Annotated in this window: 104 protein-coding genes, 2 tRNA genes, 1 rRNA gene and 1 other RNA gene (1 of these 108 cut by a window edge); 63 read left to right on the forward strand and 45 right to left on the reverse strand. The window is 70.6% G+C overall.

Going from position 1 to position 113137, the window contains the following annotated elements:
• Positions 1-93: ribosomal RNA gene (gene rrf / locus ACIRSS_RS33605) — 5S ribosomal RNA — on the forward strand; the annotation flags it as partial.
• An 85-nt stretch (positions 94-178) separates the two neighbouring features.
• Here rrf and ACIRSS_RS33610 read toward each other — a convergent pair.
• Positions 179-628: an Lrp/AsnC family transcriptional regulator gene (locus ACIRSS_RS33610; protein WP_400901998.1), complete on the reverse strand. Its 450-nt coding sequence runs from the start codon at positions 626-628 to the stop codon at positions 179-181.
• 111 nt (positions 629-739) lie between these two features.
• On the opposite strand from ACIRSS_RS33610, the gene ACIRSS_RS33615 reads away from it, so the two are divergent.
• The 5 genes from ACIRSS_RS33615 (at position 740) to ACIRSS_RS33635 (ending at position 6612) form a co-directional block, all read left to right on the forward strand.
• The gene (locus ACIRSS_RS33615) at positions 740-1171 is read left to right on the forward strand and encodes a rhodanese-like domain-containing protein (RefSeq protein WP_400902000.1); all 432 of its coding nucleotides are present in this window, start codon (positions 740-742) and stop codon (positions 1169-1171) included.
• A 15-nt stretch (positions 1172-1186) separates the two neighbouring features.
• On the forward strand, positions 1187-1936 hold the full coding sequence (locus ACIRSS_RS33620) for a type 1 glutamine amidotransferase (RefSeq protein ID WP_400902002.1): 750 nt from the start codon (positions 1187-1189) through the stop codon (positions 1934-1936).
• Between the two features lie 95 nt (positions 1937-2031).
• Complete coding sequence (locus tag ACIRSS_RS33625; protein ID WP_400902004.1) at positions 2032-3165, forward strand: anion permease; 1134 nt, start codon at positions 2032-2034, stop codon at positions 3163-3165.
• A gap of 30 nt (positions 3166-3195) precedes the next feature.
• A complete protein-coding gene (locus ACIRSS_RS33630) occupies positions 3196-6171 on the forward strand; it encodes a bifunctional [glutamine synthetase] adenylyltransferase/[glutamine synthetase]-adenylyl-L-tyrosine phosphorylase (protein ID WP_400902006.1) in 2976 nt (991 codons plus the stop codon).
• A 15-nt stretch (positions 6172-6186) separates the two neighbouring features.
• Entirely contained in the window at positions 6187-6612 is a 426-nt protein-coding gene (locus ACIRSS_RS33635) for an acyl-CoA thioesterase (RefSeq protein WP_400902008.1), read from the forward strand.
• A gap of 66 nt (positions 6613-6678) precedes the next feature.
• On the opposite strand, the gene glnA is transcribed toward ACIRSS_RS33635, so the two are convergent.
• Positions 6679-8103, reverse strand: a complete 1425-nt coding sequence (gene glnA, locus ACIRSS_RS33640) for a type I glutamate--ammonia ligase (RefSeq protein ID WP_400902010.1) — start codon at positions 8101-8103, stop codon at positions 6679-6681.
• Positions 8104-8364: 261 nt separating this feature from the next.
• Here glnA and ACIRSS_RS33645 point away from each other — a divergent pair, with 261 nt between their 5' ends.
• Positions 8365-8754, forward strand: a complete 390-nt coding sequence (locus ACIRSS_RS33645) for an RDD family protein (protein ID WP_400903986.1) — start codon at positions 8365-8367, stop codon at positions 8752-8754.
• Between the two features lie 53 nt (positions 8755-8807).
• Here the strand turns inward: ACIRSS_RS33645 and ACIRSS_RS33650 are convergent, their stop codons facing one another.
• Positions 8808-9536 (reverse strand): DUF4191 domain-containing protein, encoded by a 729-nt coding sequence (locus ACIRSS_RS33650; RefSeq protein WP_400902012.1) that lies wholly within the window; start codon positions 9534-9536, stop codon positions 8808-8810.
• 56 nt (positions 9537-9592) lie between these two features.
• Between ACIRSS_RS33650 and ACIRSS_RS33655 the strand changes: the two genes are divergently transcribed.
• From ACIRSS_RS33655 to ACIRSS_RS33680, 6 genes are all read left to right on the forward strand, one after another.
• A complete protein-coding gene (locus ACIRSS_RS33655) occupies positions 9593-11686 on the forward strand; it encodes an ATP-dependent DNA helicase UvrD2 (protein WP_400902014.1) in 2094 nt (697 codons plus the stop codon).
• 512 nt (positions 11687-12198) lie between these two features.
• Entirely contained in the window at positions 12199-12456 is a 258-nt protein-coding gene (locus ACIRSS_RS33660) for a hypothetical protein (protein WP_400902016.1), read from the forward strand.
• A 150-nt stretch (positions 12457-12606) separates the two neighbouring features.
• Positions 12607-12963 (forward strand): WhiB family transcriptional regulator, encoded by a 357-nt coding sequence (locus ACIRSS_RS33665; RefSeq protein WP_400902018.1) that lies wholly within the window; start codon positions 12607-12609, stop codon positions 12961-12963.
• Positions 12960-13217, forward strand: a complete 258-nt coding sequence (locus ACIRSS_RS33670) for a hypothetical protein (protein WP_372669723.1) — start codon at positions 12960-12962, stop codon at positions 13215-13217. Before ACIRSS_RS33665 ends, ACIRSS_RS33670 begins: the two co-directional genes overlap by 4 nt.
• A gap of 790 nt (positions 13218-14007) precedes the next feature.
• The gene (locus ACIRSS_RS33675) at positions 14008-14880 is read left to right on the forward strand and encodes a class I SAM-dependent methyltransferase (protein ID WP_400903987.1); all 873 of its coding nucleotides are present in this window, start codon (positions 14008-14010) and stop codon (positions 14878-14880) included.
• Positions 14877-15062: a hypothetical protein gene (locus ACIRSS_RS33680; protein ID WP_400902021.1), complete on the forward strand. Its 186-nt coding sequence runs from the start codon at positions 14877-14879 to the stop codon at positions 15060-15062. The genes ACIRSS_RS33675 and ACIRSS_RS33680 overlap by 4 nt, the downstream gene beginning before the upstream one ends.
• A gap of 184 nt (positions 15063-15246) precedes the next feature.
• On the opposite strand, the gene ACIRSS_RS33685 is transcribed toward ACIRSS_RS33680, so the two are convergent.
• The 3 genes from ACIRSS_RS33685 to ACIRSS_RS33695 form a co-directional block, all read right to left on the reverse strand.
• Positions 15247-16131 carry a hypothetical protein gene (locus ACIRSS_RS33685; RefSeq protein ID WP_400903988.1) on the reverse strand — a complete coding sequence of 295 codons (885 nt, stop codon included), beginning with the start codon at positions 16129-16131 and terminating at the stop codon, positions 15247-15249.
• 162 nt (positions 16132-16293) lie between these two features.
• Positions 16294-17634, reverse strand: a complete 1341-nt coding sequence (locus ACIRSS_RS33690; protein WP_400902023.1) for an ABC1 kinase family protein — start codon at positions 17632-17634, stop codon at positions 16294-16296.
• A 60-nt stretch (positions 17635-17694) separates the two neighbouring features.
• A complete protein-coding gene (locus ACIRSS_RS33695) occupies positions 17695-18741 on the reverse strand; it encodes a hypothetical protein (RefSeq protein WP_400902025.1) in 1047 nt (348 codons plus the stop codon).
• A gap of 230 nt (positions 18742-18971) precedes the next feature.
• On the opposite strand from ACIRSS_RS33695, the gene ACIRSS_RS33700 reads away from it, so the two are divergent.
• Positions 18972-19481, forward strand: coding sequence for a M48 family metallopeptidase (locus ACIRSS_RS33700; protein WP_400902027.1), 510 nt, complete (start codon positions 18972-18974; stop codon positions 19479-19481).
• Between the two features lie 133 nt (positions 19482-19614).
• Here the strand turns inward: ACIRSS_RS33700 and ACIRSS_RS33705 are convergent, their stop codons facing one another.
• Positions 19615-20964, reverse strand: coding sequence for a zinc-dependent metalloprotease (locus tag ACIRSS_RS33705; protein WP_400902029.1), 1350 nt, complete (start codon positions 20962-20964; stop codon positions 19615-19617).
• A 182-nt stretch (positions 20965-21146) separates the two neighbouring features.
• Between ACIRSS_RS33705 and ACIRSS_RS33710 the strand changes: the two genes are divergently transcribed.
• Positions 21147-22172 (forward strand): PDZ domain-containing protein, encoded by a 1026-nt coding sequence (locus ACIRSS_RS33710; RefSeq protein WP_400903990.1) that lies wholly within the window; start codon positions 21147-21149, stop codon positions 22170-22172.
• Here ACIRSS_RS33710 and ACIRSS_RS33715 read toward each other — a convergent pair.
• A complete protein-coding gene (locus ACIRSS_RS33715) occupies positions 22169-22699 on the reverse strand; it encodes a PPA1309 family protein (RefSeq protein WP_400902031.1) in 531 nt (176 codons plus the stop codon). The genes ACIRSS_RS33710 and ACIRSS_RS33715 overlap by 4 nt on opposite strands.
• Before the next feature lie 132 nt (positions 22700-22831).
• On the opposite strand from ACIRSS_RS33715, the gene ACIRSS_RS33720 reads away from it, so the two are divergent.
• Both ACIRSS_RS33720 and ACIRSS_RS33725 read left to right on the forward strand, forming a co-directional pair.
• The gene (locus ACIRSS_RS33720) at positions 22832-25846 is read left to right on the forward strand and encodes a UPF0182 family protein (RefSeq protein ID WP_400902033.1); all 3015 of its coding nucleotides are present in this window, start codon (positions 22832-22834) and stop codon (positions 25844-25846) included.
• A gap of 67 nt (positions 25847-25913) precedes the next feature.
• A tRNA-Met gene (locus tag ACIRSS_RS33725) sits at positions 25914-25987 on the forward strand.
• A gap of 133 nt (positions 25988-26120) precedes the next feature.
• On the opposite strand, the gene ACIRSS_RS33730 is transcribed toward ACIRSS_RS33725, so the two are convergent.
• Positions 26121-27539 (reverse strand): FAD-dependent monooxygenase, encoded by a 1419-nt coding sequence (locus ACIRSS_RS33730; protein ID WP_400902035.1) that lies wholly within the window; start codon positions 27537-27539, stop codon positions 26121-26123.
• A gap of 94 nt (positions 27540-27633) precedes the next feature.
• Between ACIRSS_RS33730 and ACIRSS_RS33735 the strand changes: the two genes are divergently transcribed.
• The 8 genes from ACIRSS_RS33735 to ACIRSS_RS33770 all read left to right on the forward strand — a co-directional run bounded on the left by ACIRSS_RS33735 (position 27634) and on the right by ACIRSS_RS33770 (position 33582).
• The gene (locus ACIRSS_RS33735) at positions 27634-28218 is read left to right on the forward strand and encodes a TetR/AcrR family transcriptional regulator C-terminal domain-containing protein (protein WP_400902037.1); all 585 of its coding nucleotides are present in this window, start codon (positions 27634-27636) and stop codon (positions 28216-28218) included.
• Positions 28219-28295: 77 nt separating this feature from the next.
• Positions 28296-28372, forward strand: a tRNA-Met gene (locus ACIRSS_RS33740).
• 380 nt (positions 28373-28752) lie between these two features.
• Positions 28753-29253, forward strand: a complete 501-nt coding sequence (locus ACIRSS_RS33745) for a PadR family transcriptional regulator (protein WP_400902039.1) — start codon at positions 28753-28755, stop codon at positions 29251-29253.
• Positions 29254-29316: 63 nt separating this feature from the next.
• Complete coding sequence (prfB, locus tag ACIRSS_RS33750; protein WP_400902041.1) at positions 29317-30420, forward strand: peptide chain release factor 2; 1104 nt, start codon at positions 29317-29319, stop codon at positions 30418-30420.
• 112 nt (positions 30421-30532) lie between these two features.
• On the forward strand, positions 30533-31222 hold the full coding sequence (gene ftsE, locus ACIRSS_RS33755) for a cell division ATP-binding protein FtsE (protein WP_086683549.1): 690 nt from the start codon (positions 30533-30535) through the stop codon (positions 31220-31222).
• Between the two features lie 42 nt (positions 31223-31264).
• Positions 31265-32158 (forward strand): permease-like cell division protein FtsX, encoded by an 894-nt coding sequence (ftsX, locus tag ACIRSS_RS33760; RefSeq protein WP_400902043.1) that lies wholly within the window; start codon positions 31265-31267, stop codon positions 32156-32158.
• A 48-nt stretch (positions 32159-32206) separates the two neighbouring features.
• Positions 32207-32689 carry an SsrA-binding protein SmpB gene (smpB, locus tag ACIRSS_RS33765; protein WP_086683555.1) on the forward strand — a complete coding sequence of 161 codons (483 nt, stop codon included), beginning with the start codon at positions 32207-32209 and terminating at the stop codon, positions 32687-32689.
• Positions 32686-33582 (forward strand): amidohydrolase family protein, encoded by an 897-nt coding sequence (locus tag ACIRSS_RS33770; RefSeq protein ID WP_400902046.1) that lies wholly within the window; start codon positions 32686-32688, stop codon positions 33580-33582. The genes smpB and ACIRSS_RS33770 overlap by 4 nt, the downstream gene beginning before the upstream one ends.
• On the opposite strand, the gene ACIRSS_RS33775 is transcribed toward ACIRSS_RS33770, so the two are convergent.
• Positions 33572-34873: an acyltransferase gene (locus tag ACIRSS_RS33775; protein ID WP_400902048.1), complete on the reverse strand. Its 1302-nt coding sequence runs from the start codon at positions 34871-34873 to the stop codon at positions 33572-33574. The two genes, ACIRSS_RS33770 and ACIRSS_RS33775, sit on opposite strands and share 11 nt — an antisense overlap.
• Positions 34874-34967: 94 nt before the next feature.
• Entirely contained in the window at positions 34968-35192 is a 225-nt protein-coding gene (locus ACIRSS_RS33780; protein WP_400902050.1) for a hypothetical protein, read from the reverse strand.
• 755 nt (positions 35193-35947) lie between these two features.
• Here ACIRSS_RS33780 and ACIRSS_RS33785 point away from each other — a divergent pair.
• Entirely contained in the window at positions 35948-36622 is a 675-nt protein-coding gene (locus ACIRSS_RS33785) for a LuxR C-terminal-related transcriptional regulator (RefSeq protein ID WP_400902053.1), read from the forward strand.
• A gap of 71 nt (positions 36623-36693) precedes the next feature.
• On the opposite strand, the gene ACIRSS_RS33790 is transcribed toward ACIRSS_RS33785, so the two are convergent.
• Positions 36694-37023, reverse strand: a complete 330-nt coding sequence (locus tag ACIRSS_RS33790) for a hypothetical protein (protein WP_400902056.1) — start codon at positions 37021-37023, stop codon at positions 36694-36696.
• A gap of 341 nt (positions 37024-37364) precedes the next feature.
• Here ACIRSS_RS33790 and ACIRSS_RS33795 point away from each other — a divergent pair, with 341 nt between their 5' ends.
• Entirely contained in the window at positions 37365-38603 is a 1239-nt protein-coding gene (locus ACIRSS_RS33795) for a hypothetical protein (RefSeq protein WP_400902058.1), read from the forward strand.
• Positions 38604-38697: 94 nt separating this feature from the next.
• Positions 38698-39351, forward strand: a complete 654-nt coding sequence (locus tag ACIRSS_RS33800) for a class I SAM-dependent DNA methyltransferase (protein WP_400902060.1) — start codon at positions 38698-38700, stop codon at positions 39349-39351.
• On the opposite strand, the gene ACIRSS_RS33805 is transcribed toward ACIRSS_RS33800, so the two are convergent.
• The 3 genes from ACIRSS_RS33805 to ACIRSS_RS33815 are packed head-to-tail and all read right to left on the reverse strand — an operon-like array spanning position 39336 to position 41821.
• Entirely contained in the window at positions 39336-39977 is a 642-nt protein-coding gene (locus tag ACIRSS_RS33805; protein ID WP_155544593.1) for a response regulator transcription factor, read from the reverse strand. The genes ACIRSS_RS33800 and ACIRSS_RS33805 overlap by 16 nt on opposite strands.
• A gap of 39 nt (positions 39978-40016) precedes the next feature.
• Positions 40017-41150 (reverse strand): sensor histidine kinase, encoded by a 1134-nt coding sequence (locus ACIRSS_RS33810; RefSeq protein WP_400902063.1) that lies wholly within the window; start codon positions 41148-41150, stop codon positions 40017-40019.
• On the reverse strand, positions 41147-41821 hold the full coding sequence (locus ACIRSS_RS33815; protein ID WP_400902065.1) for a sensor domain-containing protein: 675 nt from the start codon (positions 41819-41821) through the stop codon (positions 41147-41149). Before ACIRSS_RS33815 ends, ACIRSS_RS33810 begins: the two co-directional genes overlap by 4 nt.
• Before the next feature lie 153 nt (positions 41822-41974).
• Here ACIRSS_RS33815 and ssrA point away from each other — a divergent pair.
• Both ssrA and ACIRSS_RS33825 read left to right on the forward strand, forming a co-directional pair.
• Positions 41975-42343, forward strand: a transfer-messenger RNA (tmRNA) gene (gene ssrA, locus ACIRSS_RS33820).
• A 1412-nt stretch (positions 42344-43755) separates the two neighbouring features.
• Positions 43756-43965, forward strand: a complete 210-nt coding sequence (locus ACIRSS_RS33825; RefSeq protein ID WP_364369526.1) for a hypothetical protein — start codon at positions 43756-43758, stop codon at positions 43963-43965.
• Here ACIRSS_RS33825 and ACIRSS_RS33830 read toward each other — a convergent pair whose 3' ends face one another.
• From ACIRSS_RS33830 to ACIRSS_RS33840, 3 genes are all read right to left on the reverse strand, one after another.
• Positions 43966-45255 (reverse strand): diguanylate cyclase, encoded by a 1290-nt coding sequence (locus tag ACIRSS_RS33830; protein ID WP_400902068.1) that lies wholly within the window; start codon positions 45253-45255, stop codon positions 43966-43968.
• Positions 45256-45340: 85 nt separating this feature from the next.
• Positions 45341-46558 carry an MFS transporter gene (locus tag ACIRSS_RS33835; protein ID WP_400902070.1) on the reverse strand — a complete coding sequence of 406 codons (1218 nt, stop codon included), beginning with the start codon at positions 46556-46558 and terminating at the stop codon, positions 45341-45343.
• 176 nt (positions 46559-46734) lie between these two features.
• On the reverse strand, positions 46735-47517 hold the full coding sequence (locus ACIRSS_RS33840) for an IclR family transcriptional regulator (protein WP_400902073.1): 783 nt from the start codon (positions 47515-47517) through the stop codon (positions 46735-46737).
• A gap of 83 nt (positions 47518-47600) precedes the next feature.
• Between ACIRSS_RS33840 and hutH the strand changes: the two genes are divergently transcribed.
• From hutH to ACIRSS_RS33870, 6 genes are all read left to right on the forward strand, one after another.
• Positions 47601-49127 carry a histidine ammonia-lyase gene (gene hutH, locus ACIRSS_RS33845; RefSeq protein WP_400902076.1) on the forward strand — a complete coding sequence of 509 codons (1527 nt, stop codon included), beginning with the start codon at positions 47601-47603 and terminating at the stop codon, positions 49125-49127.
• Positions 49127-50779 carry a urocanate hydratase gene (hutU, locus tag ACIRSS_RS33850; protein ID WP_400902079.1) on the forward strand — a complete coding sequence of 551 codons (1653 nt, stop codon included), beginning with the start codon at positions 49127-49129 and terminating at the stop codon, positions 50777-50779. The genes hutH and hutU overlap by 1 nt, the downstream gene beginning before the upstream one ends.
• Positions 50776-51972, forward strand: coding sequence for an allantoate amidohydrolase (locus tag ACIRSS_RS33855; protein ID WP_400902082.1), 1197 nt, complete (start codon positions 50776-50778; stop codon positions 51970-51972). The genes hutU and ACIRSS_RS33855 overlap by 4 nt, the downstream gene beginning before the upstream one ends.
• A 101-nt stretch (positions 51973-52073) precedes the next feature.
• Positions 52074-53306 (forward strand): formimidoylglutamate deiminase, encoded by a 1233-nt coding sequence (locus ACIRSS_RS33860; RefSeq protein ID WP_400902085.1) that lies wholly within the window; start codon positions 52074-52076, stop codon positions 53304-53306.
• Positions 53294-54439: an imidazolonepropionase gene (hutI, locus tag ACIRSS_RS33865; RefSeq protein ID WP_400902088.1), complete on the forward strand. Its 1146-nt coding sequence runs from the start codon at positions 53294-53296 to the stop codon at positions 54437-54439. The genes ACIRSS_RS33860 and hutI overlap by 13 nt, the downstream gene beginning before the upstream one ends.
• 76 nt (positions 54440-54515) lie before the next feature.
• The gene (locus tag ACIRSS_RS33870) at positions 54516-55007 is read left to right on the forward strand and encodes a hypothetical protein (RefSeq protein WP_400902090.1); all 492 of its coding nucleotides are present in this window, start codon (positions 54516-54518) and stop codon (positions 55005-55007) included.
• Here the strand turns inward: ACIRSS_RS33870 and ACIRSS_RS33875 are convergent.
• Positions 54991-55857 (reverse strand): esterase/lipase family protein, encoded by an 867-nt coding sequence (locus ACIRSS_RS33875; protein WP_400902093.1) that lies wholly within the window; start codon positions 55855-55857, stop codon positions 54991-54993. The two genes, ACIRSS_RS33870 and ACIRSS_RS33875, sit on opposite strands and share 17 nt — an antisense overlap.
• Before the next feature lie 183 nt (positions 55858-56040).
• Here ACIRSS_RS33875 and ACIRSS_RS33880 point away from each other — a divergent pair, with 183 nt between their 5' ends.
• On the forward strand, positions 56041-56841 hold the full coding sequence (locus ACIRSS_RS33880) for an acetylxylan esterase (protein ID WP_400902095.1): 801 nt from the start codon (positions 56041-56043) through the stop codon (positions 56839-56841).
• Here the strand turns inward: ACIRSS_RS33880 and ACIRSS_RS33885 are convergent.
• Complete coding sequence (locus ACIRSS_RS33885; RefSeq protein WP_400902098.1) at positions 56812-58209, reverse strand: acyltransferase; 1398 nt, start codon at positions 58207-58209, stop codon at positions 56812-56814. The two genes, ACIRSS_RS33880 and ACIRSS_RS33885, sit on opposite strands and share 30 nt — an antisense overlap.
• 200 nt (positions 58210-58409) lie before the next feature.
• Here ACIRSS_RS33885 and ACIRSS_RS33890 point away from each other — a divergent pair, with 200 nt between their 5' ends.
• Both ACIRSS_RS33890 and ACIRSS_RS33895 read left to right on the forward strand, forming a co-directional pair.
• Positions 58410-59534, forward strand: a complete 1125-nt coding sequence (locus ACIRSS_RS33890) for an anion permease (RefSeq protein ID WP_400902101.1) — start codon at positions 58410-58412, stop codon at positions 59532-59534.
• Positions 59535-59542: 8 nt separating this feature from the next.
• A complete protein-coding gene (locus ACIRSS_RS33895) occupies positions 59543-59764 on the forward strand; it encodes a hypothetical protein (RefSeq protein WP_400902104.1) in 222 nt (73 codons plus the stop codon).
• Here ACIRSS_RS33895 and ACIRSS_RS33900 read toward each other — a convergent pair.
• Positions 59746-60504 carry a hypothetical protein gene (locus ACIRSS_RS33900; RefSeq protein WP_400902107.1) on the reverse strand — a complete coding sequence of 253 codons (759 nt, stop codon included), beginning with the start codon at positions 60502-60504 and terminating at the stop codon, positions 59746-59748. The two genes, ACIRSS_RS33895 and ACIRSS_RS33900, sit on opposite strands and share 19 nt — an antisense overlap.
• Positions 60501-60710: a hypothetical protein gene (locus ACIRSS_RS33905; protein WP_364459724.1), complete on the reverse strand. Its 210-nt coding sequence runs from the start codon at positions 60708-60710 to the stop codon at positions 60501-60503. Before ACIRSS_RS33905 ends, ACIRSS_RS33900 begins: the two co-directional genes overlap by 4 nt.
• Positions 60711-60737: 27 nt before the next feature.
• On the opposite strand from ACIRSS_RS33905, the gene ACIRSS_RS33910 reads away from it, so the two are divergent.
• Genes ACIRSS_RS33910 through ACIRSS_RS33920 form a run of 3 tightly spaced genes read left to right on the forward strand, consistent with a single transcriptional unit; the run spans position 60738 to position 63724 of the window.
• The gene (locus ACIRSS_RS33910) at positions 60738-61463 is read left to right on the forward strand and encodes a dienelactone hydrolase family protein (RefSeq protein ID WP_400902111.1); all 726 of its coding nucleotides are present in this window, start codon (positions 60738-60740) and stop codon (positions 61461-61463) included.
• Positions 61464-61484: 21 nt separating this feature from the next.
• Entirely contained in the window at positions 61485-63053 is a 1569-nt protein-coding gene (locus ACIRSS_RS33915) for a sensor histidine kinase (RefSeq protein ID WP_400902114.1), read from the forward strand.
• On the forward strand, positions 63050-63724 hold the full coding sequence (locus tag ACIRSS_RS33920; protein WP_400902117.1) for a response regulator: 675 nt from the start codon (positions 63050-63052) through the stop codon (positions 63722-63724). Before ACIRSS_RS33915 ends, ACIRSS_RS33920 begins: the two co-directional genes overlap by 4 nt.
• Here the strand turns inward: ACIRSS_RS33920 and ACIRSS_RS33925 are convergent.
• Positions 63669-64802: an FAD-dependent monooxygenase gene (locus ACIRSS_RS33925; protein WP_400903991.1), complete on the reverse strand. Its 1134-nt coding sequence runs from the start codon at positions 64800-64802 to the stop codon at positions 63669-63671. The two genes, ACIRSS_RS33920 and ACIRSS_RS33925, sit on opposite strands and share 56 nt — an antisense overlap.
• A gap of 31 nt (positions 64803-64833) precedes the next feature.
• On the opposite strand from ACIRSS_RS33925, the gene ACIRSS_RS33930 reads away from it, so the two are divergent.
• Positions 64834-65367 (forward strand): TetR/AcrR family transcriptional regulator, encoded by a 534-nt coding sequence (locus tag ACIRSS_RS33930; RefSeq protein WP_400902120.1) that lies wholly within the window; start codon positions 64834-64836, stop codon positions 65365-65367.
• An 803-nt stretch (positions 65368-66170) separates the two neighbouring features.
• On the opposite strand, the gene ACIRSS_RS33935 is transcribed toward ACIRSS_RS33930, so the two are convergent.
• The 4 genes from ACIRSS_RS33935 to ACIRSS_RS33950 all read right to left on the reverse strand — a co-directional run bounded on the left by ACIRSS_RS33935 (position 66171) and on the right by ACIRSS_RS33950 (position 71125).
• Positions 66171-66935, reverse strand: a complete 765-nt coding sequence (locus tag ACIRSS_RS33935; RefSeq protein ID WP_400902123.1) for an ABC transporter permease — start codon at positions 66933-66935, stop codon at positions 66171-66173.
• On the reverse strand, positions 66932-67849 hold the full coding sequence (locus ACIRSS_RS33940; protein WP_400902126.1) for an ATP-binding cassette domain-containing protein: 918 nt from the start codon (positions 67847-67849) through the stop codon (positions 66932-66934). Before ACIRSS_RS33940 ends, ACIRSS_RS33935 begins: the two co-directional genes overlap by 4 nt.
• 70 nt (positions 67850-67919) lie before the next feature.
• The gene (gene hrpB / locus ACIRSS_RS33945) at positions 67920-70298 is read right to left on the reverse strand and encodes an ATP-dependent helicase HrpB (protein ID WP_400902128.1); all 2379 of its coding nucleotides are present in this window, start codon (positions 70296-70298) and stop codon (positions 67920-67922) included.
• On the reverse strand, positions 70295-71125 hold the full coding sequence (locus ACIRSS_RS33950) for a glutamate ABC transporter substrate-binding protein (protein WP_400902130.1): 831 nt from the start codon (positions 71123-71125) through the stop codon (positions 70295-70297). Before ACIRSS_RS33950 ends, hrpB begins: the two co-directional genes overlap by 4 nt.
• Before the next feature lie 67 nt (positions 71126-71192).
• Here ACIRSS_RS33950 and ACIRSS_RS33955 point away from each other — a divergent pair, with 67 nt between their 5' ends.
• The 6 genes from ACIRSS_RS33955 (at position 71193) to ACIRSS_RS33980 (ending at position 74958) form a co-directional block, all read left to right on the forward strand.
• On the forward strand, positions 71193-71720 hold the full coding sequence (locus tag ACIRSS_RS33955) for a MauE/DoxX family redox-associated membrane protein (RefSeq protein ID WP_400902133.1): 528 nt from the start codon (positions 71193-71195) through the stop codon (positions 71718-71720).
• A gap of 72 nt (positions 71721-71792) precedes the next feature.
• Positions 71793-72530, forward strand: coding sequence for a DsbA family protein (locus ACIRSS_RS33960; protein WP_400902135.1), 738 nt, complete (start codon positions 71793-71795; stop codon positions 72528-72530).
• Between the two features lie 68 nt (positions 72531-72598).
• Positions 72599-72946, forward strand: a complete 348-nt coding sequence (locus ACIRSS_RS33965; protein WP_400902138.1) for a hypothetical protein — start codon at positions 72599-72601, stop codon at positions 72944-72946.
• Positions 72943-74073: an NlpC/P60 family protein gene (locus tag ACIRSS_RS33970; RefSeq protein ID WP_400902141.1), complete on the forward strand. Its 1131-nt coding sequence runs from the start codon at positions 72943-72945 to the stop codon at positions 74071-74073. Before ACIRSS_RS33965 ends, ACIRSS_RS33970 begins: the two co-directional genes overlap by 4 nt.
• A gap of 3 nt (positions 74074-74076) precedes the next feature.
• Positions 74077-74457 carry a YbaB/EbfC family nucleoid-associated protein gene (locus tag ACIRSS_RS33975; protein ID WP_372669628.1) on the forward strand — a complete coding sequence of 127 codons (381 nt, stop codon included), beginning with the start codon at positions 74077-74079 and terminating at the stop codon, positions 74455-74457.
• 6 nt (positions 74458-74463) lie between these two features.
• Positions 74464-74958, forward strand: a complete 495-nt coding sequence (locus ACIRSS_RS33980) for a YbaB/EbfC family nucleoid-associated protein (RefSeq protein ID WP_400902145.1) — start codon at positions 74464-74466, stop codon at positions 74956-74958.
• On the opposite strand, the gene ACIRSS_RS33985 is transcribed toward ACIRSS_RS33980, so the two are convergent.
• Positions 74955-75698: an FAD-dependent monooxygenase gene (locus tag ACIRSS_RS33985; RefSeq protein WP_400902147.1), complete on the reverse strand. Its 744-nt coding sequence runs from the start codon at positions 75696-75698 to the stop codon at positions 74955-74957. The two genes, ACIRSS_RS33980 and ACIRSS_RS33985, sit on opposite strands and share 4 nt — an antisense overlap.
• 25 nt (positions 75699-75723) lie before the next feature.
• Positions 75724-76215: a DUF664 domain-containing protein gene (locus ACIRSS_RS33990; protein ID WP_400902150.1), complete on the reverse strand. Its 492-nt coding sequence runs from the start codon at positions 76213-76215 to the stop codon at positions 75724-75726.
• Between the two features lie 154 nt (positions 76216-76369).
• Between ACIRSS_RS33990 and ACIRSS_RS33995 the strand changes: the two genes are divergently transcribed.
• From ACIRSS_RS33995 to ACIRSS_RS34030, 8 genes are all read left to right on the forward strand, one after another.
• On the forward strand, positions 76370-78196 hold the full coding sequence (locus ACIRSS_RS33995; protein WP_400902153.1) for a glycoside hydrolase family 3 protein: 1827 nt from the start codon (positions 76370-76372) through the stop codon (positions 78194-78196).
• A gap of 28 nt (positions 78197-78224) precedes the next feature.
• A complete protein-coding gene (locus ACIRSS_RS34000) occupies positions 78225-79496 on the forward strand; it encodes an RICIN domain-containing protein (RefSeq protein WP_400902155.1) in 1272 nt (423 codons plus the stop codon).
• 68 nt (positions 79497-79564) lie between these two features.
• Positions 79565-80875, forward strand: a complete 1311-nt coding sequence (locus tag ACIRSS_RS34005) for a family 1 glycosylhydrolase (RefSeq protein WP_400902158.1) — start codon at positions 79565-79567, stop codon at positions 80873-80875.
• 70 nt (positions 80876-80945) lie between these two features.
• A complete protein-coding gene (locus ACIRSS_RS34010) occupies positions 80946-82130 on the forward strand; it encodes a lipid-transfer protein (protein ID WP_400902160.1) in 1185 nt (394 codons plus the stop codon).
• Positions 82131-82138: 8 nt separating this feature from the next.
• Entirely contained in the window at positions 82139-82480 is a 342-nt protein-coding gene (locus ACIRSS_RS34015) for an SRPBCC family protein (protein ID WP_400902162.1), read from the forward strand.
• Between the two features lie 85 nt (positions 82481-82565).
• Positions 82566-83390: a MaoC/PaaZ C-terminal domain-containing protein gene (locus tag ACIRSS_RS34020; RefSeq protein WP_400902165.1), complete on the forward strand. Its 825-nt coding sequence runs from the start codon at positions 82566-82568 to the stop codon at positions 83388-83390.
• Complete coding sequence (locus ACIRSS_RS34025) at positions 83390-84226, forward strand: SDR family oxidoreductase (protein ID WP_400902168.1); 837 nt, start codon at positions 83390-83392, stop codon at positions 84224-84226. Before ACIRSS_RS34020 ends, ACIRSS_RS34025 begins: the two co-directional genes overlap by 1 nt.
• Entirely contained in the window at positions 84223-85404 is a 1182-nt protein-coding gene (locus ACIRSS_RS34030; protein ID WP_400902171.1) for an acyl-CoA dehydrogenase family protein, read from the forward strand. Before ACIRSS_RS34025 ends, ACIRSS_RS34030 begins: the two co-directional genes overlap by 4 nt.
• Positions 85405-85444: 40 nt before the next feature.
• Here ACIRSS_RS34030 and ACIRSS_RS34035 read toward each other — a convergent pair whose 3' ends face one another.
• From ACIRSS_RS34035 to ACIRSS_RS34045, 3 genes are all read right to left on the reverse strand, one after another.
• A complete protein-coding gene (locus ACIRSS_RS34035) occupies positions 85445-87928 on the reverse strand; it encodes a DNA topoisomerase (ATP-hydrolyzing) subunit A (RefSeq protein WP_400902174.1) in 2484 nt (827 codons plus the stop codon).
• 29 nt (positions 87929-87957) lie between these two features.
• A complete protein-coding gene (locus ACIRSS_RS34040) occupies positions 87958-90009 on the reverse strand; it encodes a type IIA DNA topoisomerase subunit B (protein ID WP_400902177.1) in 2052 nt (683 codons plus the stop codon).
• 134 nt (positions 90010-90143) lie between these two features.
• Positions 90144-91478, reverse strand: a complete 1335-nt coding sequence (locus ACIRSS_RS34045) for a hypothetical protein (RefSeq protein ID WP_400902180.1) — start codon at positions 91476-91478, stop codon at positions 90144-90146.
• A gap of 108 nt (positions 91479-91586) precedes the next feature.
• Here ACIRSS_RS34045 and ACIRSS_RS34050 point away from each other — a divergent pair, with 108 nt between their 5' ends.
• Positions 91587-92672 (forward strand): LLM class flavin-dependent oxidoreductase, encoded by a 1086-nt coding sequence (locus ACIRSS_RS34050; protein ID WP_400902182.1) that lies wholly within the window; start codon positions 91587-91589, stop codon positions 92670-92672.
• On the forward strand, positions 92669-93253 hold the full coding sequence (locus ACIRSS_RS34055; RefSeq protein WP_400902184.1) for a CE1759 family FMN reductase: 585 nt from the start codon (positions 92669-92671) through the stop codon (positions 93251-93253). The genes ACIRSS_RS34050 and ACIRSS_RS34055 overlap by 4 nt, the downstream gene beginning before the upstream one ends.
• A 725-nt stretch (positions 93254-93978) precedes the next feature.
• Here the strand turns inward: ACIRSS_RS34055 and ACIRSS_RS34060 are convergent.
• From ACIRSS_RS34060 to ACIRSS_RS34070, 3 genes are all read right to left on the reverse strand, one after another.
• A complete protein-coding gene (locus tag ACIRSS_RS34060; RefSeq protein ID WP_400902187.1) occupies positions 93979-95193 on the reverse strand; it encodes a DUF222 domain-containing protein in 1215 nt (404 codons plus the stop codon).
• 682 nt (positions 95194-95875) lie between these two features.
• On the reverse strand, positions 95876-96337 hold the full coding sequence (locus ACIRSS_RS34065) for an SRPBCC family protein (protein WP_400902189.1): 462 nt from the start codon (positions 96335-96337) through the stop codon (positions 95876-95878).
• Entirely contained in the window at positions 96334-96669 is a 336-nt protein-coding gene (locus tag ACIRSS_RS34070) for an ArsR/SmtB family transcription factor (protein ID WP_400902192.1), read from the reverse strand. Before ACIRSS_RS34070 ends, ACIRSS_RS34065 begins: the two co-directional genes overlap by 4 nt.
• Before the next feature lie 424 nt (positions 96670-97093).
• On the opposite strand from ACIRSS_RS34070, the gene ACIRSS_RS34075 reads away from it, so the two are divergent.
• Positions 97094-97510: a PGPGW domain-containing protein gene (locus ACIRSS_RS34075; RefSeq protein WP_400902194.1), complete on the forward strand. Its 417-nt coding sequence runs from the start codon at positions 97094-97096 to the stop codon at positions 97508-97510.
• A gap of 18 nt (positions 97511-97528) precedes the next feature.
• The gene (locus tag ACIRSS_RS34080; RefSeq protein WP_400902196.1) at positions 97529-98176 is read left to right on the forward strand and encodes a TetR/AcrR family transcriptional regulator; all 648 of its coding nucleotides are present in this window, start codon (positions 97529-97531) and stop codon (positions 98174-98176) included.
• Here the strand turns inward: ACIRSS_RS34080 and ACIRSS_RS34085 are convergent.
• The 8 genes from ACIRSS_RS34085 to ACIRSS_RS34120 form a co-directional block, all read right to left on the reverse strand.
• Entirely contained in the window at positions 98136-98801 is a 666-nt protein-coding gene (locus tag ACIRSS_RS34085) for an epimerase (protein ID WP_400902199.1), read from the reverse strand. The two genes, ACIRSS_RS34080 and ACIRSS_RS34085, sit on opposite strands and share 41 nt — an antisense overlap.
• Positions 98798-99196 carry a carboxymuconolactone decarboxylase family protein gene (locus ACIRSS_RS34090; RefSeq protein ID WP_400902202.1) on the reverse strand — a complete coding sequence of 133 codons (399 nt, stop codon included), beginning with the start codon at positions 99194-99196 and terminating at the stop codon, positions 98798-98800. Before ACIRSS_RS34090 ends, ACIRSS_RS34085 begins: the two co-directional genes overlap by 4 nt.
• A 34-nt stretch (positions 99197-99230) precedes the next feature.
• Complete coding sequence (locus ACIRSS_RS34095) at positions 99231-101570, reverse strand: DNRLRE domain-containing protein (protein ID WP_400902204.1); 2340 nt, start codon at positions 101568-101570, stop codon at positions 99231-99233.
• A 130-nt stretch (positions 101571-101700) separates the two neighbouring features.
• Positions 101701-104196, reverse strand: a complete 2496-nt coding sequence (locus tag ACIRSS_RS34100) for a LamG-like jellyroll fold domain-containing protein (RefSeq protein WP_400902207.1) — start codon at positions 104194-104196, stop codon at positions 101701-101703.
• 28 nt (positions 104197-104224) lie between these two features.
• Positions 104225-105199: an ABC transporter permease gene (locus ACIRSS_RS34105; RefSeq protein ID WP_400902210.1), complete on the reverse strand. Its 975-nt coding sequence runs from the start codon at positions 105197-105199 to the stop codon at positions 104225-104227.
• Positions 105196-106158, reverse strand: a complete 963-nt coding sequence (locus ACIRSS_RS34110) for an ABC transporter permease (protein ID WP_400902212.1) — start codon at positions 106156-106158, stop codon at positions 105196-105198. The genes ACIRSS_RS34105 and ACIRSS_RS34110 overlap by 4 nt, the downstream gene beginning before the upstream one ends.
• On the reverse strand, positions 106151-107707 hold the full coding sequence (locus ACIRSS_RS34115) for a sugar ABC transporter ATP-binding protein (RefSeq protein WP_400902214.1): 1557 nt from the start codon (positions 107705-107707) through the stop codon (positions 106151-106153). The genes ACIRSS_RS34110 and ACIRSS_RS34115 overlap by 8 nt, the downstream gene beginning before the upstream one ends.
• Positions 107707-108783 (reverse strand): ABC transporter substrate-binding protein, encoded by a 1077-nt coding sequence (locus ACIRSS_RS34120; RefSeq protein ID WP_400902217.1) that lies wholly within the window; start codon positions 108781-108783, stop codon positions 107707-107709. The genes ACIRSS_RS34115 and ACIRSS_RS34120 overlap by 1 nt, the downstream gene beginning before the upstream one ends.
• 154 nt (positions 108784-108937) lie before the next feature.
• Between ACIRSS_RS34120 and ACIRSS_RS34125 the strand changes: the two genes are divergently transcribed.
• Positions 108938-109939, forward strand: coding sequence for a LacI family DNA-binding transcriptional regulator (locus ACIRSS_RS34125; RefSeq protein WP_400902220.1), 1002 nt, complete (start codon positions 108938-108940; stop codon positions 109937-109939).
• Between the two features lie 3 nt (positions 109940-109942).
• On the opposite strand, the gene ACIRSS_RS34130 is transcribed toward ACIRSS_RS34125, so the two are convergent.
• A complete protein-coding gene (locus ACIRSS_RS34130) occupies positions 109943-110296 on the reverse strand; it encodes a hypothetical protein (protein ID WP_400902223.1) in 354 nt (117 codons plus the stop codon).
• 90 nt (positions 110297-110386) lie between these two features.
• On the reverse strand, positions 110387-111541 hold the full coding sequence (locus ACIRSS_RS34135) for an AAA family ATPase (RefSeq protein ID WP_400902225.1): 1155 nt from the start codon (positions 111539-111541) through the stop codon (positions 110387-110389).
• A 187-nt stretch (positions 111542-111728) separates the two neighbouring features.
• On the opposite strand from ACIRSS_RS34135, the gene ACIRSS_RS34140 reads away from it, so the two are divergent.
• Positions 111729-113137, forward strand: partial view of a fibronectin type III domain-containing protein gene (locus ACIRSS_RS34140; RefSeq protein WP_400902228.1) — the 5' portion only. The gene runs 580 nt beyond the window's last position; only the first 1409 of its 1989 coding nucleotides appear in the window; its start codon is at positions 111729-111731; its stop codon lies beyond the right edge, outside the window.

The raw sequence follows: 113137 nt of genomic DNA on the forward strand, positions 1-113137 counted from the left end.
ACGCCCGGTCCCATTCCGAACCCGGAAGCTAAGCCTGACAGCGCCGATGGTACTGCAACCGAAGGGTTGTGGGAGAGTAGGACACCGCCGAACTTTATTTGGGAAGAGGGCCTGGGCCCGGTTGAGACGCGAGTCTCCCGGCCCAGGCCCTTTTCTTGTTCCCGCATCCACTCGAGCGTCAGACCGAGCGCGGCCGCGGCGCCGGCCGGCTCCGCAGCGGCGAGGACAGCACCAGCGACGTCGTCGTCTCGCCGTACCGCTGCACCTTCTCCACCAGCGACTCCAGCTCGGCCGTGTCCCGGCACAGCACCCGCAGGATCCAGCACTCGTCCCCGGTGATGTGGTCGGCAGCGACGACCTGCGGCAGCGGCAGCACCGCCGTCCGGAACCGCGGCGTATCCAGGCTCCGCACCCGGGCCCGCACCATCGCCTCGATCGGCAACCCAAGCTTCGACGTGTCCACGCGAGCCGCGTACCCGGTGATCACGCCGCGCTCCTCGAGTCGGCGCACCCGCTCCGTCACCGCGGAGCCGGACAGCGACACCCGGCGGCCCAGCTCCGAAAAGCTCAGCCGGCCGTCCTCCTGGAGGAGCTCCAGCAGGTGCCAGTCGACGTCGTCGAGGTCCACCGTGATTCTCCAAGTCGAACCGGGCCGGAAGAGAGGAAATCCCGGCCGGGCCGGGCTCCCACCCCGATTCTGCCCTGTGCCGGAACCCGCGCCACCAGCAGGATTTACCCCATGACACGCATCCTCGCCGTCCCCGCCCCGGCCCCGGAGGCCGCCACGCAGTACTTCGGTGCCGAACTCGCCTTCGAGGTCGACCCCGACGACCTCGTCCGCGACCTCGAGGCCGGCCACACCGACGGCTACGTGATCGTCGAGACCCGCGCGCCCGAGGCCTTCGCCCAGGCCCGCATCCCCGGCGCGGTCAACCTGCCCTACCAGGAGATGACGGCCGAGAGCACGAAGCACCTCGACCGGGACGTCGTCTACGTCTGCTACTGCGAGAGCGTCAACTGCAACGCCGCCACCAAGGGCGCACTCAAGCTCGCCCAGCTCGGCTTCCAGGTCAAACGGCTCTCCGGCGGCATCACCGCCTGGATCGCGGCCGGCTACCCCGTCGAGGGAGGAGAAGGAGCCGCCACCCCGGGAATCCGCTGCGCCTGCTGACCTACCCTGAAAAGCGTGACACGACTGCTCATCATCCAGCCGGACGCGTCGGACCCGCTCGGCCCCCTCGGCGGCTGGCTCACCGACGCCGGCGCGGAGCTGGACGTCCGGCTCCCGCCGAACGACGAACTGCCCGCCGACCCCGACGGCTATCAAGGGGTCGTCTGCCTCGGCGGCGGCATGGCCGCGGAAGACGACGCGAAGCACCCCTGGCTCGCCGACGTCCGGCGCTTGCTGGCGAAAGCCGCGACGAAGCGGATCCCGACCCTGGGGATCTGCCTCGGCGCCCAGCTGCTGGCCGTCGCGACCGGGGGCCGCGTCGAGGTCGGGCCGGACGGCCCCGAGGTCGGGCCGCACCTCGTCGCCAAGAAGGACGCGGCGTGGACCGACCCGCTCTTCGCCGACCTGCCGCTCATGCAGGACGTCCTGCAGTTCCACAACGACGCGATCACCCGGCTCCCGCCCGGCGCCGAGCTGCTCGCCTCCGCGCCGCTGTACCAAAACCAGGCGTTCCGGTTCAACCGGTGTGTCTACGGTGTCCAGTTCCACATCGAGACGACGCCCCTCGTCGTCGAGAGCTGGGCCGCCGACGAGCCCGAGATGGCGGAATTCGCCCGTCCGGGTTCACTCGAGCACGACGCGTTGATCACCGTCCACACCGACATCGAGGAGACCTGGCGCCCGTTCGCGCAGCGGTTCGTCCGGTTGGCCGCCGGGGAGCTCGAGCCCGCCGCCGACAGTCAACGTTCGTTACCGCTGGCTTAACGGCAAGTGTCACAATAAGCAACGGCCTGTTAACGCCAGGCGTCACCCTTCAGGTACCTTGCGGGAGGAGTCCCCACAAGGGTTCGGAGGTCGGGGTGGAGCCCTCGTTGCTGGTCGTGCTCGTCGTCGTCACGGCCTTGGTTTTCGATTTCACGAACGGGTTCCACGACACCGCGAACTCGATGGCGACGTCGATCGCGACCGGGGCCCTCAAACCCCGCGTCGCCGTCGCGATCTCCGCGGTGCTGAACCTGGTCGGCGCGTTCCTGTCGGTGGAGGTCGCCAAGACGATCTCCAGCGGCCTGGTGGACGACACGAAGATCGGCCCGTCGATCGTCTTCGGCGGGCTGATCGGCGCGATCGTCTGGAACCTCGTCACGTGGTTCGTCGGCTTGCCGTCGAGCTCGTCGCACGCCCTGTTCGGCGGCCTGATCGGCGCCACCTGGATCTCGGCGGGCACCGACTCGGTCCACTTCGGAAAGATCGTCGAGAAGGTGCTCGTCCCGGCCGCCGCGAGCCCGGTGATCGCCGGGCTCGTCGCGATGGTCGTGACGTACCTCGTCTACCGCTTCCTCGTCCGCGGCCGCCCGGCGACGCGCGGGTTCAAGGTCGGCCAGGTCGTTTCGGCGTCGCTCGTCTCGCTCGCGCACGGCACCAACGACGCGCAGAAGACGATGGGCGTCATCACGCTGACCCTCGTCAGCGCCGGCAGCCTGCCCGCGGGCGCGGCACCACCCGTCTGGGTGATCATCAGCGCTGCCTGCGCCCTCGCGGCGGGCACCTACCTCGGTGGCTGGCGCATCACCCACACCCTCGGCAAGGGCCTGACCGACATCGAAGGCCCGCAGGGCTTCGCCGCCCAGACGAGCTCGGCGCTGGTCATCCTGATCTCGTCGCGGCTCGGGTTCCCGCTGTCGACGACGCACGTGTGCTCGGGCGGGATCGTCGGCTCCGGCGTCGGCCGCCGCGAAGCCCCGGTGCGCTGGCGGATGGCGGGCCGGATGGTGATCGCGTGGCTGTTCACGCTGCCGGCCGCCGCTATCGTCGGCGCGATCTCCGGCAAGATCGCCTCGCTCGGCGCCGCGGGCACCATCGCCGTCGGGGTCGTCGGAATCGGTGTCGGGGGCGGGATCTGGCTGCTTTCCCGCCGGCACCCCGTCACCGCGCACAGCTTCCAGGTCCCCGAGCCGACGCCCGCCGGGACCGAACCGGGTCGGCTGGCCGCCTGAGCCAGGCCCCGCGGGATACGGTGGTCGGTGATGGCAGACCGCGCGCGAACGACCGCTTCGGCGGCGAGGTACGGCTTCACCGACTCCCGTGCCGAGGGTCAGTTGCGCGCGGCCGGCTGGTGGGACGACGCAGGTCCGGTCGAGGCCGCCGCCGACGTCCTCGCGGCGTTGTCCCGCGCGGCCGACCCGGACCTCGCGCTGCGCGGGATCGACCGGATCCGCGAGGCCGACGACGACGAGTGGACCCGGCTCGACGAGCAGCTGCGCGCCAACCGGACGTTGCGCGGCCGCCTCTTCGGCGTGCTCGGGACGTCGAGCCCGCTCGCCGACTTCCTCGCCGCGAACCCCGCGCAGTGGCAGTCGCTCCTCGGCGACAAGTGCACGGATTCCGCCTGCTACCGCGAAAACCTGCGCACGGCGCTCGTGCGCGACGACGGTTCGGTGCTCACCCGCACCGAGGCCGAGCAGGCCCTGAAGGTCGCCTACCGCGGCCAGCTGCTCGGCATCGCCGCCGCCGACCTGGGGCACCTCGTCGAGGCCGGGCTCGAGCACCCGCACTACGCCGAGGTCGCGGCGCAGCTGACCGAGCTGGCCGAGGCCGCGCTCGCCGCCGGGCTCGTCGTCGCCGAGGCCGAGGTCGGGGCGTCCGCCGAAGGCAACCTGGCGATCATCGCCATGGGCAAGTGCGGCGGGCGCGAGCTCAACTACGTCAGCGACGTCGACGTCATCTTCGTCGGCGCGGACGACCTCAGCGTCTCGACGCGGCTGGCCAGCACGATGATGCGGGTCGTCGACAAGGCGTGCTTCGAGGTCGACGCCGCGCTGCGCCCCGAAGGCAAGGCCGGCGCGCTCGTCCGCACGCTGGAAAGCCACCAGGGCTACTACAAGAAGTGGGCGAAGACCTGGGAGTTCCAGGCGCTGCTCAAAGCGCGTCCGGTGGCCGGCGACGCCGAACTCGGGCGCCTCTACGCCGAGATGGTCGCCCCGCTGGTGTGGTCGGCGGCCGATCGCGAAAACTTCGTCGCCGAGGTGCAGCAGATGCGCCGCCGCGTCGAAGGGCACGTGCCGTCCGAGCACGCCGAGCGCGAGCTGAAGCTGGGCCGCGGCGGGCTGCGGGACGTCGAGTTCGCCGTCCAGCTGCTGCAGCTGGTGCACGGCCGCGTCGACGCCGACCTGCGCTCACCGTCCACGATGGACGCGCTCGCCGCGCTCGGCGAAGGCGGCTACGTCGGCCGGCAGGACGCGGCCGAGCTGGGCGCGTCGTACGAGTTCCTGCGGATGCTCGAGCACCGGCTGCAGCTGCGGCGGCTGCGCCGGACGCACCTGTTCCCCGCGGCGTCCGACACCGCCGAGCTGCGGATTCTCGCCCGGGCCAGCGGGATCAAGGGCGGCGGCGGCAAGAGCCAGGGCGAAGCGCTGCTCGCGGAGTTCCGCAAGCACGGCAAGGGCATCCGCCGCCTGCACGAGAAGATCTTCTACCGGCCGCTGCTGCAGTCCGTCGCGAACGTGCCGACCGAGGCGCTGCGCCTGACGACCAAGCAGGCCGCCAGCCGGCTGGCGGCGCTCGGCTACACCGCGCCCGATGGCGCGCTGCAGCACATCAAGGCCCTCACGTCCGGCGTCTCGCGCCGCGCGGCGATCCAGCAGGCGCTGCTGCCGGTGCTGCTCGACCTCCTGGCCGACACGCCCGACCCCGACGGCGGGCTGCTGTCCTACCGCAAGGTGTCCGAGGCCCTGGAGGACACGCCGTGGTACCTGCGGGTCCTGCGCGACGAGGGCACGGTCGTCGAGAACCTCGCGTTCCTGCTCGGCACGTCCCGGCTGGTGCCCGACCTGCTGGTCCGCGCGCCGGAGGTGCTGCGGCTGCTCGGTGACCCGGCCCGGCTGCTGGGCCGCACGCCGGCCGAGGTGGCGACGTCGCTGCGGGCCGCCGTCCGGCGTCAGCCGGGGTTGAACGCCGCCGTCGCCGCCGCGCGGTCGCTGCGGCGGCACGAAATGCTGCGGATCGCGTGCGCGGACCTGCTCGGCCTGCTCGACGTGCCCGCGGTGTGCGAAGCGCTGTCTTCGGTTTGGGTCGCGGTGCTGCAGGGCGCGCTGGCCGCGGCGTTCCGCAAGCGCCAGGCGGAGCTGGGCAAGACCCCCGCGCGCATCGCGGTGATCGGGATGGGCCGCCTCGGCGGCGCCGAGCTCGGCTACGGCTCCGACGCCGACGTCCTCTTCGTGTGCGAGCCGTCCGAAGGGGTCTCGGACGCCGACGCGGTGAAGTTCGCTTCGTCCGTGGCGGAGACAGTCCGGAAGATGCTGGGCGCGCCGAGCTCGGACCCGGCCCTGGAGGTCGATGCGGACCTGCGGCCGGAAGGGCGGAGCGGCCCGCTGGTGCGGACGCTGGAGTCGTACCGCACGTACTACGCGCGGTGGGGCGAGGTGTGGGAGGCGCAGGCGTTGCTGCGCGCCCGGTTCGTCGCGGGCGACGACGAGCTCGGCGAGCGGTTCATCGCGATGATCGACCCGATCCGCTACCCGGAGGGTGGGCTGGACGGGACGAAGGCGCGCGAGATCCGCCGCATCAAGGCCCGGGTGGAGACCGAGCGCATGCCCCGCGGCGCCGACCCGACGCGTCACACGAAGCTGGGCCGCGGCGGCCTCGCCGACGTCGAGTGGACGGTCCAGCTCCTGCAGCTGCAGCACGCTGGTTCGATCCCGGGCCTGCGCACGACGTCGACGCTCGACGCGCTGGCGTGCCTGCCGGAGGCGGGGCTGGCGACGGAGTCCGAAGCGGACTCGCTGCGGGAGGCGTGGCTGCTGGCGACGAGGGTGCGCAACGCGGGGATGCTGGTCCGCGGCAAGGCGGTCGACGAGGTCCCGGGTTCGGGCCGCGACCTGGCGGCGGTGGCGAGGGTCCTGGGCCAGTCCGCGGCCGACGACCCGGGCGAGTTCCTGGACACCTACCGCCGCATCACCCGCCGGGCGCACACGGTGGTGGAGCACCTGTTCTACGAAGCGTGACCTACAGTGGGGCGGGTGACCGATCGAGAGCCGTTCCGGACCCGGATCAAGGTCCGCCACTACGAGCTGGACACCCTGGGCCACCTCAACCACGCCGTCTACCACTCGTACGGCGAGGTATCCCGCCTGGAGCTGCTGGAGGCCGCCGGCGCGCTCGAGGGGCTTCCGGGAGTGGCGTCGGTGCTGCTGGAAACACACGTGGTGTTCCGCCGCGAGCTGCGAGCGGGCGACGAGGTCGACGTGACGTGCGACGTGAAGTTCGGCAGCGGCAAGACGTTCTCGATGGACTCGAACATCTACAAGACCGACGGCACACTGGCGGCGGAGATCACCTGCACGCTGGGCTTGATGGACCTGAAGCTCCGCAAGCTGGTCCCGGACCCGCGAGGCCACTTCGAAGCCGCGGGCGCGGACTTGAAGCTGATGTCGACGTCGGAATGAAGAAACGCCGGCGGCGAGGGCTTTTCGCTCCTCGCCACCGGCGTGTCCGGGGTTCGTACTACCGCATCACACGTCGTAGTACAGGCTGAACTCGTACGGGTGCGGGCGCAGCCGCAGCGGGTCGATCTCGTTCTCGCGCTTGTACGAGATCCACGTCTCGATCACGTCCGGTGTGAACACGCCGCCCTCGAGCAGGTAGTCGTGGTCCGCCTCGAGGGTGTCGAGCACCGTGCCCAGGTCGCCCGGGACGAGCTTGACGTCCTTGGCCTCCTCCGGCGGGAGCTCGTACAGGTCCTTGTCGATCGGCTCCGGCGGCTCGATCTTGTTCTTGATGCCGTCGAGGCCGGCCATCATCATCGCCGAGAACGCCAGGTACGGGTTGCCCGAGGAGTCCGGGCAGCGGAACTCGGCGCGCTTGGCCTTCGGGTTGTTGCCCGTGATCGGGATGCGGACGCAGGCCGAGCGGTTGCGCTGCGAGTAGACCAGCGAAACCGGGGCCTCGAAGCCCGGGACCAGGCGGTGGTAGGAGTTCACCGTCGGGTTCGTGAAGGCCAGCAGGCTCGGGGCGTGCTTGAGCAGGCCGCCGATGTAGTGGCGCGCGGTGTCCGACAGGCCGGCGTAGCCCGACTCGTCGTGGAACAGCGGCTGGCCGTCCTTCCACAGCGACTGGTGGCAGTGCATGCCCGAGCCGTTGTCGCCGGCGAGGGGCTTCGGCATGAACGTCGCCGTCTTGCCCGCCGCGAACACCGTGTTCTTCACGACGTACTTGAACAGCTGCAGGTCGTCGGCCGCGTGCAGCAGCGTGTTGAACTTGTAGTTGATCTCGGTCTGGCCGGCGGTGCCCACCTCGTGGTGCGCGCGCTCGATCTCGAAACCGATGTTCGTCAGGTTGCGGACGATGTCGTCGCGCAGGTCGGCGAAGTGGTCGACCGGCGGGACGGGGAAGTAGCCGCCCTTGAACTTCGTCTTGTAACCCTGGTTGCCGCCCACCTCGTCGGCGCCGGTGTTCCACCAGCCCTCGACCGAGTCGATCTCGTGGAAGGAGGCGTGCTCGGCGGAGTCGAAGCGGATCGAGTCGAAGATGTAGAACTCGGCTTCGGGACCGAAGTACACGTTGTCGGCGACGCCGTACTCGGCGATGTACTGCTCGGCCTTGCGCGCGATGTTGCGCGGGTCGCGGCTGTACGCCTCACGGGTGAACGGGTCGTGCACGAAGAAGTTGAGCGCGAGCGTCTTCGCCTTGCGGAACGGGTCGATCCGCGCGGTCGCCGCGTCCGGCAGGAGGAGCATGTCGGACTCGTGGATGGACTGGAAGCCGCGCACCGAGCTGCCGTCGAACGCGAGACCCTCTTCGAAAGCCTCTTCCGTGAAGGCCTTGGCGGGGACCGTGAAGTGCTGCATCACGCCGGGCAGGTCGCAGAACTGGACGTCGATGACTTCGACGTCCTCATCGGCGATGAGGCGCTGGATGTCGTCTGGAGTAGTGGGCACCCTCGGTGACTCCTTCTCGTTCGAGCTCGTACGGCAGTGCTCTCTTCGGCTCACGCTAAGAGGGCGGTGTTGCCCGACCGTCACCCGTATGTTTCGCGGGTGTTAACGGGTGGGTGGATACCGGCTATCCGACCAGGCAGGATGTGGTGCGCGCCACCGGCATACCCTTAACGGGTGGCGAGATGGACCGGTGAATGGCTGCCCGGCGCCGGCGAGCGCGGGCAGGACGCTGATCAACGCTGGCCCGGCGAGAAGTTCGGCTTGCCCGAATCCGGCGTCGGCGCGGTGGCGAGCGGGGGCGCACGGCTGCTCGGGCTGATCGTCGACCTGGTCGTCGCGGCGCTGGTCACGGCCATCTTCCTGCACCCCAGCCTGCAGGATCCGGCCGCGATGCAGACCTTCAACCTGTGGTCGGGCGGCGTGTGGGCGGTCATCTCGGTGATCTCCGCCGGCTTCTTCGGCTTCACGCCCGGCATGGGGGTCGTCGGCATCCGCGTCGCCCGCCTCGACGGCGCGGCGCTGGTCGGCCCGCCGCGCGCGCTGGTCCGGGCGGTGCTGACGTTCGTGATCATCCCGGCGGCGGTCCGCAACGCCGACGGCCGCAGCTGGCTCGACCGGCTGACCGGCACCGTCGTCATCAAGATGCGCTGAACGACGAAGGCCCCGTCCGAACCCGGACGGGGCCTTCGTCGTGCGTGCGGGAGTCAGCGGCGGCGGATCGTGCGCTGGACGTTGCGCATCTTCGCGCCGGCCGGCATCGGGCCCTTCGGCATCGCCGCGCCGCGGTTGCCGAGCGCGGCCAGCTTCGCCTCCAGCGCGTCCACCTGGGCGGGCTTGAGGTTGCGCGGCAGCTTCATCAGGAAGCCCTGCAGCTTCTTCAGCGGGATCTGGCCCTCTTCGTGGCCGATCGTCACGTCGTAGATCGGCGTGTCGCCGACCAGGCGGGAGACGCGCTTCTTCTCCTGGGCGAGCAGCGTCTTGACGCGGTGCGACGCGCCTTCGGCGACGAGCACCACGCCCGGACCGCCGAGCACGCGGTGCACGGCGTCGAGCTGCGTCGTCGCCGCGACGGTCGGCGTCACCTTCCAGCGGCCGCGCAGGTTCTCCAGCGCCCACGCCGCGGCGCCGGGCTGGCCGTCGGCCTTCGAGTAGACCGTCTTCTGGACGCGCCGGCCGAAGATGATCATGGCGAGGAGGCCGCCGAGCACCAGGCCCAGCGGCAGCAGCACCCACTGCGCGTTGAAGAAGAACCCGATCCCGAACAAGACGCCCGCGACGACGACGATCGACCCGACCATCCACGGGATGAGCCACGGGTCTTCCTTGCGCTGCATCTTGAAGGCCTCGAAGAGCTGGCCACGGCGTGCCTTGCTCGCCGCGCGCTTCTCCTTCTTGGCCTGCTTGGCCGCTTCCTTGTCCTGCTGTCCCGCCATATGACCAGGATACGGCCGCGTGCCCCTGCCCCGATTCCCCGTCCCCCTCTGCGAGGATGCGGGACGTGACCGGCGTACTTCCCCCCAAGAGTGTGACCCGTCTGCTGGATGGTCTCGACCCCGAGCAGCGCGCCGCCGCCAGTGCCCCGAGGGGGCCGGTCTGCGTGCTCGCCGGCGCCGGCACGGGCAAGACCCGCACGATCACCCACCGGATCGCCCACCTCGTCCGGTCCGGGCACGTTTCCGCCGGTCAGGTGCTCGCCGTCACGTTCACGACGCGCGCCGCGGGGGAGATGCGGACCCGGCTGCGCGGCCTCGGCGTCGAGGCGGCGCAGGCGCTGACGTTCCACGCCGCCGCCCGCCGCCAGCTGCGCTACTTCTGGCCGCGCGTGGTCGGCGACCGGCCGTGGGACCTGATGGAGAACAAGCTGCGGTTCGTCGGCCAGGCCGCGAACCGGCACCGGATCGGCACCGAGGTCGAGGTCCTGCGCGACCTGGCGAGCGAGATCGAGTGGGCGAAGGCCTCCCTCGTCAGCCCGGAGGACTACCCGGCCGTCACCGCGCGCGCCCAGCGCGACATCCCGGCGCCGGCGGCCCAGATCGCCGAGGTCTACCGGACGTACGAAGAGCTGAAGAACGCGGCGCAGGTGCTCGACTTCGACGACCTCCTGCTGCACACGACGGCGGTGCTCGAGGAGCACGGCGTCGTCGCCGAGGAGTTCCGCGACCGCTACCGCTGCTTCGTCGTCGACGAGTACCAGGACGTGACGCCGCTGCAGCAGCGCCTGCTCGACGCGTGGCTCGGCGGCCGCGACGACCTGACCGTCGTCGGCGACGCCAACCAGACCATCTACTCCTTCGGCGGCGCGTCGCCGCGGTCGCTGCTGGAGTTCACGCGGCGCTACCCGGACGCCACCGTCGTCCGGCTCGAGCGCGACTACCGGTCGACGCCCGAGGTCGTCTCGCTGGCGAACCGGGTGATCGGCGCGGCGCGCGGGCGGCCGGCGGGGTCCCGGCTGAAGCTGATCGGCCAGCGGCCCTCGGGGCCGGAACCGCGGTTCGCCGAGTTCGACGACGAGGCGGTCGAGGCCGAAGCGGTCGCACGGCGGGTGCGCGAGCTGCTGGACGGCGGTGTCGCGGCGAGCGAGATCGCGGTGCTGTACCGGGTGAACGCGCAGTCGGAGGCGTACGAGTCGGCGCTGGCCGAGGCGGGCATCCCGTACCTGGTCCGCGGCGGCGAGCGATTCTTCAACCGGACCGAGGTCCGCCAGGCGATGTCGGCCCTGCGCGCGGCGAGCGGCGACGGCAGCTCCGACCTGGTCACGACGGTCCGGTCGGTGCTCGCCCGCGTCGGGCTCACGGAGTCGCCGCCGGCCGGTGGCGCGGCGAAGGAGCGGTGGGACGCGCTCCTGGCGATCGTCGAGCTGGCGGAGGAGCTGGCGTCGACGGTCGAGGACGCGGACCTGCCGCGCTTCTGCGCGGAGCTGGACCAGCGCGCGGCGGCCCAGCACCCGCCGACGGTCGAGGGCGTGACGCTGGCGTCGCTGCACGCGGCGAAGGGCCTGGAGTGGGACGCGGTGTTCCTGGTCGGCCTGGCCGAGGGAACGATGCCGATCCTCCACGCGGGCGACGACGAGGCGGCGATCGAGGAGGAGCGCCGGCTGTTCTACGTCGGCGTGACGCGGGCGCGCGAGCACTTGTGGCTGTCGTGGGCGCTGGCCAGGACGCCGGGCGGCCGCCGCAACCGCCGGCGCAGCCGGTTCTTGTACGGCCTGATCCCGGAGGACCACCCGGCCGCCCGCGCGGCCCGAACCCAGCAGAAGCCATCGACGCCGGTCAAGACGCGCTGCCGAGTGTGCGGCGGCCCCCTGCTGGAGACGATCGACGTCAAGCTGGGCCGCTGCGGGCGGTGTCCGTCCACTGTGGATGAGGGGCTGTTGGAGCGCTTGAAGTCGTGGCGTGGGGATCGGGCGAGGGAGCTGAAGGTGCCGGCGTTCGTGGTGTTCACGGACGCGACGCTGATGGCGATAGCCGAGCAACGCCCGACAGACGAGGCGGCGCTGGTGTCGATCTCGGGGATCGGAGCGACGAAGCTCGAGCGGTTCGGCGAGGAGATCCTCGGAGTGGTCCGAGCCGCGGCGCAGCCCTGAGCCGGTGCGGCGCGGTAGGGCTGGGGCCGCGGGTTCGGTTTGTAGTCGTGCCGGTTCGGCTGGTGCCGCGCCCATACGCCGCCCAGGCGGTGGGTTCGATGCGGGCGGTCGTGCGCAGGGCCGGCTTGGTCCTCGTGGGGGCAAGGCGCGAGTTCGGCTGGCGGTGTCGCGGCAGCCTGACGGTCGCCGGGGTCGGCGCGCGGTTCGGCTCGGGCGGTCGTGCGCGGTTCGGCCGCGTCGGCGTTCCGGGCGGGTGGAGCCGTCGGCGGCGGCCGCGTCGTTCGGGGGCGCCCGTGCCGTGTTGACCGCGTCCGGGCCATGATCCACGCGGCGAACCCGCTGCTCAGGGGCGATCTTCGTATCTTCGAGGATTTTCCCGTTAATTGAGTTGCCCCGGTGTGGTGGGGAGCAATAACCTGCCAGTACCGAGCCCGAAGGGCTCGGCTGGGGATCCACGTGACAGCGCCGCTCAGCGGCCGTGTGTGCAGAGTACAGAAGGAGGTGCCGGTGAAATGATCAGCAACATGACGCTCACGAACCCGGGCACCCGTCTGTCCTGCGCCGCGGAAGTCTCGGCTGCTCAGCGCCCGGGCACCGGTGTGTCCGTGAGCGCGCACGAGATCCGTGGCATGCGTCGCGTCGAGCGGCGTTGGGCCACCGGTGTCGTCGTCTTCGGGACGCAGGGCGTTCTCGCCGCGTACCCGCAGGCCGATCTGCCGACCATCAAGCAGTTCCGTGTTCCGTTGTCGATACGGGAGCGAAGTTCCTGACCTAGTCAGGACACGAGGCTCACGAAGGCCGCGGAACCGGAAACCCCGGATCCGCGGCCTTCGTGTTTTTGGCTGCACAACCCAAGAGGACCAGCATTGCCCAGCTCCATCTCCCAACCGAAAACCCGTACGACACAAGGAGGAACTGCCATGTCTTCGGCCATCGCCTACACCTCGGGTGAGGCAATATTCGCCGACCTGCTCGACCCCATCGCCGTGCCGGACGCGGCTCTGCCCTGCCGTTCGGGCGACGCGGACCTGTGGTTCGCCGAGTCCCCGGCCGAGCTCGAGCGCGCGAAGGCGCAGTGCGCCGACTGCCCGGTCCGCGAGGCCTGCCTCGCGGGTGCCCTGGCCCGGCGCGAGCCCTGGGGCGTCTGGGGCGGCGAGATCTTCGAGCGCGGCGTCGTGATCGCGCGCAAGCGGCCCCGTGGCCGCCCGCGCAAGAACGCCGCAGTCGAGCCCGCCGCGGCCAAGGCCCGCGGCGATCACCGGAGCGCCGCCGCATGAGCGTCGAACCGGTCACCGCGAAGGACTACGAAGCGCGGATTTGCCGTCCGCAGCTGCAACTGACGAAGACCGAGATCGAGGAGATCAGCGAGATGTTGCTTTACGAAGAACTGTCCAGGGCCCGAATACGGGATCTGGAGGAAGGGGTCCGCGCCCAGCGGGCCCGAGGTAGCGCGCGTGCCGTACGCCGGTGGACGCGGGTAGCCCGATGGGCGAGCCGCCGCGCGGAGCGGTACCAGCTGGACCAGGACTGAGCGCAGGCCCCTGCCGCCCTCCGGGCGGTGGGGGCTTTGTGCTGGTCAGCGGGTTGTTCGGGTGCGCTGGCGGGGTTTCGCCGGCTTGGGCTGGGGAGGCCGCCGCTGCTTTGTCTGCAATTTTTGGCGGCCGCTTGCGGCGGTCAGCGGGCACCGGCCAGTGAAGATTCGGCGCCAGGGGGGCGTGGTGGCGCGCTCGCGGCCGGCGGTCGCGCGGTCGCCAGCCGGGGCGGTTGCGTCGCTCCGCGGTGGTTGTCGGTGGGGCGGGCCGGGCGCTGCCGCCGCTGCTGCGGTGCCCGAACGCGCTGGGGACCGGGGCCGGACGGGGCTGAGGCAGGGATGGCCCGTCGCTGTGCGGGGTCGCCGGACGGGGCTGCGGCGGGAATGGCCCGCGGCTGCGCGGGTCACCGGCCGGGGCTGCGGCGGGGGTGGCCTGTGGCTGTGCGGGGTCGCCGGCCGGGGCAGCGGCGGGAATGTCCGCGGCCGCGCGGGTCGCCGACCGGGGCTGCCGTGGGGGTGGCCTGTGGCTGTGCGGGGTCGCCGGTCGGGGATTGCGGCGGGGGTGGCCTGTGGCTGTGCGGGGTCGCCGGACGGGATTGCGGCGGAATGGTCCGTGGCCGTGCGGGGTCACCGGACGGGGCTGCGGCGGGAATGGCCCGTGGCCGCCAGGGCGCCAGACGGGGCAGCTGTGGGGGTGGCCTGTGGCCGTGCGGGGTGTGGTCACTGGGCGGGCTTGGGCTGGCTGCCTTGCGTGCCGTTCGTGGTGGGGTTGCTGGTGTTCAATGGGGTGATGTCCGCACATACCCATGACGACATCGACTGGGCTGACCGGCTTGCTCAGCTGCGCATGGCTGATGCCCTCGATGCTGGTGCTCTCGCGCCCGTTGCTCGGCGGTTGCTCGAGCGCGTCGCCGGGGCGCCTACCGTTCTTGATGTCGGGTGTGGGGCCGGTGGGATGAGCGTTCTCTTCGCGCGTGAACTAGCTCGGCGGGGCGGGGGCACCGTTGTGCTGCTTGATGCCACCTCTGCGCTGCTCGGCGAGGCTCAGCGAGCCGTGCGGGAGGCTGCCGGTGGGGACGTTGAGGTTGTCGGTGTGCATGGGGATCTTGCCGATCCTCGGCTGGCCGCGCGGGTGCCCGCTCCCGATCTGGTGTGGGCGTCGGGCGTTGTGCACCACCTTGGTGATCAGCAGGCCGCCTTGTGCGCACTGGCCGGGCTCTTGCGGGCCGGTGGGGTGCTCGCCGTCGGCGAGGGTGGGCTTGAGATGCGGTGCCTCCCTTGGGATGTCGGGGTGGGGCGGCCCGGGCTGGAGCAGCGGTTGCTCGCCGCGCGGGGTGAATGGTTCGCCGAGATGCGGGACGGGCTGCCCGGCAGCGTTGCCATGCCCTACGGCTGGCCGCGGGCTCTTCGCGAGGCCGGGCTCGAGGACGTCGAGTCGTTCGGTGCGCTCATCGACCACCCCATGCCGGGCTCGGACCTGTTGCGTGAGTACGTCGTGCACCGGATCGGGTGGCTCGCCGAGTGGGCCGGGGACCAGCTCGATGCCGATGATCGCGCGGCCGTCGCCGCGCTGATCGATCCGGACGGGCCGGACTTCCTCGGCCGGCGCGACGACCTGTTCCTGTTCGGGGCCAAGGCGATCCACTGTGGACGGTTGCCGTGAGCGCGCCGGAGCCGGTCGTGTGCACGCGCTGCGGCCGGACCCGCGGCGCCGACGAGGACCCCGCTACGGCGCTCGCCTGGGTGTCCAGCCGCGAGCGGGGTGCGCTCACGTGGCTGTGCCCGGACTGCGCCCGGCAGCACGTGCGCGACATCGAGGGCAAGCTGCCCGACGAATACTGGTGATCGGTCGCCGCGGACGCTCCTGACGGTTTGAGCGGTCGCGCGTACGGCTGCCGGACGGTGGTGCGCGCCCGCTGAGCGACCGGGCTGATCGCGCGCGAATTGGCGGGTGTTCTGGCGCCCGGACGGGTGGTGCGCGCGGGCGGGTGTGTTCTTGGGGCTGCTGGTTGGCGCGGTGGGCTGCTCGTCATGCCGCGTCTCCGATCGGGGTCATCGGGACCGCTCGGACCTTGGGACGCGGGGTGCGGGACGCGTCGCCGAATGCCTTCGCCAGCTCTTGGGCCACCTCGCGGGGGACCTGCCTCAGCTGGCGGACCGTGCAGCGGACCAGGACGATCCCCGTCGCCGCCAGGGCCAGGTGGGAGAACCCGCCGGTGCCCGGGCTGCAGCGGTACTGCCAGGCCAGGCCGAGCTCGTCCCACCACGCGTCCGCGTCGCCGATGCGGCGGCCGCGGCGGTCGCAGATCGTCACGTCCCAGGTCGGCGCGGGCAGGCGGGCCATGTCCATGACCTGCGCCGCCAGGCCGTGGGCCTGGATCGGCCCCTCGTCGAGCTCGCGGAGCACCTTCCGGACCGACGCCGTGCCGCGCTGGGGCCCTTCCGCCAGCTCGGTCAGCAGCTCCTGGCGGTCGCACAGGCCCCAGTAGAGCGGGAGCGTCAGCAGGTGCCGGATCCGCGCCGGGTCGGGCTCGGCCCTCGCCAGGTCGAGTGCGGCGCGCGCGGGCGGGGCGAACGACAGCCCGTCGACCACCACCGGCTCCGGCATCCGGGCCGTGCGCGTCGCGCTGACGCCTTCGCAGGGCGCCACCCGGCAGTGGTCGGGCACCAGCAGCCGGATCTCGCCGTCCGCCGGGCACTGCACGCCGTGGGCCCGCAACGCGTCGGCGCCCGTGATCACCACCCGCGGGCCGTAGCGCACCAGCGCCGCGTGCAGCCGCTGCTGCCGCGTCGGGGTGCTGTTGCGCAGCAGGACGACACCGGGGTGCAGGCGGCGCCACGGCCCGCCGGGGCCGCAGAGCCGCCGGGTTCTTCGGTCGGAGACCCCGGCTTTTCGCAGTTGTTCGAGGTTCATCACCTCGCACGTGCCGGGGTTACTGAGGGCCAGCGGGTCGGTGCACTGAGTAGCAGTCATGAACCGAGCATGACGGCTCGGCCAACCGGGTGGAACCCCGTTCCCCGCAGCTGTGGACAACTCGCCGGAATCCGTCCGTTCACGGCCCGGCCTGTGGACAACTCAGGCGGCGAATCCGGGCTGCCAGCGCTCCACGATGCCTCGCGCCGGGATCTCCGCGTCGAGCTGGCAGAGGATGCCCGTCGAGCCGGCCGTCACGCGGTGGATCATCAGGTACTCGGGCGGCAGGTTGAGCGACCGCCCGACCCGGAAGTCGTTGCCGCGGCTGTCGCCGACCCGCCAGGCCTGCCGCTGCATCCACTTGCGCGTGAAGTGGAAGGTCGGCTCGGCCAGCGGCTCGGTGAACGGCGCCAGGTACGTGAGCACCTCGTCCGCGGTCAGGTCGCTGTCGGGCCGGATGAACCGGTTCTCCCGCAGCACGCGCATGAGCTCGGCGGACTCGCCGTCGAGGGCCAGCCGCGTCATCTCGCCCAGGTGGCGGGGGATGCCGTCGGGCAGCCGGGCCACCCCGCCGAAGTCGATGACGCACAACCGGTCGTCCCCGGTGATCATGAAGTTGCCCGGGTGCGGGTCCGAGTGCAGCAGGTGGACGCGCTCGGGGGACGAGTAGTGGAACTCGGCCAGCAGCCGGCCCGCCAGGTTCCGCGTCTCGCGGTCGCCGTCCGCGATGACCTTGGACAACGGGGTGCCGGTCGCCCACTCGGTCACGACGACCTTCGGCGCGCTGGCCACCACACGCGGCACGAGGATGCCGGGATCGCCGTCGAACGCCTTCGCGAAAGCGCGCTGGTGCTGGGCCTCGGCCTGGTAGTCGAGCTCTTCGTTCATCCGCTCGGCGAGCTCGGCCAGCAGCGGCTTGACCTCGGTGCCGGGCACGAACGCCTGGAACAGCCGGCTGAACCGCTGCAGCTGCCGCAGGTCGCTGCGCAACGCCTCGTCGGCACCCGGGTACTGGACCTTGACCGCGACCTCGCGGCCGTCGTGCCAGACCGCGCGGTGCACCTGGCCGATGCTCGCGGCCGCCGCCGGCTCGTCGTCGAACGAGGCGAACCGGCTGGTCCAGGTACGGCCCAGCTGCTCGGCGAGCACGCGGTGGGTCTGCCGGGCCGGCATCGGCGGCGCCGCGGCCTGCAGCTTCGTCAGCGCCTCGCGGTAGGGCTTCGCCATGTCGTCCGGCACCGCCGCCTCGAACACGCTCAGGGCCTGGCCGAACTTCATCGCGCCGCCCTTGAGCGTGCCGAGCACCTCGAACAGCTGCTCGGCGGCCTTCGCCGACAGGGTCGCGTTGACCTGCTCCGCGCTCTGGCCGGCCAGCCGCTTGCCCCACCCGCCGACGGCCCGCCCGGCGATCCCGAGCGGAAGACTGGCGAGCTTGGCCGTGCGGGCGGCACCCTTGCGCGGCATCGCGGTGTCACGATCGCCTGGGTCGCGGAAGTCGGTCACCCTCGCGATTCTGCCTTGCGTCCTCGGCGGCGCGCAGCCTGCTCGCGGCGACTTAGTGGTCTACGTCTCCTGTCGCACCGCCGGGGCGCCGCACCCACACCGGGCGTGCGGGGGCCAGCCGCGGTGGCGGATGCGGCCGTCGAAGGCGTCGATCTCGAGGGTCGCGTTCCACGCCGGCGGTGGCGGTTCCGCGGGCGAGAGCAGCCGCATGGCCTGGGCCACGGCCAGCGACGCGCAGGCGTGGACCGCGCCGAGGTCGGGCCGCTGGTGCCGGCCGGTCAGCTGGCCGGCGACGCGGGGCCAGCACGGGTCGAGGTCGGTCCGGTGCAGGTCGGCGCACCGCAGGCAGGAGCTGCGGCCCGGCACCACGAGCGGGCCGACGATGGCCGTGCCGTCGCGGACGCGGGCGAGCAGGTGCGTGACGCCGTCCGCCATCAGCTCGGCGACGACCTCCGGCGCCGGGACGACGGCGTCGGTGAGCAGCGCCAGCTCCGGGTACCGGTCGTGCAGGCGGGTGACGCGCACGTCGGGGTCGACGCGGCGGAGCAGGTCGCCGAGGGCCTGCCGCCGGGGCCGGCCCAGGTCGGCGTCGGTGAAGCCGGTGCCCAGGTCGTGCTCGGTCACGGTGCCGGGTAGTTCGAGCTCGACGTGCCCGATCCCGGCGTTGGCCAGCAGGACGGCCACCGCGACCGCCACCCGGCCGTCGCCGTGCACCGTGATCGCGGCGGCGCGGCGCCGGTCCGCCAGCGCGGGCTGGTGGTGGCGGGCGCGCAGCGACCAGAGGCCGGTTTCGCCGCGGAAGCCGGGACCATGCGGATCACCCGCGTCGGTGACCAGGCCGAGCGCGGTCAGCTGCCGGAGGAGGGTCAGCAGCTGATCACGGTGTTCGCTCTCGGCGAGCAAAAGCCGTTCGACGGGCTTGCTGCCGTCCAAATCGCGCACCCGCTCGACGAGGTCGGGTGGCAGCCCTTCGACGATCACGCCGTGGCGCGGGTCGAGCCCGAGCTGGATCTCCCGCGGCCCGCGTTCGAGCACGGTGATGCCCGGGAGCAGGGCGGGATGAGCCGGCAGGAGCACCGGTGGCATGTCCGCGGTGGAGAGGATCATGTCCGCAGGATGGCACCCGGGGGCGTCCGCCGAGCCCCGGACGGCGTCGGATCGGCCGAGTTGTCCACAAGTGAAGAGGCCTGTGGACAACTCGTGTCTGTGACCTCAACGCGCTCGGAGTTGTCGGTGCCTGGCCTTACCGTTGTCGGGTGGTCGAAGCACGGACGCCCTCGCTGAGAGGCAGGGGGGAAACGAACCCCCCGTCGGACACACCTGGACACAAGGTCGAAGTGCGGCGCAGCCAGCGCCGGCACCGGACGGTCACCGCGTATTGGAAGGACGACACGCTGGTCGTGCTCATCCCCGCGCGGATGACCAGGGCGGAGGAGAAACACTGGGTCGCCGAGATGGAGCGCAAGCTGCAGCGCGCGGAACCACGTCGGCTGGCGCCCCCGAAGACGTCGGACGAAGTCCTGCTGGCGCGCTGCACGCTGCTGTCGGGGAAGTACCTGGACGGCGCCGCGGTGCCGGCGAGCGTCCGCTGGGTGCCGCCGATGCGCACGCGGTGGGCGTCCTGCACGCCGGTCGACGCGACAATCCGGGTCAGCGACCGGCTGCGGAAGGTCCCTCCGTGGGTGCTGGACTACGTGCTGGTGCACGAGCTGGCGCACCTGCGCGAGCCCGGGCATGACGCGGCGTTCTGGTCGCTGGTGCGGCGGTACCCGAAGATGGATCGGGCGATGGGGTACCTCGAAGGGTTGGCCGCTGCCGCCGGGTGGGGGATCGATACCGAAGAGTGAATGACAGGTAACCGGGGTGACCTGCGGTTTCGGGTCACCCCGGTTGCTTTTTGGAGCGCCGGCGCAAGGGCCGACACGCAGAAAGCCGGTGGTCCGCTGAAGCGGCCACCGGCTTTCCGAAGACGATCAGGCCTTACGCCTGCGTCTCGCCCTCCTCGGGCGGGGTGTCCTTCTTCTCCGACCGCTCGGCCTGCTCCGTGCGCTCCAGCTCCGCGATCGGGTCCAGGTCGTCCAGGGAACCCGTCTCGCCCACGCGGTCCGCGAAGTCGATCGGCTCGTCCAGGTCCTCCGCCGTCGGCATCAGATCCGGGTGGGACCACAGGCCGTCGCGCTTCTCGAGGCCGTGGCGGTCGCCCACCAGCTTCCACAGGTTCGACGCGTCCCTCATGCGGCGGGGGCGCAGCTCCAGGCCCACCAGCGTGGCGAACGTCTGCTCGGCCGGGCCGCCCGTCGCGCGGCGGCGGCGGAGCGTCTCGCGCAGGGCGTCCGCTCCCGGCAGCCGGTCGCCGACCGCTTCGGCCACCACCACGTCCACCCAGCCCTCCACCAGGGCGAGCAGCGTCTCCAGGCGCCGCAGCGCGCCCTTCTGCTCCTCCGTCGTCTGGGGCTCCAGCAGCCCGGACGACATCGCTTCCTCGATGCTCGCCGGGTTGGCCGGGTCGATGCGGCCGGCCAGGGACTCCAGGGCCGACGTGTCGACCGAAATCCCGTGCGCGAACTCCTCGACCGTCGCCAGCAGGCGCTGGCGCAGCCACGGCACGTGCGTGAACAGCCGCTGGTGCGCCGCCTCGCGGGCGGCCAGGAACACCAGGATCTCGCTGTTCGGCAGCTCCAGGCCTTCGGCGAACTTCTCGATGTTCGCCGGCAGCAGCGCCGACGTGCCGGCCGGGGCCAGCGGGAGGCCGATCTCGGACGCCGTCAGCATCTCCGAGGCCAGCTGCGCGAGGGCCTGGCCGAGCTGGGAGCCGAACGCCATTCCGCCCATCTGGCCCATCATCTGCAGCAGCGGGCCGGCGGCCTGCTTGGCCTCCTCCGGCAGCGCCTGCATCCACGCGCCCGAGATCTGCTGCGCGACCGGGTCGCAGAGGCGCTGCCACGTCGGGAGCGTCTTCTCGACCCAGGTGCGCGGCGACCAGGCGACCGCGGACGTCGCGCCGGCCGGGAACACCGTCGCCGCGTCGAGCCACAGCTCGGCGAGGTGGGCGGCGTCACGGACCGCGGCGTTCGCGTCGTCGCCGCCGCGGAAGCCGAGGCGGCTCTCGCCGGTGTTGCCGGAACTGCCCAGGTTCTGCAGGGCGATCTGCTTGGCGAGGTCGTAGTTCACCGGCCCGCTGGAGCTGCCGGCCTGGCTGAGCATCTGGCCCAGCTGGCTCAGCATCTGCCCGAGCTGGTTGAAGGCCTCGGCACCGGAAGGCTCCGAAGGCTCGTTCTCACCTCGTTTGTCGGGATCGGACGGTCCGAAGCCGAACGGGGGTTTGCTCATGTGTCCACCGTACGCGGGTCGGACACCCCTGAGCGCGTCAACCGGACCGATGTGCGTGGCCTTCACCGACAAGCGAACACGGTCACCGTACGCTGTCACGCGTGACCAAGTCCTCCGAGCAGACCGCGCCCGCGAAGAGCAGCCCGGACCCCGGCGCCGAGCCCGCCGGCGAGGCCCGGCGGATGACCCGCCGCGGCTGGACGCTCGTGGTCAGCGGCTCGCTGTTCCTCGTCTTCGTGGTGCTCGGCCTGGTCGTGCCGGTGCCGTTCGTGGCCATCAGCCCCGGCCCGACCTACGACACCCTGGGTCGCGACGCCGCGGGAAACCCCGTCATCCAGGTCACCGGGCACGAGACCCAGCAGACCACCGGCGAGCTCCGGATGACGACCGTCTCGCTGCACGACGGCGTCACGCTCTTCCAGGGCCTCGGCTTCTGGGCCAGCGGCCGCTACGCGCTCGCGCCGCGCGAGGAGTACTTCAAGCCCGGCGAGACGAACGAGCAGGTCAAGCAGGAGAACATCCAGCAGCTGCAGGACTCGCAGACGAACGCGCAGGTCGCCGCGCTGCGCAAGCTCGGCTACCCGATCAAGGTGCTGGCGAAGCAGATCGTCTCCGGGAGCCCCGCCGACCACGTGCTCTCGCCCGGCGACAAGCTGATCACCGTCAACGGCAAGAAGATCGTCGAAGCCGCCGACGTCCGCAACGCGCTGGCCGGCACGCTGCCCGGCCAGACCGTGCAGATCACCTTCCAGTCGGACGGCCAGCCCGAACGGACCGTGCCGCTGACGCTCGCTTCGCGGCCCGACCGCAAGGAAGGCTTCATCGGCCTCACCGCGGTCGACCGGGCCGACGCGCCCTTCACCGTCAACATCTCGCTGCAGGACGTCGGCGGCCCGTCGGCCGGCCTGATGTTCACCCTCGCGATCATCGACCGGCTGCAGCCCGGCGACCTCGCGGGCGGGCGGCACATCGCCGGCACCGGCGAGATCACCGAGACCGGCGAGGTCGACCCGATCGGCGGGATCTCGTTCAAGGTCGTCGGCGCCCGCGAGGCCGGCGCCACGGACTTCCTGGTGCCCGAGCACAACTGCGCCGAGGCCAAGACCAGCGCGCCCGAGGGGCTCAACCTCATCAAGGTGTCCACACTGGACGACGCGCTCGCCCAGCTGGCCAACCTGAAGGCGGGCCGCCCGACCACCTCCTGCTAGGGCAGGAGGGTCGCCTTGAGGGCTTCGAGGAGGTTGGGCGCCAGGTCCGGGCTCTCGACGATCTCGTCGACCGACTCGTCGCCGCCCATGCCGCGCAGCCGCATGGCGCACGCGCCCTCGCCGTCGCGCAGGACCGCGGCCACCAGGCGAGCCTCCGTGCGCTGCGGGTGGTCGGCGGCCGCGCGGCGCAGGCTTTCCGCGTCGGCTTCGGTGACGTCCGGCAGCTCGGACTCCGAGCCCGGCGGGAGCACGATGATCTCCTGGGCGAGCGCGCACCCGATCACCAGATCGGGCCACGCGATCCGGGCCAGCGCCTCGGCGATGTCGCCGTCGGGCAGCGCTTCCTGCGCCACCGGCGTCAGCGGGTTCGCCCGGTCGAGCTGCCCGGCCAGCTCCGGCTGCTCGTCCAGCAGCGCCGCCGTCGGCACCAGCGCGAACAGCTGCGGGGGCTGGTCCCAGCCGCCCGCGGCCATGAACTCCTCGATCTCGCGGGCGAGAGCGGCCACTCCGGCCTGCTGCGATTCCATGCGCACATCGTGTCAGGCCGGTCGTGACGACCACGCCGCGAGTCCGGTTTGGGCGGGTCCCGGGAACTTCTCCCGGCATCCGTAGAGTTAGGGAATCAGGGGGCGCGTGCGCCCCTGCTCAAGTGCTGACGAATGACAGGAGCGTGCACCGTGGCGACTCGGCCCCCGGTGAGCCTGCCGAAGCTGTCCCGGCGGAGCCGGATCCTCCTCATCATCGCCGCGGTGATCGTGCTCGCGCTCCTGCTCGGGGCCCGCTTGCTCGACACGTACGTCGACTGGTTGTGGTTCGGTGAAGTCGGTGCCCGCTCGGTGTTCACCACCCAGGTGGTCACGAGGATCATCCTGTTCTTCGCAGTCGGGCTGCTCGTCGGCGGCGCGCTCGCGATCAGCCTGATGATCGCCTACCGGACGCGCCCGGTGTTCGTGCCGATCTCCGGCGCCGACGACCCGCTGGCCCGCTACCGGTCCGCGATCGTCGCCCGGATCCGGCTCTTCGGCGTCGGCATCCCGGTGCTCACCGGCCTCATCGCCGGCCTGTCCGCCCAGGGCGACTGGCAGGTCGTGCAGCTGTTCCTCAACGGCACCTCGTTCGGCCAGACCGACCCCGAGTTCGGCAACGACGTCGGCTTCTACGCCTTCGACCTGCCGTTCTACAACTGGCTGCTCGGCTGGCTGTTCATCACCGTCGTCATCTCCTTCTTCGGCGCCCTGATCTCGCACTACGTCTTCGGCGGCATCCGGCTGGCCGGCAAGGGCGGGCAGCTCGCCGGCCCGACGCGCGCGCAGCTGGCCATCACCGTCGGCATCTTCGTGCTCCTGAAGGCGGCCGAGTACTTCTTCGACCGGTACAACCTGCTGCTCTCCGACCGCGGCGCGCCGCTGTTCATCGGCGCCACCTACACCGACCTGAACGCGGTCCTGCCCGCCAAGCTGATCCTGCTGTGCATCTCGGTGATCTGCGCGATCGCGTTCTTCGCCGGTGCCTTCCTGCGGAACCTCCAGCTGCCGGCCATCGCGCTCGTGCTGCTGATCCTCTCGAGCATCCTCGTCGGCGTCGCGTGGCCCGCGATCCTCGACCAGTTCTCGGTCAAGCCGAACGCGAACGAGAAGGAAGCCACGTCCATCCAGCGCAACATGGACGCCACCCGCCGCGCTTTCGGCCTCACCGACGTCCAGTACCAGCCGTACACGGGCAATTCGTCGGCGACGCCGGACCAGCTCAAGGCCGACACCGGGACGATGTCCAACATCCGGCTGCTCGACCCGAACATCCTTTCCGACACGTTCACCCAGCGCGTCGGGCGTGAGAACTTCTACGGCTTCCCCGCGAAGCTCGACATCGACCGCTACACCGTCGGCGGCGTGACGCAGGACTACATCGTCGCGGCCAAGGAGATCAAGACCGAGGGCCTGACCGGCAACCAGACGAGCTGGATCAACAAGCACCTCGTCTACACCCACGGCAACGGCTTCGTCGCCGCGCCGGCCAACACGATCGACCGCGCGGTCAAGGACGCCAACTCCGACGGCGGCTACCCGATCGCCACCACGAGCGACACGCAGAACCCGTCGGGCGCGGGCTCGCCCGCCACGGGCCAGCCCGGCATCGAGGTCAAGGAACCGCGGATCTACTACGGCGAGCTGTCCGCCGCGGACTCCGACTACGCGATCGTCGGCGGCAACGGCGCGCCGGGGGAGTACGACACCGCCACCGACCGCTACAACTACAAGGGCACCGGCGGCGTCTCGGTCGACAACTGGTTCAACCGCCTGGCCTTCGCGGCCGAGTACGGCGAACGCAACATCCTGTTCTCCGACGCCATCGGCGACAACTCGAAGATCATGTACAACCGCGACCCGCGCGACCGCGTCAGCAAGGTCGCGCCGTGGCTGACCCTCGACGGCGACCCGTACCCCGCGGTCGTCGACGGCAAGATCCAGTGGATCATCGACGGCTACACGACGATCAACAACTTCCCGTACTCGCAGCAGACGCAGCTCGGCGCGGCGACCAACGACTCGCTCAACGGCGTCGCCCGGCAGGCGAACAGCTCGATCAACTACATCCGGAACTCGGTCAAGGCCACTGTCGACGCCTTCAACGGCACCGTGACGCTGTACTCGATCGACGACAAGGAACCGGTCCTCAACGCCTGGGAGAAGGTCTTCCCCGGGCTCGTGAAGCCGAGCTCCGAGATCTCGCCGGACCTGCGGTCGCACTTCCGCTACCCGGAGGACCTGTTCAAGATCCAGCGTGAGCTGCTGTCGCGCTACCACGTCAGCAACCCGCAGGAGTTCTACTCGCAGCAGGCGTTCTGGAGCGTCCCGCAGGACCCGACGGCCGAAGGCGGCTCCAACCCGGCCGCGGCCGGCGCGGCCAACCAGCCGGGCTACTACGTCCTCGCCGACACCCCGGGCCAGAGCAAGCCGACGTTCCAGCTGACCAGCTCGCTCACCGGTCTGCAGCGGCAGTACCTCGCGTCCTGGATGTCGGTGTCCTCCGATCCGAACGACTACGGGAAGATCCGCGTCCTCCAGCTACCGAGCGCGGCGACCGGAGCGACCCAGGTCGACGGTCCGGTGCAGGTGCAGAACCGGTTCCAGAGCGATCCACGGGTGGCGCAGGACCGGACGTTGTTCAACAACCCCAACGTCATCCCGATCTACGGCAACCTGATCACGTTGCCGGTGGCGCAGGGCTTCCTCTACGTCGAGCCCGTGTACATCCGGCAGCGCAACCAGAACAGCTATCCGCAGCTCGCGCGGGTACTGGTGTCGTACGGGCCGAAGGTCGGCTACGGCGCGACGCTGCAGGAAGCCCTCGACCAGATCTTCGGGGCGGGCACCGGCGAGGCGACGACCACGCCACCGCAGGCCGGCCAGCCCACGACCACGCCACCGACGACGACCCCGCCGGCCACGACGACGCCACCCAACTCGGGCGGCGGCAACGCGGCGCTCGACAAGGCCGTGACGGACATCCAGGCGGCGCTCGCGAAGCTGCGGGCGGCCCAGCAGTCCGGGAACTTCACGGACCAGGGTGCGGCTTTGGCGGCGCTCGACGCGGCGGCCAAGGAGTACGAGTCGGCCAAGACCGCGGCGCCGGGGACCAGCACTCCGCCGCCGAGTTCGCAGCCTGGAGGGTGACGTCGCTTACCTAGAGGGCACCTGCTTTGCACCTCCTGGAAACAGGGGCGTAAGGTAGGTGTCACGACGCGGGGTGGAGCAGCTCGGTAGCTCGCTGGGCTCATAACCCAGAGGTCGCAGGTTCAAATCCTGTCCCCGCTACGGATGTGGGAGGCGTGTGCTCGCGGAAAACGCGAGCCACGCCTCCTTCGCATTTCGCCCCTGGGGGTCGAACCTCCAGACCCCGCCAGGGGGGCTTCGCCGCCCCTGGACCCCCCTTCGCGCGGGCGCGTTTTCAGGCCAGCCAGCCGTCCGTGGATCCTGTCGTCGAGGCGATGTAACCGTCCGGGCGGACCAGCACCTTCGTCAGGTCGGGCCACGGCAGTTCCGGCACCTCCGCCACGACTACCTCCGGATGCGGCGCCGGCGCCGGGGTTTTCGTCAGCAGGACGAACTTTCCACTGTGGAACAAGTCGCTCGCGAAGCCGTTGCCCAGGGGGAAATCCGGGAGCCGGGCGCCCGCCGCCGGGTGGGATTCCTCCGGCGTGTAACGGATGTCCAGTCCCGAGACCATGCCCGACAGCTTGTGCTGCACCTCCGGGAGCGCCGCCAGGTCCCGGAACAACGCCCGCAGGGCCAGCTGGTCCGGCGTCAGGGGGATCAGCGCGTTCTGGGCCGCCACGTTCTGCAAGACCCCGGAAGCCACCGCGCGGCGTTCCGCCTCGTACGAATCCAGGAGCCCCGCCGGGGCGCGGCCGCGCAGGTCCGCCGCCAGCTTCCAGCCCAGGTTCACAGCGTCCTGGACACCCAGGTTCAGCCCCTGGCCGCCCGCGGGGAAGTGGACGTGTGCCGCGTCGCCGGCCAAGAACACCCGGCCCACCCGGTACTTCGCCGCGAGCCGGCTGTCGTCCGAGAAGCGGGACACCCAGCGGATCTCCTCGATCTCCACCTCGTCGCCGAAGCGTTCGCGGACCGCCGCGCGGACCTCCTCTTCCGGCACTTCGGCCCGGAGGTCGTCGGGGCGGTTCAGCCGGTCGCCGTAGCTCAGGCGGTACAGGTTCGGCTCGCCCAGCGGGATCAGGCCGATGAACTTGCCCGGGCTGAGCGACGTCACCATGTTCCCCATCGACCGCCACTGCGTCGGCGCGCCCGGCGGGGTCGTCCGGAACACGACGTCCGCCGAGACACCGTGGCCGCGGCCCTCGATCCCTTCGAACGGCAGCTGCAGCGCTTTGCGCACCGCGCTGCGGCCGCCGTCGCAGCCGACCAGGTACGCCGCCCGCGCGCGCAGGTCGCCCGCCGTGACCGTCACGCCGGCGGCGTCCTGCTCGAAGCCGGTCACCTCGTGGCCGCGGAGCACCTTCACGCCTTGCTCGGCCAGTCGCTCCTCCAGCGCCGCTTCTACCTGCGCCTGCGGGATGCCGAGCTGGTAGGGGTGGCGCGTGTCCCAGCCGGTGTAGGGCACCGGGATCACCGCGAAGTGTCCGTCCGCGACGGTCGCGAACGACCGCTGTTCCGCCCGGCCCAGCAGGCCCCGCAGGTCGAGCACCTCCGCCGTGCGCGGCTGCAGGTTCAGCGCCTTCGACAGACCCGTCCGCTCGTGCATCCGCTCGAGCACAGCGGTGTCCACTCCGGCCAGTGCCAGCTCGTTCGCCAGCATCAGCCCGGTCGGTCCCGCCCCGGCGACGACCACCTCCGCGGTCAGCTCGTTCATCCCCAGCTCCTTAACAACGTTAAATTGACCTGACCCGAGGATGCCCTTAACATCGTTAAACTGTCAAGCCGGGTACCCGAGGAGAACCGAAAACATGGCCCTGAACAGGCAGGACATCGCACGTTCGGGCCTGAAGCTGCTCAACGAGGTCGGCCTCAACGGCCTCACGCTGCGGTTGATCGCCGCGGATCTCGGCGTCAAGGCGCCGGCGCTGTACTGGCACCTGAAGAGCAAGCAGGAACTGCTCGACGAGATGGCGACGCAGATGTACGCCGATTCGGCCGAGGACCGGCGGCCGCCGGAGGGGCTGGGGGAGTGGGACGCCGTCGCGCACGGCGCGCGGGCGCTGCGGCGGATGATGCTGTCCTACCGCGACGGCGGCAAGGTTTTCGCGGGCACGTACCTCGGCGACACCGGATTGGCCGGGCCGAGCCCGCTGCGGCGCAGCATCGACGCCGGTGTGGACGAACGGCGGGCCGGGCAGGCGTTGTTCACCGTCTACAGCTACGTCGTCGGGTTCACCATCGAAGAGCAGGCGGTCTACCCCGTGCCGGGTCAGCTGGACGAGCGGTACCGCGGCGCCGAGGCCGGTGACCTGCTCGCCGACGTCGATGCGCGCTTCGAGGACGGCCTGGAGATGGTCCTCAGTGGAGCGCGCCAGTGGCTCGGCGGGGCGTAACGCCTGGTCAGCCGGTTGGAGGACCCCGGTGAAAACCCGGTGGCCACCCCGTGTAATCTATTCAAGTACCACAACGGCGCGGGGTGGAGCAGCTCGGTAGCTCGCTGGGCTCATAACCCAGAGGTCGCAGGTTCAAATCCTGTCCCCGCTACCACGAAGAGGCACGTTCTCGGAAATCCGGGAACGTGCCTCTTTTGTCATGCGCGCGCGGCTTTCACTGCCGACTTTTCCGCGAAACCGTCGAATGACTGCGGATCCCACGATGTGAACCCCGTTTCCGGGTGGTTGCGGTGCGTGTCCGGAGTGCGCCAAGCCGGGGAAAGCGCCCTGCCGAACTCACCTGCCTGGCGGCGTCGGCGGGGCTCGCGTGCGGCTGGTTGGACCAAAGTTCCGCCCCCGGTGGTTGCACAGCGTGTCCGCGGTCCACAGTGGACCTGGTCGCATTGGGCCGAACGAGGGGATCTCACTAGCCACAATGGACAGATCCGCTGACCACTGTGGACACAGCGGCCGATAAGTGGGAATCTAGGGGACGTGTCCGAATTGAATGCAACAGCCGCCGCCCTGCTCGGTCTGCTCCACGACGGTCCCGCCACGGGCGGGCAGCTCGTCGCCGGAGCCGGTGAGCGTTTCGGCGCCTTCTTCAGCGTCACCCGCAGTCAGGTGTACCGGGAGCTCCCGGCGCTGTCCAAGGAAGGCCTCGTCCGGCTCGGCAAGCAGGGCCCGCGCTCCAGCCAGCAGTACCTGATCACGGCCGCCGGCAAGAAGGCCTTCAAGGCCTGGCTGACGTCCGAGGCCGGCCCCGACCACCTGCGCAGCCCGCTCATCCTGCGGCTCGTGCACGCGGGGTCGCTGACCGCGAAGCAGCGCCAGTCGCTGCTCGAGTCGGCCCGGACGAGCTACAGCCAGCAGCTCGACGACGCGAAGGCGGCCACCAAGGCGGCCGACGGGCCGTACGAAAAGGCTGTCGGCGAGTTCGCCCAGGCTCAGGCCAAGGCCGCGCTGAAGCTGCTCGACGCCATCCCCGCGGCCTGAGGTTCGCGCGCCCACGACCGGTCCTCGCAACCGGTCGTGGGTTTTGCCGTAACCTTGACAAACGTGAGTGATGAGTTCGACGCGGCACTGAGGGACCTGACCGGCAAGCTGACGCAGATCGAGTCGGTGATGGACCTGGACGCGCTGCGTGCCCAGGTGGCCGACCTGGAACAGCAGGCTTCGAGCCCGAACCTCTGGGACGACCCGGAGGCGGCGCAGAAGGTCACCAGCCAGCTGTCCCACCGGCAGGGCGAGCTGCGCCGGGTCTCCGACCTGCGCCAGCGGCTCGACGACCTCGGCGTGCTGTACGAGCTCGCCGAGGCCGAAGGTGACTCCGGCAGCATGGGCGAGGCCGAGACCGAGCTCGCCGACCTCGGCAAGGCCATCGACGGCCTCGAGGTCCGCACCCTGCTCTCGGGCGAGTACGACGACCGCAACGCCGTCGTCACCATCCGCTCCGAGGCCGGCGGCGTCGACGCGGCCGACTTCGCCGAGATGCTGCTGCGCATGTACCTGCGCTGGGCCGAGCGCCACGGCTACCCGACCGACGTCTACGACATCTCCTACGCCGAAGAGGCGGGCATCAAGTCGGCGACGTTCAAGGTGACCGCCCCCTACGTCTACGGCACCCTCTCGGTCGAGCAGGGCACCCACCGGCTCGTCCGGATCTCGCCGTTCGACAACCAGAGCCGCCGCCAGACGTCGTTCGCGCACGTCGAGGTGCTGCCCGAGGTCGAAGAGGTCGACCACGTCGACATCGCGGAGAAGGACATCCGGGTCGACGTCTACCGCTCGTCGGGTCCCGGGGGCCAGAGCGTCAACACGACCGACTCCGCGGTGCGCATCACACACCTGCCGACCGGCATCGTCGTCTCCTGCCAGAACGAGAAGTCGCAGCTGCAGAACAAGGCGGCCGCGCTGAAGGTCCTCCAGGCGCGGCTGATGCTGCGCAAGAAGGAAGAGGAGCGCGCCGAGATGGACGCCCTCAAGGACGGCGGGTCCAGCTGGGGCAACCAGATGCGCTCCTACGTGCTGCACCCGTACCAGATGGTGAAGGACCTGCGGACCGACTACGAGGTCGGCAACCCGTCGGCGGTGCTCGACGGCGAGATCGACGGGTTCCTCGACGCCGGCATCCGGTGGCGGAAGCAGACTGCGGTCGCCTGATCGGCGCAAGGGGTAGGCGGACGACCGCTCACCGTACGCAAACGCCCCTTGCTCCACCCGGGTGGACCGGGCAACCGGGGCTTCACGAGACCGGTGGGTAGTATGCCGAATCGTGATCCGGCTCGAAGAGGTTTCCAAGGTCTACAAGACCTCGACGCGGCCCGCGCTCGAGCGGGTGTCCGTCAACATCGACAAGGGTGAGTTCGTCTTCCTCATCGGTCCCTCGGGATCGGGGAAGTCGACCTTCCTCCGGCTGCTGCTGCGCGAAGAGACGCCCAGCAAGGGCCGTGTGATGGTGTCCAACTTCGACGTCGCCAAGCTGGCCCGCCGCCGGGTCCCCCGCCTGCGGCAGACCATCGGCTGCGTCTTCCAGGACTTCCGCCTGCTGGCCAACAAGACCGTCGCGGAGAACGTCGCGTTCGCCCTCGAGGTCATCGGCAAGCCCGCCCCGACCATCAAGAAGGTCGTCCCCGAGGTGCTCGAGCTCGTCGGCCTCGACGGCAAGGCGGACCGGCTGCCCAACGAGCTCTCCGGTGGTGAGCAGCAGCGCGTCGCGATCGCGCGCGCGTTCGTGAACCGGCCGCTGGTGCTGCTCGCCGACGAACCGACCGGGAACCTGGACCCCGACACCAGCCAGGACATCATGCTGCTGCTGGAGCGGATCAACCGCACCGGCACGACCGTCCTGATGGCGACCCACGATCACTCCATCGTGGACTCCATGCGGCGCCGCGTCGTCGAGCTCCAGCTCGGCCGGGTGATCCGCGACGACGCCCGCGGCGTCTACGGCATCGGTCGCTGACCTTCCCGCCCCAGCCCCCGACATCAAGGACCTGACCCCGACATGCGCGCCAGTTTCGTCTTCAGTGAGGTAATCACCGGCCTGCGCCGGAACGTCACGATGACCATCGCGATGATCCTGACCACGGCCGTGTCGCTCGCCATGCTCGGCGGCGGCCTCCTCGCCGTGCGCACGATCGACAAGATGAAGTCCAACTTCCTCGCCGACGTCGAGGTTTCGGTCTACCTCACCGACGACATCAGCGCGACGGACAAGACCTGCACCCAGTCGCTGTGCCAGTCGCTGCGTTCGTCGCTGCAGAGCAACGACGGCGTCGAGTCGGTCGTGTTCGAGAACCGCGACCAGGCCTTCGACCGGTTCAAGAAGATCTTCGAGAGCCAGCCGGAGCTCATCCAGCTGACCGGCCCGGAGTCGCTGCCCGCGTCGCTGCACGTGAAGCTGAAGGACCCGGACCGCAGTGAGTCGATCGTCCAGGAGTACGGCAGCAAGCCGGGCGTCCGGAAGGTCGACGACCAGAAGAAGTTCCTCGACCGCGTCTTCAACGCCTTCAACGGTGTGCGGAACATGGCGTTCGGCGCCGCGCTCATCATGGCGATCGCCGCGCTGCTGCTGATCGCGAACACGATCCAGGTGTCCGCGTTCACGCGGCGCACCGAGGTCGGCATCATGCGGCTGGTCGGCGCGACGCGGTGGTACACGCAGCTGCCGTTCCTCCTGGAGGCGGTGGTCGCCGGCGTATTCGGTGCGGTCATCGGGATCATCATGCTGATCATCACGAAGGCCGGCTTCCTCGATTCGGTGTTCACCGGGGACGTGTTCCCGAAGATCACCACGCTGGAGCTGCTGTTCCCGGTCGCGCCGATCCTGCTCGGGGTGTCCGTGGTGATCTCCGCCATCACCGGTTACGTCACGCTGCGCCTGTACGTGCGGCACTAGTCGTTTAACCAGCTGCTGGTGGTTTCCGGAATCACGTAGAGTGGTCGTATGCCCAAGGAACGTGGCCAGAAGGTGATCGTGTCGAACCGCAAGGCGCGGCACGATTACTCCATCCTCGACACCTACGAGTGCGGTCTCGTGCTCGTCGGCACCGAGGTGAAGAGCCTGCGCGAGGGCAAGGCGTCCCTCGCGGACGCGTTCGCGACGGTCGACGACGGCGAAGTGTGGCTGCGCAACGTGCACATCCCGGAGTACACCCAGGGCACGTGGACCAACCACACGCCGCGGCGGACCCGGAAGCTGCTGCTGCACCGGCGCGAGATCGAGAAGCTGATCGGCAAGACCAAGGAGAGCGGGCTCTCCCTGGTCCCGCTGTCGATGTACTTCAAGGACGGCAAGGTCAAGGTCGAGATCGCGCTGGCCCAGGGCAAGAAGGCCTACGACAAGCGGCAGGCGCTCGCCAAGCGCGACGCGGACCGCGACATCAGGAAGGCCATGGGCCGCGCGCTGAAGGGCCGGTTCACGGAGTGACGCCGGGCCCGGCCTCCGACAGCGATGTCGCGCGCTGGACGGCGTCACTCGGCCTGCCCGGCCTGGTCGACCTGCACGTCCACTTCCTGCCGAAACCGGTGATGGACAAGGTCTGGGCGTACTTCGACCGGGCCTCGACGCACTACGGCACCGACTGGCCGGTGTTCTACCGGACGTCCGAAGAGGACAGGCTGGCGACGCTGCGTTCGCTGGGCGTGACGCGGTTCGCGCCGCTGGTCTACCCGCACAAGCCGGGGATGGCCGAGTGGCTGACGGACTGGGCGCTGGAGTTCGCTTCGCGGGTTCCGGACGCGGTGCCGACCGGGACGTTCTACCCCGAACCCGGCGCCGGGTCCGCTGTGGACGGTGCGCTGCGCGCCGGCGCCCGGGTGTTCAAGGCGCACGTGCAGGTGGGTGCGTACGACCCGCGTGACGAGCTGCTGAAGCCGGTGTGGGGCGCGCTGGCCGACGCCGGCGTGCCCGTCGTCGTCCACTGTGGACACGGTCCGTTGCGGGGCGACTTCACCGGGTTGTCGGTGTTCGAAGAGGTCCTCGCCGCGCACCCGGACCTGACGGCGGTGCTCGCGCACGCGGCGATGCCGGAGTTCGGGACGGCGTTCGAGCTGCTCGAGAAGTACCCGCGGGTGCACCTGGACACGACGATGGTCGGCGTCCCGTTCGCGGAGCGGATGTCACCGCTGCCACCGGACTGGACCGCGCGGCTGGCGGAGTTCGCCGACCGGGTCGTGCTCGGCACGGACTTCCCGAACATCCCGTACTCGTACGCGACGCAGCTGCAGGCGATCGCCGGCTGGGCGGCCGACGATCGCCTGGGGGAGCCGTTCCTGCGGGCCGTCCTGCACGACACCCCGCTGCGCCTGCTCAACGCTTGACGACCGCCCCCTCGCTCACGACGACCGCGCGGCCCAGCAGGTCGACCACCGGCACGGGCTTGCTCGCCAGCAGGAAACCGGCCGTCGCCAGGACCACCCACGGCACCGGGCCGTGCGCGAAGCCGTCCGACAGCGGCGCGAAACCGTGGGCGGCCAGGCCGAGCAGGCCACCGGAGATCATCAGCCCGGCGACGACGAGCTGCGGCACCCGCGCGGTGACGCCGGCGGTGTCGCGCTGCATCTCGAAGTGCGCGAACAGCCGCAGCAGGCCCAGCAGCACCATGCCGCACACGGCGAACCACGCGGGCGCCATGACGAGCCAGAGCAGCGTGCCGGGTTCGGGCGTTTCGTAGCCGAGGCCGTAGACGGTCACGCCCGCGACGACGATCAGTGCCGGCATGTGCCAGAGGTAGACGCTCATGAACCGAGCGCCGAGCCAGCTGAGCGCGGTGCCGACGCCGGGACGCTCGGCGAGGGCGTTGAGCTGCGGGCGGAAGGCGAGGAGCAGGCCGATCTGGCCGACGGCGAGGAAGGCGAGCAGTACGGTGGGCGGGCTCATGTTCGACACCGGCGCGCCGGGCATGCCGATCATGCTGGCCGGGTACGGGCCGAAGGCGACCATCAGCGCGGTGACGCCGAAACCGGCGGCGGACAGCGAAAGGGCGGCGCGGCGGGTGAGCGTGCCGAGGCGGCCGTCGACGTAGTGGAAGCCGAGCTGGTGGACGGCGACCCAGACGAAGATCGCGTTGGCGTAACCGATGTAGCCGAGGTCGTTGAAGCGGGCGACGTCGACGAGAACGCCGGCGACCCCCATGACGAGCGGGACCTTGAGGCCCCAGCGCCGGTGCGCGGCGACCATCAGCGGTGTGAGGAGCACGACCAGGACGTAGACGGCGAGGAACCACAGCAGCTGCGCGGCGATCGCGCTGCCGACCTGCAGCGGCTGGGCGGGGACGCCGAGGCCGCGCAGGAAGTCCGGCATGACGAGCCAGACGGCCATCAGCGGCAGCACGGGCAGCATCAGGCGCTTGAGCCGCGCGCCGAGCCAGGTCCGCGTCGATGGCGCGCGGCGGAAGGAGATCAGGTTGGCCGCGCCGCCGGCGAAGAAGACGAGCGGCATGACCTGGGACAGCCAGGTGACGACCCACCAACCGGGCGTCGCGAGCGCGTTGCCCGTGGCGAGGTGGCCGTCGGAGTAGGAGAGCACCGGCATGATCCAGTGCTGGCCGATGACGGCGAGGATGGCCCCCGCCCGGACGACGTCGAGGAAGCGGTCCCGGCTCGTTTGCATGCTGTCGAGCTTGGCGGCTCCGGGCCGCCGGAACAGCGGTGCTGACCCGCGTCTTGGGGGTCCTGCTGACCCCAGGGGGCTACGGGGGTTCTCCCTACCTCAAGCCGTCGGGCTCGGGTTCGTGCTGCGTCGCGGCGACGCGGTACTCCCAGCCGTTCTCGGTGAGGCCGAGCTCGTAGCGGGTCTCGATCTTCGGGCCACCGTGCAGGTGGATGTGCCGGATGACGGTGCCGGGCACGGGTTCGGCGTCCCCGAGCTCCTGGACGCGGCCGTCGAGCGGGCCGCCGAAGAAGCGGACGCAGCGGGTCTCGTCGGTCATCTGCGCGCTCCTTCCCGACGGGTCCGCTCATGGTAGGTGAGTGACCAGCTGACCACCAAGAGCCACTGACCAGCCGAAACCCAGAAGAACCAGCCCCATCGCACGAACGCGATCCGCGAGGGTTCGGCACCCACCCACAGCCACCAACATACCGGCTCGACGCTGGACGTCCTCTGCTTGCTGTTTGCTTCGATAGTTCATTATGTGATGAATTCTCGCCTGGGCGCTGTCCTCAACGACGCTCGGGGAAAGCCGATGCCGCGGCCCGCCGAGCAGGCTGGAGCAGGTGTTCGCGGGAGATGTACTTGGACGGGTGGTCGTACTGGTTGGCGCGGACCAACGAGACGCGCATTGATGTGAGAGCGCTGGTCGCTCCGACGCATCACACAGTTCATCACCCGTTCGGGCGGTGCCGGTGATGATCTTGGGTCGCTAAGTTCAAGGTGTCACAGGGGAGGTGGCGTAGGTGAATAGTCCTATTTTTCGTGGTGTTTCTCGACCGAGACTGTGCGCGCGGCGCCGGTCATCCAGTCCTGAGCTCGCTCGAGGCGACGACTTTCCCTCGATCGCTCGGTAACGTCCTGCGGCTCCGCAACTCGTGCAGCGGCTGCTGTCCCTCAGGAGCCTGAAGCTCTTTGCGTTCTCGCAGCTGCTGGCGGCTGAGTCCTGCTGGTGCGTCGATCGCCGAGCTGGTGCAGGCAGCCCTCGCAGCGATATCCAGGTTCGTGTGGGCATCCGGGTTTTGGGATTGGATCGTGTTGATCGCTGTTGTTGTCGCGGAAAGTCATGAGCTCACTCGCGCCGGGATGCGCGCCGTCCTGGAGCAGTCTCGTCGGTGCCGGCTGGTCGGTGAAGCCGCTGATGTCGCCGGCTTGCGGATGGTGTTGCGCGGGATCGACCCGCAGGTCGTGCTGCTGGATGCGACGTTTCTGCGCCGCCTCGGTGTCGGCCTGGTTGACCAGGTGCTCGGTGGGTATCGGCGTGCGCGCCCTCGCATAGTCGTGACCTCGGCGCCGGGTGACGAGGACCTGGTCTTGGAAGCTGTACGCGCGGGCGCGGCTGGTTCAGTGTCGAAAGGAGCCACGACCCGTGTACTGATCGAGGAGATCGTTCAGGTCGCGGGAGGGAAACTGCGGTTGCCGCAGTGGGCGGTGCGGCGTTTGGTTGCGGCACACCGCAGAGGTTTGCTGCCGATCGGCGAGCCTGCGCCGGTGCTGGCGAGATTGACGCGCCGGGAATCGGAGGTCGTGCGGCTTGTCGCCGCCGGGCGCAGCAATGCCGATATCGCCCGGGCCTTCGTGGTGAGCGAGTCGACGGTGAAGACCCATCTCCATCGGGCGATGCGCAAGCTCGAGGTGTCCAGTCGAAGCGACATGGTCATTTTCGCCTACCGCAACGGTATCGCGTGGCCATCGGGACCCGGTGATTGAACTTGTTCGAGGGAGCCGCGGAGCCCGATCGGGTTCCGCGGCTCCCTCAGTCAGACGCCGACCTGCTCAGATCACGGAATGCACGGTCCCTGAAGCGGGGTGGCGGAGATGCTCTCCAGGGCGGCGTTGCCGACGGTGACGACCGCGCCCTTGGCGATGCACAGGGTGTTGGACCACTGCGAGCCGTGGAGCGGGACGTGCTGGAACCGCACGAGTGCCGGCGAGTTGCCGCAGTTGGTGTAGGCCCAGTGCAGGACGCCCTGGGACAGGCCGCAGTCCTGGACGCCGGCCGGGGAGCTGGTCTGGGCGTTGGCGACTGCCGGGCCGGCGAGGCCGAGCACACCGGCGGCGGCGATGCCGATGATGGCGGCGGCACCTGCGGACTTGAGCGTGGAAATCACGTTGCGCCTTTCGTTCGATGAACGGCGGGATCGCCGTTTTCCGTTGTGGCAGAACGAAAATCTAAAGATCTTCGGGCGCGGAATCGTCCGCTCGACGCAGTGGAAAACCGGTCAACTTCCGCAGCAGAGTGATTGACACACGCCGCTTTCCCGGGCCGCTCGGCTTCGCAGACGCTCGTCTATGATCTTGAGGCTGACCGGCGGCAACGAGGGCCGAACGCAAAGTCGAGGGGTTTGTGGTGCGGCGAGAACGACTGGACGGTGCGGCGCGCTCAGCGCCTGACGACAACGACGCCGTACAACCCTCAGCGGGTGGTGGACGACGGTCGCGTGCGAGCGCCGTGGGCGGGCTGGGCCTGACCGTTCTCGCGACCTCCGCGATGGGCTACGTGCTGCTTCTCCTGGCAGGCAAGCACCTCAGCGCGGTCGACAACGCGGTGTTCCTCGGGTTCTGGGGACTGCTGATGGGTGTGGGCAGCGCTTTGTCGCCGGTGGAACAAGAGTTGTCACGACAGACGGCTGTTGCCGCCGCCCGGGGGCGCAAGCCCGACTTGAGCGCGGCCCGGACCTTCGCCGTGACTCAAACCGTCGCGGTCGTGGCGGCCGCGGCGCTCGCGGCGCCGGCGGTCAACGCGCAGCTGTTCGACCAGCATCGGGAGCTGGCACTGGTCGCCGTGTGCGGGATCGTGGCGTTCCCCGCGTTGTACGCGATGCGAGGGCTGTTCATCGGAGCCGGGCAGAACGGCAGCTACTCGGCGATCCTGCTCGCCGAGGCAGGAGCTCGGCTGGTGCTCTTCGTCGGGCTGGTCGTCGCCGGGGTGAGCGGGTTGACTTGGCTGGCCGTCGCGGTGGCGGTCGGCTCGTGCGCGTGGCTGCCGTTCACCCTCCGGGCTCGCGGCTTGGTCGAGCCGAGCCCGTCGAGTGAGTCCTGGGGCGTGTTGTGGCGGCGCATGCTGGGCCTGATCGTCAGTTCGGCGCTGACCGCGAGCGTCCTGACCGGCTACCCGGCGGTGGTCAAGTTCGTCGCACCCCGCGGCAGCGAAGACGCTCTGGGCGGGTTGTTTCTGGCGGTGTCCCTGCTGAGGTCACCTCTGCTGCTGGTGCTCGCCCCGATCCAGACCCTGGCGGTCCCGACGGTCGTGCGGGTGCTGCACCAGCCCGACGGGCTGCGCCGGTTGCGGCGTTTCGCGGCCCTCGGCGCGGTCGGCACGCTGGTTGTCGGTCTCGTCGTGGGTGCGGTGGCGTACGTGGCAGGCCCGTGGGTGTTCCACCTGCTGTACAAGGACAAGTTCACGGTGTCGGCGTGGACGATGGCCGGGCTGGGCTGGTCCGGGATCGCTTTGGCGGCCACGATGCTGACCGTGGCGGTGCTGGTCGCACGGAAGCAGACCGGCCGGGTCGTGACGGTGTGGGCGGTCGTAGCGGGCCTGAGCTTGCTGGTGCTGCTGGCTTCGCCTGGTGGGATCCTGTTCCGCGCGGTGCTGGGCGCGACCGTCGCCCCGACCGTTGGCCTGCTGGTCGCGCTTGTGCTGGTGGTCGCAGCCCGCGATAGCGCCACTTCGGGTGAATCGCCGCACTGAGCACGACGTGCTGTCATGGCATCGGGAACCGCCGAGGAGACCCTCACCGCCCAGGTGACTCTGAGTCCACCGTCCGTGGATAGTGTTTTCGTTCGTGACCGAACCCGCCTACGTGACCGACACCAGGACCGCGTACGACACGGTCGCCGATGCCTACGCCGAGGCAGCTCGGGACGCGCTGGCCACCAGCCCGTGGGACCGGGCGATGCTGGGCACGTTCGCCGAGCTGCTGGGCGAGACCGGCCCGGTCGCCGACCTGGGCTGCGGCCCGGGTCAGGTGACGGGCCACCTGGCTTCCCTGGGCCTGGACGTGTTCGGCGTTGACCTGTCCCCGGGCATGGTCTCCGTGGCCCGCGCGGCGTACCCGGAGCTGCGGTTCGAGGTCGGTTCGATGACCGCGTTGGAGCTGGAAGACGGCTCCCTGGCAGGCGCGCTGGCGTGGTACTCGCTGATCCACACTCCTCCGGAGCGGCTGCCCGCGCTGGTGGCGGAACTGGCCCGGGTCCTGGCTCCGGGTGGCCGCCTGCTGACGGCGTTCCAGGTGGGCGACGAGCGTCGGCACATCTCCCAGGGCTACGGCCACGAAGTCTCCTTCGACGCGTACCGCCTGCAGCCGGACTTCGTGGTGGACCTGTTCGCGGCCGCCGGCCTGACGTTGGAAGCGCGCTTGGTTCGGGAGCCGCGGGAGCCGGAGAAGGTGCCTCAGGCGTACTTGCTGGGCCGAAAGCCCGCTCAGCGGCCCAGGTAGGTCAGCACCGCGCGGACGCGGCGGTGTTCCTCCGCGCTCGCTTCGAGGCCGAGCTTCGAGAAGATGTTGCCGATGTGCTTCTCCACCGCGCCGTGCGAAACGACCAGGGAGTTCGCGATCGCCGTGTTCGACAGACCCTGCGCCATCAGGCCCAGCACCTCGGACTCGCGCGCCGTCAACGCGTCCAGCGGGTTGCGGCGGCCTCGGGCCATCAGCTGGGCGATCACGTCCGGGTCGATCGCCGTGCCGCCGTTCGCCACGCGGCGGACCGCGTCCAGGAACTCGTCGACGTCCGCCACCCGCTCCTTCAGCAGGTAGCCGACCCCGCCGGCGCCGCCCGAGAGCAGCTCCACCGCGTACGACTCCTCGACGTACTGCGACAGCACCAGCACCGGCAGCCCCGGGATCTCCTTGCGGGCCGCCAGGGCCGCGCGTAGGCCCTCGTCGGTGAACGTCGGGGGCATCCGGACGTCGACGATGGCCAAGTCGGGTCGGTGTTCTTTGATCGCGCCGAGCAGGTCGTCCCCGTTGTCGACGGCCGCGGCCGTCTCGATGCCCTCGTCGGCGAGCAGGCGGGTCACCCCGGCCCGCAACAGCACGGCGTCTTCGGCGATGACTACCCGCATCCGGCCCCCAAGCTCGTGGATGAACGGGGTCCAGCCTATTCACCACTGGCAGGGGAGGTCAGCCCGGATCACGGTCGGCCCGCCCACCGGGCTGACGACGGTGATCACGCCGTCGATCGTCGCGGCGCGGTCGGCCAGACCGGCCAGCCCGCCGCCCGGACGCACCTCGGCGCCGCCGTGACCGTTGTCGGTGATCTCGACGACGACGTGGTCGTCGGTCCGCCACACCTTCACGCCCGCTTCGGACGCTCCGGAGTGCTTCGCGATGTTCGTCAGCGTTTCGCCGACGATGAAGTACGCCGTCGTCTCCACCGCCGCCGGCGGCCGCGGCTCGACGTCCACGTGGACGTCGACCGGGATCGGCGACTTCGCCGCCTGCGCCGACAGCGCCGCGTCCAGCCCGCGGTCGCCGAGCACCGCCGGGTAGATGCCGCGCGCGAGGTCCCGCAGCTCCGACACGGCGAGCTTCGCGTCCGAGTGCGCCTCGTCGATCAGCTCCCGCACCGCGGCCGGGTCGTGGTCGAACTTCGACTTGGCCCGCCCGAGGCTCATCGCGACCGCGACCAGCCGCTGCTGCGCGCCGTCGTGCAGGTCACGCTCGATGCGGCGCCGCTCCGCCTCGGCGGCGTCCACGCCCCGCGCCCGCGAAGCCTGCAGCCGCTCGGCCTTCTGCTCGAGCCGTTTCGTGCGGTCCGGGCCCAGCAGCGCGATGCCCAGTTCGCCGTGCAGCCAGCCCAGCCACGGTGTCACCCAGACCGCCATCGGCAGCAGCACGATCGACGCCAGCGCGATCCCGACCTCCGCGCACGCCAGCGGGAACGCCGCCATCAGGTACGCGAGGTCACGCCACGTCGTGGCATCGCTCAGCCGCACCATCCACCGCCGCAGCAGCGGCTGGCCCTCTTCGTAGGGCCGCCGCTGCACCGGCGGCAGCGGCACCCGCAGCATCTTCCCCAGCCAGTTCCGCTCGCGATCGCCCGACCAGCGGATGAAGCTCGTCGTCGCCAGCAGGATCGGGAACCCGATCCACACCACCGCCGTCGCGACCCCCACCGCGATGCCCGTCACGATCAGCACGAACTGCAGGATCCGGAAGAAGAAGCTGACGATCATGTACACGATCGTGCGAGCCGGGTGCGGCCGCGGGTGCTCCAGGGGTTGCGCCTCGGTCATCCCGCCACCAGGTTCTTCTCTTCCGCGTCTTCCCACCAGCGCTCCATCCGACGGCGCTGGGCCACGGTCGTCCCCAGCAGCGCGTTCGCCAGCCGGGCGTGCATCCCGGCGAGCGCCTTGGTCAGCGCCACCGACAACGCGATGAACAACACCCCCAGCGCTGCCCACGGTAGCGCTTCCACCGTCGAATCCACGGTCAGCCACCGCAGCTCGTCCGACGGGAAGTAGTACGCGCCGCCCGGCAGCCACCGGAAGTAGATCGGCAGGCCGGCCAGCGCCAGGCTCGTCGACCAGAACGTCGTGACCAGCACGAACTCGATGATGCCGAGCGGGAAGAGCAGGAAGAAGTAGGCGAGGTCCCGCCACGTCGACGGGTCCTTCAGCCGAGCCTTCCACCGGTCCTTCTGCCCGTGCGCGGGCAGCGGCAGGTAGGGGAGGTCGATGTACCGGTCCAGCAGGGCGTAGACCCGGGCGCGTTCCAGCCGTCCGGCCCCCCGCACCGCCAAGACCAGCAACGCGAGCAAGCCGACGCCCACCCACACGACGGCGGTCCCAAGCCCGGCCGCCGCGAACGCCGTCAAGAAGACGAACGCCAGCACCCCCACCGGCAGGTTCATCAGCAAGAACACCACCGAGCCACCGAACGGCGGATCCCGCCTCACGCTACCCATCACCGGGCTCCCTTCTGCTGGAGTCCAGGGTCGTCGTTCGGGGCCGCGGGCGACATGGTGCGCGCGGGCATCCCCGCGGTAGGGCTGGCCCTACCCACCTGGAGTAAAGCGGTGGCCCCCCGCGTTATGATGTACAGGTTGTGTTCCCACCAAGGGGGTGAACGGTTTCGACTTTGGACGTTGATTCAGGAGAAGCGTGCCGGTGCAGGCGAGAGACCACCGTTAAGCGTCATCGCAACCAAATAAGCGCCGACTCCAGTCAGCGCGAGTACGCCCTCGCCGCCTGAGCGAGTGCGTCTCTGTCGGCCCGGGTTCGCCTCCGGCCCGGGTACCGGCATCAGCTAGGAGGCTCAGCGGCAGTCCCGGCCACGGGGAACTGTCGTGAAGCAAACAGTGGCTGGGCTCGTCACCTCAGCTTGTTCGCGTGACTGAGGGAGCCAAGTAGAGACGTAGCGGACTGCGCACGGAGAAGCCCTGTTGATACGCCAGAGGACCCGGGTTCAATTCCCGGCACCTCCACCTTCGAGAAGGCCCTCGCTCCTTCGGAGCTTGGGCCTTCTCTTCGGTTTCGCTCGTGTTCTCTGGGGGTCGAACCCCCAGACCCCCGCCAGGCGGGCTTCGCCCCCTGGACCCCCTTCTCCGGGGCTTCGCCCCGGGCCCCTCTCGGGATTCGGGGCTTCGCCCCTTCCTTTGGCTCAGGCTTCGCCCTTCGCCTCTGGGGCTACGCCCCTTGCCCCCTCCTCGGGGCTTCGCCTTGTCGGGGCTTCGCCCCTCCTTCTCGGCTGCGCCCGCACCCTTCCTCGGGCTGCGCCCTTCTCGGGGCTTCGCCCCTGCCCTTCGGGGGCCTTCGCCCCACAGGGATTTGGCTGCTTCGGTGGCATCGGCGGCCAGGTCGGTGGCGGCCCGTCTCGGCTCGTTCGCCGGCTGGTGGGCGCCGTGGAGCTTCGCCTCAGGCTCTGCTCGGGACTCGTGGGTCCGCCCGGGCCCGCTCGGGTGTCGGGGCTTCGCCCCTCTTGGGCTCAGGCTTCGCCTTCATCTTGGGGCTCCGCCCGACTGCCTGGCTCGCATGTCAGGGCTTCGCCGTGGCTTCGGGGCTTCGCCCCGCACCCCGCCTCGGGGCCTGGCCCGCACCGCCTCCGCGCGGCCCCGGCAGGCGTCCTGCGGCTTGCCACGCGAGCCGAAACGAGAACAGGCACCGACGAGGACCCAGACTCCCCCGCACCCCGATCCGAAGCCAGAACACGGCCGGCAGCGCCGGGTCAAGGCATCTTTCCCGCCTTGACGCGGTGTTGCCGGCCGTAGTCACAATGACAGCTTCGGGGTGCCGGAAAGGGGCTACGGGAACTGCCCTCGCCTCGCCACGGGCCAGGGGGCGGATGGGTGCGAAATCGGGATACCGACGGCGGTAAGAGGGCGATGGGCGCACAGGGCGGGAGCCAGGGGCGGGTTCGGGGAGCCAGCCGCGGTAAGAGGGCGAGGGGTACACAGGGCGGGAGCCAGGGGCGGGTTCGGGGAGCCGCCCACGGCAAGAGGGCGAGGGCTACGGGCGCACAAGGCGCGAGCCAGGCGCGGATTCGGAGAGCCGACCGCGGGAAGAGGGCGAGGGCGACGGGCACACCGGGCGCGAGCCAGGGGCGGGTTCGGGGAGCCGGCCGCGGCGAGAGGGCAACGGCAACAGGAACACAGTCCGCAGGCCAGGGACGGATGGACGCGAACTCGGGAAGCCGACCCCGGCAAGAGGGCGGCAGCGACAGGTACCGAAAGTACGGTCCACAGACAGGTCAGCCCCAACCCCCCTCCACCACCAAAACCTCTGCTACTCTCCGCAGCTTTCAGCCAGTGATGGGGCCCACTTGCGGGTGAAATTCTTGTGAGTGTCATGCTGAAGCCCCGACCATGGCTCCGCACCCGTGGAGTCGGAAGTAGGTGGCCAGATGACCTGGGCCCGTTCCAATGGCAGTTCCACCGCCAACGACGAAGACAGCCGGATGGGTGTTATCCGGGCTGAAGAGGCCGTTCGGCTCGCCGAACAGAACGATCGAGCCGTCATCACCGTTGCCGGTCACTCCTCGAACGTCGGGGAATGCGCTGAACTGCTCGCGATGCTCGGGCTGGATGCCGGGCGGCGGCACAAGATCGCCTGATCACGCCAGGTCCGCTGCGTGGACCACCTTGTTCCGGCCCGTCGCTTTCGCGTGGTACAGCGCTGTATCCGCCGCGTCGAGCAGGCGTTGCAACGACGTCCCCGCGTTCGGGTAGACCGCCATGCCGATCGAGGTCGACAGGCCCGTGATCGACAGTGTGCCCACCGGGACCTTCAGCGCCGCCACCGCTCGGCGGATGCGCTCGGCCACCGCTCCGATGTCCGGGTGGGCGATGCCCGGCAGCAGCACCACGAACTCTTCGCCGCCGAAGCGCCCGACCGCGTCGCCGCGGCCTCGGACGGCGGCGATGATCGCTTCCGCTACTGCCCGTAGTACCGCGTCGCCCGCCAGGTGGCCGTACGTGTCGTTCACCTGCTTGAAGTGGTCCAGATCCAGCATCAGCAGGCCGAACGTCGACCGCTGGCGGGCGGCGGCCGCCAGCGTTCGCTCCGCCAGCGCGTGCCAGCCGCTCGAGTTGTACAGCCCCGTCTTCGCGTCGCGGTGGGCCGCCACCTCCAGCTGCTTCACCAGCACCGTCCGGTGCAGCAGCAGCAACGGCGGGAGCACCAGCACGACCAGGCCCGGCAGCACCGCCAGCGCCAGGGCGTTGAGCGCGCCCAAGCAGAGCGTCGCGACCTCCAGGCCGTTGTCCCACCACGTGCCGAACAGCGCCTCCGGGGTCCGGCCGACCTCGGGGCGGGCCGGGAGCACCAGCAGGGCGTTCACCACGAAGAACGTCACTCCCGCGGCCGCGATCGCGAACGTGCCCGCCCAGCCGCGCGAGAGCGCCGCGCGTACGTCCGGGGAGCCCGAAACGCGCATGACCGCCTGGGCCGCGTAGCACGACAGCAGGATGATGGCCGCGTTGCTGACCGTCCGCGACGCCGGCACCCGCTGCAGGCGGTACCAGCTCCGGACCGCCAGATGCCCGTACAGGCCGCCGACCAGCACCGCCAGCAGCGGCGGCGGGAGCACCAGCACCCCGGCGAACGTCCAGACCGACGTCATGTTGATGTGCGGTGTCCCCGACACGCGACGGCGGATGCGCTCGACCCGGCGGCCCGTCTCCGACTGGGCGACGCCGAGGAGCAGCAGCACCAGCAGGATCAGCACCGTGCGGCGGTCGACCGCCACCGGGAACGGGCGCAGCGTCAGGGCCACCGCCGACGCTTCCGTCAGCAGGCAGTAGACGATCACGCGCGGGCTCTGGCGCCACAGCGCCCAGCGCCGTGGCACGAGCGCGTCACGAAAGTGCGGTACGCCGCGCGGGGCTCCGGCGCCGGTCCGCATACTCATGGTGTCCGGCCGGTGACGGATCCGGTCCGGTCCGAGGTGGCGAAGGGAGGCGCGCCATGTGCGGACGCGACAACTGAGGTCATGGTCCCTCCAGCCCGGCCCGGCGCCACGCCCTCGCGATCGGCACGGCCACCGCGGCGCCCGCCGCCCCGGCGACCGCGATGGTGAGCGCCGGGCTCAGCACGTCGGCGAGCGCGCCCGCCGCGGCCGCGCCGACGCCCTGCACGGTGATCAGCCCGGCCGAGTTCACCCCGGCGCACTGCGCGCGGTGCTCGTCCGGCACGCGCCGCATGAACGTCACCGTGCCGGTGATGTTGTAGCCCGTCGCCAGCAGGCCGGACGCCGCCAGCAGCAGCACCGACGCCACCAGGCCCGGCCGGAAGACGAACACCACCAGCGGCAGCCCCGCCGCGATCCCCAGCCAGCCCAGCACGCGGACCTGCGTGTGTTCGGGGATCCACTTGCCGAACACGACGCCGCCGAGCACGCTGCCCGCCGGGTCGGCCGCCATCAGCAGCCCCACCAGCGTCGCACCCGCGCCGATTCCCGCCGCGTACGGTGCCGCCAGCGCCTCCGGCACGACGTAGAACCCCGCCAGCCAGTTGAGCGCCACCAGCGTCCGCAACGCCGGGTCGCGCCAGATCAGCCGGACGCCGGCGCCGGTCGTCGCCAGCCAGGCCGGCCGCACGGCTTGGGCGATCGCGGCGCGCCGCCGGACGCCGGTGACCAGGAACAACGCCGACAGCACGAACGTCACCGCGTCGAGCGCGAGTGCCGCGGACGGCGTCAGCGCGGCGATCAGCAGGCCGACGCCGGCGAACCCGGCCAGCTGCGCGGCCTGGATCGTCACGTTCCGCAGCGCCATCCCAACCAGGTACCGCTCGCCTTCGAGCACCGTCGGCAGCAGGGCCTGCTGCGCCGCCTTGAACGGCCCGCCCAGCGCCGTCATCACCGCGACCAGCACGCACAGCACCCACAGCGGAACGCCGGGAACCGCGATGACGCCGACCAGCGCGGCGCGGGCCACGTCGGCCGCGACCATCACGTCGCGGCGCGGCCACCGGTCGCCCGCGCCGGCCAGCAGGACGCCGCCGAGCAGCGAAGGCACGTACGTCAGGGCGTAGGTAAGGCCGGTCAGGGCCGCAGACGAAGTGCGCTGGTAGACGAGGACGGCGAGCGCGACGCGGGCGAGCTGGTCGCCGCAGATGGACAGCAGCTCGGCGAGCCACATCGCCCGGAACTCGCCGACGGCGAGCACCGCGCCGAACCCCACCCGCGTCACCCGTGCGTCATCCATCGCCGGCGCCCCTCAGACCGCTATCCGGTGAAGCTCATCCAGCCGTCGATTAGTGGCTAAGCCGTGCGGCGGCCGACGAGCGGCGGCCTTACCGGAATGAGCTTCAGGCAACGGTAATAACCGAGCGGAGTGGAATCGAGCCGTTCGGTGACAGTTGCCCCGATCGCAGCAGCGCGTCAGCCCGGGTGGCCGCCGATCCGGCTGGTCAGCTCGGCCGCCGTCGCCGCCACTTCGGCCGCCAGCTCCGGCCACGTCTCCTCGCACGGCTCGGCCGCGCAGTGGTGGCGCAGGGTCACGCTGATCGCGGCCAGCGGCCGGGAGCCGTGGTCGAAGACCGGCGCCGCCACCGACGCGAACCCGGCCGTGACGTGGCCGTCCTCGATCGACCAGCCGAGCCGGCGCTCCGCGGTGAGGACGCGGCGCAGCTCGGCGAGCGTGCGCGGACCGCGACCGGTGCGGAGCACGAACGCCGACGCCGACGGGAACAACGCGCGGACGTGCGGGGCGGGCAGGTGCCGCAGGATCGCGCGGCCGGACGCGGTCAGCTGGGCCGGCAGCCGGACCCCGACCTCGGTGACGAGCGTTTCCGGACGCGCCGGGCGTTCCTTGATGAGGTATAGCGACTCGTTTCCGTGCAGGACGCCCAGGTGCGCGGTGTGGCCGACGCGGTCGACGAGCTTGCGCAGCAACGGCCCGGCCAGCCGTTCGAGGGGGTCGTGGCGCAGGTAGGCAGAGCCCAGCTCGAAGGCCGCGATGCCCAGGCCGTAGCGGCGTTCGGCGGGCAGGTGGACGACGAAACCGGCCGCTTCCAGCTCGCTGAGCAGGTGGTACGTCGTCGAACGGGGGAGACCCGCTTCGCGCGCGATCGCCGCCGCGGTCACCGGACCGGGACGCGTGGCCAGGAGGCTCAGGACCGCGAGCCCGCGGCGCAACGCCGGGACTTCGCTGCTGTCACCCATGAGCCGAGTCTAGGTCTGGGATCCCAGACGGAACCACTCCGTGGGGCATCCCACCAGCGGGAAGGACGATGTCCAATGGGCCCATGCCGGAAAAAGTGCTCCTGGGCCCGGAACCGCTGACCGCCGCCCAGGTCGTCGACGTCGTCCGCGGGTACGCGCCCGTCGGGCTCACGGACGCCGCCGAGAAGAACCTCGCCGCGACCCGCCAGCACATCGAGAACCTCGCCCACGCCGTCACGCCCACCTACGGCGTCTCGACCGGCTTCGGCGCCCTCGCCACCCGCCACATCCCCGTCGAGAGCCGGACCGCGCTGCAGCGCAGCCTGATCCGCTCGCACGCCGCCGGCGCCGGGCCCGCCGTCGAGCCCGAGGTCGTCCGCGCGCTCATGCTGCTGCGGCTGCGGACCCTCGCCAGCGGCTACACCGGTGTCCGCCCGGGCACCGCGCAAACGCTTGCGGCCCTGCTCAACGCCGACATCACGCCGATCGTCCACGAGTACGGCTCGCTCGGCTGCTCCGGTGACCTCGCGCCCCTGGCCGCCGTCGCGCTCGCGCTCATGGGTGAGGGCGAAGTGATCCACGCCGGTCAGCTGAAGCCCGCCGCGGAAGCGTTGAAGCAGGCCGGGATCGAGCCGGTCGTCCTCGCCGAGAAAGAGGGCCTCGCCCTCACCAACGGCACCGACGGCATGCTCGGGATGCTCCTGCTCGCCGCCGCCGACCTGCACAAGCTCTTCGACATCGCGGACCTCACCGCCGCGATGAGCGTCGAGGCGCTGCTCGGCACCGACCGCGCGTTCGCCGCCGACCTCCAGGCCCTCCGGCCGCACCCCGGGCAGGCCACGTCCGCCGCCCGGATGTGGCAGGCGCTGCAGGGCTCGAAGATCGTCGAGAGCCACCGCGGCCCGGACTGCAACCGCGTCCAGGACGCCTATTCGCTGCGCTGCGCCCCGCAGGTGCACGGCGCCGCGCGCGACAGCCTCGCCCACGCCGAGCTGGTCGGCGAGCGGGAGCTGATGTCCGCTGTGGACAATCCCGTCGTCCTCGCCGACGGCCGCGTCGAGTCCAACGGCAACTTCCACGGCGCGCCCGTCGCGTACGTGCTGGACTTCCTGGCCATCCCGATCGCCGACGTCGCCAGCATCGCCGAGCGCCGCACCGACCGGATGCTCGACAAGGCGCGCTCGCACGGCCTGCCGCCGTTCCTCGCCGACGACCCCGGCGTCGACTCCGGCCACATGATCGCCCAGTACACGCAGGCCGCCGTGGTCAGCGAGCTGAAGCGGCTCGCCGTGCCCGCGTCCGTCGACTCCATCCCGAGCAGCGCCATGCAGGAGGACCACGTCTCCATGGGCTGGTCGGCCGCGCGGAAGCTGCGCAAGGCCGTCGACGGCCTGACCACCGTGCTGGCCATCGAGCTGCTGACGGCGGCCCGGGCGCTGGACTTCCGGGCGCCGCTGGAGCCGTCGCCGGTCACCGGCCGCGTCCGGGACCTGCTCCGCACGAAGGTCGCGGGCCCCGGTCCCGACCGCCACCTGGCGCCCGAGATCGCGGCCGCCGAAGAACTCGTCCGCTCCGGCGCCGTCCTCGACGCCGCCCGTCTGGAGGTCTGATGTCCCGCGTCGTCCGTGCCGCCCGCGGCACCCAGCTCACCGCCAAGTCGTGGCAGACCGAAGCCGCGCTGCGGATGTTCCACAACAACCTCGACCCCGACGTCGCCGAGCGTCCCGAAGACCTGGTCGTCTACGGCGGCACTGGCAAGGCCGCCCGCAACTGGGCCAGCTTCGACGCCATCACGCGCGAACTGACCACTTTGGACATCGACGAGACGCTGCTCGTCCAGTCCGGCAAGCCGGTCGGCGTGTTCCGCACGCACGAGTGGGCGCCGCGCGTGCTCATCGCCAACTCGAACCTGGTCGGCGACTGGGCTACTTGGCCCGAGTTCCGCCGCCTCGAGCAGCAGGGCCTGACGATGTACGGGCAGATGACCGCGGGCTCGTGGATCTACATCGGCACGCAGGGCATCCTCCAGGGCACGTACGAGACGTTCGCGGCCGTCGCGAAGAAGAAGTTCGGCGGGTCCCTGCGCGGAACGTTGACCGTGACCGCCGGCCTCGGCGGCATGGGTGGCGCCCAGCCGCTCGCCGTGACCATGAACGACGGCGTCGCGCTCGTCATCGAATGCGACCCGCAGCGCGCGCACCGCCGCGTCGAGACGCGCTACCTCGACGAGGTGGCCGACGACCTCGACGACGCCATCGCCCGCGTCACGAAGGCCAAGCAGGAGAAGCGGGCGCTGTCCGTCGGTGTCGTCGGCAACGCCGCCGAGGTGCTGCCGGAGCTGCTGCGCCGGGGCGTCGAGGTCGACATCGTCACCGACCAGACGTCGGCGCACGACCCGCTTTCCTACCTGCCCAAGGGCATCAGCGTCGACGACTGGCACGACTACGCGGCCAAGAAGCCCGACGAGTTCACCGACCGCTCGCGCGAGTCCATGGCCGACCACGTCGACGCGATGCTGGGCTTCCTCGACAAGGGCGCCGAGGTCTTCGACTACGGCAACTCGCTGCGCGGCGAGGCCAAGCTCGGCGGCTGCGAGCGCGCGTTCGACTTCCCGGGTTTCGTGCCCGCCTACATCCGCCCGCTGTTCTGCGAGGGCAACGGCCCGTTCCGCTGGGCCGCGCTCTCGGGTGACCCCGAGGACATCGCCGCGACCGACCGGGCGATGCTGGAACTGTTCCCCGAGAACGAATCCCTCGCGCGCTGGATCCGGCTCGCCGGCGAACGCGTGGCGTTCCAGGGACTTCCGGCCCGGATCTGCTGGCTCGGCTACGGCGAGCGGCACCTGGCCGGCCTGCGGTTCAACGAGATGGTCGCCAGCGGCGAGCTGAAGGCGCCGGTCGTCATCGGCCGCGACCACCTCGACTCCGGCAGCGTCGCCTCGCCGTACCGCGAGACCGAAGGCATGGCCGACGGCTCCGACGCGATCGCCGACTGGCCGTTGCTCAACGCGCTGGTCAACACCTCGTCGGGGGCCAGCTGGGTGTCGATCCACCACGGCGGCGGCGTCGGCATGGGCCGGTCCATCCACGCGGGCCAGGTCAGCGTCGCCGACGGGACGGAGCTGGCCGCGCAGAAGCTGGAGCGCGTGCTCACCAACGACCCGGGCATGGGCGTCATCCGGCACGTCGACGCGGGGTACGACCGCGCGGCCGAAGTCGCCGACGAGCGCGGCGTGCGGGTGCCGATGCGGGAGGACGCGTGACCGCTTCCGGGTTCCTCGACGAGATCGGCGACGTCGGGCGCGACCCCCAGCGCGGCGGCTACTCCCGGCACGCCTTCGACGGGCCGGAACAGGACCTGCGCGCGTGGTTCGTCGAGCGCGCGCTGGGCCTCGAACTCGACGTCGAAACCGACCGCAACGGCAACATCTGGGCGTGGTGGGGCCCGCCGGGGCGGAGCGCCGTGGTCACCGGCAGCCACCTCGATTCGGTGCCCGGCGGGGGTGCGTTCGACGGCCCGCTCGGGGTCGCGAGCGCGTTGGCCGCGGTGGAATCCCTGCGGGCCAAGGGGTTCCGGCCGCGCAAGCCGCTCGCCGTCGTGGTGTTCGTCGAGGAGGAAGGTGGCCGGTTCGGCGTCCCGTGCCTCGGCTCGCGGCTGCTCACCGGCACCATCGACGCCGACAAAGCGCGCAACCTGCGGGACGCCGACGGCGTCACGTTCGCCGAAGCGGCCGCGAAGGCCGGCTTCGACCCGGCCCGGATCGGGCCGGACGCGGAGCGGCTCGACCGGATCGGCCGGTTCGTCGAACTGCACGTCGAGCAGGGGCGCGGGCTGATCGACCTCGGCGCGCCGGTCGCCGTCGGCAGCACGGTGATCGCGCACGGGCGGTGGCGGTTCTCCTTCACCGGCCAGGGCAACCACGCCGGGGCGACGCTGCTGGCCGACCGGGCCGACCCGATGCTGCCCGCCGCCGCGACGGTCACCGCCGTCCGGCGGCTGGCGCGTGCGGTGCCGGACGCGCGGGCGACCGTCGGGCGGCTGGTCCCGACACCGGGCGGCACCAACGTCATCGCGTCCACAGTGGACCTGTGGCTCGACGCGCGGGTGCCGGGCGCGGGCACGCCCGGGCTGGTCGGCGAGATCAGCCGCGCCGCCGCGGCCGCCGCCGAGGAGGAAGGCTGCCGGGTCGAGGTGACCCGGGAGTCCTATTCGGACGATGTGGTGTTCGACGATCGGCTGCGCGACGACCTCGGCGGGTGGCTCGGCGGGCCGCCGGAGCTGCCGACCGGCGCCGGGCACGACGCCGCGATCCTCGCGGGGTTCGTCCCGGCCGGGATGCTGTACGTGCGCAACCCGACCGGGATCAGCCACTCGCCCGAGGAGTTCGCCGAAGCCGACGACGTCGAAGCGGGCGCGGCGGCGCTGGCCACGGTGCTGGAACGGCTCGCGCGATGACCTCCGGCGCGCGGGGGCGCCCCCCGTTTCCAGCCTATCGCCCGGCACCGACAGTTTTCTGGTGCGAGCAGGCCTGGCTGCCGGACGGGATCGCGTCCGGCGTGCGGATCGACGTCGCCGGCGGCCGGGTCACGGGCGTGGCTCCCGGGGCGCCGCGGACCGGCGTCGTCCTCGAAGGACTGACGTTGCCCGGGTTCGCGAACGGGCACTCGCACGCCTTCCACCGGGCGCTGCGCGGCCGGACGCACCACGAGCGCGGCACGTTCTGGACGTGGCGCGAGCGGATGTACGCCCTGGCGTCCCGGCTCGACCCGGACGCCTACTACCGGCTGGCCCGCGGGGTCTACGCCGAGATGGTGCTCGGCGGGTACACGAGCGTGGGGGAGTTCCACTACCTGCACCACGCGCCCGGCGGGAAGCCGTACGCCGACCCGAATGCGATGGGGGAGGCCCTGCGCCAGGCCGCGGCCGACGTCGGGATCCGGCTGACGCTGCTCGACACGTGCTACCTCGCGGGCGGCATCGGCGTCGAGCCGGACGAGGTCCAGCGCCGGTTCTCCGACGGCTCGGCTTCGGCGTGGGCCTCGCGGGTCGCCGCGCTCGAGGAAGACGACCTGTTCCGCGTCGGGGCGGCCATCCACTCGGTGCGGGCGGTCCCGGCAGCCGAACTGTCGCTTGTGGACAGCAAGCGGGTCGTGCACGTCCACCTGTCGGAGCAACGAGCCGAGAACGAGCAGTGCCGGGCCGCCTACGGCCGCACGCCCACCGAGCTGCTCGACGAGCACGGCGTGCTGACCGACCGGCTGGTCGCCGTGCACGCCACGCACCTCACCGCGTCGGACATCGACCGGTTGCGTGGCGCGCGGGCGTGCTTCTGCCCGACCACCGAACGCGACCTCGGCGACGGCATCGGCCCGGCCCGCGCCCTGCGGGACGCCGGGGTGCGGCTGGGCATCGGCAGTGACAGCAACGCCGTCGTCGACGCGTTCGAGGAAACGCGCGCGCTGGAGCTGGACGACCGGCTGGCCAGCGAGGAACGCGGCCGGTTCACCGCCGAGGAGCTCCTGGAAGCGGGCACGGACCACGCGGCGATCGGGTGGGACGGGGTCGGCGCGCTCGCCGAGGGGGCGGGCGCGGACTTCGTCACCGTGGCCCTGGACTCGGTCCGGACGGCCGGGATCGAGCCGTCCGGGGTCCTGTTCGCGGCTTCGGGCGCCGACGTCCGGGACGTCGTCGTCGCCGGCCGCGAGGTCGTGCGGGACGGCGCGCACCTGCTCATCGACCGACCGGAAACCCTGCTGGCGAAGGAGATCGAGGCACTGTGGCAGTCCTGATCACGGGCATCGGCGAACTCACCACCAACGACCCCGCGCTGGGCCGGCTGACCGACGCGGCCCTGGTGCTGGACGGCTCGCGCGTCGCATGGGTGGGGGCCGCCGGTCAAGCTCCGGCCGCCGACGAGCGCGTCGACGTCGAGGGCCGCGCGGTGCTCCCCGGCTGGGTCGACAGCCACACGCACCTCGTCTTCGCCGGCGACCGCACGGCCGAGTTCGAGGCGCGGATGGCCGGAAAGCCGTACACGGCGGGTGGAATCGCGGTCACGGTCGGTGCGACGCGGGAGGCGTCCGACGAGCAGCTGGCCGCGAACCTGCGCCGCCACGTCGACGAGGCGGCCCGGCAGGGCACGACGTGCCTGGAGACGAAGACGGGCTACGGGCTGACCGTCGCGGACGAAGCCCGCAGCGCCCGGATCGCCGCGGAGGTCGCCGACGAGGTGACGTTCCTCGGCGCGCACCTGGTGCCGCCGGGTGCCGACGCGGAGTCCTATGTGGACCTGGTGTGCGGCGAGATGCTCGACGCCGTCGCGGGAAGCGTGCGCTGGGCCGACGTCTTCTGCGAGACGGGAGCGTTCGACGAGGCCCAGTCGTCGCGGGTGCTGAAAGCCGCCGCTGAGCGCGGGCTCGGCCTGCGCGTGCACGGCAACCAGCTCGGCGAAGGCCCCGGCGTCCGGCTGGCGGTGGAACTCGGCGCGGCGAGCGTCGACCACTGCACCTACTTGAGCGACGCCGATGTCGAAGCCTTGGCCGCGTCGGAGACCGTGGCGACTTTGCTGCCCGCGTGCGACTTGTCGACCCGGCAGCCGTTGGCCCCGGCGCGGCGGCTGCTCGACGCGGGCGCGACGGTCGCGCTGGCCAGCAACGCCAACCCGGGCAGCTCGTACACGACGTCGATGGCGTTCTGCGTCGCGACGGCCGTGCTGCAGATGCGGATGACGATCGAGGAAGCGGTCTGGGCGGCGACGGCGGGCGGGGCGCGTGCCTTGCGGCGCGACGACGTCGGCGTGCTGCGGCCCGGCGCGCGGGCCGACGTCCACGTCCTCGACGCGCCTTCGGTGACGCACCTGGCCTACCGGCCCGGCGTGCCGCTCACGAAAATGGTGTGGCGCGCCGGAGATCGGGTGCGCTGACGTCGGAACCGAGGACGCGCGAAGACACAGTCTGGTATGGGTTAGTCCGGGCGGCAGCGGCAGGCTCGCGCACGGGTTGCGCCCGGAACTGCACCAGCTCTTCCGCGCCACCGCCGGACGGGCGCTGCCGCACACGAACGTCTACGACGACCAGCTGCGGCTGCTCACCCGCCTGGAAGACAAGGGCACCCACCTCAACATCAACCGCTTCACCCTGCGGCAGCACCTGCCGCACGCCGAGGTCGTCGACGCCGGGCTCGTGCACCTCTACGGCCGGATCCCGCTCACGCCGGAAACCCGGGCGCTGTTCGAGCCGGAGATGTTCGCGGTGTTCTCGATGATGGTCGGCCCGGACCGGACGATGGCCGGGTTCGCGCCGGTCGACTACCCGGAACCGGTCGCCGACGCCGGCGAACTGCAGGAGGTCGCGCTCGGCCTGGTCGACGGCTGGCACCCGCTGGCCCGCGCGATGGTCGAGCACTGGGACGTGTCCCGACGACGTTCCCGCAGCCGATCCGCACGAGCGTGCCGATCGGGCCGCGGGAACCCGCTCAGAGCGGGAGCGTGAACGGCGTGCACTTCGGCGTGTAGGACGAGTCGAGCGCGTGCAGGATCAGCCCGGTGACGTTCGGGTCGACCGCCTGGCTCAGGTGGCCCGACGCGTCCGAGCCGCAGAAGTCCTGCAGCACGATGTCCGTGGTGCCCGGCTCGTTCATGATGCCGCTCGTGTACGGCGTCACGACCTCGTCGTACTTGCTCACGATGCTCGTGTACGTCGGTCCGGCCACGTGGACGCCGCCGCGGGCGAGGTCGTCGAGGAACGCCGAGGGCGCCAGGTACTCGGTGCACGCGCCGCACGCCGTCTTCAGGATCGCGCCGAGGCCGGGCACGGTCGTCAGCAGGGCCTTGGCTAGTGCGTCGAGGCCGCCGAGCGTCGTGCCGCGGTAGTTCGCGCCGAACCCGACGAAGTGCGCGACCTTCGCCGCGCCGCCGCCGAACTTCAGGTAGTACGCGGGCATCGTGCTGCCCTCGGAGTGGCCGACGATGTCGACCTTGGCGGCGCCCGTGGCCGACCGGACCTCGTCCACGAACCGGCCGAGCTGCGCGGCGCTGTCCCGCATGGACGCGAGCCCGCCGACGCCGGGGCCGAGGACGCCGGTGCCGTAGGTCAGCGAGAAGACGCAGTAACCCTGGGCGGCGATCTTCGGGGCGTGGAAGAACCAGTTGACGGAGTCGTTCGCGCCGAGCCCGTGCACGAGCACGACGGGCTCCGGGTGCGCGGCCGCCGGGCGGCACCCCCAGTCGTTCCAGCCGCTGTCCGGCGCCGCGTCGGCGACCGCCGGCGCGACCGCGCCGAAGGTGAGCGCCGCGGCGAGCACGGCCAGGGTTCGCTTGACACCGCCGTTGGTGACCCGCATTCCGTTGCCTCCAGTTACCCGTCAGTACGTGATGCAGATCATGATCGGTCACATCCCGCCGGAGGCGACCTGGGAGAACGCTCAGAGATGGCACCGGTTCTTTGTGTCAGGTCACAATCAGGCCGAGTGCGTTCCCGGCCGATCATCTCTTCGACTGTTCCGACGACGTGACAGGGTGACGACATGCGACGGCTGTGGCTCGTGGCGCTCTTGACGGTCCTTTTCGTGACTCCGCAACCCGCGCAAGCCGCGGCGGTGCACTGGGACCAGCCAGGTCCCTACGCCGTCGTCAGCGAGGCCCTCGACGCGACCCACACCGTCTTCCGCCCGGCCGATCTCGGCGGCGTCAAGCACCCGGTGCTCGTCTGGGGCAACGGCACCGGCGCGGTGCCCGCCGTCTACGCGGGGCTGCTGCGGCACCTCGCGTCCTACGGCTTCGTCGTGGCGGCCGCCGACACGGTGAACTCCGGAACCGGCCGCGAGATGCTCGACGGCGCGCGCACGCTCGTCGCGGAAAACTCCCGGCCGGGCAGCGCGTACTTCGGCCGGATCGACACCGCGCACATCGGCGCGACCGGGCACTCCCAAGGCGGTGGCGGGGCCATCGCCGCGGGCGCCGACCCGCTCGTCACCACCACCGTGCCGATCGAGCCGGGACCGCTCGGGTCCGTCGAAGCGCTGCACGGCCCGGTGCTCTTCCTCGGCGGCCAGCTCGACGTCGTCGTGCCGCCGGCGCTGCTGGTGATCCCGCGCTACAACGCCGCGTCGCAGGTCCCCGCGGTCTACGGGGAGCTCGCCGGCGCCACCCACTTCACGCCGGCCGGCGACGGCGGCGGCTTCCGCGGCGCGATCACCGCGTGGTTCCGCTACTGGCTGGCGGGCGACGAGCAGGCGCGCGGTGTCTTCTTCGGGCCGGGCTGCACGCTGTGCGCCGACCCGGCGTGGTCGAAGGTGCTACGCAACGCCAAGGCGCTCGAAGTCTGACGCCTTGCGGACGCCGACCGCGATCCCCGTCAGCGCGACCAGGCCGCAGAGCCACGCGAACCAGTCGCCGAACCGGGCGTACGGCGTCTTCCCCGGCCCGATCGGGACGTCGGCGACGACCACCGTGAAGGGGCCGCCGCCGGTGTGGGCGTCGGCCAGCACGTGGCCCTGGGCGTCCGCCAGCATCGGCGTCCCGCGGGCCGCGCTCCACGCCACCGAGAAACCGTTTTCGACGCCGCGGATCAGCGCCGTGCGGCTGTGCGCCCAGCCGTCGACGTCCTCGTCGGAGGCCGGGATGAGCACCAGGCCCGTGCCGGCCTCGCCGTATTCGCCGCCGGGGTCGGCGAAGTTGACGTCCATGCACACCATCAGCCCGATCCCGGCGAGGTGCGCGAGCTGCGTGCCGGAGGCGAGGTTCGGCGAATCCCCGTTGTGCCACTTGCGGTATTCGACCGACGCGCCGGACGGCGGCACGGCGAGCGCCGCGTTGAACCGGCCCTCCGGGGTGGTGTCGAGGACGCCGGTGACGACGTCGAGGTCGCGCGCGCGGGCCACCTCGGTGAAGGCTTCGACGAGCCGGGGCCGGCTGGCCTGGTCCACCGCGAAGGCGGCTTCGGGGAGCACGACGGCCTGGACGCCGTCCGGCAGCCGGCTCATCCGGTCCACATAGGACCGGATGAGCGCTTGGCCGTCCGGCGTGGCGACGTCGACCGCCCAGCGGCTCTGCCCGGGCGCGACCAGGGCGACGCGCGTCGTCGGCCCGGTGCGAGCCGGCGTGCTCCAGAAGACCAGCGCGCCGAGCGCGGCGGCGACGGCGACCAGCCCGGTCAGCCGGGCTCGGACCCGGACGCCGGGGGCGAGCGCGGCGGCGACCGCAGCCGGGACGAACAGCACGAGGAACTCGACGCCCCAGCCGCCGGTGACCGCGGCGAGCCGCAGCACGGCCGGCCGGTCGGCCTGGGTCGTCATCAGGGTGTCCATCAGGCCGGTCGGGTTGAGCAGCGAGACGCCGTAGAGCACGACGGTCCACAACGCGGGCGCGGCGAGCGCGGCGAGAAAGCGGTTCCCGCGGCGGACCAGGAGCCGGAAGAGGCCGGTGGAGAGCGCGAACAGCAGCGCGCTGCCGCCGAGGATCGCGAGTGCCGCCGGGCGCGGGACCGCCAGGGAATGCCAGAAGTAGCTCCAGCTGCCGGCGCTGCCCGCGAGGTAGGCGGCGAACGCGCAGAGCAGCGCGATCCCGCCGTGGACGCGGGGCGCGAGCAGCAGGATCGGCAGCGGGGCCAGCCAAGCCAGCTCGGGCACCGGATCCAGGCCGGTACCGAAGAAGAACAACAACGCCGACGCCGTCGTCGCCAAGATCGCCTTCATGGTGCCCCTTTCGCCCGGCTCCGACGCTCCCAGGCGAACCGGGCGACGGCACTGGGCCAGACCACCGGGTTCGCGGTGGGGCTGTCCCCACCCCGGTTCATCGAGAGTTCAGGCAGCCGTCACACGACAGGGATCGGCGGCTGTCGCGTCGGTCAGTAGCGTTGCTAACGAACAGTCTCCGGCTTCGGAAGAGGGCCGCCATGGACTTCTCACTGATCGTGCTGGTGGTGATCGTCGCGGCGCTCGCCTTCGACTTCACCAACGGCTTCCACGACACGGCCAACGCGATGGCCACCTCGATCGCCACCGGCGCGCTGAAACCGCGGATCGCGGTCGCCGTGTCCGCGGTGCTGAACCTCGTCGGCGCGTTCCTCTCGGTCGAAGTCGCCAAGACGATCTCCGGCGGGATCGTCGACGACACGAAGGTGACCCCGGTGATCATCTTCGCCGGCCTGGTCGGGGCGATCGTGTGGAACCTGGTGACCTGGCTCATCGGGCTGCCGTCGAGCTCGTCCCACGCTCTCTTCGGCGGGCTGATCGGTGCCACCTGGATCGCCTCGGGCTCCGACGCCGTCCACTTCGGGAAGGTCGTCGAGAAGGTCCTCATCCCCGCGCTCGCCTCGCCGATCGTCGCCGGGATCGTGGCGACGCTGGGCACGTTCCTCGTCTACCGGATCACCGCGCGGGCGAAGCAGGACACCGTGGGCCGGACGTTCAAGGCCGGCCAGATCGCCTCGGCGTCGCTGGTCTCGCTCGCGCACGGCACGAACGACGCGCAGAAGACCATGGGCGTCATCACGCTGACGCTGATCGCGTCCGGCTCGCTCGCGCCGAACTCGGGCCCGCCGGTCTGGGTGATCCTGACCGCGGGCACCGCGATCGCGCTCGGCACCTACCTCGGCGGCTGGCGGATCATCCAGACGATGGGCAAGAAGCTCACCGAAATCCAGACGCCGCAGGGGTTCGCGGCCGAAACGAGCGCCGCGGCCGTCATCCTGACCTCGGCGCACCTCGGGTTCGCGCTGTCCACCACGCACGTCTGCTCGGGCGGCATCATCGGCTCCGGCCTCGGCCGCAAGCTCGCCGAGGTCCGCTGGGGCGTCGCGGGCAAGATGGTGCTGGCCTGGGCGCTGACGCTGCCCGCCGCCGCGATCGTCGGCGCCATCGCCGCCGAGGTCTCGACGCTCGGGACCTGGGGCACCGTCCTGGTCGGCCTGGCCGGGGTCGTCGTCGCGCTGGGCATCTACCTCGCGTCGAAGCGGAACCCGGTCAACGCCCACTCCGTCACCGAGTCCGAGCCGGTCACGCAGCCGGCCAACGCCTGAGGAGCGCCGTGCACATCGATTGGGGTTCCCTCGGTCTCGTCTTCGTCGTCGCGCTCGGCTCGGTCGTCGTGCTGACGAGCCTCTTCTCCTTCGGGGTGGTCGGGCTCTCGCAGCGCGAGTCGGCCCGCGAGAGCGGCGCCTCGGGCACCGGCCCGCTGGCCGGCGCGGTCATCTGCTTCGCCCTGTGCGCGGCGATCGTCGGCTACGGGATCTACTTGATCGTCGCCTGAGCGCGTTCCCGGAACCCGTCCGGGAGCGCGCCGAGCATCGGTTCCAGCGTCGCGCGACGTGCGTCGCCGAGGTGGTTCAGCAGGTCCAGCGCCGGGGTCCACAGGTCTTCGTCGGCCCCGGCGGCGGTGATCAGCCGGCCGAGCCGGTGGGCCGGGAGCAGGCCGACGACGTGGTCGATGCGGTTCTTGTCGTCGAGCACGAACGCGATCCGCAGCAGGCCCGGGTCGTCGATCTCGTCGAGGGCGCGGCGCACGGTCGGGTCCGGCAGGTGCCCGACGAACCGGCCGAGCGTGATCCAGTCCTCCTTGCGCGCGAGCTCGTTCGCGACGGCGAGGACGGTGTCGAGCGGGATGCGGGAGATGATCGCGCTCGCGCGCCGCGGGTCGAGCTCGGCCGCGACCTCGGCGAGGAACCGCGGGGGCAGCCGCTTGGCGACGTCGACCCCGCGCGCGACGTCGACCACCCCGGCGATCCGGGCGCACAGCAGCGGGCCGAACACCTTCTCGGCGATCTTGGCGAGCACGCCGCCGGGCAGCAGCCGCGCGGCCAGGGCCATCCGCTGCAGTACGGCGATGTTCGCGTCGAACAGCGTGTCGGTGACCTGCTCGCGGAACGCCCGGAGGTCACCGGCGTCGACGCGGGCGAGGTACTCGAGCCGCGCGGGCTCGACGTCGAGGACGCGGGCGAGCTTGAGGATCTCGGCTTCGGATTCGTAGTTCGTCACAGCTTTGTTCGTCACAGCCCGACTGCCTTCCGGACCGCGCCGCGCAGCAGCGCGGGGACGTACCGGAGGCCCTCTTCGCCCGCTTCGGCGAGCGCTTTCGCCTGCCGTCTGCGCGCGTCGCGCAGCGCGTCGGCGAGGTCCTGCCGCTCGTGCTCTTCGAGGGCCTCGATGCCGCCGGGGAGGGTGCCGCCCAGCTGTTCGGCGAGTGTGCGCTCGGCCATGGTGGATCATCATGCATCATGCGGGGCATGACCATCGAGACGTCCACCGTCGGTGTCGGCGACCTTTCCGCGTACCTGGCCCGCCCCGACGGCGGCTCGGCACGCGGGATGCTGCTCCTGCCGATGATCACCGGCATCGGCGCGCAGGTCCGCGCCTGGGCCGACGAGCTGGCCGGCCGCGGCATCACCGCGCTGACCTGGGACGTCTTCCACGGCGCGAGCACCGACAACACGTCCCGCGAGGAGCTCGGCGCGAAGCTGGGCGAGCTGCGCGACGAGGCCGCGTTGGGGGAGCAGACGGCGTTGCTCGACCACCTGCTCGGCGACCTCGGGTGCACGTCGGCCGGGGTCATGGGGTGGTGCCTCGGCGGCCGGTTCGCGCTCCTGCTCGCGGCCCGTGACCAGCGGCTTTCCGGCGTCGTCGCCTACCACCCGACGGTCCGCGACCCGGCGCCGCCGAACCACGAGCTGGACACGGTCGATTTGTCGACCCGGATCACGGCGCCGGTGCTCGTCGCCTACCCGGAGGCCGACGCCGTCGTCTCGCACGAGACGTTCGGCCTGCTCCAGGCCGCGCTCCAGTCGCGGGCGCGCGGCGCGACGTTCACCCAGCACTTCCCGGGCGCCGAGCACGGCTTCAGCGACTCCTCGCGGCACGGCACGACCGTCAACGCCGAGGCGTTCGCGCTGTCCTGGCCGCAGACGCTCGCTTTCGTGGACACCTTGACTTTCGGCAGTGGTCCCGCCCGGTGACGGGCTTGTAGCTTCGGTCCGGTGCGAGAGGTGACGAAGCGCAGGTGGCGAGCGGTGCTCGACGTGCTGCTCGGGCTGTTCCTGGCGTTCATCGTCGCTACGGACACCGTCGGCTCGCGGTCGTACTGGGAGCTGGCGGCCGGACTCGCCGTCGTCGCCGGATCGGTCGCGACGGCCCGGCGGTACCCCACCGTCTCGCTCGGCATCGCGGCGGCGGGGGCCCTCGCTGTGCCGTTCCCGTACCGCGACCGCGTGCCCGTCTGGGTGGTCTTCGTGCTGGTGGCGATGTGCTACCAGGCCGCGTTGCGGATGGAGCGGCCTCGTGACGGCCTGCTGATCGGCGCCGCCGTGGTGGTGCTCGGCCTGCCCTTGGCGCTGGTCGTCGGCCCCGACGGCGTCGGCGACTGGGCCGCGATGGTCGCGATCCTCGTGTTCGCCGGGCTGTCGCCGTGGCTGCTCGGCCGGTACGTCCGGCTGCGCGGCGACCTGGCCCGGACGGGCTGGCGGCGCGCGGAGGAGATGGAGAGCCGGCAGCGGCTGGTCGCCGACCAGGCCCGGCTGCGCGAACGCGCGCGGATCGCCAGCGACATGCACGACTCGCTGGGCCACGAGCTCAGCCTGATCGCCGTCCGCGCGGCGGCGCTGGAGGTCGCGGGCGGACTCGACGACGTCCAGCGCGACGCGGCCGCGCAGCTGCGGACCAGCGCCGCGGCCGCGACCGAACGGCTGCGCGAGATCATCGGCGTGCTGCGCGAGGACGCCGCGCCGGTCGAGCCGGTGCAGGGCGACCTCGCCGAGCTGATCGCCCGGGCGCAGGCGTCGGGCCTGTGCATCGATTCCACTGTGGACACCTCGGTGGCGCCGCCGATGGTGGCGCGGGCCGCCTACCGCGTCGTGCAGGAAGCGTTGACGAACGTGGCGAAGCACGCGCCGGGGGCCGCGGTCCGCGTGCGGGTTTCGAGTAGCGCCAACGAAACTCGCGTGAGCGTTGTGAACGCGCGGCCGCCCGCGGGGCCGCTGCCCGGGTCCGCGTCGGGTCACCGGGGCCTGATCGGGTTGCGGGAGCGCGTCCGGCTCGTCGGCGGGACGTTGCAGGCCGAGCCGCACGAAGGCGGGTTCGCCGTCACCGCGACGTTGCCGCACGACGCCGCGCCGGTCGAGGAGACGCCGGAGCTGCGGGAGGCGGCCGACGACGCCGTCGGGCAGCCGACGTCCGCGCGGGCGCTGGAGCTGGCCCGCCGGGACGTCCGGCGCAGCCTGGTGCTGGCGGTCGCCGTCCCGCTGGCGTTGTTCGGGCTGGTCCTCGCGGTCGGCGGGATCGCGTTCCTCTACCAGTGGAACACCTCGGAGCTGCCCGGCCCGGTCTACGACGGGATGCGGATCGGGCAGGCCCGCGGTGAGCTGGCGCTGCCGGAACGCCAGCGCGTCGCCCGTCCGACGCGCGGGGAGCCCGCTCCGCCGCCGGGTGCGCAGTGCGAGTACTACGGCGCCGGGCGGTCGTTCCTGAACGACGACTACGCCGCTTACCGGCTGTGTTTCGCCGAGGGCAAGCTGGTTTCGAAGGACTGGTTCGCCGAGGGGGGATCGTGATCAGGGTCGTACTGGCCGACGACGAGGCGATGATGCGGGCGGGGGTGGCGGCGATCCTCGGCGCGGACCCGGGGATCGAGGTCGTCGCCGAAGCCGCCGACGGGCGGGCGGCGGTGGCCCAGACCCTCGCCACGCACCCGGACGTCGTGCTGCTCGACATCCGGATGCCCGGGCTGGACGGGCTGGGCGCGGCCGCCGAGATCCGGCGGGTGCTGCCGTCGACCGGCGTCATCATGCTCACGACGTTCGGCGAAGACGAGTACATCGAGCGCGCGCTGGGGCTCGGCGCGGGCGGGTTCCTGTTGAAGTCGGGTGACCCGCGCGAACTGCTGGCCGGCATCCACGCGGTCGCCGACGGCGCGGCGTTCCTCTCGCCGAAGGTGGCTCAGCGGGTGATCGCGCGGCTGTCGGGCGGCCGGCTGACCCGGGCCGCGGCGGCGCGGTCGAAGGTCGGCCTGCTGACGCCGCGTGAGCGGGAAGTGCTGACGTTGCTGGGTTCCGGACTGTCCAATGCGGACATCGCGGCGAAGATGTTCGTCGTCGAGGGGACGGTGAAGGCGCACGTGAGCACGATCCTGGCCCGGCTCGGGGTGAAGAACCGGGTGCAGGCGGCGATCACGGCGTACGAGGCGGGACTGGTCGGGGGAGACGCGGAGGCCGCCACCCCGTGATGTCACGTCCTATGTAGACTGTCGCTTTCGCTGGGAGAGCCTTCAACAGGGCGGTGCGGAGTTTGACGGCGACCGGGTTGGCCAGCTGCGAGGTGAGCTTGCCCATCCGGACCGACTCGCGGACCACTTTCTGGCTGCGTGGCCTTCGTTGTTCGTCGTAGGCCTTGACTGCTTTTGTTGTGTCCTGTTTGGACAGCTCGTAAGCCAGGACGGTCGCGTCTTCGATGGCTTGGCAGCCGCCTTGGCCGAGGAACGGCGGCATGGCATGGGCGGCGTCGCCGAGCAGGGCAATCCGGCCTTTCACGTAGGTCTTGAGCGGCGTGGCGAGGTAGTAGAGGTCGTGGTGGAGCACGGATTCTTTCGGCGTGGCGTCGATCAGGGCGGGGATGGGGTCGTGCCAGGTTGCGACTTTGCTCCGGAGGTCGTCCGGTCGGCCGCCGGGTTCCGTGACGTAGGAGACGAACCAGTAGACGTCGCCACCGGTCAGCGGGAGGACGCCGACTTCGGTACCGCGGTCGAAGCTGGTGCCGAGCCGGGCGCCGGGGAAGTGTGTGACGCCGCGGAAGGCCGTGCTGCCGGAGTAGACGGGGCCGGGGTGGTCCGGGAAGAGCGCGCGGCGAACCGGGCTGCGAATGCCATCGGCGGCGACGACGAGGTCGGCCTGGAGTTCTCCGCCGGTGAAGCGGACTCGCCCGTCTTCGTGGACTTCGGTGACTTCGGCGCCGGTCTTGAGGCTTTCGGCCGGGACGGCGTTCTTGAGCGCGGCGATCAGGTCTTTCCGGTGGATGGCGCCGAGGGAGCGGCCGTGGAGGCGTTCGAAGGCGTCGGCGTCGAAGCGGGTGATTTGCCGGCCGCTTTTGTCCCGGAACCCGCCTTCCCGCTGTGGGGCGAGGTGTTCTGTCAGGTCGACACCCAGCTCGTCGAGGCAGCGCAGGGCGTTCGGCCAGAGTGAGATCCCGGCGCCGACGTCGCCGAACTCGTCGGCCTGTTCCAGGACGGTGACGGTCCACCCGATCCGGTGCAGCCCGGCGGCCGCGCTCAGGCCCCCGATCCCCCCGCCGACGACAACTGCGTGCATGGGGGTGACTCTACACCTGTAGAGTGTTTCTGTGGAGCGGATCCAGGTGATCGCCGACGCGGCGATCGAGGTGATCGCCGCGTCGGGCATGCGCGGGCTGACCCACCGGGCGGTCGACCAGGCGGCCGGGTTGCCGGTGGGGTCGACGTCGTACTACGCGCGTACGCGGGCGGCTTTGTTGTCGTTGACTTTCGCGCGGATTCTCGAGCTGGATCAGGTTTCTTCGCCGTCGGGTGGGTTGGCGGAGTCGATCGCCGATTACGCGTTCGAGGCGGTTACTTCCGGGCGGGCCCGGATGTTGGCGCGGTACGAGTTCGCTTTGGAGGCGACTCGGCGGCCTGAGTTGCGGGAGCAGTACGACTCGGGTGGGGCGGTGATCCGTCGTGCCGCGGTGGAGATGTTCGCGGCGGCGGGGTCGATCGATCCGGTGCGGCACGCGGGGTTGGTGGTGGATTGGATGGAGGGGACGATTTTCGGGGCCTTGGCGGGGGCTTCGGCTCCGCCTTCGCTGGAGTCCCTGGTGACTAGTGCGCGGGAGATCCTGCGGGGTATCGGGGTGGGCTGAAGCTGGCGCCGGTCGGGCTGGCTCGCGATGGTGCTCGGCCTCGATCGGGTTCGGCTTGATGGTGGCGCTCGGCCTTTGTCGTGTGCCTGGCGATGGTGGCACTCGGTCTTTTTCGCTGCTCGGCCTCATGGGTGGTGCCGGATTTCATCGGTGCGCCGCCCGGTTGTCCACAGGGTCCTGCGGATGTGGACAACCGGGCCTCGGCGCTCGTCTTTCCCGGTGTTTTGTCGGGCGTCCCGGATACGCTGGAAGCGGGGGCAGCCCCCAGGGAGGGCGGGCCGTCCCGGCCGGGCCGGGGCTGGCCATCCGACTGGACCGTGGCGACCGGATCCGACGCAGCGGGCCGGGTTAGCGGAGCCTGAGGGTGGTCGAGCCGAGATGGCTGGGCCCGGGATTGCCGGGCTGGGTGGTCGAGTCGAGATGGCCCAGCCCGAGAATGCCGGGCTGGGGGCGGCTGAGCGAGGGTGGCCGGGCCTGGGATTGCCGGGCCGGGGTGGTCGAGTCGGGATTGCTGGGCCCGGGATTGCCGGGCCGGGTGGTCGAGTCGAGATGGCCCAGCCCGAGAATGCCGGACCGGGGCGGCCGAGCGAGGATGGCCGAGCCCGAGAATGCGGCTGGGATGCCCAGCCCGAGAATGCCGGGATCAGATTGGCCGAGCTGGGGATGCCGGACCGGAACCGGGTGCGGGCTTTGCGGCCGGCCGCAGTCCTGCCGCCGCGCGAGCGGCACGCACCGCGAAAAGCCGCATGTCACTGACTACCCCGGCCGCGCTGTCCGGCGAGCGGGCGCTCGGACCGGCCACCTCATGCGTCGCGGCGGCGCAACACTCCCGTCCCCACCGCCAGCGCGACCGCCGCCCACGCCGCGCAGATCAGCAATCCCACCCAAGGCGCGTACGGCGCCACCGACTGTGTCACCGGGTTCGGCTGTCCCGACTCCACCATTGCGTTCACCCCCGCCATTCCCGGGAAGTACGGCACCAGCTCCGCCAACCCCAGCGAACCCACGATCAACGGCAGCGGCACCAGCAGCACGATCACCGACACCAACGTCCCCGCCGCGCTTCTCAACGCCCAGCCGATGCCCGTGCACAACACCCCCAGCAGCGCGAAGTACCCGCCCATCCCCACCGAAGTTGTGAGAGCCGCCGAAAAGCTCGTCGGCAGGCCGTGGCCGTCCTTCAGCACCTCCGCGAGACCCATCGCGGCACACGACAAGACGACTCCCGACAAGAACAGCACCGGCACGAGCACCGCCGCCTTCGCGAGGGCCACCCGGGCTCGGACCGGGGTCCACAGCAGCGTCGAACGGATTCCGCCGCCCGCGTATTCGCTCGTCACGAACGACGTTGCCAGCGCGATCACCGCGAACTGCGCCAAGTAAAACCCGCCGCCCAGGGCGATCGTGCTCGCTGACTGGGGGTCGTTGTCGTAGCGCTGGGCCACTCCGGACAGTGCGCTGTAGCCCAGGATCAGCGCCGCTCCCGTGAGCAACGACCACCACGTCGCCCGGACCGACCAGAACTTCGTCCACTCCGATGCCACCGCTCGGGCGTGCAGAACCGTCATGCCGATACCCCGTACTCCACCGACGAAGCCGTCAACTCCATGTACGCCTGCTCGAGCGACGCCGTCCGTTCGGCGAGGCCGTGCAGGCGGATTCCCAGCTCGTGCGCCATGTCGCCGATGCGTGTGACGTCGATGCCGTCCACCATCAGCTCGTCCGGCGACGACCCGGTGTGCGTGCGGCCGCCTTCGTTGCGCAAGCGGGCGTCGAGGGCCGAGCGGTCCGAATCAGCCGGGACGCGGACCGAGACCGTGGTGCGGGAATTGCCCGCGATGAACTCCGCGACCGGCGCGTCCGCGAGCAGTTTGCCCTTGCCGATCACGATCAGGTGGTCGGCCGTCAGCTGCATCTCGCTCATCAGGTGGCTGGAGACGAACACCGTGCGCCCCTCGGCGGCCAGGGACCGCATCAGCTGGCGGACCCAGCGGACGCCGTCCGGGTCGAGGCCGTTGACCGGCTCGTCGAACAGCAGGACACCCGGGTCGCCCAGCAGCGCGCCGGCGATGCCGAGGCGCTGGCCCATGCCGAGCGAAAACTGGCCCGCCCGCTTGCCCGCGACGTCCGACAGCCCGACCGTCGCCAGCACCTCCTCGACGCGGCTCACCGGGATCCCGTTGCTGCGCGCCATGGCCGTGAGGTGCTTGCCGGCGCTGCGCCCGGGGTGCAGCGCCTTCGCGTCGAGCAGCGCGCCGACCTCGCGCAGCGGGTCCCGCAACTCGGCGTAGCGCCGGCCGCCGACCAGGACCTCGCCTTCGTGTGGGTGGTCGAGCCCGACGGTCATCCGCATGGTCGTCGACTTGCCCGCGCCGTTGGGGCCGAGGAAGCCGGTCACCTGGCCCGCGGCGACGTCGCAGGTCAGCGCGTCGACGACGGTCTTCTCCCCGTAGCGTTTCGTCAGTCCTCTGAGGGTGATCATGCGTCCGAGTCTGCGGCCCGCGGGGGTGCGCGGGCATCGGGCGACGGTCGCGACCGGCCCCCGACTTTCGTCAGGTGCGGCGGCGGGTGTGCCGGGTCGGGACGGCGGTGGCCGGGTCCTCGGGCCAGGGGTGCTTCGGGTAGCGGCCGCGCAGGTCGGCGCGCACCGACGGGTAGCCGGTCGTCCAGAACGACCCGAGGTCCGCGGTGATCGCCGCCGGGCGGCCGGCGGGGGAGAGCAGGTGCAGGACGACCGGGACGCCGGCGATGGTGGGGGTTTCGGTCCAGCCGAACGTTTCCTGCAGCTTGACGGCGAGCACCGGCTGGTCGCCGTGGTAGTCGACGCGGATGTGCGAGCCGCTCGGGACCTCGAGCCGGTCCGGGGCGAGTTCGTCCAGTTTGGACGCTTCCGGCCACGGCAGGAGGGCTTTGAGGGCGGTGCTGGCGTTGATGTTCGCGAGATCGGCTTTGCGGCGGGCGTTCGTCAGGTCGAGCCATTTGTCCACATCGGACAGGAGGGTGGCGTCGTCGACCGCGGGCCACGGTTCGCCGATGACGCGGTGGAGGAACGCCATGCGCTCGCGGAGTCTCGTCGCGTCCTGGCTCCACTTCAGGAGGCCGAGGCCGTTCTCGCGAAGTCCGGTGACGAGGGCGTCGTGCACGTTGGCGTCGCGCAGGGGACGTTCGGACAGGGTGATGGCGCCGAGCTTGCGGACCCGGCGGGCGACGACGTCGCCGTCCCAGGTGATTTCGTCCACTTCGGACACCGGGGCGACGCGGGTGGCGAGCTTTTCGTCGGCGGCCGCGGCGAGGCGGATGGTGCCGTGGACGCGGCCGGGATCGCGGGTGGCTTCGGCGACGGCCAGCCACTCGGAGTCGAGGCCGCTGCCGGGCGGGAGTTCGGCCGCGGTGCCGCCGGACATGAGGTAGACGGGCGCACCGCCGGGCCGCCGCCGCGCGAGCCGCTCAGGATGCGCGAGCGCGACGACGAGGGCGGGATCCGGCTTCCCTTCGCCGGTCACGAGCTTCGAAAGCCGTTGTACCTCCCGCTTCCACCTTCGCGCCGGCTCGTCGCTCGCCGAGCGCAGCCTTCGGAGCTCTGCGTTCACGTCCGTCAGTGTCGCTCCCGCGTCCAGCAGCGCCACCACCTCGGCCGCCGCGCGGGCGCCTACCTCCGAAGCGCCGTCCAGCAACGCTCGCGCCAGCCGAGGGTGCAACCCCAGCTCTGCCATTCGCCGCCCTCGTGCAGTTACCGCCCCCGAACGATCTGTCGCGCCCAACGTGACCAGCAACGCCCGGCCCGCCGCCAGCGCTCCCTCGCCCGGTGGGTCCCACCAGGACAGCCCGCTTCCGTCCGGTGTCGACCAGCACGCCAGCTCCAGCGCCAGGCGCGCCAGCTCGGCCGTGCGGATCTCCGGTTCCGGGTACGCCGGGAGCAACGCCTGCTCGTGCGCGGCCCAGCAGCGGTACGCCCGGCCCGGCCCCTCGCGCCCCGCGCGGCCCGACCGCTGGGTTGCCACCGCGGCCGAGACCCGCACCGTTGCCAGGCCGGGCAGGCCTCGCCGGTGGTCCACCCGCGGCACCCGCGCCAGTCCCGAGTCCACCACCGCGCGCACGCCCGGCACCGTCAAGCTCGACTCCGCCACCGCCGTCGCCAGCACCACGCGCCGCCGGGCACGCGGCCGCAGCGCGTCGTCCTGGTGCGCCGCCGACAGCCGTCCGTGCAGCGGCAGGACGTCCACATCGGACAAAGACAGTATCCCGGCCGTCCGCGCGATCTCACCGGCGCCGGGGAGGAAAGCCAGGACGTCACCGTCCCCTGAGGACAGTGCCGTCCGCACCGCACGCGCGACGCACGCCTCGATGCGCTCACCGCGCGCTGGCGGGACGTACGAGAACGACACCGGGTACGTCGGCGCCGTCGCCGTGACCACCGGAGCTTCACCCAAAAGTGTGGCGAGCCGGCCCGAAGCCACCGTCGCCGACGTCGCCAGCAGCCGCAGGTCGTCGCGCAGGCCCGCGCGGACGTCCAGGAGCAGCGCCAGCAGCAGGTCAGCGTCCAGGTGCCGCTCGTGGCACTCGTCCAGCAGCACCGTCGACACCCCGGGCAGCTCCGGATCGCCCTGCACGCGCCGCACCAGCAGCCCCGACGTCACCACCTCGACGCGCGTCCGCGCCGACACCTTCCGGTCGCCGCGCACGGCGTAGCCCACCGTCTCGCCGACCGGTTCGCCCAGGATCGCAGCCATGCGAGAAGCCGCGGCACGCGCGGCCAGCCGCCGTGGCTCGGCGACGACGACCCGGCCGGACCCCGAGGAAGCCAGCGCCAGCGGCACCAGCGTCGTCTTCCCCGTCCCCGGCGGGGCGACGAGCACCGCGGTGCCGTGGTCGTCCAACGCCGAAAGCAGCTCGGGCAGGACCGCGCGGACGGGCAGGTCGGGCAGCTTCACTTCTCGGTGACCTCGGGGGGAGCCGGCAGCTGGTACCCGGACGGCCCGATGTTCGCGTTGAGCGAGCGCAGCCATTCGCCGGAGGAGATCATCTTGCGGATCGCGTCGTCGACGGCGTTCACGCCCTGGGTGTCGCCCTTGCGCAGGCCGACGCCGTAGCTCTCCTTCGAGAACGGCTTCCCGACGACCTTCAGCAGCTCCGGATCACGTGTGACGTAGCCGGCGAGGATCACCCCGTCGGTGGTCATCGCGTCGATCTGGCCGGCCAGCAGCGCTGTCACGCAGTCCGGGTAGCGCGGGTACTCGACCAGCTGCACGGCCTGCGCGAACTTGTCCCTGACCTGCTGCGCGGGCGTCGAACCGGTCACCGAGCACAGCCGCCGCCCGTTGAGCGTCTCGGGGCCGGTGATGTCCGGGGACGTGCGCCGCACCAGCAGGTCCTGCCCGGTGGTGAAGTACGGCCCGGCGAACGACACGACCTGCTTGCGCTTGTCGGTGATCGAATAGGTCGCGACGACCAGGTCGACCGCGCCGGAGGTGAGGTCCGTCTCGCGCGTCGCCGAAGTCGTCTCGCGCCACGTGATGTCCTTCGCGGCGACACCCAGTTCCGATGCGACGAAAGTCGCGACGTCGACGTCGAACCCGACGAACCGGCCGTCCACGGTGTGCTCGGAAAGGCCCGGCGCGTCGAACCGGATGCCGATGGTCAGGTGATCCGTGGCACTGGCGCGGGTCACCAGCGAGTCGGTCGGCGAGACCTTCCCCGGCCCGCACGCCGACGCCGTGACCAGCAGCAACGCCGAAGCGAGGAGCATGCGCCACCGCATTCCGCCGCTCCCTCCACCGCCGCCGTGCCCTCACGAAGTTCTCAGGTCCTCCCGTTAGCCTAAGTGCGTGGTGCGACCGTCCCAACCCGTACTGGACGCCGTCGGCACGCTCGCCCGGCTGGGGCTGGCGGCCGTCTGGCTCGTTTCCGGTGCGCTGAAGCTGGCGGATCCCGGGCAAACGCTGATCGCCGTCAAGGCGTACCAGGTGCTCCCGGACGCACTCGCCAACGTGGTGGCCATCGCGCTGCCGCTCGTCGAACTCGTGCTCGGGCTGTTCCTGCTCGCCGGCCTGGCGACCCGCTGGGTCGCCGGCGCCGCGCTGGTGCTGCTCGTCGTGCTCATCGCCGGGATCGCCCAATCGTGGGCGCGCGGGCTGAGCATCGACTGCGGGTGCTTCGGCGGCGGCGGCCAGGTGGCGGCGGGGCAGACCGAGTACCCGCAGGAGATCCTTCGCGACTCGGGGTTCGCGCTGCTGGCCGTGTGGCTGCTGGCGCGCCCGCGCACCTGGCTGTCGGTCGACGGCTGGCTCTCGCGGGGTCGCGGGAACTCCACCGAGCCCGAGCACGACTACTCGGGTATCGCGGAAGGGAACTGATTCACAGTGGGTGGAGCTGAGCGGACCGCTCGGAAGCGTCGTCAGGCCGCGCAGGCCGGGGGAGCGAAGGCGGTGGCCCAGGCCAGGGGCACGTCGGCCGACAAGCGGAAGTGGATCATCGGGATCGCCGCCGTGGTCGTCGTGGCCGCGCTCGTGATCGGCGGCGTGATCTGGACGATCTCGGACAAGAACAAGACCGAGGGCCAGACGATCGCCACCGGGGGCACGTCGCTGGCCGGCGACGTCACGCAGAAGCGCGACGGCGTCGTCGTCACCGTCGGCAAGGCGGGCGCGAAGGCCTCGATCGACGTCTACGCAGACTTCCTCTGCCCGATCTGCGGCCAGTTCGAGAAGACCTACAAGACCGACGTCGAGCAGGCGATCAACGACGGCAAGCTGCAGGTGCGCTACCACATGGTGCCGCTGCTCAACGACCGCTCGGACCCGCCCGGCTACTCGCTCGACTCGGCGAACGCGGCGCTGGCCGCGGCCGACGCCGGCAAGTTCCTCCAGTTCCACGACGCGCTGTTCGCGAACCAGCCCGAAGAGGGCAAGCGCGGCTACGACAAGGCACAGCTGATCAAGCTCGGCCAGGACGTCGGGATCACCGACCCGGCGTTCCAGGAGACGGTCAACGCGGGCACGTACGACCAGCAGCTGAACAGCGCGTTCCAGCAGATCGAGAAGGATCCGAAGCTGGCGCAGGACTTCGGAAACGGGCAGAGCGGCTTCGGCACGCCGACGGTCACCGCGAACGGCGCGATCGTCAGCTGGCAGGATCCGGGCTGGCTCGCGAAGGTCACCGGCTGAGTCCGGGCAATTCGCCCACCCGGGTACGGACCGTCGACTAGGCTGACTCCCGCAGCAGGGGAGGGCCAGTGGACGGTTCGCATCAGGGGTTTCACGTCGATGAGGGCGCGTACGCGCGGTACGCGCGCGAAGTCGACCCGCTCGGCGACGACGTCAAGGGCGCGGCCGACCAGCACGTCGGCCCGCACGTGACGCTCGGCGGCCACGGCTTCTCCGAGATGGGCGGCGAGTCCGGCTTCTCCGGCGCCTACAGCGGCCGGATGCGCGCGCTGCAGGAGAAGATGCACCGCGTCGGCGGCGGCTGGCGCCAGGTCGGCGCGGCCGCCCGGCAGACCGACCGCAACTACGCGGCGGTCGAGGCCGACCACGGCGACGTCGTGCGCAGGCTCGGCACCGACCTCGGGGACGGCGCGTGACCGAGCACCACACCGACCAGCTCGTCCGGCACAGCCTGGACACCACCAACCAGTTCGCGCGGAAGCTGCGCCACGACCCGGCCGCCATCGGGGGCGCGCGGGACGCGCACCACGCGCTGCAGACGTCGGTGGGCCGCACCCGCGACCACGCGGCCGACCAGCGCGTCGCCCTGACGTCCGCGAGCTCCGGCTCGACGACCGACCGCGCCACCGCGACGTCGAAGAGCCTCGAGCAGGAGGTCCAGGACCTCCTCGACGAGAGCGCCGAGATCGAGAAGGCCGTCGCCGAGGCGGCCGAGACGCTGCACGTCGGCGAGATCAAGAACGACCAGGTCCGCGACCAGATCATCAAGGAGATTTCGGCGTCGATGAAGGCGCTGGCGGCGGTGAAGTCGATCCAGCCGCCGGAGAGCCGCGCCGCCGCGTCGCGCGACATCCTGATGAAGCTGCAGACGAAGATCAGCCGGCTCACCGGCCAGGCCGCGACCTTCAGCGAGCAGACCATCAACCAGCTCACCGACCTCGGCACGCGGCTCGGCGGTGGCGAGCAGTCGACGTCGACGTCCAGCGCGTCCTCGACGAAGGTGGGCTCGTCCTTCAACAGCAACAGCGGCTACTCCGGGGGCGGCGACTCCGGCGGCGGCGGTGGTGGGGGAGGAGGCGGCGGGGGAGGCGGCGGCGCCGTCCACAAGCCGCGGCTGCCGGTCGCGATCCCGCCGCAGCCCGGCAGCGGCGTCGCGATCAACCTGCCCGGCGGCAAGCAGGTCATGGCGCCGAACGAGACCGCGGCCAAGGCCGTGCGCAACGCGCTTTCGCAGCTCGGCGTGCCGTACGTCTGGGGCGGCACCGCGCGCGGCGTCGGCCTCGACTGCAGCGGGCTGACCATGACGTCGTACCAGGACGCGGGGCTGCAGCTGCCGCGGACGGCGGCGCAGCAGACGGTCGGGGCCGAGGTGCCTTCGATCGACCAGCTGCTGCCCGGCGACCTGGTCGTCTGGTCCGGGCACGTGGCGATGGTGATCGGCGACGGCCAGATGGTCGAGGCCGGCGACCCGGTGCAGATCAGCAAGATCCGCACCACCAACGCGGGACAGTCGTTCATCGGTTTCTACCGGCCGACGGGGTGAGTCGTGGCTGAATTCGACGTGGACCTGGCGGCCGCCCGGATCGCCGAGCAGGCGGACCGCGTGGAGGCCGACGTTTCGGCCCGGCTCGAGCGCTCGGGTCCAGTGGTGGGCAAGGCGTCCTCTTCGGACAGCACCATCGAGGTCCAGGTGGCGCCCGGCGGGCTGCTGACCGGCGTGACGATCCACCGGTCCGCGCTGCGGCACGGGTCGGCGGTCCTCGCCGACCAGATCCTCGAGCTGGCCCAGCGCGCGACGCGCCGCGCGGGCGACAAGATGTACCACGCGCTGGCACCGGTGGTGGACGCGTCGCAGCTGGAAGTCCTGGGTTACGAACCGATCCCGGACGACGACCCGGACGCCGACACCTACTCGTACGGAAGGTGAGCGCCGGTGGTCTCGACGCGTGACCTGATTGCCCAGTCCCGGGCCCGGGAAGCAGCGATGTCCAAAGTGGACGAATTGCTCGCGTCCGCGACCGGCACCGCCCACGACCTCGACGGCCAGGTGGAGGCGACGGTCGACGGACGCGGCAAGCTGCTGCGGCTGTGGCTGGCGCCGTCGGCGGTGAACCTGGGCGAGCGGCTGGGGCCGCTGGTGGTGGAGATCGCCCAGGCGGCGATGCGCGAGGCGACCCAGGACGGTTACAACAAAGTCGCGTTGCTGCTGGGCGAAGACATGACGCACCTGATCGAGCGGATGACCGGGATGCCGGCGCCGGCCCGCGCCGAGGACGACGACCCGGGCATGACGGTCGAGGAGTTCCAGCGGCTGCGGGCCGAACGGCTGGGTGCCGCGCCTCCGCAGACCGCGGCGTCGGCGAGCGTCGAGGACGAGGACGCGTACTGGGAGTCCTTCGACCCGGCTTCGCTGCGCTCGGACCGCTAGTTCACCCCGGCCGTGAACTCGTCGAAGAGGCGGCTCGCGGCGGGTGAGGTGAACCGGCGCTCCACCTCCGCGCGGGCGATCCGCTTGCGGAACTCCCCGGCGTGGGAAGCGTCCCCGGTGTCGTGCATGACGTCGGTGATCCACGACGCGGAGGCCTGGTAGTTCCAGACGTGGCTCAGGAGGAAGCCGCGCGCGAGGGCCTCGGCGTCGAAGAGCGCCAGGTGGATTCCCTTGGCGCTCATGGTCGGGACGATGTGCGCCGCGTCCCCGAGCAGGAACAGCTTTCCGTGGTGCATCGGGCTGTGGACGACGTTCCGCAGCGGTACGAGCCGCTTGTCGGCGATTCGGCCGGGTCCGACCGTGCGGCCAGTGCGTGGTTCGGGCAGGCGCAGGGACTGTTCGGGCGGCCCGGCGAGTTCGTCGGCCACGACCGCGCGCAGCCGCCGGTGGGCGCCGGGGCGGCTCTCCCGCAGGTCGGTCAGCGCGAGACGGGCCTCGCGCAGGAGCGGGCTCACCGCGAACACGCCGGGGTGCGCCACGAGCTCACCGCACGACTCGGGCGGGATGACGACGAGCCGGAAGTCGGTCCGGTCGTAGCAGCGGTGCGAGTGGTCGAACCCCGGCGCGACCCAGGTCCCGAGCGCGGTGGTCGTGGCGAACCCGCCGGCGGCCGCGTACACGAGCTGGCCGTCGGCGTGGTTGTGGAAGCCGTGCGGCAGCCAGCACTTCCCTCCCGGCATCACCCGCCAGCCTGCCGGGGAGCCGTCATGCCAGCTGGGCGGTGGAGTTCGCGCCGTCCAGGGCCTCTCGGATGATGTCCGCGTGGCCCGCGTGCTGGGCCGTCTCGTGGATCAAGTGCAACACTATCCGCCGGGCCGACCAGAACCGCGGTTCCGGGGGCGACCACGGTGTCGTCGGCAGCTGGACTTCCACGTCGAGCGACGGCAGGGATCGCACGTACTCGTCGGTCTCGGCGGCGGCCGTCGCGTAGGCCGACAGCCAGTGCGAGAGCGTCTCGCTCATCGAGTACTGCGCCGTGTCGAGCATGCCCTCCGGCAGGGAACCGTCGCGGGTGCGCAGGATCTCGAGCCACAGGCGCTCGCCCGTCGCGAGGTGGCGGATCAAGCCACCCAAGGTCAGTTCGCTGACCGTCGTGCGCCGGGCCGCTTGTTCGTCCGAGAGGTCGCGCGCCGGGATCAGCAAGCGCTTCCGGACTTCGGTCAGCAGGCCCAGCAGGTCTTCGTGTTCGCGAGTCATGGCGGAACCGTACGAGCGAACTAGGTCAGTTCCTGACCGGAACCCGCAATCCCGCTGAGCGGAAACCGAGTTCGGTCAGAGGTCTGGACCAACGCCGAAAGCTTGTGTCTTAATTCAAGGCGTGAATTTCGGTCTCTCGACGAGGAGGACCCGGATGGGTCTCGGACGCAGACTGGGCGTCGGCGCGCTGGCCGTGGGGTTGCTGCTCGCTTCCGGAACCCCGGCCCTCGCCGGGAACGGCCCGGCGTACAAGGATTCCCGGCGGCCGGTCAAGGTCCGCGTGGCCGACCTGATGTCGCGGATGACCCTCGACGACAAGCTCGGCCAGATGATGCAGGCCGAACGCCTCGGCGTGAAGTCGCCGCAAGACGTCACCACCGGGCGGCTCGGCTCGCTGCTGTCCGGCGGCAGCTCGCAGCCCACCCCGAACACGCCCGTCACCTGGGCTGACATGTACGACGGCTTCCAGAAGGCCGCGCTCGCGACGCCGCTCGGCATCCCGCTGATCTACGGCGTCGACGCCGTCCACGGGCACAACGGCCTCTACGGCGCCACCGTCTTCCCGCACAACATCGGCCTCGGCGCGACGCGCGACCCGAACCTCGTGCAACGCATCGGCCGCGCCACCGCGGAAGAGGTCTCCGGCACCGGGATCGACTGGGACTTCGCGCCCTGCCTGTGCGTCGCCCGCAACGACCGCTGGGGCCGCACCTACGAGTCCTTCGGCGAGGTCCCGCAGCTGGCCACCGAGATGACGTCGATCATCACCGGCCTGCAGGGCCGCCGGCTGGACCAGCCGGGCTCGGTCATGGCCACCGCCAAGCACTACGTCGGCGACGGCGGCACCACCGGCGGCGTCAACGAAGGCAACACCGAGATCAGCGAGCAGGAGCTGCGCGCGATCCACCTGCCGCCGTTCAAGGCCGCCGTCCAGCGCGGGGTCGGCTCGGTGATGATCAGCTACAGCAGCTGGAACAGCGTCAAGATGCACGCGAACTCGTACCTGATCAACGACGTCCTCAAGAAGGAGCTCGGCTTCGGCGGCATCGTCGTCTCGGACTACAACGGCGTCGACAAGATCGACGGCAAATCCGGGTTCACCCCCGAAGAAGTCGAGGCCTCGATCAACGCCGGCATCGACATGGTGATGGTCCCCTTCGAGTGGCAGAAGTTCATCGACACGCTGCGCACGCTCGTCCAGGACGGCCGCGTGCCGATGTCCCGCATCGACGACGCCAACCGGCGCATCCTGACGAAGAAGTTCGAGCTCGGCCTGTTCGAGCACCCACTGACCGACCGCCGGTTCCTGAACACCATCGGCAGCGCGCGGCACCGCGACCTCGCGCGCCAGGCCGTCCGCGAATCCCAGGTGCTGCTCAAGAACGAGAACCACGTGCTGCCGCTGTCCAAGCGGGACAAGATCTTCGTGGCCGGCAAGAGCGCGGACGACATCGGCAACCAGTCGGGTGGCTGGACGGTCGGCTGGCAGGGCACCAGCGGCCCGGTCATCCCCGGCACCACCATCCTGCAGGGCATCGAAAGCAGCTCGTCGAAGGTCACCTACGCCAAGGACGGCACCGGGATCGACCCGAGCTACGACGTCGCCGTCGCCGTCGTGGGGGAGACGCCGTACGCCGAAGGCAAGGGCGACCGTCCACAAGGGATGGGCCTGGACGCCACGGACCTCGCCACGCTGCAGAAGCTGAAGGACTCCGGCGTGCCGACGGTGGTCGTGCTCGTGTCCGGACGACCGCTGGACATCGCGGCGCAGCTGCCGGACTGGGCCGGCCTGGTCGAGTCGTGGTTGCCGGGCAGCGAGGGCCAAGGCGTCGCCGACGTCCTCTTCGGCGACTACAACCCGACCGGCAAGCTGCCGGTGACGTGGATGCGCAGCGCCGACCAGCAGCCCATCAACGTCGGCGACGGCAAGCCCGCGCTGTTCCCCTTCGGCTACGGCCTGCACTACTCGCGCCACTGGTGATCCCCGTCCCCCACCGGAAGGAACACGCATGCCCCGCCGTCCCCTGGTCAGAATCCTGGCCTTCTTCGCCGCCTGCCTGGGCTTGAGCCTGGGCGCACCGGCCGTGCAGGCCGCGACACCGTTCAAGGTGCTCGCGTTCTACAGCGGCACCTACGACGCCGCGCACATCAGCTTCGAGAAGGAGGCCAACGTCTGGTTCGCCCAGCAGGCGGCGGCCAACGGCTACACCTACTCCTCGACGACCGACTGGAACCGGCTCACCGGCATCACCAAGTCGACGGCCGACGTCGTGATGTTCTTCGACGACCAGCCGCAGTCGGCCGCGCAGTTCCAGGGCTTCCAGACCTACATGCAGAACGGTGGCGGGTTCTTCGGCTTCCACGTCACGGCGTACAACGACAGCTCGACGCCGTCGTACGCCAACTGGTTCCACAACGACTTCCTCGGCACCGGCCGGTTCACGTCGAACACGTGGGGCCCGACGCCGGAGACGTTGAAGATCGAAAACCGCACGCACCCGTCGACGGTCAACCTGCCGGCGACGATCAAGTCGTCGACGTCGGAGTGGTACGCCTGGCAGAACGACCTGCGCCAGAACCCGAACATCTCCATCCTGGCCTCGATGGACCAGTCCACGTTCCCGATCGGCACCGACCCGAACCAGACCTGGTACAGCGGGTACTACCCGATCGCGTGGACGAACAAGAACTACAAGATGCTCTACGCCAACTTCGGCCACAACGCGATGAACTACGACACGAACACCGCGCTGTCGTCGACGTTCGAGAGCGCCGACCAGAACCGGTTCGTGCTCGACGGCCTGAAGTGGCTCGGCGGCGGTGGCACGACCACCCCGCCGCCGGACGGCACGATCGACCCGGCGGCGTGGTACGCCGTGTCGAACAAGGCGAGCGGCAAGTGCGTCGACGCCCGCGCCGCGGCCAGCGCCAACGGCACCGTGGTCCAGCAGTACACCTGCAACGGGACGACGGCGCAGCAGTACCAGTTCGCCCCGACCAGCGGTGGCTACGACCGGATCAACAACCGGACGAACCCCGCCCAGGTGATCGACGTGACCGACGTTTCCACGGCCGACAACGCCGGCCTGCAGCTGTGGTCCTACAGCGGCGGGAACAACCAGCAGTGGCAGCCGGTCTCGGAAGGCGGCGGCTACTACCACTTCGTCGTCCGCCACACCGGCAAGTGCCTGACCGTGCCGGGGGCGTCCACCGCGGACAGCGTCCAGCTGGTCCAGTCGACCTGCAACGGCAGCGCCGCTCAGTCGTTCAAGGTCGCCTGACGAGGGGATGCGCTGCGGCGCCCCCTCAGCTAACATGAATGACCTTCACGTTGGCTGAGGAGGGTGCCGTGGCGCGCCGGAACCGAGCGATCGTCGTCGTCCTGGCCCTGCTGGCGGGCCTGCTCGCGGGGGTGGGTCCCGCGGTCGCCTCGCCGGCGTTCTTCTGGGGCGTCGCCACTTCGGGCTACCAGTCGGAGGGCTCGGCGCCCGACAGCAACTGGCGCCGCTACGAGCAGGCGAAGACGTCGTCGATCAAGGAGCCCTACCGCGACGCCGTCGACTTCCGGCACCGCTACGCCGAAGACATCGAGCGCGCCAAGCAGCTCGGCGTGAACGTCTTCCGCTTCAGCGTCGAGTGGGCGCGCATCGAACCCCGGCCCGGCCAGGTGGACGAGACGGAGCTCGCGTACTACGACGACGTCGTTCGGCGCGTCGTCGCCGCGGGCATGCGGCCGATGATCACCCTCGACCACTGGGTCTACCCGGGCTGGGTCGCCGACCAGGGCGGCTGGGACTCCGACCGCACGGTCGACGCGTGGCTGGCCAACGCCCGCCGCGTCGTCGACCGGTACAAGGGGCTCGGCGCGCTGTGGATCACGATCAACGAGCCGACCGTCTACCTGCAGAACGAGACCACCAACGGCGGGCTTGCCGGCTGGAAGCTGCCGTGGGCGCAGGCGCGGCTGGTGACGGTGCACCGCGCGGCGTACGACCTGATCCACTCCCTGGACCCCGGTGCGTTGGTGTCCAGCAACACGGCCTACATCCCGGCGGCGCAAGGCATCCTCGACGCGTCGTTCCTCGATCGGGTGCGGGACAAGCTCGACTTCACCGGCGTTGACTACTACTACGGCGCGAGTCTCGACAACCTCAGCGCGATCCACGCGGCGAGCGGCGAGTTCTGGAAGGTGACGCCGCAGCCGGACGGGATCTACTACGCCCTGCGGTACTACGCGCGGAAGTTCCCGAACCTGCCGCTCTACGTCGTCGAGAACGGGATGCCGACCGACAACGGCAACGCGCGGCCCGACGGCTACACGCGGTCGGACCACCTGCGCGACCACATCTACTGGGTGCAGCGCGCGAAAGCCGACGGCATGAACGTCATCGGCTACAACTACTGGAGCCTCACCGACAACTACGAGTGGGGCAGCTACCAGCCGCGGTTCGGACTGTACACAGTGGACGCTGTCAGCGACCCGGCGCTGACCCGCCGGCCGACCGACGCCGTCGCGGCGTACCGGGACCTGATCGCCGGCCACGGCGTCCCGGCGGGTTACACGCCGGTGCGGCCGCCGGGCTTCTGCTCGGTCGTCGACGGGCTCGGCAGCTGCCTCGACCCGGCCCGCTACCCGGGTCCGGTGGCCCCGCTCGGCTGATTTTCCGCCGCTGACCTGCGGGTCAGTGGTCCGCTCTTGATAAATACATGCCGGTCTGTATGTTTGTTGCATGGCGAACAGGGTGTACGTCGTCGGCGTCGGGATGACGAAGTTCGAGAAACCCGGGCGGCGCGAGGACTGGGACTATCCGCAGATGGCCCGCGAGGCGGGCACCAACGCGCTCGAGGACGCGGGGCTCGGCTACGACGCCGTCCAGCAGGCGTACGTCGGCTACGTCTACGGCGAGTCGACGTCCGGGCAGCGCGCCGTCTACGAGCTGGGGATGACCGGGATCCCCGTGGTCAACGTCAACAACAACTGCTCCACCGGCTCGACCGCGCTGTACCTGGCCGCGGAGGCGGTCCGCGGCGGCCGCGCGGACTGCGTGCTGGCGCTGGGCTTCGAGAAGATGAAGCCGGGTTCGCTCGCGTCGACCTACGACGACCGCGAACAGCCGCTGGGCAACCACCTCCAGGCGCTCGCCGAGATCTCGGAGGTGCTGTTCCCGCCCGCGCCGTGGATGTTCGGCGCCGCCGGCCGCGAGCACATGCGGAAGTACGGGACGACGGCCGAGCACTTCGCGAAGATCGGCGAGAAGAACCACCGGCACTCGGTGAACAACCCGTACGCGCAGTTCCAGGACGTCTACTCGCTCGACGACATCCTCGCGTCCCGGATGATCTACGACCCGCTGACGAAGCTGCAGTGCTCGCCGACGTCGGACGGTTCCGGCGCGGTGCTGCTCGCCAGTGAGTCCTTTGTGGACGGCAATGGGCTGGCCGAGCGGGCCGTCGAGATCGTCGGGCAGGCTCTGACCACGGACTTCCGCAGCACCTTCGACGGCAGCGCGAAGAACATCGTCGGCTACGACATGACGCGTCAGGCCGCTCTGCAGGTCTACGAGCAGGCCGGGCTCGGGCCGGCCGACTTCCAGGTCGTCGAGCTGCACGACTGCTTCTCCGCCAACGAACTGCTCACGTACGAAGCGCTCGGCCTCTGCGAAGAGGGCGAAGGCGGCCACTTGGTCGACGCCGGGGACACGACGTACGGCGGCCGGTGGGTCGTCAACCCGTCCGGCGGGCTCATCTCCAAGGGCCACCCGCTCGGCGCGACCGGGCTCGCCCAGTGCGCCGAACTCACCTGGCAGCTGCGCGGCGACGCGGCCGCGCGCCAGGTCCCGGACGTCCGGGCCGCGTTGCAGCACAACATCGGACTCGGTGGCGCCGCCGTCGTCACCGCCTACCAGCGAGCTTAGGAGACACCATGGGCCAGATCAGCGCGTCCGTCGAACTGCCCGCCGCGCCGGACAAGGTGTGGGCGGAGTTCTCGAACCCCAACAACTTCGAGAAGTGGCTGACCATCCACACCAAGTGGAAGGGCGACGTCCCCGCGGAGTTCACGCAGGGCTCGCAGGTGTCCGAGGTCGTCACGATGCTCGGGATGGCGAACACGATCACCTGGACCGTGGACACCTACGATGCTCCCCATCGCTTGGTCATTTCGGGAACCGGGATGGCCGGCGTGAAGATCCGGTTCTCGCTGTCGTGGCGGCGGCCGGGTCCGGCTCCGCGGCGACCATCGAAGCCGAGTTCACCGGCCAGATGATCGTCGGCGCGCTGGGCAAGGCCGTCGAGAAGGACGGGAAGAAGAACCTCGACGAGTCCCTCGAGAAGTTCAAGGCGCTGGTCGCGTGAAGTTCGACCCGGCCGGGCTCGACAAGTGGACGGCACCGGTTTCGTTCGAGGTCACGCGGGACCGGCTCGTCGAGTACGCGGCCGCGACCAACGACCCGATCCCGGCGCACGCTTCCGGCGATGTCGCGAGCCCGGTGTTCGCGATCGTGCCGGTGTTCCAGTCGCTGCTGGAACCGGCCCTCGAGGTCGTGCCGCCGTCGTTGTTCGGGCGTGTGCTGCACGGCGAGCAGGACTTCCGGTTCCACCGCCCGATCCGGCCCGGCGACGTGCTGGAGTCACGCGCCAAGATGACCGGCTGGGAGGGGTTGCCGAAGGGCACGCGGGCGACGGTCTACCTGGAGTGCCGTGCTTCCGGCGGTGAGCTGGTCAACGAGCAGTACGTGACGTTCTTCGTACGCGGCTTCGACACCGGTTCGAAGGTGGGTGAGCTGGGGCCTTCGCACCGGTTCGACGAGGCGCTGCGCTCGTCGCCGCCGGTGGCGAAGGTCGGCCAGCACGTCGACGACGACCAGACGTTCCGCTACGGGCCGGCCGCCGGCGACCCGATGCCGATCCACCTCGACGAGGAGGTCGCCCGGGCGGCGGGCTTGCCGGGGATCATCGCGCACGGGCTGTGCACGATGGCGTTCACGTCGTGGGCGGTGCTTACTTCGGTGGCGCCCGCGGGCCGGCTGCGTCGCCTCGCCGTCCGCTTCGCCGCCCCCGTGCTGCCGGGGCAGGACCTGTCGACGTCGATCTGGGCGGCGGGGCCTTCTTCCTACGCCTTCGAAACCAGAGCAGGAGACACACTCGTGATCAAAGACGGACTTGCGGAGCTGTGATGGGTGCACTCGAGGGGCGCGTCGCGCTGATCACCGGCGCCGGCCGGGGGATCGGCCGGGAGCACGCGCTGTTGTTCGCGCGTGAGGGCGCTTCGGTTGTGGTCAACGACATCGAGCCGGACCCCGAGGTGGTCTCGGAGATCCGCTCGTCCGGTGGTTCGGCGGTGGCCAACACGTCGGACGTGGCGACGTGGGCGGGCGCGGCGGAGCTGGTCGACCAGGCGGTGTCCGAGTTCGGCCGGCTGGACGTGGTGGTGAACAACGCGGGCATCCTGCGGGACAGCTTCGTCGCGGGTCTCACCGAGCAGCAGTGGGACGAGGTGATCGCGGTCCACTTGAAGGGGCACGCGGCGGTCCTGCACCACGCGGCGGCGTACTGGAAGTCGTCGGCCAAGGCGGGAACTCCGGTGGCGGCGTCGGTGATCAACACGGCGTCGGCTTCGGGGACGACGGTGCCGAACCCGGGCCAGCTGAACTACGGCGCGGCGAAGGCGGGGATCGCGGCGATGACGTTGGTGGCGGCGGCGGAACTGGAGCGCTACGGGGTGCGGGTCAACGCGATCGCGCCGATCGCCCGGACCCGGCTGACGCTGGCGACGCCGGGGATGGGCGCGATCTTCGCCGCACCAGTGGAGGAAGGCGAGTTTGACGCGTTCTCACCGGCGAACATCTCGCCGCTGGTGGCGTACTTGGCGACCGAGAAGTGCCCGGTGACGGGCAAGGTGTTCGCGGTCCAGGGCGGCGCGATCTCGGAACTGGCCGGCTGGCACGACGTCAAGGTGATCGAGACCGAGGGCCCGTGGGAGATCGACGACATCGCGGCGAGGCTGCCGTGATCGAGTGGTCCGAGACGGATCTGCTGATCCGCGACTCGATCCGGGAGTTCATCGCCAAGGAGATCCGGCCGCACCTGGATTCACTGGAGAGCGGCGAGCTGCCGCCGTACGACATCATCCGGAAGCTGTTCAAGGCGTTCGGGCTGGACGCCATGGCGGCGGAAGCGGTCTCTCGCCTGCTCGCTTCGGAGGGTAAGGGTTCGGGCGCACCGAAGCTGGGTGGGCAGGAGACGCTCGCGCTCATCGCGATCAGCGAACTGGCCGGGGTGAGCCTCGGGATCGTGGCTTCGCTGGGCGTCTCGCTGGGGCTGACGGCGGCGACGATCCTGTCGAAGGGCTCGCTGGAGCAGAAGCAGCGCTGGCTGCCGGGCTTGGCGACGTTCGAGAAGATCGGCGCGTGGGCGATCACCGAGCCGGACTCGGGTTCGGACGCGTTCGGCGGCATGCAGACGACGGTCCGCCGGGACGGCGATGAGTACGTGCTGAACGGGCGGAAGACGTTCATCACGAACGGCCCCTACGCGGACACGGCGGTGGTGTACGCGAAGCTGGCCGACGGGTCGCCGGCGCGGGAGCGGCCGGTGCTGACGTTCGTGCTGGACCGCGGGATGCCGGGGTTCGTGCAGGGCAAGCCGTTCAAGAAGATGGGGATGATGTCGTCCCCGACGGGCGAGCTGTTCTTCGACGACGTCCGGCTCGGCGCGGACCGGCTGCTGTCGTCGTCGGGTTCCGAGAGCGCCCGGGAGAGTTTCGCGGCCGAGCGGGTCGGCGTGGCGGCGCTGTCGCTGGGCATCATCAACGAGTGCCTCCGGCTGTGCGTCGACTACGCGAAGTCGCGGAAGCTGTGGGGCCAGGAGATCGGGCGGTTCCAGCTGATCCAGCTGAAGCTGGCGAAGATGGAGGTGGCCCGGCTGAACGTCCAGAACATGGTGTTCCAGACGGTGGCCAAGGCCCGCGCGGGAAAGCGCCCTTCGCTGGCGGAGGCGTCGGCGATGAAGCTGTACTCCTCCGAGGCGGCGACCGAGGTGGCCATGGAGGCGGTGCAACTGTTCGGCGGCAACGGGTACATGGCCGAGTACCGGGTGGAACAGCTGGCGCGGGACGCGAAGTCGTTGATGATCTACGCGGGCAGCAACGAAATCCAGGTGACCCACATAGCCAAGGCCCTGCTGGCCTGAGCCGAGGGTGGTGCGCCCTCCCGGCGCACCACCCTCGCTGTCAGTCGCGTTCGATGAGGTGACCGACCACGTCCGGGCCTGGGTGGGCGTGGCCTGAGCCGTCCCTGCGGACGTCGATCTCCGGGAGCTCCACCGGGTCGCCGTTCTTCGCCGCTCCCGCGGGGCGCGGGCCGATCCACGCCACTCGCAGCGCCGTCTCGCCCTTCAAGAACCGCTGGGCCCGGACCCCGCCCGTGGCGCGGCCCTTCGCCGGGTACTCGCTGAACGGCGTGACCTTCACGCTTTGGCCGGTCGACGTGATCACCAGGGGCTCGCCGTGCTCGTCGTCGTCCGTGCGGATCGCTCCGAAGAACACCACCGAACCCGCGCCGACGTTGATGCCGGCCATGCCGCCGCCCTTCAGGCCCTGCGGGCGGACCAGCGATGCCGCGTACTTCAGCAGCGACGCCTCCGACGACACGAACGCCAGCGTCTCCGTGCCGTCCGTCAGCCACGTCGCTCCGACGACCTCGTCGCCGTCCTTCAGCGAGATCACTTCGAACTCGTCCGAGCGGACCGGCCACTCCGGTGAACAGACCTTCACGACACCCGCGCGAGTGCCCAGCGCCAGGCCCGGGGAACCCGCCGCCTGCTCACCCAGCGGCGCGATGCCGACGACCGTCTCGCCCTTCTCCAGCGGGACCAGCTCGCGCGCCGCCATGCCGCCGCGCAGGGAGACCGTGCCCGCCTGCTCCGGCAGGACCGGCAACGGCAGCACGTCCGTCTTGAACGCGCGGCCGCGGCTGGTCACCAGCAGGATCTGACCGCGGGCCGTGGTGTGGACCACCGCCGCCACGGCGTCGTGCTTCACCCGGCCGTTGCGCCGGCGCGTCTCCGTCGACTCCTCGGACTCCGCCGCCGTGCGGGCCACCAGGCCGGTCGCCGACAGGATCACCTGGCACGGGTCGTCCTCGACCTCCAGGGGACCCGACGGCTTCGACGCGGCCAGGACCTCCTTCAGGTCGCCGTCGATCAGGGACGTGCGGCGCTCGGTCGGGAAGTCCTTCGCGATCTTCGCCAGCTCGGCCGACACGAGCTTCTTCAGCACCGAGTCGTCGTCGAGGATCTTCGTCAGCTCCGCGATCTCCTCGCGCAGCCGCTCCTGCTCCGACTCCAGCTCCAGCCGGTCGTACTTGGTCAGCCGGCGCAGGGGAGTGTCGAGGATGTACGTCGCCTGGATCTCCGAGAGCTTGAAGCGCGTCATCAAGCCGTCCTTCGCGGCCTGCGCGTTCTCGCTCTCGCGGATGAGCTTGATCACCTTGTCGATGTTCAGCAGCGCGATCAGCAGGCCGTCGACCAGGTGCAGCCGCTCTTCGCGCTTGCGGCGCCGGTACTTCGTGCGCCGCGTGACGACGTCGTAGCGGTGCCGCAGGAAGACTTCCAGCAGCTCCTTCAGGCCCAGCGTCTGCGGCTGGCCATCGACGAGCACCAGGTTGTTGATGCCGAACGACTGCTCCAGCGGCGTGAGCCGGTAGAGGTCCGCGAGCAGCGCCTGCGGGTTGACGCCGACCTTGCACTCGATGACCAGCCGCGTGCCGTTCTCGCGGTCGGTGAGGTCCTTGACGTCGGCGATGCCGGTGAGCCGCTTGGACTTGTTGACCTCGTCGGTGATCTTCTCGATCACCTTCTCCGGGCCGACGCCGTAGGGCAGCTCGGTGACGGTGATCGCCTGCCGCCCACGGCTGCCTTCGAGCGGACCGGTCTCGCAGTTCGCGCGCATCCGGACCACGCCGCGGCCGGTCTCGTACGCGCGGCGGACCTCGTCGAGGCCCAGCAGGCTGCCGCCGGTCGGCAGGTCGGGGCCGGGGACGAACTCCATCAGCTTGTCGAGCGTCGCGGACGGGTGCGTGATCAGCCACCGCGCCGCCGCGACGACCTCGCCGAGGTTGTGCGGGATCATGTTGGTCGCCATCCCGACCGCGATCCCGGACGTGCCGTTGACCAGCAGGTTCGGGAACGCCGCGGGCAGCACGGACGGCTCCTCGAGCGAGCCGTCGTAGTTCGGCCGGAAGTCGACGGTGTCCTCGCCGAGCTCGCCGACCAGCTGCATCGCCTCGGGTGACATCCGGGCCTCGGTGTACCGCGAGGCGGCCGGGCCGTCGTCCGGCGAGCCGAAGTTGCCGTGGCCGTCGATCAGCGGGACGTTCAGCGAGAAGTCCTGCGCCAGCCGCACCATCGCGTCGTAGATCGCGACGTCACCGTGCGGGTGGTACTTGCCCATGACGTCGCCGACCACGCGCGACGACTTCACGTACGCGTGCGTCGGGCGGTAGCCGTTCTCGTTCATCGAGTACAGGATCCGGCGGTGCACCGGCTTCAGCCCGTCCCGCGCGTCCGGCAGGGCGCGCGAGTGGATGACCGAATACGCGTACTCCAGGTACGAGTCCTCGATCTCGGTCTTCAGCGAGTTGTCGAAGACGTTCGCGCCGGCGCGGTCGAACGCGCTGGGATCGACCTTGGTGGTGGTGCCCTTGCGGCGTGCCACGGCAGAACTCCTTGGTAGCTACGGAAAAATCAAGCGTCGATGGCGTCGCGGTCGATCCGGTCCGAAGAGGCGACCAGCCAGTTCCGCCGGGGCTCGACCTTCTCGCCCATCAGCAGCTCCAGCGCGCCCTCGGCGGCCTCGGCGTCGTCCATGGTGATCCGGCGGACCGAGCGGGTGGCCGGGTTCATCGTGGTCTCCCACAGCTCGTCGGCGTCCATCTCGCCGAGACCCTTGAACCGCGGCACCGGCGTGACGATGCTCTTGCCCGCCCGCTCCAGCTCGGCGTACTTGGTTTCCATCTCCTGCTGTGTGTACGTGAAGTGCGTCTCCGGGTTGCGGCCCTTCGTGACGAGCTTGTGCAGCGGCGGCATCGCCGCGTACAGCCGGCCGTCTTCGATCACCGGGCGCATGTACTTCGCGAACAGCGTGATCAGCAGGGTCCGGATGTGCGAACCGTCGACGTCCGCGTCCGCCATCAGGATGACCCGGCCGTAGCGCATGGTCGTCAGGTCGAACGTGCGGCCGGTGCCCGCGCCGAGGACCTGCACGATCGACGCGATCTCGGCGTTCTTCAGCGTGTCGCCCAAGGACGCCTTCTGCACGTTCAGGATCTTGCCCCGCAGCGGCAGCAGCGCCTGGTACTCCGACACGCGCGCCATCCGGGCCGACCCCAGCGCGCTGTCACCCTCGACGAGGAACAGCTCGCTGCGGGAGACGCCGGTGGTGCGGCAGTCGACCAGCTTCGGCGGCATCGCCGCGCCTTCGAGCGCGGTCTTGCGCCGGGCGGCGTCCTTCTGCTGCTTCTGCGTGAGCCGGACGCGCGCGGCGTCGACCACCTTCTGCAGCACGACCTTCGCCTCGGACTTCGTCTTGCGGTCCTCGGTCCAGGCCTTGACGTGCTTGTCGACGATGGCCTGCAGCACCCGCGTGATGCCGGCGGTGGACAGCTCGTCCTTCGTCTGCGACGTGAACTGCGGCTCCGGCAGCCGGACGTGCACGACGGCGGTCATGCCCTCGAGGACGTCCTCGATCGTCGGCATGTCCTCCTTGGGCTTGAGCAGCCCGCGGGTCTTGGAGATGGCCTCCTGCAACGCCTTCGTGACCGCGCGGTCGAAACCGCGGCGGTGCGTGCCGCCGTGGACGTTGCGGATCGTGTTGGTGAAGCACTCGACCGTGCGCTCGTAGCCGGTGCCCCAGCGCAGCGCCACCTCGACCTCGGCGTGCCGCTCCACATTGGACTGCATGACGCCGGCGGCGTCGGCCGCGTTCTCCTTGTACGTGCCCTCACCGGTGATCAGCAGCGTGCCGCAGACCGGCTTCTCGCCCGACGGGGTCAGGAAGTCGACCATGTCGACCAGGCCGTGCGGGAAGTGGAACGTCTCTTCGTTGATCGTGTCTTCGATCGCCGTGCGCAGCACGTACGTGACGCCCGGGACGAGGAACGCGGTGTTGCGCAGCTTCGCCCGCACGCCCTCGACGTCCAGCGCCGCGCCGGACTCGAAGTAGCGCGCGTCGTACCAGTAGCGGATCGACGTGCCGCTGCGCTCGCCGCGCTTCATCTTGCCGACGAGGTTCAGCCCGGACCGGCGGGTGAACTTCGCCTTCGGGCCGGGCGCGTCGAAGGTGCCGGGGATGCCGTGCTTGAACGACATCTGGTGGACCTTGCCCTCTTGCTTCACCGTGACGTCGAAGCGGTGCGACAGCGCGTTGACCGCCGAAGCGCCGACGCCGTGCAGGCCGCCGGAGGTCTTGTAGCCGGAGCCGCCGAACTTGCCGCCGGCGTGCAGCCGCGTCAGCACCAGCTCGACGCCGGACAAACCGGACTTGGCGTGGATGCCGGTGGGGATGCCGCGGCCGTCGTCGTCCACCTGGACGCTGCCGTCGGCGTGCAGGGTCACGACGATCTTCGTCGCGTGCCCGGCGACGCCCTCGTCCGTCGAGTTGTCCACCACCTCGGAGAAGAGGTGGTTGATGCCGCGGCTGTCGGTGGAACCGATGTACATCCCGGGGCGTTTGCGGACGGCTTCGAGACCCTCGAGATGCGTCAGGTCGTCGGCCCCGTACAAGGTCTCGGCAGTCACAGGGTCGTTCTCCCGGATCGTGGCTCGCGAAAGTGCTGGTGGCGGTGCGGACTGGCCTGCACCGTACTGCAGGATATCCGCCCGCCCCGACAGTTTCCGCGCCCTGTCGCCCCGGGAGTGGCGTGCGCCGCCCCCTAACGGGGGTCGTAGCCCAGGTCGGGCCACAGGCCCAGCAGGGCTTCGATCTTCCGCGGGACCTGGAAGCTGTTCCGGAAGTTCGGCTTTTCGCCGATCGCGGCGAGCGCCTTGCGGAGGTCGCCGAACGCCGGCCGGGCGGCCGGGTCCCGGGTCAGGATGTAGCAGTACGTGCGGCGCGGGTAGGCGAACTCGTCGGTGTACGCCTGCAGCACCAGACCGGGGGCCTCGATCCGCGACCCGACCAGGGCACGGCCCTGCTTCTGGCTGTAGACGCGGATGACGTGCACGCCCGTGCGCAGCGTGCGCGGCGGGTCCTGGCCCTGGCCGTCGTCGGCCCAGAACAGTTCGACGCGGAACGGCTGTTCGCCGTTGTCGCCGGGGTGGGTGTACTCGCGCTGCAGCTCTTCGAGCCGGTACTCGGCCTCGGCCGACGGCTCGCCGCCTTCGACGAGGCTGACGAGGTACAGCTCGGCCGGGCGCGGCCACGCGGGCCGGGGCACGTCGGTGGTTTCGGGCTCGGTGGCCGCAACCGGTTCCGCGGTTTCGGCGGCCGGCGACGGTGTGGCGGCCGTCTCGGTGGACTGCGGTTCGGCCTCGGGTTCCGGCGGCCGGACCGGGGATTCGGCGGCCGCGGGCGGCGCCGGCCGGACCGGGGCCGGCGGCGGGGTCGCGGCCGCGGGCGGCGCGGCGGGCCGGACCGGCGAGGGTGCCGGTGCCGGGGTGGCGGGCCGCACCGGCGTGGCCGGCCGGCTCGTGACGACCGGGCGGGCGGGCGGGGTGGAGCGCGCGGGGGTCGCCGGGCGCGGCGCGGTGACCGGCTTGCCGGCGCCGTACTGCTCCAGGAGCGGCTCCAGGTCGCCCGCCGTCAGCGCGGGGCCCGCGAGGTCGCACCACTCGAGCCAGGCCTCCTGGGCCTCCTCGACGGTGTGCTTCTCGTGGGAGACCGTGACGGCCTCGAACAGCTGCCGCGGGCCGGCGGCGGTGACGTCGGCCGAGCCGACGACCACGAACGACGGGTCGTCCTCGGCGATCACCAGCTTCGCGTTCAGCCCGCGCAGCGAGTGCACGATCACGCCCGCCTTCACCCAGTGCAGCAGGGCGTGCGGGCTCGTCGCGCCGGACAGCACCATGTCCAGGCTGGCGTCCGTGATCACCGTGTCGCCGGGTTCCAGCGGCAGCAGCGCGGCCGCGCCGGGACCGACGTGGCCGAAAGCCGCCACCAGGTTCCGGCGAGGCGCGAGCAGCGGGGTGATCGAACCCCAGATGTCGCGGCCCGTGAGTAGTCGTACCGAACGTTCTGCCAGACCCAGCCGACCGAGCTCCGCGTCCATGGCCTTGACCTTACTTGGTGCCCCCTACGGCATTGACGGCCGGAATATCTCTTGCTTGGAAGTAGTTGAACGCGCATGTAAGATGGGGCTCGCGAAGGGAGTCAGGTCATGCAGTTCGGAATCTTCTCGGTGGGCGACGTCACGACCGATCCCACGAACGGCACCACGCCGACGGAGCACGAGCGGATCAAGGCGATGGTCCGGATCGCGCTGAAGGCGGAGGAGGTCGGCCTCGACGTCTTCGCGACGGGCGAGCACCACAACCCGCCGTTCGTACCGTCGTCGCCGACGACGATGCTGGGGTACATCGCCGCGCAGACGTCCAAGATCATCTTGTCGACATCGACCACGCTCATCACGACGAACGACCCGGTGAAGATCGCCGAGGACTTCGCGATGCTGCAGCACCTGGCCGACGGCCGCGTGGACCTCATGATGGGTCGCGGTAATACGGGTCCGGTGTACCCGTGGTTCGGTGAGGACATCCGCCAGGGCATCCCGCTGGCGATCGAGAAGTACGCGCTGCTGCGCCGGCTGTGGCGCGAGGACGTGGTCGACTGGTCGGGCAAGTTCCGCACCCCGCTGCAGGGGTTCACGTCGACGCCCCGCCCGCTGGACGGAGTCCCGCCGTTCGTGTGGCACGGGTCCATCCGCAGCCCGGAGATCGCCGAGCAGGCCGCGTTCTACGGTGACGGCTTCTTCGCCAACCACATCTTCTGGCCGACGTCCCATTTCCAGCAGCTGATCCAGTTCTACCGCCAGCGTTTCGAGCACTACGGCCACGGAGCGGCGGACCAGGCGATCGTGGGGCTGGGCGGCCAGGCGTTCATCCGGCCGCGCTCCCAGGACGCGTGGAAGGAGTTCCGGCCGTACTTCGACAACGCCCCGGTGTACGGGCACGGCCCGACGCTGGAGGAGTTCACCGACCAGACGCCGTTGACCGTGGGGAGCCCGCAGGAGGTCATCGACAAGACGCTGACCTTCCGCGAGAACTTCGGTGACTATCAGCGTCAGCTGTTCTTGATGGACCACGCGGGGTTGCCGCTCAAGACGGTGCTGGAGCAGCTGGACCTGCTGGGTTCGGAGGTGGTGCCGGTGCTGCGCAAGGAGCTGGACTCCATGCGTCCGGCTCACGTGCCTGAGGCGCCTACGCACGCTTCGCTTGCTTCGTCATTGGTGGAGGTGTCGGAATGAAGCTCGCGGTGGTGACGGCGGGGTTGTCGGTACCGTCGTCTTCCCGGTTGCTGGCGGATCGTCTGGCGGCGGCGACGGTTGCTGCTGCTCCTGACGCTTCGGTCTCGGTGGTGGAGCTGCGGGACATCGCTTTGGACGTGACGAAGAACCTGCTGACGGGGTTTCCGAGCCCGGCCTTGCGGTCGGCGATCTCGACGGTGGTTTCCGCGGATGCGCTGATCGTGGTGACTCCGGTGTTCACGGCTGGGTACAGCGGGTTGTTCAAGTCGTTCTTCGATGTGCTGGACGCGGATTCGCTGGTGGGTAAGCCGGTGCTGCTGGGCGCTACTGGTGGGACGGAGCGGCATTCGTTGGTGTTGGACTACCAGTTGAGGCCGTTGTTCGGGTATCTCAAGGCGGATCCGGTGGCTACCGGGGTTTATGCCGCTTCCTCGGACTGGGGGAGCGGAGAGGGCGCGTTGCAGCGGCGGATCGAGAAGGCCGGGGCCGAGCTGGCTTCGGCTGTCGAGGGTCGGGTTGCCGGTGTTGAGGGGACGGGGTTTGTTCCCTTTGAGCAGCTGTTGGCCGAGGTGGGGGAGTAGGTGATGGCCGGCCGGCCGCTGCCCGGCTGGCTGGTGCCTGGTTGGTTGGCGGACCGGTTGGTTGGTGGGTGGACCGGCCGGTTGGCTGGCTGCGGCCTGGTTGGTTGGCGGACCGGACGGTCGGTGGACCGGTTGGTCGACCGCTGCCGGTTGCTTGGCGGGCCGGCGGGTTGGTGGACCGGCTGGTTGGTTGATCGGGCCTCGGCGGTTGGTGGGCTGGTCGGCTTGGAGGCTGAGGCGATTCTGGCCGGTATCCAGGGCTGGGCCTCAGAGGCGGTGGTTCTCGCCAGAGTCCGGCGGGGCGCTTCACGGCCGGACCCGGCGGCGCAGCGGTGGTGATTGCCTCTCGCGGGAAGCTCCGCCAGGACGAGTGGCTGGCGAGATGGTGGGCCGGGTCGGGTCGAGTGGCGGCGCTGCTTGCTGAGTTAGCGGCCTTGCCGCTGGCCGAGTTGGGCTTGCCATGTGGTGGCTCGGGCAGATGGGTGTGAGCTATTGGTGCCTGCCGTCCGGCCTCGGCGCTGGAGGACTGGAGATGGCGCTGATGCCTGGCTGCTGCGGCTGTGTTCGATGTGCAGAGTCTGGGTCTCGTTGGCGTTTAGCCGGGTGGCGGTTGGGGTTGTCGAACTAGGCGTCGGGTGCTGGGTGGACGGTTCGTCGTCTTTGGGTGGGTGGACGTGGGTGTAGGCCCGTAGCCATTGGCTGCGGGCCTTTCCCATGTTCGGTTGTCACGCTGCGAACGGCAGCGGTTGGTGCAGGTTGTTGCGCCTGGGTTTTCGGTGTTTGTCCAGGAATGTTGGTGGGAGGAACTCCGGGAGGCCGTCGGGGGCTATGCGGACTTCCCAGCCTGAACGGTGCAGCAGCCGGTGGTGGTGGGCGCACATCAGGACCAGGTTGTTCAGGTCGGTTCGGCCGCCGTCGGACCAGTGGTGGATGTGGTGGCCCTGGCAGTGCCGGGGTGGGCGGTGGCAGCCTGGGAAGGCGCAGCCGCGGTCGCGGAGGTACAACGCTCGGCGCAGGCCTGCCGAGATCAGGCGGCGGAGGCGGCCCAGGTTCAGCGGCTCGCTCTTCTCACCCAGCGCCGCTGGGATGATCATGCTGTCGCACGCGTGGATCCTGGCTTCCGCCGCCGTCATCGTGCCGGTGTCGCCCAGGGTTGCCTCGCCTACGCCCGACTTCAGGTCGTTCAGGTGTACCGCGATCATCACGTGGGCGCGCTCGCCCGCCTGCATCGGCAGCGTCGGGGAGTTCAGGGCCAGGTCGATCGTGTCGGAGAATGCGTCGCCGTAGCGTTCCTGCGGGGAACGGTGGTCGCCGCCCTCGTCGGTGCCGGTGCGGCGTTCGGCTAGCGCGTCGAGCAGGGCGCTGGCTCGGGTTCCCGTCTCGTCGTCGAAACGGCCGTGCAGCTCCCATACTCCGGTTCTTTTGCGACGTAACGAGAGTTCGCGGCTGGGGACCGCCGGTTCGGTGGTGTCTGGTTCGGGGCCGTCGGGGTCCAGGTGGGCCACGATGCGGGCTCCCAGCGCCGCGACCTGTTTGTGGCCTGCGTCTTCGGCCAGGGCCAGCAGGTGTCCTTCGGCGTCCTCGCGGTGCTCCGGTGGGATTTGTGTGAGCGCACTGACGATCGTGTCGATCATCGGGTTGCTCAGGCGGCCCTCCGTCGCGACGGCGGCGGTGGAGGGAGCCAGCGCAGGGGTGCTGTCGGGGTGCAAAGCGCCGGCTCGTTTGACCGCCGTCTCCGCTGCCGACTTCGGGATGTCCGCCAAGTGCTCGAGAAGACGGGCCACCGAGCGGTAGCCGAAGAGTTCCATCACCCCGCGGGACTCGATTTCCGCCAGCAGCGCACCGATCTCGGCCTCGGCGCTACGCACCACTGTGAGCAGGGTGGAGATGCGATCGGCCAGGGCCGTCGCATCTGTCTTCCACGCTGCTTCCGTTGGCATACAACAAGGTTAGCCGACTTCAAACGCGTGATCATCACACCAACGGGTAGAAGCGAGAACTCCGGCGAAGCCGCATCTTTAAGAGTCCTGGTAGTGGACCCGGTAAACCAAGTGTGTCACCCCGGAGCCAACCACAACCTCAACCTGTTCAAGCGAAGCGCCAGACGCGGAGAGGCCGGAGAAGTACGAAACCCCCGAACCGAGAAACACGGGCACAAGATCGATCCGAACCTCAGAAAGCAGCCCAAGCTCCAAGCACTGCCGAGCAATGGAAGGCCCCGAAACACCGACATTCCCATCCCCGGCAGCCGCAGCCAACTCGACAGCGCGGGCCACGTCCGAGACGAACGTGAAGGGAGCAAGAACGGAAGAGGGCCAAGAAGGCGCAGGCCGATGGGTGACGACGAAAGCGGAACCTCCGCCAGGAGGATGCCCACCCCACCCCCGGGTGTAGTCGAAAACCCGCCGCCCGCAGACGAAAGCGCTACCGCGGACTGTGTCTAAAAAGGACTGAAGGTACGACGCGCTGGATGGGGATACTCGGAACGTCGTCGGGTAGCCCACCATCGGGACCTCGACCTCGCCGGCGGTGTACCAGTCGAACAGCGGTCCGACCGAATCGTCGGGCCGTGCGACGAACCCGTCCAATGACATGCAGAAACTCGCGACGACGTTCGGCACCTCAGGCCGCCAGTACCTTGTCGAGCCGCTCGAACGACTCCGTGATCCCTCGGCTCATCCCGCTCTCCAGCGCCGTGTCGCGCGCCGCAACCGACGGGAACACCGAGCGCGTCTCGACGCGCGTGCGGCCGTCGCCGAGGTCTGTCAGTGTCATCGAATCCAAGGTCACCTCGCCTGGTGTGCCCAGGAACTCGAACGTCTGGATGATCCGGTCGGCGCTCACCGTGTGGTACACGCCGCGGAAGCGGTACTCGCCTCGGGAGTCGCGGTGGATGTAGTCGTAGGCACCTCCTGACCTCGCGTCGAACTCGACTATCTGCATCTCCATGCCGTGCGGGCCCAGCCAGCGCACGATCAGCTCGGGATCCGTGTGGGCGCGCAGGACCGCCGACGGCGGGGCCGCGAACTCGCGCGTGATCTCGATGAACGGCGTTCCCGGCTGGGCGGTGATCGTCGTGCTCATGGTGTTTCCTCCAAGGTCTCCAGGACGGCGTCGAGCCGCCGGTAGCTGCGTTCGGTGGCCAGCCGGTACGTGTCGATCCAGCCGGTGAGGGCTTCGAGGGCGGACGGCACCAGGTGGCACGGCCGGCGCTGCCCGTCGCGGCTGCGCGTGATCAGCCCGGCCTGCTCCAGCACCTGGATGTGCCGGGACACCGCCTGCTTCGTGATCGCGAAGGGCTCGGCCAGCTCGTTGACCGTCGCTTCGCCGCGCGACAGGCGGGCGATCAGGGCCCGGCGGACCGGGTCGCCGAGTGCGGTGAACGCCCGGTCCAGCGCCTCCTCGTCAACCGCCATCTTTATCAACCAATCTGTTTATCAACCGATGTGTTGAATATAGCTGGGTTGTCAAGACCTGTCGAATGTCGGGGGTGGCCGCCGCCGACCGGAAGCCCGACATCGACGCCTACGTCCGCCCCTACGGATCAACCTGGCCGAGCCCGTGCCGCGCTACCTGCCGGACTTCCGGCTCGCCGACGACTGCGGCGGGCCTCGCGAGCCTGGTGGGAGGCGGTGCGCCGGAGGTCGCGCTGCCCGCGGGAGTGATCGCCGACCGGGTACTGGCGGCGATCGCCATCGGACCGGCCGTCCGGCGAGCCCGCCGGCCTTCCTGCCGCAGCTGCTCGGGTGGATATTCGCCGGACGGCGGGGTACGGGCTCTCGTGAGTGGCACACGAGGCCGCAACCAGGAAGAATCGGACGAAACGAGGGGAGACGCCCAGTGGGCATCGGCAAACAGGCGAAGCGGGTCCTGATCACGGTGGCGGGTGCCGTCCTGCTGGTGGTCGGGGTGCTGCTGCTCGTCCTGCCCGGCCCCGGGCTGCTGCTCGTGCTCGCCGGGCTCCTGGTGCTGGCCTCGGAGTTCCCGGCGCTCGAGCGGTACGTCGACCCGGTGCGCGACCGCGCGATGAAGGCGGCCGAGGAGAGCGTGTCGTCGCCGCTGCGGATCGCCGGGTCCGTGCTGGCCGGGCTGGCGCTGCTGGCGGCGGGGATCGTCTGGGGCACGGTGAAGTCGCTGCCGTTCGCCGGCTGGAGCACCGGGTCGAGCCTGATCCTGTCGTCGGTGATCCTGTTCGCGCTGCTGATCTGGAGCTACCGGCGGGTCAAGTCCCGGCGCGAGGCCGGCAGCCGCAGCTGAGGAAGTACTGTCGGCGCCATGAGCGCCGGATTCCAGCGCGCCCGGCGGCCGGAGCAGATCGAGGCGCGCCGCACCGCGATCCTCGCCGCCGCGCGGGAGCTGCTGGCCGAGCGCCCGGTGGCCGACATCAGCCTGCGGGAGCTGGCCTGCCGCGTCGGGCTCGCGAAGTCCAATGTGCTCCGCTACTTCGACAGCCGCGAAGCCGTCTTCCTCGAGGTCCTCGACACGGCGTGGACGGCGTGGCTCGACGAGCTGGCGTTCGGGGTGCTGCCGGGCCCGCCCGCACGGGAAGAGCGGATCGCCGGGACGATCGCGGCGACGCTGGCCGAGCGGCGGCTGCTGTGCGAGCTGATCAGCGCGATGGCCCCGGTGCTGGAGCGCAACATCTCCCTGGAGTTCGCACGCGGCTTCAAGCTCCGCGCGGCCGCGAACCTCGAACGGCTGGCGTCGCTGGTGCGCGCCGGCGTCCCGGAGCTGTCCGCGGAAGCGGCCCGGGTGTTCGCCCGGGCCGTCGTGGTCGTGGTGTCGGGGGCGTGGCCCTACGCGAACCCGACGGAGGCGGTCGCGCTGGCGACGGCCGAGGCCGGCGGTGCGCCGGGGTTCGAGGCGGTGGTGGCGGAGAACCTCACGAACCTGCTGGCCGGGCTCGTCGCGCGGCGGCGGTGACGATGTCGGCGTTCTCGAGCACGGGCTTCTCGTAGCCGTTCTCGGCGACTTCCAGCATCGCCAGGGCGAGCTCCCGGTTGGTCGTCACGAAGCCCGGGAACAGCCGCCGCAGTAGCGGGTACAACGGCATCGCGACGCGGTAGAGCGTGCGGTAGAGCGTGGTTTTCGACGTGATCCCGGACAGCGGCTGGATGTAGCCGGGGCGCACGGCGAACGTCCGCAGCGGCAGCTTCGCGAGCGCGTTCTCGGTGGCGCCCTTGACGCGCGCCCAGCGCACTCGGCCGCGTTCGGTGCTGTCGGTGCCCTGGCCCGAGACGTACACGAACGTGGTGTCCTCGGGCAGCTTCCCGGCCACCGAAAGGGTCAGCTGGTACGTGATCCGCTCGTACTCCGCCGGCGCCATGCCGACCGAGGACACGCCGAGGCAGAAGAGGCATACGTCGTAGCCGGTGATCGGCTCGAGGGTGAACAGATCCTCCTCGACGCGTTCGGTCAGCTTCGGGTGCGTCTCGCCGAGCGGGGACCGGCCGACCGCCAGCACCGCCTCGACGCGCTCGTCGAGCAGGCACTCCCGCAGCGCGCCCTGGCCGACCATGCCGGTCGCGCCGAAGAGGACGACCCTCATGCGTCCGCCACCGGCAGCAGCCCGCGTTCGGCGAAGACCTTCTTCGCGACGGCGGTCGCGTTCAACGCCCGCGGAAAGCCGCAGTAGGCGGCCGACTGCAGCAGCGCTTCGACGATTTCCTCGGGCTTCAGGCCGACGTTGAGGGACGCGTTCACGTGCACCTCCAGCTGCGGCTCGCACCCGCCGAGCGCGGTGAGCATGCCGAGCGTGACGAGCTGCCGGTCCCGCGGCACGAGCGCCGGCCGCGTGTAGATCTCGCCGAAGCCCCACGACACGAGACTGTCGGAGAGCTTCGGCGAGATGTCTTCGAGGCTGTCGAGCACGCGCTGGGCGGTCTCCTCCCCGTTGAGGTCGACCAGAGCCCGCTTGCCGCGTTCGAAACGATCATCGGTCATGACAGCGACGGTAGCGGCTGGAGCGGGCTCCAGGTCAAACCGCTCGCGTGGCCGCGCTCGCCGACACGCCGTAGCTGGTGTACGAGGAGTCCGTGCGCAGCCCGGCCGCGTTGACGCTCCACGCGTGCAGGGAGAGGAACCCCTGGGCGGGCGCGGTGAACTCGAAGGCGCCGGTGCCGTCGGCGGCCGGTGCCACGGTCGCCTCCGGGCCGTCGCCGACGACGTAGCCGTAGGACGCGAGACCCGGCTGCACCGGGGTCAGCGTGCAGTGGACCACCTGGGCGGGCTGCAGCGGACCGGTCGCGTCGCACGTGAGCGGCGGGGCCGCCGAGCGCGCGATGAACGAGTAGTACGCCGGCTCGGACACCGTTCCGTCGGCGAACGTGCTCGTCACCTGGAGGTACTGGCTGTTCGTCGTCAGCGGGGTCAGGACGACGCTCGCCGTGCCGTCCGCGCCGGCGGGCACGGTGACCGTGGCACCGAGGTAGGTGTAGGTGTAGCTGACGACGCCGGGCAGGGCCGGCGAGAACGTGAACGTGCCCGGCATCGTGACGTAGCCGCTCGGTCCGTTCCGCGGGTACTGGGCGCTCGTCACCACGGGCTCGTTCGAGCCGATCTCGACCTGGACCTCCTGGGTGGCCGAAACGATCCCGGCGCCGGTGGTCGAGCTGACGTCCAGGTAGTGGCCGTACGCCGAGTCCGGCACGATCGTCACCCGCGCGGTGCCGTCCGGGCCGGCCGGGACGGTCACCGGCTCGCCGAAGTCCCAGGCGTAGGTGAAGGACACCGAGCCGGGCAGCGTGGCGTGGAAGGTGAACTCGACCGGCTTGCCGACCATCGTCTCGGCGGGCACGTCGACCACGGGCAGGCCGCGGTCGACCGGGATCTGCCCGCCGCCCGGCCCGGACAGGTTGCCGTTGGCCATCCGGGCCCGCACGGTCAGGAAGTACGACTGGGAGAAGTCGGTCGGCGTGACGCTGATCGTCGCCCTGCCGTCCGGGCCCGCGGGCACCGTGAGCGACTGTCCGCCGTCGATGTCGTAGACGTACTCGCTCGCGCCGTCGGTGCCGTGCGGGGCGAAGGTGCACTGCTGGGTCTCGCCCAGGTAGGCGTGGGCGGCGCAGGTCATCGAGGGGCCGTTGTCAGCGACCCAGAAGCGGTAGTCGGTGCGGCCGGACTGCGTACCGGCCGGGTCGACGCTCCAGACCGACAGGATCTGCGGGCCGCCGCTCGTCGGGGTGAGGGAGACCGTGGCGGGGCCGCCCTTACGCGTGGCCGCGACGTACGTCTGCGGGAAGCCACGGAGCCCGTAGTAGTAGCCGACGACGTCCGGCACGCCGTTGGCGGTGAAGGTGAAGGAGCCCGGCACCCCGGTCCCGCCGGTGCCGAGGCCGACGTCCGAGTAGTCCGGCGAGGTCACTACGGGCGGCCGGTCCGGCGCGACGAGGTCGGTGGTCAGCTTGCAGACCGCGCTCCACGGCCCGGTGTCGGTGCTGTCGCTCGCGCGGACCTGCCACGCGTACGTGGTCGCGTCGGCGAGCGGGCCCGGGAGGATCACCGAGGCTCCGCCGCCGTTGGTGAAGGAGTTGTGGAACGTCGTCCGCTGGTCGGGGTGGTCGACCGGCCACAGCGCCCACTCGGCCTGGCCGAAGTCACCGTCCGGATCGGTGAAGCTGGCGGCGAGGGTGGTCGAGCCGGGGCCGATGACGACCGGCTTGGCCGCGCACGCCTGGGTGCCGACGGTGAGCTGGGCCGGCTTCGAAGGCGCCCGGTTGTAGCTGATGCTGAGCGTGGCGTGCGGGTTGTAGGTGCGGCCGAACTTCGGGTCGTTCTGCTGCTCGTCCGGCAGCCGCAGGGCGAAGGTCGCGGTCGTGCGGCCGGCGTCGAGCGCGTTCTGGAGCGCCGTGGTGGCGTTCCAGAACACCCCGCGGGCCGGGCAGGACGTGTCGATGATCGGCCCGCCCGCCTGGACCAGCTCGGCCGGCTGGGTGTTCCAGGTCGGTTTCTTGGCCGGGGCGGTCAGCCACAGCTCGGTGGCCCGGGGCGACGAGCAGTCGGCGACGGCGGTCTCGTCGACGGAGATCCCCGCGCGTTCGAGGCGGTTCCCACGTAGGGCCGCGAGGTCGAAGGTCACGTAGGACTTCGAGACGTGGCTGACGCCGTTCGCGTAGGTGTGCGCGCCGACCGGGACGTCACCCGCCGGGTTGGCGAAGCTGGTGCGCGGCGCGGCCGAGTCGACGTACGCCCACGAGCCGGCGGTGATCTCGGTGATCGTCGACGCGGCGGCGGGTGCCGCGGTCAGCACGGCCGTGCCGGTGGCGACCAACGCGGAGACGGCGGCGCAAACGGCCGCCGCCCGGACCTTCGAGCCCATCGGGCCTCCCCCAAGAAGTTCGGTTCAGTCCCGTATCGATGATCCTTTTGGTGTCGTTACGCGGTTTCCGTCCCGGAACGCGAAATGGCCGCACCGGAGAACTCCCGATGCGGCCATTCCGGACAAACGGTTACTTACCGCTGCTGTACAACGCGCTCACGTCGGCGTCGGAGAGCGCCCGGTCGTAGACGTGGACCTGGTCGACCGCTCCGTTGAGGTAGTCGACCGGGTTGCCGCCGTACTTGCCGCGGCCGATCACCGTGTGGCCCGTCGACGCGTCGCCGAGGCAGACGCTCTTCGTGGCCGCCAGCTGGCCGTCGACGTACAGCTTCAGCGTGCCCGCGGCCGCGTCGCGGACGCCGACCACGTGGTACCAGCGGTTCGCCTCCGGGGCCGTGGGCGCCAGGGCCCGCGTGCCGACGAAGCTCATCGCCAGCCGGTGGTCCTGGCCCGAGTACTGCAGGAAGAACGCGCTGTTGCTGTCGCCGTCCTGGCTCACGATCGTCTGGAAGCCGTCACCCACGGCGGTGAACTTCACCCACGCCGCCGCGCTGTAGCTGCCTTCGGTGTTCACCAGCGCGGCACCCGTGTCGGCGTACTGGCCCGACCCGTTCACCGCCAGCGCCGAGCCGCTCTTGCCCGCGGTCCAGGACGCGCCGCCGATGAGCGTGGCGTCGTGGTGGCCGACGGAGTCCGCGGCCGTCGTGCCGGTGTTCTCGTCGAACCCGTAGGCCGCGATGCCGTCGATGCCCGGCGTGCCCTGCGGAACCGACGGCCCGGACACGGGAGCGCCCGTCGCGCCCTTGATGACCGCGAGGTTCGCCGCGCGGACCGCCGCGAAGTCCATCTTCTTCACCTGCCGGTCGTAGGTGAAGAAGCCGTTGACCTCCTTCTCGACGTCGGTGGTCTGCGTGTAGACGCCGGCCGAGACGCCACACCGCTGGGCGACCAGCAGCAGGCGCTGCTGGAGCTCGCCGTAGCGCCGGGTCAGCGTCGCGCTGTCGGGCTCCATCTCGTAGGCGAAGCTGCCCGCCGGGTCGAACTGGTGACCGTCGACCTTGAGGCCGAGGCCGCCGTACTCGCCGTCGACCGCCGCGCGCGTCCCGGTCTGCATCGGCGTCCCGGGACCGGTGTAGGTGTGGTCGTCGTAGATGTCACCCTTGCCGCTGTCCGGTTCGGACCGGCAGCAGTTGACGCCGGACTCCGCGTTCACCAGCCGCGACGGGTCCCACGTCTTGACCTCGTCGGCGATCCGGCCGACTTCGTAGTCGCCCCAGCCCTCGTTGAACGGCACCCAGGCGACGATCGACGGGAAGCTGCGGTGCTGGTCGATCATCCGCCGCATCTCGGACTCGTAGTTGACGCGGGAGGCGGCCGACGGCTCGACGTCGTCCTTCATCGCCGGCATGTCCTGCCAGACCATGAGGCCCAGCTTGTCGGCGTAGTAGTACCAGCGGTCCGGCTCGACCTTGATGTGCTTGCGCACCATGTTGAAGCCGAGCGCCTTCTCCTGCTCCAGGTCGAACTTCAGGGCCGCGTCGGTCGGCGCGGTGTAGATGCCGTCCGGCCAGAAACCCTGGTCGAGCGGGCCGACCTGCATGACGAACTTGCCGTTGAGCAGCATCCGCTGCTTGCCGTCGGCGGTCTGGCCGACGCTGATCGACCGGAGGCCGAAGTACGAACCCACTTCGTCCCCGCCGGACAGCTTGACGCGCACGTCGTAGAGGAACGGGTCGTCCGGCGACCACAGGTGCGGCCGGTCCACCTTGAGCTTCAACGGCTTGTTCGCGTCACCGGACACGCGCCCGACCGGGCGGCCGTGGTCGTAGGCGACGGCTTCGACGTGCTGCTTCACCGGGCCGCCGACCGCGGCGTTCACCGTGACGGACCCGGTCGCGACGTCCGGGGTGAGGTCGAGCCGGTCGATGTGCGCGGACGCCACCGGCTCCATCCACACGGTCTGCCAGATGCCGGAGGTCGGCGTGTAGAAGATGCCGTCGCCGGGCTGGCGCTGCTTGCCGATCGGCTGCCCGCCCTGGTCGTTCGGGTCGGCGACGCCGACGACGAGCTCCTGGGTCTTGGCCGTGGTCAGCGCGTCGGTGACGTCGACGGAGAAGGCGTCGTAGCCGCCGGTGTGGCGGGCGACCGTCTTGCCGTTGACGATGATCGTCGCGTCGTAGTCGACGGCCTGGAAGTGCAGCTGCAGCCGCTGTCCCTTGCCGATCTGCCAGGTCTTCGGGACCTCGAACGCGCGGCGGTACCACATGTTCGTCTCGTGGCGCATGATCCCGGACAGCGCGGACTCGACCGGGTACGGCACGAGGATCCGCTCGCCGAGCGTCTTGCCGATCGGCGCGGCCTCACCCGGGGTCGCCTTGGCGAACTCCCAGACACCGTTGAGGTTCTGCCACTTGTCGCGGGTCAGCTGGGGGCGAGGGTAGTCGGGCACGGCGTTGGTGGGGGAGACGTCCTTGGTCCAGGGCGTGGACAGCGGCGGGGTGAGCCGCTGCCACTGCGGGGCGTCGGCGGCGCTCGCCGCCGGCGCGGTGCCGAGGCCGGCCACCGCGACCGCGAACGCGGCGGCCGCGGTCAGCCATCTCCGGGATTTTCGGGCAGGGCGGAACATCGTTGAACCTCCTGGTAGGGGACAGGGGTCAGCGGGTTCGGGAGCGCGCGAGCAGGCGCTGGATCACCACGACGACGAGCAGGAAGGCCCCGCTCACCACCGTCTGGTAGTTGGAGTCGAGGGTGCCGATCTGGTTGATGACGTTCTGGATCAGCGTGCGCAGCAGCACGCCGACGAGCGTGCCGATGATCGTCCCGGCGCCGCCGGTGAGGAGCGTGCCGCCGATGACGACGACCGAGATCGCGTCCAGTTCGGTGCCGACGCCGATCACCGTGACGCCGGACTGCAGGTACGCGGCGGTCAGGACGCCGGCGAACCCGGCGAGCGCGCCGCTGAGCGTGTAGAGGCTGATCTTGGTGCGGGCCACCGGCAGGCCCATCAGCAGCGCCGACTGCTCGGCGCCGCCGATGGCGAACACCGACTGGCCGAACCGCGTGCGGCGCAAGAGAAGCCCGCCGAGCGCGAAGAGGATCAGCGTCAGGTAGACCGGGACGCCGATGCCGAAGATCGTGCCCTGGCCGAGCCAGAGGAACGCCGAGCCCGGCTCCACCTTGTACGTCGTCGCGCCTTCGGAGGTCAGCGCGAGCAGGAGCCCGCGGGCGAACAGCAGGGACGCCAGCGTCACGATGAACGGCGCCATCCCGGTGCGCGCGATGAGCAGGCCGTTGATCAACCCGATCAGCGAACACACCGCCAGCGGCAACAGGATCGCGACGACCAGGCCGTACTGCGCGCCGTACGCGGCGAGGACGCCGCCGAGCGCGTAGTTCGAGCCGACCGACAGGTCGATGCCGCCGGAGATGATCACGAACGTCATGCCCAGCGCGATCACCGCGAGGAACGACCCCTGCAGTACGAGGCTGCGCAGGTTGTCCGCCGTGCCGAAGTGCGGGAAGGCGAACCACGAAGCGAAGATGCCGAGCACGAGCACCACGGCCGCGCCCTGGCGCTGCAGCACGCCGGCGAACGCGGCGTTGCGAGCGGTGGTCTGGGTGGCGGTCATCGGCTGCTCCGCTCGCGCGCGACGTAGACCGCGACGACGATGATGGCCGCCTGGACCATCTGTGCGGTGGAGTCCGGCAGGTTGTGCTTGATCAGGGTCGCCTGGACGAGCTGCATCAGCAGCGCGCCGAACACGGTGCCGAGCACGCGGACCCGGCCGCCGGTCAGCGGCGTGCCGCCGACGACGACCGCGGTGATCGCCGACAGCTCCATGAGCAGGCCGACGTCGCTCGGGTCGCTGGCGGCCAGCCGCGAAGTCGCCAGCACGCCGGCGATCGCGGCCAGCGCCCCGGAGATGACGTAGACGCTGATGAGCACGCGCTTCACCGGCAGGCCGGCCAGGGTGCTCGCGGCGCGGTTGCCGCCGACCGCGACCAGGTGCCGGCCGAACGTCGTGCGCTGGACGACCAGCCCGGTCAGCACCGCCAGCACGCCCGCGACGATCACCATGATCGGGACGCCGAGCAGGTCCCCGGTGCCCAGCGCCAGGAAGTCCTGGTTGCGCAGCTGGACGAGCTGGCCGTGGGCGATGACCAGCGCGAGTCCCCGCCCGCCGACCAGCAGGGCGAGCGTCGCGATGATGGGCTGGATGCCCAGGTAAGCCACCAGGTAGCCGCTGAACAGGCCGGAAACCACGCCGGCGATGACGGCGACGATGATCGCCATCAGCGGGCCCGCGCCCAGGTAGAGCGGGATGAGCGCGGCGGCGATCGCCATCACCGAGCCGACCGACAGGTCGATGCCCTCGGTGCCGATCACCAGCGCCATGCCGAGCGCGACTATGCAGACCGGCGCCGCCTGCACCAGCTGGGTGCGGAAGTTGGCCGCGGACAGGAAGTTCTCGGTGAACGCGATGTTGAACAGCAGCAGCACCACGACGGCCAGGTAGACGCCGTAGTTCTGCAGCCACGCGGTGACTTTCGCGCGGTCGGGGCTTTTTGCCAGGGTGGCGCTAGACATCGTTGTCACCCTCGGCTGCGATCGCGGTCAGGACGTTCTCCTCGGTGATCCGGTCGCCGGTCAGCTCACCGACGACCGAGCCGTCGCGCAGCACGACCACGCGGTCGGAGCCGTCGATCAGCTCTTCGAGTTCGGACGAGATGAGCAGCACGCCGAGCCCTTCCTGCGCGAGTTCGTCGATCAGCGACTGCACCTCGGCCTTCGCGCCGACGTCGATGCCGCGCGTGGGTTCGTCGAGGAGCAGGATCTTCGGGCCGGTGGCGAGCCAGCGGGCGAGCAGTACTTTCTGCTGGTTGCCGCCGGACAGCTCCGACACCTTCTGTTCGGGACTGGCCGCCTTGATCCGCAGGCGCTCCATGAAGATCTTCACGATCTTGTCCTGCTTGGCCTTGCTGACCAGGCCGAACGGCGAGAGCGTCGGCAGCGCGGCCAGCACGATGTTCTCGCGGACCGACAGGTTCGGGATGATCCCGTCGGTCTTGCGGTCTTCGGCCAGCAGCGCGATCCCGGCCCGCATGGCGGCCTTGATCTTGCCCTTCTTGAGCGGTTTCCCGGCCAGCAGCACGGTTCCGCCGTCGAGCGGGAACGCCCCGACGATCGCCCGCGCCGTCTCGCTGCGGCCGGAGCCGAGCAGGCCGGCGAGGCCGACGACCTCGCCGGGCCGGATGCTCACCGAGACGTCGTGCAGCCTCCGCATGCCGGACAGGTTCTCCGCCTTGAGCAGCGGTTCGCGCTCGACCTCGTGCTCCTCGCCGAACGCCGTGACGCCTTCTTCGCGGATCTGCTTGATCTCCCTGCCCAGCATCTTGGACACGAGCTCGATGCGCGGCAGGTCCTTCAATGGTCCACTGTGGACGACCCGGCCGTCGCGCAGCACGGTGACGCTGTCGCAGACCCGGTACAGCTCGTCCATCCGGTGGCTGACGTAGACGATCGCGATGCCTTCGGCGTGCAAGCGGTTCAGCACCTCGAAGAGCGTCTCGACCTCGCGCGGCTCGAGCGACGACGTCGGTTCGTCCATGATGACGACCTTGGCGTCGGTCGAGACCGCGCGGGCGAGGGCGACCATCTGCTGCGCCCCCACCGCCAACGTGTGCAGCGGGCGCTTGACGTCGTCGGTGATGCCGTAGCCCTTGAGCAGCTCGCGGGCGTCGGCGTACATCCTGGACCAGTCGACGAGCCCCGCCTTCGTGCGCGGCTCGCGGCCGAGGAAGACGTTGCCGGCGATGCTCATCAGCGGGACGAGGTTGACCTCCTGGTAGATCGTGGAGATCCCGGCCCGCTGCGCGTCGATCGGCTGCTTGAAGGTCACCGGCTCGCCGAGGTGGCGCACCTCGCCCTCGTCCGGCTGGTAGACGCCGGTGAGCACCTTGATCAGCGTGGACTTGCCCGCGCCGTTCTCGCCGACCAGCGCGTGCACCTCGCCCGGTCGCAGCGCGAAGCTGACGTCGTCGAGCGCGAGGGTGCCGGGGAACCGCTTGGTCACCCCGGCCACCTCGAGCACCGGTGCGGTCGTCATGGCGACGTCCTCTTCGGTGGCTGCCGTCATCAGTACGCGTTCCCGACCTTCTGGGTCGCGTTGGTCTCGTCGTACTGGTCGTCGGTGATCACGATGCTCGCCGGGATGGCCTCGCCGCTCTCGAACTTCTGCAGCGTCTGGAAGGCCAGCGGGCCGAAGCGCGGGTTGGACTCGATCACGGCGTTGTAGCTGCCGTCGGCGATGAGCTGCACCGCGTTGCGGGTGCCGTCGATGGAGACGACCTTGACGTCCTTGCCCGGCGCCTTGCCCGCGGTCTTCAGCGCGTTGACCGCGCCGACACCCATTTCGTCGTTTTCGGCGTAGACGGCGGTAATGTCCGGGTGGCTCTGGATGAGCTGCTCCATCACGGCCTGGCCCTTGGAGCGGTCGAATTCACCCGTCTGCTCGGCGACCACGGACAGCCCGGACGTCTTGGCCAGCTCGTCCTTGAAGCCCTTGGTGCGGTCGGTGGTCACGTTGTTGCCGGACGAGCCGAGCAGGATCGCCACCTTGCCGGTGCCGCCGGTGACCCGCGCCATCTCCTGCGCGGCGCGCTTGCCCTGCTCGACGAAGTTCGAGCCGATGAAGGTCAGGTAGTCGGTGCACGGCTGCGACGTCACCTTGCGGTCGATGGTGACGACCGGGACCTTTTTGGCCTTCGCCGCGTCGAGCGCGGGCTGGAGGCCGTCGGAGTTCAGCGGCGCGACGACCAGCAGCTGGGCGCCCCGGTCGAGCATCGACTTGATGTCGCTGATCTGCTTGTTCAGGTCGCTCTGGGCGTTGGTGACGAGCAGCTTGTCGCTCGCGATGCCGAGCTTCGCGGCTTCGTCCTTGATGGACTGCGTCTCGGCGATCCGGAAGGGGTTGGCTTCCTTTTCGGACTGTGAGAAACCGACCACCGCCGTCTTGAGGTCGACCTTGGGGTAACCGGTCTTGTCGAGGGTGCAGCCGTCGGCGCTGGGCGCGACGGACTGGGCGGACGCGGCGGGGCCGCTCCCGTTGGAGGGGGCGGCCGGGGTCTCTTCCCTGCTGGTGCAGGAGGTGAGGGTGAGCGCGGCGGCGGCCGCGGTGACCAGGACCAGGCGGGGACGGGTGGACAGAGGCACGGTGACTCCTCGGGCAGCGACGGTGGTGGCCCGCTCACCGGGGTGATCGGAGTCACCGCGGGAGCCTTGAGGTACTTTTTACATCGTTGGAACAACGTTGTAAACCGGCAAATTCTCGCTATGCTTCGGGCTCACTATCCCGAAGGAGCCGCCCGTGACCGTGACGCTCAAGGACGTCGCCACGCTCGCCGGAGTGTCGGTGAAGACGGTGTCGAACGTGGTGAACGGCTATGCCTTCGTCAAGCCGGAGAACCGACGGCGGGTCGAGGAGGCCCTGGCGGCGACGGGCTACCGGCCCAACGTCGGCGCGCGGAACCTGCGCCGCGGGCGCACGGGCTTCCTGGCGCTGATGGTGCCGGAGCTGTCGATCCCGTACTTCGGCGAGCTGGCCGGTCTGGTCATCACGGCGGCGCAGAAGCGCGGCTGGAGCGTCCTGATCGAGCAGACGCAGGGGACGCGTTCAAGGGAGCGCGAGACGCTGTTCTCGCTGGGCCCGCACCTGGTCGACGGCGCGCTGGTGCACCCGGAAGCCTTGGAGGCGGCGGATTTCCCCTCGCCGGGGGAGATCCCGCTGGTGATGCTGGGCGAGCACGCGGTCGACGTGCCGATCGATCACGTGGCGATCGACAACGTCTTGGCGGCGCAGACGGCGGTGTCGCACTTGGCTTCTCTCGGGCGGACCCGGATCGCGGCGATCGGGCGGAATCCTTCTCGTGGGACTTCTTCGCAGCGTCTGGCGGGGTACCGGGCGGGCTTGGCCGCGGCAGGTCTGTCCTATTCGGACGCTTTGGTGGCGCAGGCGGAGAAGTGGCACCGGTCGGTGGGCGCGGCGGCGATGAAGTCCCTGCTGGCTTCGGACGCGCCGCCGGACGCGGTGTTCTGCTTCAACGACCTGCTGGCGATCGGCGCGTTGCGGGCGGTCGCGGAGCTGGGGCTGCGGGTGCCCGAGGACGTGGCGATCGTGGGGTTCGACAACAACGAGGAGAGCGCGTTCTCGCTGCCGTCGTTGACGACGATCGCCCCGGACAAGACGGCGTTGGCCGAGGCGGCGATCGATTTGGTGCACCGGCGCGTTACGGGGGACAAGGGGTTGCCGCCGCAGGACATCCAGACGCCGTTCGCGTTGGAGATCCGGGAGAGCACTCGGGCCCGGTGAACCTCAGCAGGGCGCGACCGCACCCGTCGTGCCGACGGCGCACCAGCCGGGGTGGGTGGCGAGCCAGGCGTTCCGTTCGCGCTCGACGTCTTCCTGGCTCAGGCCGCGCGCGGCGTTGAGGCAGCCCCCGGTCCGGCAGTCCTCGGCCTTGGGCCGGGTGGTCGCGGCCTTGCGCGCCGCGGTGGTGGTCGTCGTGACCACGTTCGTCACCGTGGTCGTCTCGGTGACCGTGGTCGTGACCGGCTCGGCGGTGACGGTGGTGGGAACCGGCGGCGGGGTCTGCGCGGTGGGCGCGGCCGTGCAGCCGCCGGCCAGCACAGCGGCGGCCAGCACTCCGGCGAGGGTGAAGCGACGCATGATCGGAACTTTCGGGTGCGGCGGACGATCCACCCACGGTCCGCCGGGGACGGCGAGACCACCAGGGCCGTTGGACCCGGGGCGATCCGGTCAGCGCTTCGGCCAGTGCCAGCTTGGCCGGTCCAACCTCCCTTGCCCCACCAGCTTTGTCTCCCCGTCCTCCTTCTCCAGCTCCAACGCCCCCACCTCCGCCACCTCCGACAACGCTCGGATCAACGATCCCGCGTGCGATACCACCACCAGTTGCGTCTCCTTTGCCGCCGTGGCGATCAGCGCTGCCAATGCCGGCAGCAACTCCGGGTGCAGTGATGTCTCCGGCTCGTTCAGCACCAGCAGCTCCGGCGGCCGGGGCGTCAGCAACGCCGCCACCCACAGCAAGAACCGCAGCGTCCCGTCCGACAGCTCCGCCGCCGACAACGGCCGTAGCAGCCCGTGCTGGTGGAAGCGGATCGACAACACCTCGTCGCGCGACTCCACCGATACCCGCGAGCCCGGGAATGCCGCGTCCACGACCTCGGCCAGCTCCGCGGCGCGGCCTATCTCGATGATCGTCTGCAGGGCCGAGGCCAGGTCCGCGCCGTCGTGGGACAGCACGAACGTTCGCGTTCCCGGGCGGGACTGGCGGGCCGGGGCCGCCGCGTCCGTGCGGAAGTGGTCGTAGAAGCGCCACGACCTGATGCGCTCGCGGACCACCAGCAGCTCCGGGCACGCCCTCGGGTCCGCGAACTCGCTCAACATGCTGTCGGACAGCCGGATCTTGTAGTGCTCCGCGTCCCACGCGCCGGAGGCGACCCGGGTGCGCACCGCCGGGCCCGCCCGGTCCGCCAGCAGCGCCGCCGGCCGCAGGACCGGCCCCGACCACACCGCCTCCCGCTTGAACTCCGGGTCCAGGTTGAACATCGTCTTCTTCTGGGGCACCGGTAGCCCCAGGTCGAGCGCGTAGCCGAACTCGTCGCCCGCGAACCCCAGCCGGAGGCCGACCGCCTTCGTGCGTACCGTGCCCTGGACCCGCGTCCCCGGGCGCACGCCGTTCTCCGGCCCTGCCCACAGCGTCGACGGCAGGCCGCCCTCGCGGGCCAGCGCCGCCACCGCGCCGTTGCGGGACGCGTCCGCCAGCAGCCGCAGCGCGCGGTACAGGCTCGACTTGCCGCTGCCGTTCGGGCCCGTCACCACCGTCAACGCCGACAGCGGCAGCACCAGGTCGCGCAGCGAGCGGTAGTTCTCGACGGCCAGCGTGGTCAGCATGCCCCGAACCTAGCCGCCACCCCCGACAATCCGGATTCGTCCGATCTCTGTCCACCGAAGCCGTTGACATCCGCGATCCCGAACAGCAAGAATCAGCCGTCGTCGATCCTATAGGATCCATGGTTCACGAGATAACTGCCATGGTCCTCCGATGTCTGACGTCCCCACCGACCTCAAAGGAGTGGTCATGGCAGCACTCGGCAGACGGGCCCTCGGTGCCCTCGCCGGACTGACGGTGATCGCCGGCCTGCTCACGGCCCCCACGGCGCAGGCCGGGGAAGTCCAGGCCCCGGTAGCCCAGAAGCCCTACCTGGGCTGGAGCAGCTGGAGCCTGGAGTCGACGAACTACCCGGGCGTCAACCCGACCGGACCGGCCAGCTGGCTCACCGAGCAGCACGTCCTCCAGCAGGCCGACGTCCTCGCCGCGAAGTTCAAGCAGCACGGCTACACCTACGTCAACATCGACGCCGGCTGGTCGAACTCCTTCGACGCGAACGCCCGCCCGGTCGTCAACCCCACGACGTTCCCGGACGGCATGAAGTACGTCGCCGACTACGTCCACCGCAAGGGCCTGAAGCTCGGCTCGTACCTGGCCGTCGGCCTCGACCTCAAGGCCTACAACGACGGCAACTCCCCCATCGCGGGGACCGCGAACTGCCACACCCGGGACCTGGTCTACCCCGACCTGCGCAAGACCAACGGCTGGGACTCCGCCTACAAGATCGACTTCAGCAACCCGTGCGCCCAGTCCTATGTGGACTCCGTGGCGGCACTGCTGGCCGGCTGGGGCGTCGACTTCCTCAAGCTCGACGGCGTCGGCCCCGGCTCCTTCAAGGGCGGCGACAACTACACCAACACCGCCGACGTCGAAGCGTGGCACCAGGCCATCGCCAAGACCGGCCGCCCGATGGAGTTCGTCGTCTCCTGGGCGCTCAGCCACCGCCAGGCCGACGTCTGGAAGGCGAACACGAACGGCTGGCGCGTCGACACCGACGTCGAGTGCTACTGCGACACCCTCGTGACCTGGAACAACTCGGTCAAGCAGCGCTGGAACGACGTCGTGCAGTGGATCCCCGACGCCGGCCCCGGGCACTGGAACAACCTCGACTCCGTCGACGTCGGCAGCGGCAAGATGGACGGTCTCACCGAAGCCGAGCGACAGAGCTACCTGACGCTGTGGGCGATCGAAGCCGCGCCGCTCTACCTCGGTGACGACCTGACCCAGCTCGACGACTACGGCGTCCAGCTGCTCACCAACGACGAGGTCATCGCCCTCGACCAGGCCGGGATCCCGGCCAAGCCGGTGAGCCAGACGACCGACCAGCAGGTCTGGTACAACCGCAACGCCGACGGCAGCTACACCGTGGCGCTGTTCAACCTCGCCGCGACGCCGGCGCGCGTCACGGCGGACCTCGCGCAGCTCGGCATCACCGGCCCGGTCGAAATCCGCGACCTCTGGGCGCACAAGACCGTCGGCCAGGCGGCCGGGGACCTCCCGGTGCACGGCTCCCGCCTGTTCAAGGTCACCCCGCGCGACCGCAACGCCCTGGCGGCCCCGGCCGTCGTGCACGGCACCGCGGCCACCGGCACCAGCGT

The organism is Amycolatopsis sp. NPDC101161 (assembly GCF_044768185.1).
Classification (GTDB): Bacteria; Actinomycetota; Actinomycetes; order Mycobacteriales; family Pseudonocardiaceae; genus Amycolatopsis.

Excerpts from the sequence above, each read along its gene's own strand:
- ACIRSS_RS33805 (WP_155544593.1), bottom strand. The coding sequence starts at position 39,977 with ATGCGGGTAGTCATCGCCGAAGACGCCGTGCTGTTGCGGGCCGGGGTG.
- ACIRSS_RS33995 (WP_400902153.1), top strand. The coding sequence starts at position 76,370 with ATGGGTCTCGGACGCAGACTGGGCGTCGGCGCGCTGGCCGTGGGGTTG.
- ACIRSS_RS33905 (WP_364459724.1), bottom strand. The coding sequence starts at position 60,710 with ATGGCCGAGCGCACACTCGCCGAACAGCTGGGCGGCACCCTCCCCGGC.
- ACIRSS_RS33885 (WP_400902098.1), bottom strand. The coding sequence starts at position 58,209 with ATGAAGGCGATCTTGGCGACGACGGCGTCGGCGTTGTTGTTCTTCTTC.
- ACIRSS_RS34105 (WP_400902210.1), bottom strand. The coding sequence starts at position 105,199 with ATGACCGCCACCCAGACCACCGCTCGCAACGCCGCGTTCGCCGGCGTG.
- ACIRSS_RS33815 (WP_400902065.1), bottom strand. The coding sequence starts at position 41,821 with ATGGGTAGCGTGAGGCGGGATCCGCCGTTCGGTGGCTCGGTGGTGTTC.
- ACIRSS_RS33780 (WP_400902050.1), bottom strand. The coding sequence starts at position 35,192 with ATGACCGACGAGACCCGCTGCGTCCGCTTCTTCGGCGGCCCGCTCGAC.
- ACIRSS_RS33665 (WP_400902018.1), top strand. The coding sequence starts at position 12,607 with ATGTCTTCGGCCATCGCCTACACCTCGGGTGAGGCAATATTCGCCGAC.
- ACIRSS_RS33705 (WP_400902029.1), bottom strand. The coding sequence starts at position 20,964 with ATGAGCAAACCCCCGTTCGGCTTCGGACCGTCCGATCCCGACAAACGA.
- ACIRSS_RS34100 (WP_400902207.1), bottom strand. The coding sequence starts at position 104,196 with ATGTTCCGCCCTGCCCGAAAATCCCGGAGATGGCTGACCGCGGCCGCC.
- ACIRSS_RS33890 (WP_400902101.1), top strand. The coding sequence starts at position 58,410 with ATGGACTTCTCACTGATCGTGCTGGTGGTGATCGTCGCGGCGCTCGCC.
- ACIRSS_RS33950 (WP_400902130.1), bottom strand. The coding sequence starts at position 71,125 with ATGCGGTGGCGCATGCTCCTCGCTTCGGCGTTGCTGCTGGTCACGGCG.
- ACIRSS_RS33990 (WP_400902150.1), bottom strand. The coding sequence starts at position 76,215 with ATGACTCGCGAACACGAAGACCTGCTGGGCCTGCTGACCGAAGTCCGG.
- ACIRSS_RS34070 (WP_400902192.1), bottom strand. The coding sequence starts at position 96,669 with ATGGCGGTTGACGAGGAGGCGCTGGACCGGGCGTTCACCGCACTCGGC.
- ACIRSS_RS33660 (WP_400902016.1), top strand. The coding sequence starts at position 12,199 with ATGATCAGCAACATGACGCTCACGAACCCGGGCACCCGTCTGTCCTGC.
- ACIRSS_RS34090 (WP_400902202.1), bottom strand. The coding sequence starts at position 99,196 with ATGACCGATGATCGTTTCGAACGCGGCAAGCGGGCTCTGGTCGACCTC.
- ACIRSS_RS33695 (WP_400902025.1), bottom strand. The coding sequence starts at position 18,741 with ATGATCCTCTCCACCGCGGACATGCCACCGGTGCTCCTGCCGGCTCAT.
- ACIRSS_RS34130 (WP_400902223.1), bottom strand. The coding sequence starts at position 110,296 with ATGCGTCGCTTCACCCTCGCCGGAGTGCTGGCCGCCGCTGTGCTGGCC.
- ACIRSS_RS33835 (WP_400902070.1), bottom strand. The coding sequence starts at position 46,558 with ATGGATGACGCACGGGTGACGCGGGTGGGGTTCGGCGCGGTGCTCGCC.
- ACIRSS_RS34045 (WP_400902180.1), bottom strand. The coding sequence starts at position 91,478 with ATGGACGCGGAGCTCGGTCGGCTGGGTCTGGCAGAACGTTCGGTACGA.
- ACIRSS_RS33650 (WP_400902012.1), bottom strand. The coding sequence starts at position 9,536 with ATGGCGGGACAGCAGGACAAGGAAGCGGCCAAGCAGGCCAAGAAGGAG.
- ACIRSS_RS33685 (WP_400903988.1), bottom strand. The coding sequence starts at position 16,131 with ATGAACCTCGAACAACTGCGAAAAGCCGGGGTCTCCGACCGAAGAACC.
- ACIRSS_RS34085 (WP_400902199.1), bottom strand. The coding sequence starts at position 98,801 with ATGAGGGTCGTCCTCTTCGGCGCGACCGGCATGGTCGGCCAGGGCGCG.
- ACIRSS_RS33825 (WP_364369526.1), top strand. The coding sequence starts at position 43,756 with ATGACCTGGGCCCGTTCCAATGGCAGTTCCACCGCCAACGACGAAGAC.
- ACIRSS_RS33840 (WP_400902073.1), bottom strand. The coding sequence starts at position 47,517 with ATGGGTGACAGCAGCGAAGTCCCGGCGTTGCGCCGCGGGCTCGCGGTC.
- smpB (WP_086683555.1), top strand. The coding sequence starts at position 32,207 with ATGCCCAAGGAACGTGGCCAGAAGGTGATCGTGTCGAACCGCAAGGCG.
- ACIRSS_RS33615 (WP_400902000.1), top strand. The coding sequence starts at position 740 with ATGACACGCATCCTCGCCGTCCCCGCCCCGGCCCCGGAGGCCGCCACG.
- ACIRSS_RS33875 (WP_400902093.1), bottom strand. The coding sequence starts at position 55,857 with ATGCGGGTCACCAACGGCGGTGTCAAGCGAACCCTGGCCGTGCTCGCC.
- hutH (WP_400902076.1), top strand. The coding sequence starts at position 47,601 with ATGCCGGAAAAAGTGCTCCTGGGCCCGGAACCGCTGACCGCCGCCCAG.
- ACIRSS_RS33715 (WP_400902031.1), bottom strand. The coding sequence starts at position 22,699 with ATGGAATCGCAGCAGGCCGGAGTGGCCGCTCTCGCCCGCGAGATCGAG.
- ACIRSS_RS33880 (WP_400902095.1), top strand. The coding sequence starts at position 56,041 with ATGCGACGGCTGTGGCTCGTGGCGCTCTTGACGGTCCTTTTCGTGACT.
- ACIRSS_RS33670 (WP_372669723.1), top strand. The coding sequence starts at position 12,960 with ATGAGCGTCGAACCGGTCACCGCGAAGGACTACGAAGCGCGGATTTGC.
- ACIRSS_RS33630 (WP_400902006.1), top strand. The coding sequence starts at position 3,196 with ATGGCAGACCGCGCGCGAACGACCGCTTCGGCGGCGAGGTACGGCTTC.
- ftsX (WP_400902043.1), top strand. The coding sequence starts at position 31,265 with ATGCGCGCCAGTTTCGTCTTCAGTGAGGTAATCACCGGCCTGCGCCGG.
- ACIRSS_RS34080 (WP_400902196.1), top strand. The coding sequence starts at position 97,529 with ATGAGCGCCGGATTCCAGCGCGCCCGGCGGCCGGAGCAGATCGAGGCG.
- ACIRSS_RS34000 (WP_400902155.1), top strand. The coding sequence starts at position 78,225 with ATGCCCCGCCGTCCCCTGGTCAGAATCCTGGCCTTCTTCGCCGCCTGC.
- ACIRSS_RS34060 (WP_400902187.1), bottom strand. The coding sequence starts at position 95,193 with ATGCCAACGGAAGCAGCGTGGAAGACAGATGCGACGGCCCTGGCCGAT.
- ACIRSS_RS33735 (WP_400902037.1), top strand. The coding sequence starts at position 27,634 with ATGGCCCTGAACAGGCAGGACATCGCACGTTCGGGCCTGAAGCTGCTC.
- ACIRSS_RS34050 (WP_400902182.1), top strand. The coding sequence starts at position 91,587 with ATGCAGTTCGGAATCTTCTCGGTGGGCGACGTCACGACCGATCCCACG.
- ACIRSS_RS33720 (WP_400902033.1), top strand. The coding sequence starts at position 22,832 with ATGACAGGAGCGTGCACCGTGGCGACTCGGCCCCCGGTGAGCCTGCCG.
- ACIRSS_RS34015 (WP_400902162.1), top strand. The coding sequence starts at position 82,139 with ATGGGCCAGATCAGCGCGTCCGTCGAACTGCCCGCCGCGCCGGACAAG.
- ACIRSS_RS33730 (WP_400902035.1), bottom strand. The coding sequence starts at position 27,539 with ATGAACGAGCTGACCGCGGAGGTGGTCGTCGCCGGGGCGGGACCGACC.
- ACIRSS_RS33710 (WP_400903990.1), top strand. The coding sequence starts at position 21,147 with ATGACCCGCCGCGGCTGGACGCTCGTGGTCAGCGGCTCGCTGTTCCTC.
- ACIRSS_RS33925 (WP_400903991.1), bottom strand. The coding sequence starts at position 64,802 with ATGCACGCAGTTGTCGTCGGCGGGGGGATCGGGGGCCTGAGCGCGGCC.
- ACIRSS_RS34095 (WP_400902204.1), bottom strand. The coding sequence starts at position 101,570 with ATGGGCTCGAAGGTCCGGGCGGCGGCCGTTTGCGCCGCCGTCTCCGCG.
- ACIRSS_RS34115 (WP_400902214.1), bottom strand. The coding sequence starts at position 107,707 with ATGACGGCAGCCACCGAAGAGGACGTCGCCATGACGACCGCACCGGTG.
- ACIRSS_RS33675 (WP_400903987.1), top strand. The coding sequence starts at position 14,008 with ATGTCCGCACATACCCATGACGACATCGACTGGGCTGACCGGCTTGCT.
- ACIRSS_RS34110 (WP_400902212.1), bottom strand. The coding sequence starts at position 106,158 with ATGTCTAGCGCCACCCTGGCAAAAAGCCCCGACCGCGCGAAAGTCACC.
- hutU (WP_400902079.1), top strand. The coding sequence starts at position 49,127 with ATGTCCCGCGTCGTCCGTGCCGCCCGCGGCACCCAGCTCACCGCCAAG.
- ACIRSS_RS33775 (WP_400902048.1), bottom strand. The coding sequence starts at position 34,873 with ATGCAAACGAGCCGGGACCGCTTCCTCGACGTCGTCCGGGCGGGGGCC.
- ACIRSS_RS34010 (WP_400902160.1), top strand. The coding sequence starts at position 80,946 with ATGGCGAACAGGGTGTACGTCGTCGGCGTCGGGATGACGAAGTTCGAG.
- ACIRSS_RS33935 (WP_400902123.1), bottom strand. The coding sequence starts at position 66,935 with ATGACGGTTCTGCACGCCCGAGCGGTGGCATCGGAGTGGACGAAGTTC.
- ACIRSS_RS34055 (WP_400902184.1), top strand. The coding sequence starts at position 92,669 with ATGAAGCTCGCGGTGGTGACGGCGGGGTTGTCGGTACCGTCGTCTTCC.
- ACIRSS_RS33985 (WP_400902147.1), bottom strand. The coding sequence starts at position 75,698 with ATGCCGGGAGGGAAGTGCTGGCTGCCGCACGGCTTCCACAACCACGCC.
- ACIRSS_RS33830 (WP_400902068.1), bottom strand. The coding sequence starts at position 45,255 with ATGCGGACCGGCGCCGGAGCCCCGCGCGGCGTACCGCACTTTCGTGAC.
- ACIRSS_RS33940 (WP_400902126.1), bottom strand. The coding sequence starts at position 67,849 with ATGATCACCCTCAGAGGACTGACGAAACGCTACGGGGAGAAGACCGTC.
- ACIRSS_RS34135 (WP_400902225.1), bottom strand. The coding sequence starts at position 111,541 with ATGCTGACCACGCTGGCCGTCGAGAACTACCGCTCGCTGCGCGACCTG.
- ACIRSS_RS33810 (WP_400902063.1), bottom strand. The coding sequence starts at position 41,150 with ATGACCGAGGCGCAACCCCTGGAGCACCCGCGGCCGCACCCGGCTCGC.
- ACIRSS_RS33910 (WP_400902111.1), top strand. The coding sequence starts at position 60,738 with ATGACCATCGAGACGTCCACCGTCGGTGTCGGCGACCTTTCCGCGTAC.
- ACIRSS_RS34065 (WP_400902189.1), bottom strand. The coding sequence starts at position 96,337 with ATGAGCACGACGATCACCGCCCAGCCGGGAACGCCGTTCATCGAGATC.
- ACIRSS_RS33655 (WP_400902014.1), top strand. The coding sequence starts at position 9,593 with ATGCGGGACGTGACCGGCGTACTTCCCCCCAAGAGTGTGACCCGTCTG.
- ACIRSS_RS34025 (WP_400902168.1), top strand. The coding sequence starts at position 83,390 with ATGGGTGCACTCGAGGGGCGCGTCGCGCTGATCACCGGCGCCGGCCGG.